94 protein-coding genes, 1 tRNA gene and 1 riboswitch (1 of these 96 running past the window's edge) are annotated in these 115343 nt (G+C 73.5%); of the genes, 38 read left to right on the plus strand and 57 right to left on the minus strand.

Features of this window, described 5'->3' with window-relative positions; genetic code table 11:
* The 10 genes from LZF96_RS26905 to LZF96_RS05295 form a co-directional block, all read right to left on the minus strand.
* Positions 1 to 1557: methyltransferase (locus LZF96_RS26905; RefSeq protein WP_233866098.1), on the minus strand; the 1557-nt coding region annotated here is incomplete at its 3' end.
* Positions 1554 to 2942 carry a class I SAM-dependent methyltransferase gene (locus LZF96_RS26435; RefSeq protein ID WP_308294149.1) on the minus strand — a complete coding sequence of 463 codons (1389 nt, stop codon included), beginning with the start codon at positions 2940 to 2942 and terminating at the stop codon, positions 1554 to 1556. The genes LZF96_RS26905 and LZF96_RS26435, both read right to left, overlap by 4 nt.
* Positions 2932 to 4632, minus strand: a complete 1701-nt coding sequence (locus LZF96_RS05260) for an ABC transporter ATP-binding protein (RefSeq protein WP_233866108.1) — start codon at positions 4630 to 4632, stop codon at positions 2932 to 2934. The genes LZF96_RS26435 and LZF96_RS05260 overlap by 11 nt, the downstream gene beginning before the upstream one ends.
* Entirely contained in the window at positions 4629 to 5516 is an 888-nt protein-coding gene (locus LZF96_RS05265) for an ABC transporter permease (protein ID WP_233866118.1), read from the minus strand. The genes LZF96_RS05260 and LZF96_RS05265 overlap by 4 nt, the downstream gene beginning before the upstream one ends.
* Positions 5513 to 6493: an ABC transporter permease gene (locus tag LZF96_RS05270; protein WP_233866121.1), complete on the minus strand. Its 981-nt coding sequence runs from the start codon at positions 6491 to 6493 to the stop codon at positions 5513 to 5515. The genes LZF96_RS05265 and LZF96_RS05270 overlap by 4 nt, the downstream gene beginning before the upstream one ends.
* A complete protein-coding gene (locus LZF96_RS05275; RefSeq protein ID WP_233866124.1) occupies positions 6490 to 8046 on the minus strand; it encodes an ABC transporter substrate-binding protein in 1557 nt (518 codons plus the stop codon). Before LZF96_RS05275 ends, LZF96_RS05270 begins: the two co-directional genes overlap by 4 nt.
* A 107-nt stretch (positions 8047 to 8153) precedes the next feature.
* Complete coding sequence (locus LZF96_RS05280; RefSeq protein WP_233866132.1) at positions 8154 to 14972, minus strand: type I polyketide synthase; 6819 nt, start codon at positions 14970 to 14972, stop codon at positions 8154 to 8156.
* The gene (locus tag LZF96_RS05285; protein WP_233866135.1) at positions 14969 to 19114 is read right to left on the minus strand and encodes a non-ribosomal peptide synthetase; all 4146 of its coding nucleotides are present in this window, start codon (positions 19112 to 19114) and stop codon (positions 14969 to 14971) included. The genes LZF96_RS05280 and LZF96_RS05285 overlap by 4 nt, the downstream gene beginning before the upstream one ends.
* Before the next feature lie 220 nt (positions 19115 to 19334).
* Positions 19335 to 20087, minus strand: a complete 753-nt coding sequence (locus LZF96_RS05290; RefSeq protein ID WP_233866138.1) for a trans-aconitate 2-methyltransferase — start codon at positions 20085 to 20087, stop codon at positions 19335 to 19337.
* 449 nt (positions 20088 to 20536) lie between these two features.
* On the minus strand, positions 20537 to 21520 hold the full coding sequence (locus tag LZF96_RS05295) for an acetylxylan esterase (protein WP_233866141.1): 984 nt from the start codon (positions 21518 to 21520) through the stop codon (positions 20537 to 20539).
* Positions 21521 to 21761: 241 nt separating this feature from the next.
* On the opposite strand from LZF96_RS05295, the gene LZF96_RS05300 reads away from it, so the two are divergent.
* Both LZF96_RS05300 and LZF96_RS05305 read left to right on the plus strand, forming a co-directional pair.
* Complete coding sequence (locus LZF96_RS05300) at positions 21762 to 23168, plus strand: lipase maturation factor family protein (protein ID WP_233866144.1); 1407 nt, start codon at positions 21762 to 21764, stop codon at positions 23166 to 23168.
* Positions 23169 to 23260: 92 nt separating this feature from the next.
* Positions 23261 to 23334 (plus strand) — tRNA-Pro (locus LZF96_RS05305).
* Here LZF96_RS05305 and LZF96_RS27275 read toward each other — a convergent pair.
* Positions 23316 to 23816 carry a tyrosine-type recombinase/integrase gene (locus LZF96_RS27275; protein ID WP_374203098.1) on the minus strand — a complete coding sequence of 167 codons (501 nt, stop codon included), beginning with the start codon at positions 23814 to 23816 and terminating at the stop codon, positions 23316 to 23318. The genes LZF96_RS05305 and LZF96_RS27275 overlap by 19 nt on opposite strands.
* A 497-nt stretch (positions 23817 to 24313) precedes the next feature.
* On the opposite strand from LZF96_RS27275, the gene LZF96_RS05315 reads away from it, so the two are divergent.
* From LZF96_RS05315 to LZF96_RS05355, 9 genes are all read left to right on the plus strand, one after another.
* Positions 24314 to 25909 (plus strand): ABC transporter substrate-binding protein, encoded by a 1596-nt coding sequence (locus LZF96_RS05315; protein ID WP_233866146.1) that lies wholly within the window; start codon positions 24314 to 24316, stop codon positions 25907 to 25909.
* Positions 25910 to 25941: 32 nt separating this feature from the next.
* Positions 25942 to 26967 carry an ABC transporter permease gene (locus tag LZF96_RS05320; protein ID WP_233866148.1) on the plus strand — a complete coding sequence of 342 codons (1026 nt, stop codon included), beginning with the start codon at positions 25942 to 25944 and terminating at the stop codon, positions 26965 to 26967.
* Positions 26964 to 27821: an ABC transporter permease gene (locus tag LZF96_RS05325; RefSeq protein WP_233866150.1), complete on the plus strand. Its 858-nt coding sequence runs from the start codon at positions 26964 to 26966 to the stop codon at positions 27819 to 27821. The genes LZF96_RS05320 and LZF96_RS05325 overlap by 4 nt, the downstream gene beginning before the upstream one ends.
* Before the next feature lie 5 nt (positions 27822 to 27826).
* Positions 27827 to 28627: an ABC transporter ATP-binding protein gene (locus LZF96_RS05330; RefSeq protein ID WP_233866152.1), complete on the plus strand. Its 801-nt coding sequence runs from the start codon at positions 27827 to 27829 to the stop codon at positions 28625 to 28627.
* On the plus strand, positions 28624 to 29244 hold the full coding sequence (locus tag LZF96_RS05335) for an ABC transporter ATP-binding protein (protein WP_233866154.1): 621 nt from the start codon (positions 28624 to 28626) through the stop codon (positions 29242 to 29244). Before LZF96_RS05330 ends, LZF96_RS05335 begins: the two co-directional genes overlap by 4 nt.
* A 454-nt stretch (positions 29245 to 29698) precedes the next feature.
* A complete protein-coding gene (locus LZF96_RS05345) occupies positions 29699 to 31069 on the plus strand; it encodes a hypothetical protein (protein WP_374203100.1) in 1371 nt (456 codons plus the stop codon).
* 181 nt (positions 31070 to 31250) lie between these two features.
* Positions 31251 to 32204: a family 43 glycosylhydrolase gene (locus LZF96_RS27280; RefSeq protein WP_374203113.1), complete on the plus strand. Its 954-nt coding sequence runs from the start codon at positions 31251 to 31253 to the stop codon at positions 32202 to 32204.
* A gap of 4 nt (positions 32205 to 32208) precedes the next feature.
* Entirely contained in the window at positions 32209 to 33054 is an 846-nt protein-coding gene (locus LZF96_RS05350) for a class I SAM-dependent methyltransferase (RefSeq protein WP_233866158.1), read from the plus strand.
* Positions 33055 to 34106: 1052 nt separating this feature from the next.
* Complete coding sequence (locus tag LZF96_RS05355; protein WP_233866161.1) at positions 34107 to 35645, plus strand: polysaccharide lyase family 1 protein; 1539 nt, start codon at positions 34107 to 34109, stop codon at positions 35643 to 35645.
* A 174-nt stretch (positions 35646 to 35819) separates the two neighbouring features.
* Here the strand turns inward: LZF96_RS05355 and LZF96_RS05360 are convergent, their stop codons facing one another.
* The 3 genes from LZF96_RS05360 to LZF96_RS05370 all read right to left on the minus strand — a co-directional run bounded on the left by LZF96_RS05360 (position 35820) and on the right by LZF96_RS05370 (position 38826).
* Positions 35820 to 36950, minus strand: a complete 1131-nt coding sequence (locus LZF96_RS05360; RefSeq protein ID WP_233866164.1) for a polysaccharide deacetylase family protein — start codon at positions 36948 to 36950, stop codon at positions 35820 to 35822.
* 133 nt (positions 36951 to 37083) lie between these two features.
* Positions 37084 to 37542 carry an Rrf2 family transcriptional regulator gene (locus LZF96_RS05365; protein ID WP_233866167.1) on the minus strand — a complete coding sequence of 153 codons (459 nt, stop codon included), beginning with the start codon at positions 37540 to 37542 and terminating at the stop codon, positions 37084 to 37086.
* 51 nt (positions 37543 to 37593) lie between these two features.
* Entirely contained in the window at positions 37594 to 38826 is a 1233-nt protein-coding gene (locus LZF96_RS05370) for an acyl-CoA dehydrogenase (RefSeq protein ID WP_233866170.1), read from the minus strand.
* Between the two features lie 729 nt (positions 38827 to 39555).
* Here LZF96_RS05370 and LZF96_RS05375 point away from each other — a divergent pair.
* From LZF96_RS05375 to LZF96_RS05395, 5 genes are all read left to right on the plus strand, one after another.
* Entirely contained in the window at positions 39556 to 40707 is a 1152-nt protein-coding gene (locus LZF96_RS05375) for an ABC transporter substrate-binding protein (RefSeq protein ID WP_233866172.1), read from the plus strand.
* Between the two features lie 29 nt (positions 40708 to 40736).
* The gene (locus tag LZF96_RS05380) at positions 40737 to 41528 is read left to right on the plus strand and encodes an ABC transporter ATP-binding protein (RefSeq protein WP_233866174.1); all 792 of its coding nucleotides are present in this window, start codon (positions 40737 to 40739) and stop codon (positions 41526 to 41528) included.
* Positions 41515 to 42444 carry an ABC transporter permease gene (locus tag LZF96_RS05385; protein WP_233866176.1) on the plus strand — a complete coding sequence of 310 codons (930 nt, stop codon included), beginning with the start codon at positions 41515 to 41517 and terminating at the stop codon, positions 42442 to 42444. The genes LZF96_RS05380 and LZF96_RS05385 overlap by 14 nt, the downstream gene beginning before the upstream one ends.
* Positions 42445 to 42891: 447 nt before the next feature.
* Positions 42892 to 43470: a TetR/AcrR family transcriptional regulator gene (locus LZF96_RS05390; protein WP_233866178.1), complete on the plus strand. Its 579-nt coding sequence runs from the start codon at positions 42892 to 42894 to the stop codon at positions 43468 to 43470.
* A complete protein-coding gene (locus LZF96_RS05395; protein ID WP_233866180.1) occupies positions 43467 to 43946 on the plus strand; it encodes a small multi-drug export protein in 480 nt (159 codons plus the stop codon). The genes LZF96_RS05390 and LZF96_RS05395 overlap by 4 nt, the downstream gene beginning before the upstream one ends.
* 50 nt (positions 43947 to 43996) lie before the next feature.
* On the opposite strand, the gene LZF96_RS05400 is transcribed toward LZF96_RS05395, so the two are convergent.
* Positions 43997 to 44263, minus strand: a complete 267-nt coding sequence (locus tag LZF96_RS05400; protein ID WP_233866182.1) for an HU family DNA-binding protein — start codon at positions 44261 to 44263, stop codon at positions 43997 to 43999.
* 155 nt (positions 44264 to 44418) lie between these two features.
* Positions 44419 to 45264, minus strand: coding sequence for a hypothetical protein (locus LZF96_RS05405; protein ID WP_233866185.1), 846 nt, complete (start codon positions 45262 to 45264; stop codon positions 44419 to 44421).
* Between the two features lie 161 nt (positions 45265 to 45425).
* Between LZF96_RS05405 and LZF96_RS05410 the strand changes: the two genes are divergently transcribed.
* Together LZF96_RS05410 and LZF96_RS05415 are read left to right on the plus strand one after the other, a co-directional pair.
* Complete coding sequence (locus LZF96_RS05410) at positions 45426 to 45704, plus strand: hypothetical protein (RefSeq protein WP_233866187.1); 279 nt, start codon at positions 45426 to 45428, stop codon at positions 45702 to 45704.
* Between the two features lie 123 nt (positions 45705 to 45827).
* Complete coding sequence (locus LZF96_RS05415; RefSeq protein ID WP_308294150.1) at positions 45828 to 46676, plus strand: DUF1206 domain-containing protein; 849 nt, start codon at positions 45828 to 45830, stop codon at positions 46674 to 46676.
* Between the two features lie 23 nt (positions 46677 to 46699).
* Here LZF96_RS05415 and LZF96_RS05420 read toward each other — a convergent pair whose 3' ends face one another.
* The 7 genes from LZF96_RS05420 to LZF96_RS05450 form a co-directional block, all read right to left on the minus strand.
* Positions 46700 to 47941 (minus strand): cation:proton antiporter, encoded by a 1242-nt coding sequence (locus LZF96_RS05420; RefSeq protein WP_233866190.1) that lies wholly within the window; start codon positions 47939 to 47941, stop codon positions 46700 to 46702.
* A gap of 128 nt (positions 47942 to 48069) precedes the next feature.
* The gene (locus LZF96_RS05425; RefSeq protein ID WP_233866193.1) at positions 48070 to 48513 is read right to left on the minus strand and encodes a response regulator; all 444 of its coding nucleotides are present in this window, start codon (positions 48511 to 48513) and stop codon (positions 48070 to 48072) included.
* Positions 48510 to 50108 (minus strand): CHASE3 domain-containing protein, encoded by a 1599-nt coding sequence (locus LZF96_RS05430; protein ID WP_233866563.1) that lies wholly within the window; start codon positions 50106 to 50108, stop codon positions 48510 to 48512. Before LZF96_RS05430 ends, LZF96_RS05425 begins: the two co-directional genes overlap by 4 nt.
* 149 nt (positions 50109 to 50257) lie before the next feature.
* On the minus strand, positions 50258 to 51463 hold the full coding sequence (locus LZF96_RS05435) for a PP2C family protein-serine/threonine phosphatase (protein WP_233866566.1): 1206 nt from the start codon (positions 51461 to 51463) through the stop codon (positions 50258 to 50260).
* Positions 51464 to 51738: 275 nt separating this feature from the next.
* The gene (locus LZF96_RS05440; RefSeq protein ID WP_233866196.1) at positions 51739 to 53088 is read right to left on the minus strand and encodes a diaminopimelate decarboxylase; all 1350 of its coding nucleotides are present in this window, start codon (positions 53086 to 53088) and stop codon (positions 51739 to 51741) included.
* Between the two features lie 54 nt (positions 53089 to 53142).
* Positions 53143 to 54015, minus strand: a complete 873-nt coding sequence (locus tag LZF96_RS05445) for a siderophore-interacting protein (RefSeq protein ID WP_233866199.1) — start codon at positions 54013 to 54015, stop codon at positions 53143 to 53145.
* Positions 54016 to 54296: 281 nt separating this feature from the next.
* The gene (locus tag LZF96_RS05450; protein WP_233866202.1) at positions 54297 to 55364 is read right to left on the minus strand and encodes a serine hydrolase; all 1068 of its coding nucleotides are present in this window, start codon (positions 55362 to 55364) and stop codon (positions 54297 to 54299) included.
* 190 nt (positions 55365 to 55554) lie between these two features.
* Here LZF96_RS05450 and LZF96_RS05455 point away from each other — a divergent pair, with 190 nt between their 5' ends.
* The 8 genes from LZF96_RS05455 to LZF96_RS05490 all read left to right on the plus strand — a co-directional run bounded on the left by LZF96_RS05455 (position 55555) and on the right by LZF96_RS05490 (position 62165).
* A complete protein-coding gene (locus LZF96_RS05455) occupies positions 55555 to 56781 on the plus strand; it encodes an FAD-dependent oxidoreductase (protein ID WP_233866205.1) in 1227 nt (408 codons plus the stop codon).
* Positions 56762 to 57490, plus strand: a complete 729-nt coding sequence (locus tag LZF96_RS05460; RefSeq protein ID WP_233866208.1) for a class I SAM-dependent methyltransferase — start codon at positions 56762 to 56764, stop codon at positions 57488 to 57490. Before LZF96_RS05455 ends, LZF96_RS05460 begins: the two co-directional genes overlap by 20 nt.
* A gap of 46 nt (positions 57491 to 57536) precedes the next feature.
* Positions 57537 to 59168 carry an FAD-dependent oxidoreductase gene (locus LZF96_RS05465; protein ID WP_374203102.1) on the plus strand — a complete coding sequence of 544 codons (1632 nt, stop codon included), beginning with the start codon at positions 57537 to 57539 and terminating at the stop codon, positions 59166 to 59168.
* A gap of 128 nt (positions 59169 to 59296) precedes the next feature.
* The gene (locus LZF96_RS05470; RefSeq protein ID WP_233866211.1) at positions 59297 to 60736 is read left to right on the plus strand and encodes an FAD-dependent oxidoreductase; all 1440 of its coding nucleotides are present in this window, start codon (positions 59297 to 59299) and stop codon (positions 60734 to 60736) included.
* A 199-nt stretch (positions 60737 to 60935) separates the two neighbouring features.
* The gene (locus LZF96_RS05475) at positions 60936 to 61295 is read left to right on the plus strand and encodes a GvpL/GvpF family gas vesicle protein (RefSeq protein ID WP_233866218.1); all 360 of its coding nucleotides are present in this window, start codon (positions 60936 to 60938) and stop codon (positions 61293 to 61295) included.
* 55 nt (positions 61296 to 61350) lie between these two features.
* The gene (locus tag LZF96_RS05480) at positions 61351 to 61557 is read left to right on the plus strand and encodes a gas vesicle protein (protein ID WP_233866572.1); all 207 of its coding nucleotides are present in this window, start codon (positions 61351 to 61353) and stop codon (positions 61555 to 61557) included.
* Between the two features lie 5 nt (positions 61558 to 61562).
* Positions 61563 to 61856: a gas vesicle protein K gene (locus tag LZF96_RS05485; protein WP_233866575.1), complete on the plus strand. Its 294-nt coding sequence runs from the start codon at positions 61563 to 61565 to the stop codon at positions 61854 to 61856.
* Positions 61857 to 61952: 96 nt separating this feature from the next.
* Positions 61953 to 62165 carry a CsbD family protein gene (locus LZF96_RS05490; RefSeq protein ID WP_233866220.1) on the plus strand — a complete coding sequence of 71 codons (213 nt, stop codon included), beginning with the start codon at positions 61953 to 61955 and terminating at the stop codon, positions 62163 to 62165.
* On the opposite strand, the gene LZF96_RS05495 is transcribed toward LZF96_RS05490, so the two are convergent.
* Positions 62159 to 63085: a YqjF family protein gene (locus LZF96_RS05495; protein WP_233866223.1), complete on the minus strand. Its 927-nt coding sequence runs from the start codon at positions 63083 to 63085 to the stop codon at positions 62159 to 62161. The two genes, LZF96_RS05490 and LZF96_RS05495, sit on opposite strands and share 7 nt — an antisense overlap.
* A gap of 106 nt (positions 63086 to 63191) precedes the next feature.
* On the opposite strand from LZF96_RS05495, the gene LZF96_RS05500 reads away from it, so the two are divergent.
* The 4 genes from LZF96_RS05500 (at position 63192) to LZF96_RS05515 (ending at position 68130) form a co-directional block, all read left to right on the plus strand.
* A complete protein-coding gene (locus LZF96_RS05500) occupies positions 63192 to 64541 on the plus strand; it encodes an adenosylmethionine--8-amino-7-oxononanoate transaminase (RefSeq protein WP_267940513.1) in 1350 nt (449 codons plus the stop codon).
* Positions 64538 to 65275, plus strand: coding sequence for a dethiobiotin synthase (bioD, locus tag LZF96_RS05505; RefSeq protein ID WP_233866236.1), 738 nt, complete (start codon positions 64538 to 64540; stop codon positions 65273 to 65275). The genes LZF96_RS05500 and bioD overlap by 4 nt, the downstream gene beginning before the upstream one ends.
* A gap of 249 nt (positions 65276 to 65524) precedes the next feature.
* The gene (locus LZF96_RS05510) at positions 65525 to 67390 is read left to right on the plus strand and encodes an acyl-CoA dehydrogenase (RefSeq protein WP_233866239.1); all 1866 of its coding nucleotides are present in this window, start codon (positions 65525 to 65527) and stop codon (positions 67388 to 67390) included.
* 194 nt (positions 67391 to 67584) lie between these two features.
* Positions 67585 to 68130 carry a type 1 glutamine amidotransferase domain-containing protein gene (locus LZF96_RS05515; RefSeq protein ID WP_233866581.1) on the plus strand — a complete coding sequence of 182 codons (546 nt, stop codon included), beginning with the start codon at positions 67585 to 67587 and terminating at the stop codon, positions 68128 to 68130.
* 93 nt (positions 68131 to 68223) lie between these two features.
* On the opposite strand, the gene LZF96_RS05520 is transcribed toward LZF96_RS05515, so the two are convergent.
* The 3 genes from LZF96_RS05520 to LZF96_RS05530 all read right to left on the minus strand — a co-directional run bounded on the left by LZF96_RS05520 (position 68224) and on the right by LZF96_RS05530 (position 71498).
* Entirely contained in the window at positions 68224 to 69279 is a 1056-nt protein-coding gene (locus LZF96_RS05520; RefSeq protein ID WP_233866242.1) for a cytochrome c oxidase assembly protein, read from the minus strand.
* Between the two features lie 129 nt (positions 69280 to 69408).
* A complete protein-coding gene (locus tag LZF96_RS05525; protein WP_233866245.1) occupies positions 69409 to 70140 on the minus strand; it encodes a type 1 glutamine amidotransferase in 732 nt (243 codons plus the stop codon).
* 119 nt (positions 70141 to 70259) lie between these two features.
* Positions 70260 to 71498, minus strand: coding sequence for a MurT ligase domain-containing protein (locus LZF96_RS05530; RefSeq protein ID WP_233866249.1), 1239 nt, complete (start codon positions 71496 to 71498; stop codon positions 70260 to 70262).
* Between the two features lie 353 nt (positions 71499 to 71851).
* On the opposite strand from LZF96_RS05530, the gene LZF96_RS05535 reads away from it, so the two are divergent.
* Positions 71852 to 72046, plus strand: a complete 195-nt coding sequence (locus tag LZF96_RS05535; RefSeq protein WP_233866252.1) for a hypothetical protein — start codon at positions 71852 to 71854, stop codon at positions 72044 to 72046.
* A gap of 67 nt (positions 72047 to 72113) precedes the next feature.
* The gene (locus LZF96_RS05540; RefSeq protein ID WP_233866254.1) at positions 72114 to 73856 is read left to right on the plus strand and encodes a hypothetical protein; all 1743 of its coding nucleotides are present in this window, start codon (positions 72114 to 72116) and stop codon (positions 73854 to 73856) included.
* Here the strand turns inward: LZF96_RS05540 and LZF96_RS05545 are convergent.
* The gene (locus tag LZF96_RS05545; RefSeq protein ID WP_233866257.1) at positions 73844 to 75391 is read right to left on the minus strand and encodes a PLP-dependent aminotransferase family protein; all 1548 of its coding nucleotides are present in this window, start codon (positions 75389 to 75391) and stop codon (positions 73844 to 73846) included. The two genes, LZF96_RS05540 and LZF96_RS05545, sit on opposite strands and share 13 nt — an antisense overlap.
* A gap of 425 nt (positions 75392 to 75816) precedes the next feature.
* Here LZF96_RS05545 and LZF96_RS05550 point away from each other — a divergent pair, with 425 nt between their 5' ends.
* A complete protein-coding gene (locus tag LZF96_RS05550; RefSeq protein WP_233866260.1) occupies positions 75817 to 76191 on the plus strand; it encodes an RNA polymerase-binding protein RbpA in 375 nt (124 codons plus the stop codon).
* A 190-nt stretch (positions 76192 to 76381) separates the two neighbouring features.
* Here the strand turns inward: LZF96_RS05550 and LZF96_RS05555 are convergent, their stop codons facing one another.
* From LZF96_RS05555 to LZF96_RS05575, 5 genes are all read right to left on the minus strand, one after another.
* The gene (locus LZF96_RS05555) at positions 76382 to 77098 is read right to left on the minus strand and encodes an FxsA family protein (protein WP_233866263.1); all 717 of its coding nucleotides are present in this window, start codon (positions 77096 to 77098) and stop codon (positions 76382 to 76384) included.
* Between the two features lie 3 nt (positions 77099 to 77101).
* A complete protein-coding gene (locus tag LZF96_RS05560; protein ID WP_374203115.1) occupies positions 77102 to 77872 on the minus strand; it encodes a polyprenol monophosphomannose synthase in 771 nt (256 codons plus the stop codon).
* Positions 77873 to 77934: 62 nt separating this feature from the next.
* Entirely contained in the window at positions 77935 to 79755 is a 1821-nt protein-coding gene (lnt, locus tag LZF96_RS05565) for an apolipoprotein N-acyltransferase (RefSeq protein ID WP_233866587.1), read from the minus strand.
* 596 nt (positions 79756 to 80351) lie between these two features.
* On the minus strand, positions 80352 to 82019 hold the full coding sequence (locus LZF96_RS05570) for an amidohydrolase (protein ID WP_374203103.1): 1668 nt from the start codon (positions 82017 to 82019) through the stop codon (positions 80352 to 80354).
* A gap of 61 nt (positions 82020 to 82080) precedes the next feature.
* Positions 82081 to 82521 carry an Lrp/AsnC family transcriptional regulator gene (locus LZF96_RS05575; protein WP_233866266.1) on the minus strand — a complete coding sequence of 147 codons (441 nt, stop codon included), beginning with the start codon at positions 82519 to 82521 and terminating at the stop codon, positions 82081 to 82083.
* Positions 82522 to 82784: 263 nt separating this feature from the next.
* On the opposite strand from LZF96_RS05575, the gene LZF96_RS27285 reads away from it, so the two are divergent.
* A complete protein-coding gene (locus LZF96_RS27285) occupies positions 82785 to 83441 on the plus strand; it encodes a hypothetical protein (RefSeq protein ID WP_374203104.1) in 657 nt (218 codons plus the stop codon).
* Positions 83442 to 83499: 58 nt separating this feature from the next.
* Here LZF96_RS27285 and LZF96_RS05585 read toward each other — a convergent pair whose 3' ends face one another.
* A complete protein-coding gene (locus LZF96_RS05585) occupies positions 83500 to 84678 on the minus strand; it encodes an acyl-CoA dehydrogenase family protein (RefSeq protein ID WP_233866269.1) in 1179 nt (392 codons plus the stop codon).
* A 170-nt stretch (positions 84679 to 84848) separates the two neighbouring features.
* Complete coding sequence (locus tag LZF96_RS05590) at positions 84849 to 86228, minus strand: peptidase C39 family protein (protein ID WP_233866273.1); 1380 nt, start codon at positions 86226 to 86228, stop codon at positions 84849 to 84851.
* A 157-nt stretch (positions 86229 to 86385) separates the two neighbouring features.
* Here LZF96_RS05590 and LZF96_RS05595 point away from each other — a divergent pair, with 157 nt between their 5' ends.
* Together LZF96_RS05595 and LZF96_RS05600 are read left to right on the plus strand one after the other, a co-directional pair.
* The gene (locus LZF96_RS05595) at positions 86386 to 87054 is read left to right on the plus strand and encodes a uridine kinase (RefSeq protein WP_233866276.1); all 669 of its coding nucleotides are present in this window, start codon (positions 86386 to 86388) and stop codon (positions 87052 to 87054) included.
* On the plus strand, positions 87051 to 89057 hold the full coding sequence (locus LZF96_RS05600; RefSeq protein WP_233866280.1) for an AAA family ATPase: 2007 nt from the start codon (positions 87051 to 87053) through the stop codon (positions 89055 to 89057). The genes LZF96_RS05595 and LZF96_RS05600 overlap by 4 nt, the downstream gene beginning before the upstream one ends.
* A 5-nt stretch (positions 89058 to 89062) precedes the next feature.
* Here the strand turns inward: LZF96_RS05600 and LZF96_RS05605 are convergent, their stop codons facing one another.
* The 10 genes from LZF96_RS05605 to LZF96_RS05650 all read right to left on the minus strand — a co-directional run bounded on the left by LZF96_RS05605 (position 89063) and on the right by LZF96_RS05650 (position 97936).
* Complete coding sequence (locus tag LZF96_RS05605; RefSeq protein ID WP_374203105.1) at positions 89063 to 90454, minus strand: PP2C family protein-serine/threonine phosphatase; 1392 nt, start codon at positions 90452 to 90454, stop codon at positions 89063 to 89065.
* Positions 90455 to 90648: 194 nt separating this feature from the next.
* Positions 90649 to 91146, minus strand: coding sequence for a PH domain-containing protein (locus LZF96_RS05610; RefSeq protein ID WP_233866284.1), 498 nt, complete (start codon positions 91144 to 91146; stop codon positions 90649 to 90651).
* A gap of 69 nt (positions 91147 to 91215) precedes the next feature.
* Positions 91216 to 92064 carry an ATP phosphoribosyltransferase gene (gene hisG, locus LZF96_RS05615; RefSeq protein WP_233866304.1) on the minus strand — a complete coding sequence of 283 codons (849 nt, stop codon included), beginning with the start codon at positions 92062 to 92064 and terminating at the stop codon, positions 91216 to 91218.
* Positions 92065 to 92139: 75 nt separating this feature from the next.
* The gene (locus tag LZF96_RS05620; RefSeq protein ID WP_233866307.1) at positions 92140 to 92412 is read right to left on the minus strand and encodes a phosphoribosyl-ATP diphosphatase; all 273 of its coding nucleotides are present in this window, start codon (positions 92410 to 92412) and stop codon (positions 92140 to 92142) included.
* A 40-nt stretch (positions 92413 to 92452) separates the two neighbouring features.
* Positions 92453 to 92938 carry a 6,7-dimethyl-8-ribityllumazine synthase gene (ribH, locus tag LZF96_RS05625; RefSeq protein WP_233866310.1) on the minus strand — a complete coding sequence of 162 codons (486 nt, stop codon included), beginning with the start codon at positions 92936 to 92938 and terminating at the stop codon, positions 92453 to 92455.
* 132 nt (positions 92939 to 93070) lie between these two features.
* Positions 93071 to 94498 carry a 3,4-dihydroxy-2-butanone-4-phosphate synthase gene (ribB, locus tag LZF96_RS05630; protein WP_233866596.1) on the minus strand — a complete coding sequence of 476 codons (1428 nt, stop codon included), beginning with the start codon at positions 94496 to 94498 and terminating at the stop codon, positions 93071 to 93073.
* 47 nt (positions 94499 to 94545) lie between these two features.
* Entirely contained in the window at positions 94546 to 95244 is a 699-nt protein-coding gene (locus LZF96_RS05635) for a nicotinamide mononucleotide transporter family protein (protein ID WP_233866313.1), read from the minus strand.
* Positions 95241 to 95897, minus strand: a complete 657-nt coding sequence (locus tag LZF96_RS05640) for a riboflavin synthase (protein ID WP_233866599.1) — start codon at positions 95895 to 95897, stop codon at positions 95241 to 95243. Before LZF96_RS05640 ends, LZF96_RS05635 begins: the two co-directional genes overlap by 4 nt.
* A gap of 294 nt (positions 95898 to 96191) precedes the next feature.
* Positions 96192 to 96322, minus strand: a riboswitch (FMN riboswitch).
* 176 nt (positions 96323 to 96498) lie between these two features.
* Positions 96499 to 97767: an ROK family transcriptional regulator gene (locus LZF96_RS05645; RefSeq protein WP_233866317.1), complete on the minus strand. Its 1269-nt coding sequence runs from the start codon at positions 97765 to 97767 to the stop codon at positions 96499 to 96501.
* Positions 97757 to 97936: a hypothetical protein gene (locus LZF96_RS05650; protein WP_233866320.1), complete on the minus strand. Its 180-nt coding sequence runs from the start codon at positions 97934 to 97936 to the stop codon at positions 97757 to 97759. Before LZF96_RS05650 ends, LZF96_RS05645 begins: the two co-directional genes overlap by 11 nt.
* Here LZF96_RS05650 and LZF96_RS05655 point away from each other — a divergent pair.
* The gene (locus tag LZF96_RS05655; protein WP_233866323.1) at positions 97935 to 99293 is read left to right on the plus strand and encodes an MFS transporter; all 1359 of its coding nucleotides are present in this window, start codon (positions 97935 to 97937) and stop codon (positions 99291 to 99293) included. The two genes, LZF96_RS05650 and LZF96_RS05655, sit on opposite strands and share 2 nt — an antisense overlap.
* Here LZF96_RS05655 and LZF96_RS05660 read toward each other — a convergent pair.
* The 9 genes from LZF96_RS05660 to LZF96_RS05700 form a co-directional block, all read right to left on the minus strand.
* A complete protein-coding gene (locus LZF96_RS05660; RefSeq protein ID WP_233866602.1) occupies positions 99243 to 100403 on the minus strand; it encodes a MalY/PatB family protein in 1161 nt (386 codons plus the stop codon). The genes LZF96_RS05655 and LZF96_RS05660 overlap by 51 nt on opposite strands.
* Positions 100404 to 100606: 203 nt before the next feature.
* Complete coding sequence (locus tag LZF96_RS05665) at positions 100607 to 102331, minus strand: NAD(P)/FAD-dependent oxidoreductase (protein ID WP_233866326.1); 1725 nt, start codon at positions 102329 to 102331, stop codon at positions 100607 to 100609.
* Between the two features lie 107 nt (positions 102332 to 102438).
* A complete protein-coding gene (locus LZF96_RS05670; RefSeq protein WP_233866342.1) occupies positions 102439 to 103329 on the minus strand; it encodes a carbon-nitrogen hydrolase family protein in 891 nt (296 codons plus the stop codon).
* 442 nt (positions 103330 to 103771) lie between these two features.
* A complete protein-coding gene (locus tag LZF96_RS05675; protein ID WP_233866605.1) occupies positions 103772 to 104227 on the minus strand; it encodes an Lrp/AsnC family transcriptional regulator in 456 nt (151 codons plus the stop codon).
* Positions 104228 to 104410: 183 nt separating this feature from the next.
* Positions 104411 to 105850, minus strand: a complete 1440-nt coding sequence (locus LZF96_RS05680; RefSeq protein ID WP_233866345.1) for a GuaB1 family IMP dehydrogenase-related protein — start codon at positions 105848 to 105850, stop codon at positions 104411 to 104413.
* Between the two features lie 158 nt (positions 105851 to 106008).
* A complete protein-coding gene (locus LZF96_RS05685; RefSeq protein ID WP_233866347.1) occupies positions 106009 to 106995 on the minus strand; it encodes a sugar-binding transcriptional regulator in 987 nt (328 codons plus the stop codon).
* A gap of 305 nt (positions 106996 to 107300) precedes the next feature.
* Positions 107301 to 107975, minus strand: coding sequence for a ribulose-phosphate 3-epimerase (rpe, locus tag LZF96_RS05690; RefSeq protein WP_233866349.1), 675 nt, complete (start codon positions 107973 to 107975; stop codon positions 107301 to 107303).
* 79 nt (positions 107976 to 108054) lie between these two features.
* Positions 108055 to 109521, minus strand: coding sequence for an RsmB/NOP family class I SAM-dependent RNA methyltransferase (locus tag LZF96_RS05695; protein WP_233866351.1), 1467 nt, complete (start codon positions 109519 to 109521; stop codon positions 108055 to 108057).
* A 145-nt stretch (positions 109522 to 109666) separates the two neighbouring features.
* The gene (locus LZF96_RS05700) at positions 109667 to 110635 is read right to left on the minus strand and encodes a methionyl-tRNA formyltransferase (protein WP_233866353.1); all 969 of its coding nucleotides are present in this window, start codon (positions 110633 to 110635) and stop codon (positions 109667 to 109669) included.
* A 285-nt stretch (positions 110636 to 110920) separates the two neighbouring features.
* Between LZF96_RS05700 and LZF96_RS05705 the strand changes: the two genes are divergently transcribed.
* Positions 110921 to 111574 (plus strand): hypothetical protein, encoded by a 654-nt coding sequence (locus LZF96_RS05705; protein ID WP_233866355.1) that lies wholly within the window; start codon positions 110921 to 110923, stop codon positions 111572 to 111574.
* A gap of 88 nt (positions 111575 to 111662) precedes the next feature.
* Here the strand turns inward: LZF96_RS05705 and LZF96_RS05710 are convergent, their stop codons facing one another.
* The 3 genes from LZF96_RS05710 to LZF96_RS05720 all read right to left on the minus strand — a co-directional run.
* On the minus strand, positions 111663 to 113837 hold the full coding sequence (locus tag LZF96_RS05710; protein WP_233866357.1) for a primosomal protein N': 2175 nt from the start codon (positions 113835 to 113837) through the stop codon (positions 111663 to 111665).
* Positions 113838 to 113970: 133 nt separating this feature from the next.
* On the minus strand, positions 113971 to 115179 hold the full coding sequence (gene metK, locus LZF96_RS05715; RefSeq protein ID WP_233866360.1) for a methionine adenosyltransferase: 1209 nt from the start codon (positions 115177 to 115179) through the stop codon (positions 113971 to 113973).
* A 101-nt stretch (positions 115180 to 115280) separates the two neighbouring features.
* Positions 115281 to 115343: the 3' end of a phosphopantothenate--cysteine ligase family flavoprotein gene (locus LZF96_RS05720; protein ID WP_233866363.1), read on the minus strand. Its footprint extends 1260 nt past the window's final position; the window shows 63 of its 1323 coding nt (coding positions 1261-1323); its start codon lies beyond the right edge, outside the window; its stop codon occupies positions 115281 to 115283.

A 115343-nucleotide genomic window follows, 5' to 3' on the forward strand; every position in this document is an offset into this window, starting at 1 on the left:
GTTCGGGGTGGTGCGAGGGTGCCGGCCGTGGGTTCGGTCGGAGTCGGCAGGGGCGGTTCGAAGCCCGGTCGGGCCGGTGGTCGCGCCGGGACGCCGACCGGATCCACCGGGCGGGGGGGCGGGGTCGAGGCGGTCGACGGCGTGGATGCGGTCGGGGAGGTCCGCCCCCATCACCGGACCGAGGGCGGCTGCGAGCACCTCGGGGTCGGGCCGCCGGGCACCGGCGCGGGCCCTGCCGGCGACGACCCGCTGTCCGGCGGCGCGGGCCAGGGGGTGGGCCGTGTCCGGCAGGACGGGCAGCGGGTCGAAGCCCGCGGCGTCCAACTCCCGGGCCCACTCCTCACCGGTGAGGAAGACCCGGTCCTCCCCGGCGCGGAGGTCGGTGAACCAGGTGCGCTCCCCCGGGCGGGCCGACATCAGGAAATACATCGAGGTCAGCGCCTGGTGGTGCTCGCCACAGGACTCCACCAGCACCAACAGTCCGCCGGGAAGCAGCAGTTCGCGCAGCGCCGCCAGGGCCCGTCCCACGTGCCGGGCGTTGTGCAGGACGTTCGCGGCCAGCACCACGTCCAGGGATCCGTCCGTCAGTCCCTGAGCCGCCGGGTCGGCGTCGATGTCGAAGAGGCCGTAGCGGAGCCGCTTCCCGAAAAGTGCCCGTCCCTCGCCGAGGAAGTAGCGGGAGACGTCGGTGAACAGGTAGTCGACCGGTGCCCCGGCCAGGGCGTCGAGGACGGCGCCGGTGGTGCCGCCCACCCCGGCCCCGACCTCCAACACCCGCAGGGGCTCCCGGGCGCCCGGGCGGACCCGCCCGGCCACCAGTTCCGCGGCGGCGGTGTTGGCCCATCGGCTGGGGGCGCTGTCGCGGTAGTTGCCCCGCGCCGTCGCCGCGTCCCCCTCGGGGAAGAGGAGCTCCTGCAGCGCCGCCCGGTCCCGCAACAACAGGGGAAGCCGATCGGCGGAGGCCAGGAAGAAGCGCGTCATGGCCGGGGGGTAACCCAACCCCCGGCTGCCCTCCTCCACCATCCGGCGGGACCGGGCGACCGCCGCCCGGTCCGGAACGTCGAGGCCGTGGAAACGCCCGGTGTCCGGGTCCCGGCGCAGCCGTCCCTCGGCCACCAGGGTGCCGAGCCAACGACGCACGATCCAGGCGTGTCGTGGTCGTGCCTCCAACCGGACCACCACCTCCTCGGCGGTGTGGGCGGCACCGGCGCGGAACAGACGGGCACGGTCCAGGGTCCGGGCCATCGAGAGCAGCGCGGTCTCGTCCAACAGGCGCATGAAGCCCGGCAACGCCTCGAGGTCCTCTCCTTCGACCGCGGCGTCCGCCGCGACCGCGGCGGATCCCGTCGGGGAGGAGGGCCGCGAGGGCTGTGCGGCCGGGGGGACGCCGGTGTCGTCCGTTCCCGTCACCAGGAGCGCGGTGGTCCGTTCGCCGACCACCCATCGCCACCGGGCCACCTCCGGTCGTTCGGCGAGGATCCGATCGGCCGCCACCACGGCGGCGGGATCGGGAAGGCGGCGTCCCTCGCCCGTCGGAGCCCCTGTCGGGGTGTTCACACGGCCTCCCGGGAGGGCCGGCCGGCGAGGTCGAGGGGCGGCAGCGGCAGCCCGGGGGCGACACGGCGCAGGTGGTCGCGGAGCAGTTCGGCCAGCCGGCGCCGCAGGAAGGCGGGGAAGGGTTCCCCGGCCGCGGGCCCGGGGGCGGGAGCGGCGACCCGCTGTGCGGCGGGTGCGGCCGAGGCGGGCACGGCGACGGCCAGCAGCCGGGGATCGCCGCCGTCCACCAGGACGGCGGCGTCGATTCCGGCCAGGGCGGCGCGCAGGGCGTACGGGGTGGGGGTGTCGGGGGTCTCGTCCACCAGACCGTTGGGGATGCCGTGGACGACGACCGGCGCCCCGGCGTGCGCGGTCCGCGCCTTCTCCGAGAGCAGCTCCGGCCCGCTCCAGGGAATGTACTCCACCGGCGGTCCGGCCCGGTCGCCGATGTGCAGCACCAGATCGTACCGGTACCGGGTGAGTTCGGTGGCGGCCGCCATGGTGCGGGCCCGGGTGCTGATCCGCACCGCACGCCCGGACGCGGCGACGATCTCTCGCACCGCCTCCGGGGCGAAGGACAACTCCTCGTCCTCCGCGATCGCGACACGGACCCGTTCGGCGATCCCCTCGAGAGGGGCTTGCGGGTCCCGGGTCCGCTCCAGCTCCGTGAAGTGCCGCTCCACCAGCGCGGAGTGCCGGATGTCACCGAGGACCACGGTGCCGCCGTCCGCGACGACGGCGAGCGCACCGCGCACCACGGCGGCCAGGTAGTCCAGGTTGGGGAAGCACTGCGTGACGGAGTTCAACACGACGCAGTCGGGCCGCACGCCGGGGCCGAGGACGGCGTCGGTGACGCGTCGGACCGTCGGGGAGTCCACCTCGTGGGCGGCGGCGCGGACGAACCCGGTGCGCGGCAGACCGGCGGCGGAGAGCCGGTCCACCGCGATATCGGCGACATCCGTGCCGACGTAGCCCTCCAGCGAACCGTGCAGGCGGTGGGCCAGCAGGCCGGTGCCGCACCCCGCCTCCAGGACCGTGCGGGGATTCGATTCGAGAACGAGTTCCACCGTGCGGTCGATCCACTCGCGCATGTGCTCCCGTGGCAGCGGTGCGCCGGTGACGGAATCCCGCCACCCGGAGAGGTCGAGGTCGTCGGCGTGCCGGCCCTCACCTGTGCCGTACACCCAGTCGTAGACCTCGGCCCAGTGCTCCAGGTGTTCGCGCAGCAGTGGTCCCGGGGTGGGGGTCGCGGAGATCGCCGCCGGGTCGGGGGTCACGCGCAGGCGACCGCCGGGGGCGGGTTCGGCACGGGCGACCCAGGGGTGCCCGGCCACCAGTTCGGCGGCGCGGACGAGTCGGGCCTCCGGATCGTCGGGGATCGTGGCGATCGGGTTCTCATCGTCCACCGGGGTGCTCCGTTCGTTCGGGGTGGTCGGGTGGGCCGGGTGGTGCGGGGGGTGCGGCGGGCGGTCCGGAGGTCGGGGCCGCCGGGGATGACCGGGAGGACCGGGGGTGTGTCGTCGGACTCCGCCCACCGGCCCCATCGACGACGGCCGGCCCCACGAGCCGGCTCCCTTCCAGCCGCAGGGTCCGGTCGGCGCGGGCGGCCACGAGCGGGTCGTGGGTGACCATCAGCAGGGCCAATCCCTCCGCCCGCAATCGGTCCAGCAGATCCAGCACCCGTTCGGCGGTGGGCCGGTCGAGCGCGGCGGTCGGCTCGTCCAACAGCAGGATGTCGGGCCGGGCCGCCAGTGCCCGGGCGAGGACGACCCGCTGCCGCTGCCCCCCGGACAGTTCCCGGGGCCGGCGCCGGAGGTGTTCCGGTTCCAGACCGACGGCGATCAGGAGTTCCCGGGCCCCGGCGCGCGCCGCCTTCCGGTCCAGACCGTGCAGCACTCGCAGCGGTCGTGCGGTCGCGGTCACCGCGCGGTGAGCGGGGTTGAGTTCTCCCAGCGGGCTCTGGCCGACCAGTTGGATCGCGCGCAGGTGGTCGCGCTCCCGGTACCGGGTGGCGGCGGGCAGTTCCGCCCCGTGCAGAAGGATCCGGCCCGAGGCGGGTGGGCGACGGCCGCACACCGTGTGCAACAGGGTCGTCTTGCCGCTGCCGGACGCGCCCGTGATCGCCAGTGCCCCGCCGCGCGGCAGGTCGAGGTCGCACGACTCCAACAGCGGTGAGCCGTCGGGGAGTTCCAGACGCAGGCCGCGCACGGACAGGGCCGGGACGACGGTTTCGGTCGGAACGGTGGGGAACGGTGCGGCGACAGGCATTCCCCCGCCCGGGGGCACGAAGGGGGGCGAGGTGCCGATCGGGGCCGCACCGGGCGGTTCGGGCACCGGGGCCGGACGCGCCGTCGTCCGACCGGAAGCACCGGTGACGGGGGGCTCCAGGCGCAGGACGGTGTCGCCCAGCGCCTCGGCGAACCCGGGGTCGTGGGTGACCACCACGGCGGCACGACCCGGCCGGTCCCGATGGGCCCGCACCGCCTCCTCCACCAGTGCCCGCGCCCCGGCGTCCAGAGCGGAGGTGGGCTCGTCCACGACGAGGAGTTCCGGATCACCGATCAGCGCGCGCGCCAGCGCGACCCGTTGAGCCTGTCCCCCGGAGAGTTCCGTCGCCCGACGGCGCAGGAGCCCGGGGTCGAGTCCGAGGCGCTCCAGAAGGGCGGCCGCACGGTCCCCGGCCTCCGGGTGACGGTCCGACAGACCCTCGGCGATCAGCCGGTCGACCCGCAGGCGGGGGTGGAGTTCGGCCGCCGGGTCCTGCCCGAGCCAACCGCAGCGGGCGCGGCGCACACGACGGGCCGGGGCCCCCGGGCGGACCGGCTCCCCGTACCACAGGACCGTCCCGCCCACCCGGCGCAATCCGGGGGGCAGGATGTCCAGCAGGGCGTGGAGCAGGGTGCTCTTGCCCAGGCCGGAGGGTCCGGTGACGACCAGGACCCGCCCGGCGTCCAGCCGGATGTCCGGGGCCGCGAGCACGGTGGTCGCGTCGGACACGCGCCGCACGAGGAGTCCCCCGGCGGCCAGCAACGGCGGCCCGGCGGGAGGACCGGGGGCCGTGTCGGGTGTGCCGGGACGCCCCGGGGTCGGGGTCATCCCGCGCCTCCCGGCCGACCGGCCGAACGGGCCGCCGCCCCGAGGACCCAGGCGCAGAGGGCGAGGGCGAGGGCCGGGGCAAGGAGCGCCGCGGGGTTGAGCCCCGCACCGGGCAGTCCTTCCCTCAGCATCAACGCCCAGTCCGGCGTGGGTGGTTGCGGCCCCAGACCGAGAACGGAGAGAGCCGCCGCGAGTTGCAGCGCCGTCACCAGGCGCAGACCGGCGTCGGCGGTGACCAGGCCGCGCAGAGCCGGCAGGAGCTCACGGAACAGGACGGCCGGGACCCGCTCGCCACGTTCGACCGCCACCCGCACCCAGCCGTCGCGGCGCAGGACGGCCACCTCGTCCGCGACCACCCGGGCGGTCAGCGGCGCGCCGGCCATCACCGACGCGGTGATCACGGCGGACGCGCCCGACAGGGCCGTCGCCAGCACCAGCGCCAGGACCGGGGCCGGCACCGCGAGCAGCAGATCGCACATCCACGCCACCCGACGGGCGGTGCGACCTCCCGCCCAGCCGGACCACAGGCCCGCCGCGGTCCCGAGAAGCACGGTGGCGAGGGCCGCCACGAGCGCGAGGGAGAGCAGGCCGGTACCCCCGGCCAGGACCCGGGAGAGGATGTCGCGCCCCAGGGCGTCGGTGCCCAGGAGTGTCGAGCCGTCCGGCGACGCCCACGGCGGGCCCACCGTGTGGTTCGGCGGGTACGGCGCGAGGAGGGGCCCCAGCCCCACCGTCGCCAGGAGGACGAAGGCCGCGACGGGGGCGAGGAGACGTCGGCGCAGCGGGCCGCGCCGACGAGGACGCGGACCGTCGGGGGTCCCACCCCCGGCTTCGGTCGTCCGTATCGGCGCGTTCCCGATCGTGGCGGGGGCACGTCGTCTCACCGCACACCCCCGACCGGGTCGGGCACCGGCGGACGGAGCCGCTCGCGCACCGCGTTCACGTCGTCGTCGGCCTTCGCGCCGGAGCGGGCGGCGACCAGGTCGGCCACCAGGACGCCCGCCAGCAGGACGAGGATCGGCGGCAGGGCGGCGGCCTGGACCACGGGAATGTCCCGTACCGCCACCGCCGACACCAGCAGCCCGCCGATGCCCGGATACCCGAAGATCGTCTCCACGAGCGCGGTGCCCGCGGTGATCCCGCCCGCCAGCAGCGCGCCGACGCGCAGCGCCGGCACCCACAGGAACGGGACCACGTGCCGCCACAGCACCAGCAGTGGCGGCAGTCCGCGACGCTCGGCGTCGATGACGTGCGGCCGGCGCAGGGTGTCGGCCAGTACCCCGTGCAACAGGCCGGTGGCGTAGCCGGCGGAGGGCACGGCGAGGGTGAGGGCGGGGAGCACCAGCGCCTGCGGGGAGGTCCAGGCGGAACCGCCCACCGGGATCAGTGACACCGGCGGCACCCATCCCAGCAGCCCGGCGAGGACCCCGCCGAACACCGCGGCCCAGGCGGGTTGGGGCACCGCCGCGAGTCCGGCGGCGACCGCGCCCCCGCGCCCTCCCCGCAGGTGGGCGAGGAGGAGCGCGAGCGCCGTCAACAGGGTCGCGAGCAGCAGGGCGACGACCACCAGGGCGGTCGTCGCCGGCAGCCGCTCGCCCAGGAGTTCGGCGACCGGGCGGCCGGTGATCAGCGAGCGCCCGGGGTCACCGGTGAGCAGCCCGCCCAGCCACAGCAGGTACCGCACCGGGGCGGGGCGGTCCAGGCCGAGTTCGGCCCGTCGGGCGGTGATCTCCTCCTCGGTCGCCCGGCCCGCGTCGCGCGTGTCGCCGGCGTCGCCGGGAAGCAGTTCCGTGGCCGCGAAAACGACGACGGTCGCGGCGAGGGCCAGCGCGACCACGCGGGCCGGGAGACGGGGACTCACCCTTCCAGCCGCACCCGGTCGATGAACATCCGCTGGAAACCGGGGCCGTCGGGCAGGTCGTGGACGTGCGGCGCCGCGAGGTCGATGCCGTCACCGGTGCCCCAGACGACGTATCCGCCGTTCTCCCACAGCTCCCGCTGGATGTCGGCGAGGAGCTCGTCGCGTCGCGCCCCGTCGGCCGTGGCCATGGCCTCCTCGAAACCGCGGTCGAACTCCTCGCTGCGGTGGGCGGTCTCGTTGGTCGGGGACTCCGACAGCAGGCCGACGCGGACCAGGTCGGGGAAGGAGATGCCGCCGTAGTAGCCGGTGTAGAAGGGCTTCTGCGCGTAGACGGTGGTCCAGTAGTCGTCGGCGGGCTCCACGCTCACCTCGACGGTGACCCCGATCTCCTCCAACTGCCGGGCGTAGAGGGTGGCGGCGGTGTCCATGCCGGGATAGGAGGTGGTGGTGTGCAGGGTGACGGTCAGGCCGTCCCCGTGCCCGGCCTCCGCCAGCAGTTCACGGGCGGCCTCCACATCGTGTTCGCGCTGCGGCAGGTCGGTCGGGGTGGAGGGATCGTGCGGGGTGGGCAGGTCGTTGGCGATCCCGCCGTACCCCAGGAAGACGGTCTCGACCAGCTCCTCGCGGTCGGCGGCCAGGCGGAACGCCTCGCGCACCCGCGGGTCGTCGAACGGCGCGGTGTCGGTGCGCATGATGAACGGATAGGTGGTCACACCGGAGCGCCGGACCACCTGCATGTCCTTCTCCTCGGCGGAGGCGACGGCGGTGGGGGCGACGCTCCCGGCCACGTCGACGGCACCGGAGAACAGGGCGTCCACCCGGGTCTGCGGATCGGCGACCGCCCGGATCTCGATCCGCGTCGGGTCGGGGGCCTCACCCCACCAGGCGTCGTTGCGGACCAGGACGGCGGTGTCGGCGGCGGACTCCTCGACCCGGTAGGGGCCGGAACCGGGAACCGCCCCGGTGAAGTCCTCGGTGCCCTCGGGGATGACGAAGGTGATCGACGCCAGGGCCACCGGCGCGTCCGCCATGGGCACCCGGGTGGCCAACTCGACGGTGTGGTCGTCCACGACGCGGGAGTTCTCGAGGTCGAAGTCGGCCAGCCGCCCGTAGTTCTCGGCGGCCTTGGAACCGATGCGGCGCAGCGAGTGGAGCACGTCCCCCGCCTGCACCGGCTCGCCATCGGTGAACTCGGCGTCGTCCCGCAGGGTGAACGTCCACCGGTCCATGGTGTCGTTGGGCTCCCAGTCGGTGGCCAGGCGCGGCTCGGCCCCGCCGTCGTCACCGGGGACGGTCAGGACGTCGTAGACCAGGGCGAAACGCAGGACGTCGGACTCGTTGCCGAGGCCGCCGTGCGGGTCGTCGCTCGCGGTGGCGGGTGAGCCGGCCACCGCGTACCTCAGGGTGGTGTCCGCCTCGGAGGCGGCCGGGGCGTTCCCGGAGGCGCCGGAATCGGTGGTCTCGGAGGAGCAGCCGGCCAGCACGAGCACGCACACGGCGGTCGCGGACAGCACGGCTCTCGCCGCGCGTGGGCGGCGGAGGGACGGGGTCATCGTGGTCACGGTCTTTCTCGTGGTTCCTTCTTCGGAGGTCCGGGGTCCGGGGTCCGGGATTCGGGCCCCGGGGTGCCCGGGGTGCCCGGGGTCGGTGGTGCCGGGGCTCAACCGGGTGTGGGGGGCAGGTCGCTCAGGGCACGGTCGATCAGTTCCGCGATCCGGCGCACCGCTTCCCCGGCGAGCAGCGAGTAGTGGTGGCCGTCGACGACCTCCTCCTCGACGGGGCCGCGGAGGTGCGGGCGCCAGCCCAGCGCGGGCAGGTCCTCCACGTCGTCCACCCCCATGCCGACCCCCGCGTTGCGCGGCGAACGCCGGGAGGCGGCGATCAGCAACATGCGCGTGTCCGGGTCGTCGAGATGTCCGGCGCGGTGGGTGCCCAGGGCGCGCAGATGTCGCTCGAAGACCCCCAACCGCAGGTCGACGCTCTCGCGGGGACCGATCAGCCCCACCGCCCGCAGGCGGGCGGTGACCTCGGCGCGCACCGCGTCGGCGGTCATGGCGGCCAGGTTCCGCGCGTCGTCCGGACCGGTGAGGAGTTCCAGGTCGAGGAAGGCCTCCAGGGAGTGCAGGTAGCGCACCGCCGCGACGGCGGTGTCCCCACCCGCCCCCGTTCCCCCGAGGTCGCGGATGCGGTCGGGGAGGTTGGAGTCGATGAGCACCAGGCGGGCGGTCCGCTCGCCCCGACGCTCCAGTTCCACGGCGGCGGCGTGGGCGAGGGTGCCGCCCATCGACCACCCACCCAGCAGATAAGGGCCCCGGGGTTGGACCGAACGCACCGCCTCGAGGTAGCGCTCCACCGCCTCCGGGATGGAGGTCGGCCCCCGGCCACCGGTCAACTCCGGGTCGGTGAGGGCGATCACGGGACGGGAGCCGCCGAGGGTGCGGGCCAGTTCGCCGTAGCACAGGACGTCGCCGCCCGAGGGGTGGATCAGGAACAGCGGTGTTCCGCCCTCCCCGGCACGCAGCGGCATCACGATCCCGTCCGGGTCCCCCGCCGCCGGGCCCGTCGCTTTCCGGACCGGGGACGGGGGCGTCGGAACCGTGCCGGTCGCCGGGGCGGACGGGTGGGGCGCGTCCCACACGTCCGGGTCCTCGGCCAGACGTCGGACCCGGGCCACGTGGTCGGCGAAGGCGCGGTCCGCCTCCCCGGCCGGGATCACCGTCTCCTGGACGTCCCACTGCAACAGCAGGGCGCCGTGCTGTTCGAGCACCTGATGATCGAGCCAGGTCTGCGGCGTACTGCTCACCCCGTGGACCGGCGTGCCGACCCAGTCCAGGTCGTGGGTGCCGCCCAGCGGGGCGGACAGGCCCAGCGCGCTGGTGAAGACCACCGGCACCGACTCGGTGCGGCCGGTGCGCGAGGCCTTCTCCGCCAACAGTTCCAGGGCCGAGAACTCTCGGTGCTCCAGGTCGGAGAAGAGGGTGTGCTGGGCACGGTGGGCGGCGTCGGCGAAGCAGGTGTCCGCGCTCCGGTCCACGGCGTGCAGCATCAGGGTGGTGAAGTCCCCGACCACGTCCTCGGCACCGGGGAGCCCGGCGGGCCGGTCGAAGAGGGTGAGAGTGAGGGACAACCGGTTCTCGCCCGACCACGCGGCCAGGGTCTCGCCGTAGGCGGCGAGCAGGACGGCGGTGGGGGTCAGTCCGCGACGGGCGGCCTCGGTGGTCAACGCCTTCCAGCACTCGGGCTCCAGGCGGGCCGATCGCCGGGCGAACCGGGGCCGCTCGTCGTGGCCGTCGGGCAGCCGGGGCAGGGCCGGGGCACCGGGAAGGTCGTCCATCCGTCCGCGCCAGTAGGCGGCGGCCCGGCGGTGATCCTCGGTGTCGGCACGTGCCTCCAGCGCGGCGACGCAGTGCCGGAAGGTGGTGGCGGGCAGCGGCAGTCGCGCGTCCGGGTTCTCGTAGAAGGTGCGCAGTTCGCGGTCCCACACGAAGTAGCCGGCGGTGTCGCAGACCAGTACGTCCACGTTGACGAAGAGGCGGATCACGCCGTCCGGGAGGCGGGCTGCGCGGATGTCCACCAGCGGCCAACGCCCCGGGTGGGGTTCCCGGCGCACCATGGTCTCCCGGATGCGCTTCAGGGCACGGTTCCGCTCCTCCGGCTCCCGGTCGGCCAGGTCCCGGACCCGGATGCGGTAGCGCGGGACCCGCTCCAGGACGCGGTTGCGGCCCTCCGCGGTGATCACGGCCCGCAGCATGGGGTGGCGGGCGATGACCCGGTTCCAGGCCTCCTCGTATCGGGCGACGTCCAGGTCCGGGCAGTCGTACTCCAGGTGGAAGGAACAGGGGACGTTGCCCATCCGGTAGCCGCCGGAGCCGCCGATCCAGTAGGCGTGCTGCACCCGGGTGAGCGGGAACTCGTCCAGGGGCTCCCCGGGTCCGGCCGGTTCGGATGGTGCGGATGGTGCGGATGGTGCGGTCGGGTCCGGGATCGTTCCGGCCGCCGGGTCCGCGCCGGAGGTCTCCAGCAGCGGCGCGAGGGAGGCGATGGTGGGGCGGGCCAACAGGTCCGTCAGGCGCAACCGCACCCCGAGGTCGTCGCGCAAACGCGCGAGCATCCGGGTGGCGAGCAGCGAGTGGCCGCCGAGCGCGAAGAAGTCGGCGTCCCGGTCGGTGACGGGGAAGCCCAACAGGTCCGACCAGATGGCGGCCAGGGGACGCTCGGCCGGCCCGAATCCCTCCGCGCCCTCCACGGGGCTCCCGTCCTCCCCCGGTACCGGAAGGTCTCCGGGTGGGGCGACCGCCGGCCCGCCGGCGGTACGGAGCGAGAGGTCGACCGGGGAGACCGCGATCGAGGGTGGTGCGTCCGTGCGGCGGGTGAGTGTCAGGATCCGGTCCAGGCTCCGCATGCCGTCGGCCGCGCCGATCGAGTGGCGGGAGGCCACGACACGTTCGGTGCCGCCGGGGCCGACTCTCCAACCGTCCCAGGCGACGGCGATCCAGGCCGTGCGCCCGTCCTCCTCCACGTGTTCCCGTTCGGCGAAGGCGTCCAGGAAACGGTTGACCGCCGCGTACGGGGCCAGCCCCAGGCCGCCGACGAAGGCGGTGGCCGAGGACATCAGCACCACGGCCTCCGGACGCCGGTCACCGGGCAGGTCCCGGACCGCCGAGCGCAGCGCCTCGGCCGCGGCCGCCTTGGCCCGGGCGTGTGCCCGGACCGACTCCCCGTCCACCGACCGCAGGGGAATGACCGCCTCGGAGGCGACCACACCGGCGGCGTGGATCACCGGGCCGAGGGGGCCGTCACGCTCGGTCAGTTCGCGCAGCAGATCGGTCATGGCCGACGTGTCGGCGGCGTCGACGGCACGCACCTCGATGTCCGCGCCGTCGGAACGCAACCGGCGCACGGTCGCCGCCCGCACGGAACCGGCATCCCCGTCCAGTCCCGTGCGGCCGGTGACGACCACCCGCCGACCGGTGCGGGCCAGATGGCCGGCGACGGTGAGTCCGACATCACCCAGACCACCGATGACCAGCACGGTGGCTGCCGGGTCCCCGGCGCTCCGGGGTTCGACCGCTTCCTCCGGCCGCCAGTGGGCCAGGGAGCGCACCCAGCGGTGTCGGCCCCGCAGCGCGACCTCCATCCCCGAATCGCCACCGGTCGCCAGATCGGCGGCCTCGCGGCACACGGCGGTGACGTCCCCGGCATCGACATCGGCGTCGCCGGCGGCATCCACCCCGGCGGGAAGTCCGACCGGCAGGTCCACGGTGCGCCAGCGCAGGCCGGGGAACTCCTGGGAGAGCACCCGGGGCACCGCGAGGGCGGCTGCGTCCGCCGGGCGGGGACGGTCCGCGCTCTCCACCTGCTGGGCTCCCGCCGCGACGTGCACCAGACAGGTGTTCCGTGCCCAGGGGGCCGTCGCGGCGGCGACGGCCGCGCAGTCGAGGATCGCGGTGGCCACCCGACCGGCGGTGTCGTTCGGGGTGTCCGCCCCGGTGCCGTGACCGGGGTCCACGACCACCACCCCGTCGCACGCTTCGGTGTCGGTGGTCACGGCGACCACCTCGGCACCCGCCCCGGCGAACGCGGCACGGATCGACTCCGCCCGTCGGCCGGTGCCGGTGATCAGCCAGCGTCCGGAGAGCGCGGTCGTCGTCGGGGGCGGCGTGCGGTGCCACACCGGCAGTTGGAAGGGCTCACTCTCATCGGGGGCCTGTCCCGCCTCTCCTGTTCCGGGGGCCGGGGAGGCGGGCGGGTCGATCCACAGTCGGCGACGCCGGAGGGGCGCCCCCGGCAGCACCAACCGGCGCCTGCCGGGCCGGTGCAGGGCCGCGACGTCGGGGACCGCGACACCGTGTGTCCACAGCTCTCCGCACGCGGCGAGCAACGCGGCCCGACCCTCCCCGATCGTGGTGGGCGGGGGCATGGAGGTGACCGCGGTGGCCAGCCGTTCGGCATGTTGGGCGCGGGCCAGTTGGAGCAGGCCGTGGCCGGGGCCGGCCTGTAGCAGGGCGGTCGGTCCCGGGCCCACGGCGGTGGCGAGCGCGTCGGCGAAACGAACGGTGGACCGCAGGTGCGACACCCAGTGCTCCGCATCCGGAGCCGCCTCCAGAGGACCGCCGGTGAGTGTGGTGGCCAGTGGAATGCGGGGCGGCCGTGCCGCGACCCTCTCCGCCACGGCCCGCAGCTCCTCCAGGGCGGGCTCCACCAGGCGGGAGTGGGCGGCGGCGTCCAGGAGGAGGCGGTTGACGCGCACTCCCTCGGCGGTCAGCCCGGCCTCCAGCGCGGCCACGGCCGACGCGGGTCCCGACACCACGCACGCCTCCGGGCCGTTGACGACCGCCAGGTCGATCTCGGCGTGGTGGCGCAGCAGGTCCCGGACCCGGGGCTCGGGGAGCGCCACCGCGAGCATCGTCCCGCCGCCCGCAGTCCGGGACATGGCCCGGGAACGAACCATCACCAGGGAGGCGGCATCCTCCGGGGAGAGCACCCCGGCCACCACGGCGGCGGCGTACTCGCCGAGGCTGTGTCCGACCACCGCGTCCGGCTCCACACCCCGGGCGCGCAGGGTGTTCGCGACGGCCACACAGACGGTGAACAGGGCGGGAAGGCCGTGGGCGGGATCGCGCAGCAGGCGGGTGGCCCGTTCGTCGCCGGGGGGGGCGGTCAGCAGGGACCGCAGGTCGGCGCCGGGTGTCGGCCGATCCCGCTCACCGGTGTCGAAGAGTTCGGCGTACCGGTCCACGGTCGCGGCGAAGTCGGGCTCGGCCAGCAGGCCGTGCGCCATCCCCGGGTACTGCGCGCCCCCGCCGGGGAAGGCGAGGACGAGCCGGGGACGGGCGGCGGGGACGGCCCGACGGGCGGCGGTCGCCACCGCGCGGGCGTCCCCGGCGGGGTCGCCGGTGAGCACGGCCGCGGCCCGGTGGAGCAGGGCGGGGCGGCCGGCGTGCAGGGTGTACGCGATGTCGGCCGCCCCGGGGACGGCCGGCCCGGGGCCACCGTCCGGCGTTCCGTCGGCCGACCCGCCCGCCACCCCGGCGACGCCGGTCAGCAGACCGGCGAGCGCGTCGTCCCGATGAGCGGAGAACAGCGCCAGTTGCGGCCGGGGGTCGGGGACCGGGGCCGGGCGCTCCGGCGCGGCACCGAGCACCACGTGACAGTTGGTACCGCCGATGCCGAAGGAACTGACGCCCGCGTATCGCTCTCCCTTCCACGGGGTCGCCCGCTCGGCGACCCGGAACGGTGAGTCCTCCAACTCCAGGTCGGGGTTGAGGGGGAAGGCGTCGAGGGCCGGCGGCAACACCGCGTGGTGCAGCGCCAACACGGCCCTGGCGAAACCGGCGATCCCGGCCGCCGAGTTGGCGTGTCCGATGTTCGCCTTGACCGAGCCGAGGGTGCACCGGGCCGGACCGCCGGCGCCGAACACCCGACGCAGGGCGGCCACCTCCACCACGTCGCCGAGCCGGGTCGCGGTGCCGTGCGCCTCGAGATAACCGATCATCCGGGGGTCGATCCCGGCGACCTCGAGCGCTTCGGAGATCACCCGGGCCTGGCCGCGCGGCGAGGGTGCGGTGAAGCCCGTCCGGTCGGCGCCGTCGTTGCCGATCGCCGAGCCGTGGATCACCGCCAGGATCGGATCGCCGTCGGCGAGGGCGTCCTCCAGTCGGCGCAGCACCGCGACGCCCACGCCCTGGGTGTGCACGATGCCGGTGCCCTCGGCGGAGAACGTCCGCACGTGCCCGTCGGCCGAGAAGATGCCGTCGGGAATGTGCAGGTAGCCGCCGCCCTGCGGGACGATCAGCGAGGAGCCGCCGGCCAGGGCGGTGTCGCACTCCTGTGCCAGCAGCGACTGAGCCGCCAGGTGCACGGCCACCAGCGAGGTGGAGCAGGTCGTGCCGACGCAGACGGCCGGGCCGGTGAGGCCGAGCCGGTGCGCCACGTGCAGCGGCAGGTAGTCGGCCACGCCGGCCATCGCGGCCTGCAGGCTGCCGACCGGGTCCCGGTCGGCGGCGAGGTACCGATCACCGAGGTTGCGGGCGAGGTAGTCGCTGTGTGAGGCGCCGGCGAAGACGCCCACCGCCCCGGCACCGGCGCCCCGGGCGTGCCCGGAGTTCTCCAGGGCGCGCGCACACGCCTCCAGGAAGAGCCGCTGTTGGGGGTCCATCGGCGCGGCCTCGGCGTCGGTCAGTCCGAAGGGTTCGGGGTCGAACAGGTCCTGCCCCTCGATGAGCCCGCTCACCGGGATCCGGGCCGGGTTCCCCGGCATGCGACCGGCGGGGTCGTTCGTCCGCTCCCCGGTGTCCTCGTGTCGGGTCAGGCCGCTGCGCCCGGAGACGATCAGGTCCCACAGGGCGGCGGTGTCGGGGGCGCCGGGGAAGCGGCAGTCCAGCGCGGTGACGGCGATCAGGCCCTCGGGGGTCGTCGTGTCACCGGCCGCGGGGGCATCCACCGGGGATCGGTCGGGATGCGGGGTCGGGGCCGTCATCGTGCGGTCTCCTCGGCTCGGGCGCGGGCGGCGGCCCGGTCCCCGCGACGTGGGGAGGGACGGCGGGCGGGCGGAATCCCCGGGTCGGGGGCGGCCGGGGGCGCGACGGGCCCGGGGCGGGTCAGAGCGGTGATGTGCTCGGCCAGTGAACCGACCGTCGGGTGGCGGAAGACGTCCGCCAGCGCGAGGTCGGGGGCGAGGGATTCGCGCAACCGCCGGTGGGCCAGGACCAGGGTCAGGGAAGTGGCGCCCAGGGAGCCGGGACTCGCCTCCGGGGTGACCGGCCGTTCGGTGAGATCGGACAGGACGGAGACGACCGACGCCAGGACTCCGGCGTCGATCCCCCGGACCGGGGGCGCGGGCGGCGCCGACGGATCGGCGGGGGTGGACGGTGTGACGGGGGTGGATCGGTCTGTGGGAATGGACGGTGTGGCGGCCGGGGTCGACTCGACCCCGGCGGTCGTCGGCGGCCGGTGAACGGCCTCCGCCAGTCCGGGGCCTGCCAACCCGATCCCGACCTCCGGTGGCAGGGAGGCGACCCAGCGGGAGGCCGCCTCCAGTGCCCGGGCCGGGGGAAGGGCTCCGGCGCGGACGACCAGCGCCGCCTCCAGACCGAGCGCCGCGGCCCGCTCGACGGCCCGGGCCGCCCAGTGCCCGGGCGCGGTGTCGGCGGCCGGCACCGGTGACGTGACGGCCGGGAGCGCGTCACGCACCGGGGTGGTGCCCTCGACTTCGCCCTCCCCCGCCGGTCCGGCCCCGTTCGCCGTGCCGTTCGCCCGACCGTTCGCCGCTCCCACCTCGGCGGCCCGGGTCAGCGCGGCGTGGTCGATCTTGCCGTTGGCGGTGACGGGGAAACGGTCCAGCGACACGAAGCGGTTGGGCACCATGTAGTCCGGCACCCGGGTCGAGAGGAAGCTCGCGAGCTCGGCCGGATCCGGGGCCCGGTCGGAGTCCCGGGGCACGATGTGGGCGACCAGGCGCGGGCGCCCGTCCCTCCCCCGGCGCGCGAGGGCCAGGCACTGCCGGACCCCGGGGTGGCGCCCCAGCACGGCCTCGATCTCCCCCGGTTCGATGCGGTGTCCCCGAATCTTGACCTGCCGGTCGGCGCGCCCCAGGAACTCGATCACCCCGGCGGGGGTCCAGCGGCCCAGGTCACCGGTGCGGTAGAGCCGTTCGCCCAGTACGGGGTGGTGGGCGAAGCGCTCGGCGGTCTGCTCCGGGTCCGCGGTGTAACCGCGGGCCAGCCCGTCGCCACCGATGTACAGCTCACCGGCCGTGCCCACGGGGCAGGGGACACCGTCCTCGTCCAGGACGTGGAAGGTCTGCCCGCGCAGGGCCCGGCCGTAGGGGACGCTGCGCCACTGCGGGTCGATCCGCCCGACGGGGTGGGTGATGGACCAGATCGAGGCCTCGGTGGCCCCGCCCAGGCTCATGAACCGGGCTCCGGGCGCGAGCCGGCGCAGCCGGTCGGGGAGGTTGAGCGGTATCCAGTCGCCGGAGAGCATCACCAGGCGCAGCGTGCGGAGCGCCCCGGCGGCGGCCTCCGGTTCCATCTCGGCGTACTCGACCAGCATCTCCAGCAGCGCGGGAGCGGTGTTCCAGATGGTCACGCCGTGCCGCCCGGCCTGTTCGAGCCAGTGCTGCGGATCGGTGCGCCGGGCCGGGTCGGGAAGGACCAGCGAGCCTCCCGCCCCCAGGACTCCGTAGATGTCGAAGACCGACAGGTCGAAGCTGAGAGCGGAGAGGGCCAGCACCCGGTCCTCCGCGGTCACCGAGAAACGGTCGACGATGTCGTCCACGGTGGTGCGGGCCGCCCGGTGCTCGATGTCCACGCCCTTGGGGGTGCCGGTCGAGCCGGAGGTGAAGATGGTGTAGGCGAGGTCCCCGGGGGAGGCCGGGACCGGGTCCGGCAGCGCCGGGGTGTCCCCGGTGGGCGAACGGGTGGGCCGGCCGGCGGCGTTGAGCCGGTGCACCGTGACCCCGTCGGGCCAGGACAGGTCCACGCCGCGTCCCACCAGCGCGTGCCGGATCCCGGAGCGGTGGCAGACGGCGGCGACCCGGGCGGTGGGCCAGGACGGTTCCACCGGTACGTAGGCCGCGCCGGCGCGGTGGACACCGAGGACGGCGGCAATCTGCGCCGGGGTCTTCTCGCAGGCCACGGCGACGCGTTCACCCGGCCCCACCCCGTGTGCGGCGAGCAGCGCGGCACCGGCCTCCGCCGAGGCGGCGAGCCGTTCATGGGTGACGGTGACGCCGGGGGCGTGCACGGCGGGCCGTTCGGGGCGACGGCGCGCGGCGGACCGGAGGGGACCGTCGAGCAGCGCGTCGGCCCGGGGGAACGGGGTGACGTCGAGGGGTTCGGCCGGCAGGAAGGAGGGGTCGAAGCCCAGCGCGGGGTCGGTCCAGGCCGCCGGGTCGGTCAGCCGGCGCAGCAGGCGTCCCTGGGCGGCGGCCAGGGCGGGTATCCAACCCTCGGGAAAGGCCCCGACGACATGGTCCCAGGCGATGCGCAGGCGGCCGTCCTCGTCCCGGACGATGTGGTCCAGGAGGACCTGGGGGGTCTGCGAGACGCCGTACACCTCCCGCCCGATCCAGGCATGCGGGGCGGGGCCCTCGCCCGCCAGGCCCACGCCGCTGGTGAAGACGACCGGGAAGGCCGGGGTGCCGTCCGGCGCGGCGGCGCGGGGGACCAACTCGCGGAGCACCTCGACGCCGGAGACCGAGCCGTGGTCGAGGTCCTCCCAGAAGCGCCGACCGGTCGCGGCGGCGAGGGCGGCGAAGCCGCCGGGCCGGCCGGGTGTCCACTCCGGGCAGGCGATCAGCGCGGTGGTGGTGAAGTCCCCCACCACGTCGGCCGCGTCACCGTGGACATCGGGGCGGTCGAAGACGGTGGTGTTGAGGCAGATCCGACTTCCCGCGCCCCAACGCTCCAGCACCACGGCGAGACTCGCGAGCAGGGTCGCGGTGGGGGTGACGCCGGATTCGGCGGCCCGGGCGCGCAGGGCCGCCCAGTCGGCCGGGGCGAGGGTCTCCTCGTGCCGGGTGAAACGGGGCGGGGTGGTGTCGGCGGGGTCCCGCAGGACCGGCAGGGCGGGAGCGGGCGGCAGGTGGGGAACGCGTTCCGCCCAGTGGTCCCGGTCCCGGCGACGGCGCCCGTCCCAGCGGGGGTCGTCCGCACGCGCCCGTTGCACGGCGGCGAAGGTGGTGGAGGGGGCGGGGAGTTCCCGGTCCGGATCCTCGACCAGGAGGCCCCACTGCCGCATGAGCAGCATCCAGCCGGCCATGTCGGTGCACAGCACGTCGACTCCGACGTGGAGGCGGGTCCGGCCGTCGGGAAGGAACGCGGCGTGGACCTCGAACAGCGGCCAGGCGCCGGTGGGACGGCAGCGGTGGGAACACTCGTCCCGCAGGCGGTCGAGAGTCCGTTCGGTGTCGTCGGCGGAGGCGGAACGCAGGTCGGTGACGTCGATTCGGACGGGGGCATCGGTGACCGGGAGGATCCGTTGCGCACCGCGTTCGTCCACCGTCATGCGCAACATGGGGTGATGGGCCACGAGGCGGGCCCAGGCGCTCCGCAATCGCGCGAGGTCCGCCTCCGGGTCGCCGTTGGGCGGCGTGCGGTCGTACTCGTGGTAGTAGTGCGTCGCCACTCCGCCCAGGGGCAGCCCTTCGGCCCTGCCGGCCAGGTAGGAGGCCTGAATGGGGGTCAGCGGGAACGGCTCGTCGCCCCCCTCCCCCACCGACACGTCCGCTTTCATCGGACGGTCGCCGGTGGCCACGGGGATGTCCCGCTTCCCGACCTCCCCGGGGAGGGACCGGCTCCCGGTGGAGTGGGGCGGGACGCCGGGGACGCCGGGGACGCCGGGAACGTCGGCGGAGGTTTCGCCGGGGGTGCCGTCACCGGCCAGGTGTTCGACGACGCGTTCGGCGGTGGCACCCTCGCCGAGCAGTGCGGTCAGGGGCAGGTCCCGTCCGGTGCGCTCACGGATGCGGCGACGCAGCCGCACGGCGGTGAAGGACTCCAACCCCAACGTCACGAGCGGGGCCCCGGGGACGATCCGGTCCGGGTCCGTGCCGAGCACCTCGGCTACGCACTCGACGATGTGGTCAAGGGCTTTTTCCGGCCCCGTGGGGTGGCTCATCCATGGCTCCAGCGGAGATGGGGCATCCCCGGAATGCCTGGCGGGACCGGGGAGCGGGTCACCGGAAACCTAGGTGAAAATGATTGTCATGTCAATCAGATTCAGCCAACCCTCCGCCTCGGCGATCGCGGACGAAGAGGCCCCGGGAAGCCCCAACCCCCTTACCCGGCGGGCGTGGTGCTCCGCTCCGGGTGACGCCCGGGGCGGAGCACCACGCCCGTCACACCGACGGGGCCACCCCCACGGAGGGCCGGGTGAGGACGTACAGACCCAACCCTGGGTCCCCCACCTCTCGAACCCCGAACCCGACCTCGCCCGCCTCGGCGACCAACTCCTCCCGCGAGCAGACGCACCAGGAATACTCGACCGTGACCTCGGAGATCACCGCTTCACCCCGCAGGGTGCGGTACTCCATCCGCCAGAGGAGCCCGTCCGACCCGGTCGGCTCCGCGCTCGCGTACCCCTCGTAGACGAGTTCCCCCACCTCGGCACGGGCCATGGCGGTCCGGGGAACGGCCATGGGCGCGAAGGGGGGTGCGAGATTGGTGACGAGCGCTCCGCCCGGTGTCAGGGCGCGGAACACCCGCCCCAGCAACTCCCGGCGACCGGGGGCCTCGAGGTGACCGAGCATGTTGAGGGCCAGGACTGCGCGAACCCCTTCCGGCAGTGTTTCCTCGAGGGCCCCGCCGGGAAGAACGGTGACCCGCTCGCGCAACACCGGGTCGTCGATGATCCGGGTCATCAGGGCCGCACGCATCACCGCGGAAGGCTCGACGGCCAACACCGGCGACTCCGGCACCGCTTCACCCAGCGCCCGCACCCCGCGCCCGCTACCGGCACCGAGATCGACCACGGGGCCGGAGCCGGGGGGCAACGCCGAGAGCGCCGCGGCCACTTCGGGACCGGCGGCCTCCCAGAAGCCCGCGATGAGCAGGTCGAGGTACTCGGCCGACCCCACGTACGGATCACTCATGAACGACTCCGAAAAGATTGACGACAATGAACATCATTGTCGCCAACAGCTCGGGCGTCCACCCCGGGCAGGGTGGAACAATGTCGGCCATCCGGTGAACACCGCTTCCCCGCCGCCGCCCCGACAGCTCCCGACTCCCCGCACGGGAAGGCCGGTTCGCCCCTCGCCCCGATGGTTCCCGGGCACCGGCCCTCGAGCCGGGGCACCCGGAACCTCTTCCCACCGCCCCGGCGCCGGAGTCGACCCCACTCGCAACCGTCCGGTGCCCCGCCCGACGCCCCGGGCACCGTGCCGACCGACCGCACACCACCGCGCCGGACCCCGCCCTCGACATCCCGCGCGCCGGAGTCGCCCCCCGCTCGTCGCCCGCCCCTTTCCCTGCTCCACCGACGCGGTCGGGCCCCGGCGAAGGGTGTGCGCCGTTCACCGGGGCCCGACCACGAAGCGGCTCAGCGGGCGCCGGGAAGCCCCCGGCCCGCGAGCCAGCGCACCTGCTCCACCGGCTGGGATCCCCACCCGCCGGCGTGGTCCCCGAACTCCCACACGGTGATGTCCGCCCGCTCCCCCGCCCAGCGGTTGTGAGCCGCGAAGACCGTGGAGGGCGGGCACACCGGATCCATCAGCCCGACGCTGAACAACGCCGGCGCCGTTGCCCTGGCCGCGAAGTGCAGACCGTCGAAGTGGTTGAGGACCTCGAACACGGAGGTCGGATCGACCCGGCGGTGCCGACCCAGATAGCGAACCAACTCCGGATAGGGGCCATCCGAGGCGATCTCCGCCGAACGCCGGTAGTGGCACAGGAAGGGCACGTCGATCAGGGCGGCGGCCACCGTCTCCCGGGCCAGACCGGCCGTCGCCAACGCCAGGCCCCCACCCTGGCTGACGCCGGAGACGATCACACGGTCGGGGTCGATGTCCGGGTGCTCGCGCACCGCGTCGACCGCGCGCACGCAGTCGGTCATGGCCCGCCGGTAGAAGTAATGGTCCCGATGCTCGATGCCCCGGGTCATGAAGCCGTAGGCCAACTGCGGGAAGGGAACGGGATCCGGATCCGGGGTGTCGTGACCCTGCCCCCGGGTGTCCACCACGAGCTGGGCGTAGCCCATGGCACTCCAGAACAGGTGCTCGGTGGACAGCCCCCGACCACCCCCGTACCCGATATAGGTCACCACCGCCGGCAGCGGACGGGGCACCCCGCGCGGCAGGACCAACCACGCCGCCACCGGCTGACCCGCCCAGCCGGGGAAACGCACGTCGAAGACCTCGACCGTGGCGGGAGCGGGGTCGGTCACCCGCTCGTAGGTCGCCGGACCGGTCGCGGCCTCCCGCGCCGCCTGCAACGTGCCGGCCCAGAAGTCGTCCAGATCCGGCGGCTCCGGCACCTCCGGGCGGTACCGCCTCAACTCCTCGATCGGCATATCGGTCAGCGCCATGCGGGCCTCCGGTCGACGTCATACTGGAAAGCGCTTGCAGCCGGACCCTACGACCGCCCTCACCCCTGGTCAACGCCCTGTCCACGGAATCCCGACGCCGCTCCTCGCGTCTCCAGCGGTCCGATCCCGTGGCAGCCGCCTCCACTGCTCGCCGGAGCACCTTCCCGTGCGAACGGTGTGCCACCCGGCACGCACCCCGCGCCTCCCTCCCCACCCGCCCCATCGGTGGTACCGATGACGCATGGAGTGGTTCACCGCCCCGGACGCCTGGCTCGGCCGGTTGGTCTTCCAGCGCGGACTGGCGGCCGTCTATCTGATCGCCTTCCTCAACGCCGCGCTCCAGTTCCGCCCCCTGGCCGGCGAGCGTGGACTGACCCCGGCACCGGCACTGCTGCGCCGGGTGCCGTTCCGCCGCGCCCCGAGCCTGTTCCACCTGCGCTATTCCGACCGGCTACTGGGCGTCGTGGCCCGGGGCGGCGTGGCCGTCTCGGCGCTCCTGTTGGTGGGAGCGGCGGACCGGGCACCGCTGTGGTTGTTCACCGTGCTGTGGATCGTTCCCTGGGCGCTCTACCTGTCGATCGTCTCCATCGGACAGAGCTGGTATTCCTTCGGGTGGGAGAGTCTGCTGCTGGAGGCCGGGGCGCTGGCCGTCCTGCTCGGCAACGAACGCGTCTCCCCGCCCCTGCCCGTCATGGTCCTGATCGCCTGGTTGCTCTTCCGCGTGGAGTTCGGCGCCGGGCTGATCAAATGGCGCGGCGACCACTGCTGGCGGGAGTTGACCTGCCTGTACCACCACCACGAGACACAGCCCCTGCCCGGACCGCTCAGCCGGTGGTTCCACCTCCTGCCGCGCCCCCTGCACCGGCTGGAGGTGCTGGCGAACCATGTGACCCAGCTGTTCGTCCCGTTCCTGCTCTTTCTTCCCCAACCCGTCTCCGGAGCGGCCGCCTCGATCGTGGTCGTCACCCAACTGTGGTTGGTGCTCTCGGGGAACTTCGCCTGGCTGAACTGGGTCACCGTCGCTCTCGCCCTGGCCCTGGTCGACTGGTCCCGCTTCGTCGCGCCACCGGCCGACCAACCCGACCCGCCCCTCTGGTTCCTCGTGGGGGTTCTGGTGATGACCGGGTGGATCCTGGTGCTCAGCCGTCACCCGGTGCGCAACCTGCTGTCCCGGCGACAGCGCATGAACGTCTCGCACCATCCGCTGCGGTTGGTGAACAGCTACGGGGCCTTCGGCAGCGTCTCGCGGGTGCGGCAGGAGATCGAGATCGAGGGCACCGACGAACCGCTCCCCGGGCCCGACACCGTCTGGCACGCCTACGGATTCCGCGGCAAGCCCGGTGACGTGCGCCGACGATCGCCGCAGGTGGCGCCGTACCATCTGCGGCTGGACTGGATGATGTGGTTCGCCGCCCTCTCCCCCGCCTACGGTCGCCCCTGGCTGCCACTGCTGATCGAACGCCTCCTGGAGGGTGACCGGGCTCTACTGCGGTTGCTGCGGCACAACCCCTTCCCCGACCGGCCGCCCCGCTGGATCCGGGCCCGGGTGTACCGCTACCGCTTCACCACCCGCGCCGAGCACCGCACCACCGGCGACCACTGGTACCGCGAGGCGCTCCGCGACCGGATCCCGCCGACCACACTCTGACGCGCACCCCGGATTTCACGTCCACCCCCGTGAATGCGGTATGGTTCTCGTGCACGGCGACGAGGGGCAAAGCCCCAGGTCACACCGGGCACCGGGACGTGGCGCAGTTTGGTAGCGCACTTGACTGGGGGTCAAGGGGTCGTGGGTTCAAATCCCGCCGTCCCGACGGTAGCCGGAAGGCGCTCCGAACAGCTGAAAGCCCTGTTCGGAGCGCCTTTCGTCATCTGACGCATCATCGGTTCGGCAGGGGTTCGGGAACCCCGTGGGGACCAGACGAGGACCGGCGTCGGGAAGAAACCGCAGATCAGAGCACCTTTCCCCGGGGACCACGATCACGACCGTTCCGTCCCGGTTGTGGGATGCCCACAACACCCGGCGCGCGGCCCCCGACGGCTGCGGCAACCCGGGCGGAGGCGAGAGGTGCGCGCCGAGGAAGCGACCCGCCTCGGTGATCGAGCGCAGATCCGGGTGCAGATAGCGCTGGGTGGTGGCCAGTGAGCCGTACCCGGCGATCTTCCGCAACACGTGCAACGGCACCCCCGCGTCCGCCATCCACGTCAGCCCCGTGTGCCGCAGATCGTGACGGCGCAGGTGCTCCCACTCCAGCGAGATGACCACCTCGTCCCAGTGCGTGGCATCCCGCAGCACCGCCGTGGGGCGTCACCGCGCGGACCGGTGAGACCAGGTGGATGACCTCGGGGCTCGACATACCGACCGAGCAGGGCCCTCGACGTCGACACCGGTCGAGCCGGACCACGGACTCCCGGGCGCCGCCGACATTCCAGCGGATGAGGAATTTCCGTACCGCGGACGAGGAGGTGTCGTCCGAGTCGGCCCCCTCGGGCGACCGGGCGAGGGTGGGACGGGTGACGTGACGCGTTCGTAGCCGCGGTCGGACGACCTCGCTTCCGAGCGGCGTCGGAGCAGCCGTGCCGACCCCATCCCGGAGTGACGCACTTCTCACCACGCCCTCCCCACCCACAGCAAAGTGACAATCGTTTTCATGTAGAGTTCTCGAGGCGATCTTGTGCCCATCCCGGGGACACCCCGTCGTCGATCGTCCCGTCCCCATAGGAGAAATGTTGCACCCCCATCGAGACCCGCTCCCAACCGCTCGTCATCCTCGCCGTACATGGGCAACCACAGTGCTTGCGACCTCCCTGGCCCTGAGCACGCTGACCGCTTGTGCCGACAGCGCTCCCCGGGAGCGGCCGGACCACACGGAAAGCACCTCGCTGACCCTCGCCGTCGGGGACATCTCCGGTGGTGAATTCGACCCGCTCAAGGGGTGGGGGACCCGTCCGGCCCAGATCCGGCCGATCCACAGCTCCCTGCTGAAGGCGAACTCGTCGTTGGAGTTCGAAGGTGACCTGGCCACGGATCACACCGTCTCCGAGGACGGGCTGGTCTGGACTCTGCCCCTGCGGCCCGAGGCCATGTTCTCGAACGGTGACCCCGTCACCGCGCACGACGTGGAGTTCACCTACACGTTGCTCAAGGAGGACGGCGTCCAGTTCGACCTGGGGTTCGTGGACCGGATCCGGGCGGTCGACGACCACACCATCGAGTTCACGCTGACCGAGCCGCGGTCGACCTTCGTGAGCCAGCTCACCGAGATACCGATACTCCCCAAGGATCACTACGGGGAGGGTTACTCGGCCGACCCGATCGGTTCGGGCCCCTACCGCGTCGTCGACTACCAGGACGGACAGCAGCTGATCCTGGAGAGGAACCCGCACTGGTACGGCCCCGCCCCCGGGTTCGACAAGCTGACTTTCCTTTTCCTCACCGAGGATGCAGCCCTGGCGGCCGCACGTGCCGGTGATGTCGATGTCCTGTACGTTCCGCCCACATTCGCCGGGCAGGAGCTCCCCGGGATGAGCCTGCAACGCTTCGAGAGTGTCGATTCACGCGGCCTGTCCCTGCCCACCCTGCCGTCGGGGGCTTCCGGCAGGATCAACGGCAAGGACGTGGAGGTCGGCAACGACGTGACCGCGGACCCGGCGATCCGACAGGCCCTCAACATCGGGCTCGACCGGGAGGCGATCATCGACATCGCGCTGCAGGGTCACGGACGTCCCGCCTATTCCCTCGCCGACACCCTTCCCTGGTTCAACGAGGAGACCGTCTTCGAGGACGGTGACGTGGAAGGTGCCCGGGATCTCCTGGCCGAAGCCGGTTGGGTCGACGAGAACGGCGACGGCATCGTGGAGAAGGACGGCCTGACCGCGTCCTTCACCCTGCTCCATCCGGCCGACGACAACCTCCGCAGCGACCTGGCCCTGGTCGTCGGTGAGCAGGCACGGGAGCTGGGTATCGACATCCGGATCAAGGGCACCAGTTGGGACGGCATCTTCGTCGACGGCAAGGCCAACGCCGTGACCTGGGGCGGTGGCCGACACCATCCGCACCAGCTCTACGAGATGTACTCCACCGAGGAGCACAACGTCGGTTACAACAACATGCCGCACTACTCCAACGAGCAGGTCGATCGGGCTCTGGAGCAGGCGCTGGCCGCCACCACCCAGGAAGAGGCCAACTCCTGGTGGAAGCGGGCCCAGTGGGACGGCACCGTAGGCTTCGCCGGCCCCGGGGGGGACGCACCGCTGGTGTGGCTGGCGCGGATCGACCACCTCTACTTCGTCGCCGACGGGGTCAGCCTGGGCGACCAGCCGGTGCACGCGCACGGTCACGAGTGGGCGCTGTTCAACAATATTGCTGATTGGCGCCGGGAACAGTGAGCGGCGCTCTCGACAGTCGGTCCGTCGTCGAGATGCCCGGCAGGGCCCCGGCGCCGGTCCCCACGAGGGGACCGCGTCGGGGCCGGGGGCTCGCACGGGTCATCTGTGTTCGGGTAGTACGTCTGGTCGGCCTGCTGTTCGGTGTCTCGTTGCTGGCGTTCACCTTGGTTTACCACTCCCCCGTGGACCCCATCGCCGCCTATATCGGAGCCGAGGCGAGCCCCACCGACGAGCAACTCGCCCAACTGCGGGAGTACTGGGGGTTGGATCGCTCCTTCGCCGAGCAATACCTTGCCTGGCTCGGTGCCGTACTCGGAGGTGACCTGGGGGTTTCCAAGCTCTACCAGGCGCCGGTCCTCGATGTCATCGCCGATCGGTTCATGATGTCGCTGGCCCTCATGGGCGTGGCCTGGCTCGTCTCCGGAGTGCTCGGTTACGCCCTCGGGGTCATCGCCGCCATGAACCGGCACCGTCTGCTCGACCGTCTGATCTGCTGGTACAGCTACACCTTGGCATCGACACCGACCTTCTGGCTCGCCATCCTCCTGCTCACCCTGTTCGCCGTCGTACTGGGTTGGTTTCCGGTCGGTCTGGCCGGGCCCGTCGGCGTGCCCGGGTCCGAGGTGACCATGGCCGAGCGCTTCCACCACTTCGTGCTCCCGGCCGCCACCCTCTCCGCACTGGGTGTCGCCACGATCGCCATGCACACCCGTGAGCGGATGTTGGACGTCCTCGACTCGGACTACGTCGCGTTCGCCCGCGCACGCGGCGAACACGGCTGGCGACTGTTCCGCAACCACGGGCTGCGCAACTCGATCGTTCCCGCGCTCGCGCTCCAGTTCGCCTACTTCAGCGAACTCTTCGGCGGCTCCATTCTGGCCGAGCAAGTCTTCTCCTACCCGGGCCTGGGCTCCACCCTGGTCGCCGCCGGTCTCGGCGGCGACGTACCGATGTTGCTGGGCATCGTCCTGCTCAGCTCGGCCTTCGTCTTCGTCGGCAATCTCATCGCCGACATCCTCACCGTCCTGATCGACCCACGCACCCGGAACTCCCTATGAGCCGCCCGTCACCCGCCCCTCCGCGCACCGCCCGCCGACGCAGTGCCTCCGTCGACCTGGCGATCGCCGCCGCCTGCGTGGGGGCGTTGCTCCTGGTGATCGTCGTCACCGCCTGGCTTCTCGACGAATCCTCTCTCCGCTCGCACGCCGGTGAACGGTTGATGGCCCCCGGCCCGGATCATCTTTTCGGCACCGATTGGCTCGGCCGGGACCTCTTCACGCGAACCGTCATGGGCCTGCGTCTTTCCCTGGCGGTCGGGGTGGTCACCGCGCTGTTGAGCGTCGCCGTGGCCACCGTCCTCGGAATCGCCGCAGCCCTGCTCGGAGGCTGGGTGGACGCGGTGATCTCCTGGCTGATCGATCTTTCCATCGGGATTCCGCACCTGGTCTTCATGGTGTTGGTGGCCTTCTCCGTGGGGGGAGGAATCAAGGGGATCGTCATCGGCATCTCCCTGACCCACTGGATGTCCCTGGCACGGCTCATCCGCGCCGATGTGCTTCATCTGCGCCACTCCGACTTCGTTCTCGCCTCCCGGGGATTCGGGCGCTCCGAGTGGTTCATCGCCCGACGACACCTCTTCGGCCAGGTGCTGCCCCAGGCGCTGGTCGGTTTCGTGCTGATGTTCCCGCACGTGGTGCTCCACGAGGCGGCCCTGACCTTCCTGGGCTTCGGTTTCTCCCCTCAGACTCCCGCCATCGGAATCCTGTTGCACGAGGGGATGCCCCACATCTCCAGCGGCATGTGGTGGATGGCGCTCTTCCCGGGCCTGTGTCTTCTCCTCGTGGTCCTCGCCTTCGCCCGGCTCGGCGATCGACTTCGGGTCCTGACCTCCTCTCCGGGCCAGGGCGGCTGACCACGATGACCACACCTCTGCTTTCCGTCAGGAATCTCACCGTGGGCTTCACCCACTACACCGGAACGCTCGGACTGCGCCCGTGCGTTGTTCCGGCGGTGGAGGGCCTCGGATTGGACATCGATCCCGGGGAAATTCTCGCGGTGATCGGCGCCAGCGGCTCCGGCAAGAGCCTCCTGGCCCATGCCATCGTCGGAATCCTGCCGAGCACGGCCAATGTGAGCGGGGAAATCGACTACGACGGGGCCCCCCTTGATCCGGCGCGTCTGCGACGGTTGCGGGGGCGTGAGATCTCCTTCATCCCGCAATCGGTGAATTACCTCGACCCGTTGATGCCCGTCGGTCGCCAGGTGCGCCTCACTCTGCCACGTCCACGCGCCGCGCAACTCCAACAGGATTTGTTCGCCAGGTATCACCTCGATGAGAAGGTGACCCGACAGTATCCCCACGAACTTTCGGGCGGCATGCTGAGACGGGTCCTGTTCGCCACCGGTGTCACCGAGACGATGCGGTTGCTGATCGCCGACGAGCCCACCCCCGGGCTCCATCCGGCGGCCCTGCAGGAGGTTCTGTCGCATCTCCGCGCCCTGGCCGACGACGGCGCCGGTGTCCTGTTGATCACCCACGACCTGGTCTCCGCCGCGGCGATCGCCGACCGGGTCGCCGTGATGCGTTCGGGCCGGGTGGTCACCGTGGAGTCGTCCTCCTCCTTCACCGGCCGCGGTGAGACGCTTCGACACGAGTACGCCCGCCGGCTCTGGCGGGCGCTCCCCCAGCACGACTTCTGGAAGGGAGTCGCACGATGAGTCTTCGAGCGACGGACCTGGCATACCGTGTTCCCGGCGGTCGCCAACTCTTCACCGGCCTCGACCTGCGGGTCGAGGCCGGGCAGGTGGTCGGCCTGACCGGGGAAAGCGGATGCGGCAAGTCCACTCTGGCCCGGATCCTCGCCGGCCATCTCCCCCCCACGGCCGGGACCGTACTCACCGACGGGGAGTCGGTGAACGCGCCGGGACCGCGTCCGGTGCAGTTGGTGCAACAGCACCCCGAGAAAGCGGTCAACCCACGGTGGACCATGCGATCCGTGATCGCGGAGGCGCACGACCCCGACCCCGCGCTCTGTGAGCGTCTTGGGATCCGAGCCGAGTGGTACGGCAGGCGTCCCGCCGAATTGTCCGGTGGGGAGCTTCAACGATTCTGCCTTCTGCGGGCTCTCGGTCCACGGACCCGCTATCTGATAGCGGACGAGATGACAGCGATGTTCGACACCCTCACACAAGCCGAACTGTTCGCCGTCGTAATGGACATCGTGGTTGAGCGCTCCATCGGCTTGCTGGTGATCAGCCACGACATCCCGCTTCTGAGCCGGCTCTGTGACGAGATCGTGGCGATGCCCGAGCAGGCGTCCACGCCCTCCCACTGAGATCCCCCGCCCCGGGGCGCGACCGGTGCAACCCGTCCCGACCGGGTTCACCGTGAACCGTGGCGGATGATCCTTCACGACCGCGGGATGTCCGTTCCCCGATCCTCGGATCCGGTCTCTCGCGTGCCGGGGTTCCGGGGCACGGGTGCGCCTTCCGCCCTTCCGATGTCAGCGGGAGGGCTCCGGAGAACGAGGTGGGGGACGAGGGGGCTCCCCCTCGGAACGCCTTCCGTCCCCGCAGGTCCATCGGCTCGACGGAGGGTCGTCACCTCTGCGGGGGTGACCCGGAACCGGGGTCACCCCCGTCCACCCCGGTGGGGGCCTCGGGGAACCGGGTTCTCGCTCACGGCGGCTTCGGCGCCCCGGGTGCCCCCGCCACCTGCTCACCCGCCCCGACCGCCCCAAGGACCACCAGCGGGAACGTATCGAGGCCGCCCCCACCGCCTGCCACGAGATGACCGCTCCGGCCGACCTCGTCCACCGCTTCGCCGAGCTGCCGGATCCCGCCGACGGCAATGCCGCCCCGTCGAGCACCCGGATCACCTCGGCCCGGGCCGAGGAGCTGCCCCACCCGCATGCCTTCACCCGGGGCCTCGAGAAGGACCGCGCCGCAGTCGACGCCGCCCTCACCCTGCCACACCACAACGGCGGCACCGAAGGCGTGAACAAAACAACCAAGCTGATCAAGCACCAGATGTACGGCCGACGACCGCGCGGGCTTCCCCCTCCTCCGCCACCGCATCCTCCCGGGCTGACCACACCCTCCGTCACCACCGACTACGGAACAGACCCGCTCGCTGGACACAGCGAAACAGCGGGGGAACCACCTGCGTCCATCATATTGATGATCACAGCTCGGCAACACCGTCCTCACATCCGCCCGGTCGGCGGCATCATCAAGCGCATGAGACACACCCGCACCACCGTCGCCTTGTTCACCGCCTTCACCGTCCTGGGCACCCTCACCGCATGTGGCGAAGGCACCGGAGACGGCACCGGTGGTGAGGGCGCTTCCACCGAAGCCGGCGGAACGGAAGAAGCTCTCCGTGATGCCGTCCAGGCCAACATGGACGCCATCAACGGGGGCCATGCCGACGCCATGTACAACCTGCTCTCCGAGCGCTGCCGCGCCCGGACCACCATGGAGGAGGTCGAGTTCAGCCTCGGACTGATCAAAGAGCTGTACGGGAACCTCACCCTCGAAGAGGTGATTGTCCGTGACATGGACGGCAACACCGCCATCGTCGAGGGGAAGACCGGCATCGAGGCCCTGGACAGAGCGGAGGAGGAGGACGGCGGTGGCCGTTGGATCCACGAGGACGGGGACTGGCGCAACGACGAATGCGACGACACCGACCCCGCGGACACCGACGAGAACACCGTTGGAGAGGAACACGCGGACCAATCCGGCGCCGATCTCCCACTCGGCGACACCCACACCTGGGACGACGGCGTAGCCCTGACCATCACCGATGTCACGGAGATCCCCGCCGACCGGATCGGCGAGTACGACTACGTATCCGAAGGGCAGACCCCTTTCACCGTGACACTGACCGTTGTCAACGACTCCGGGAACCCGGTGGATCTCGACGACTTCTACATTTCCGTCCAGGGCATCACCACCGGCGGAAGCGCCGAGTCCGTCTACCTCGACGGCTCCGAAATCCTCGAAGGGCGCCTGGCCACGGGACAAACCCGCGAGCACGAGGAACACTTCTCCCTCGACACCGACAAGTACGGCCAGGACATCGTCATCGAAGGCAACCGGCTCTCCGCCCTCATGGGCCCCGACTCACCCACCTGGATCGCAACTCTCGGTCGGTAGACAGCGACAGGGACGGCCGTCGTTCGAGGGGGCCAACGCCCGACCGCTCGGCGGCCGACATCGGACGGCCGGGTTGCGGAGGGCGGTTCGACGGTGAGCCGCCCCGGAAACGAGCCGGGTTTCCGGGGCGCCGCCGCCCAGCGGCCCGCGACGGTACCTGTACTGCGTGGCCGGACAGAACATGCCCGACTTCCATCCCGCCCAGCGGCTGCACGTCCCGGGAAGCCCCGACCCCGACCCCACGGGTCCGTACACCTTCGGAGCCGACCCGGGGAACACCCGGGAGCCGGACCCCGGCGTCCTGTGGGTGAACGACCGCCTCTACCCGCTGGGCAGTCACATGGACGGCACCCAGAGCCTGTCCGGCATCCCGCTGAGCAATCCCTGGAGCATCAGGGGCCCCGCCACCATCAACTCCCCCACCCACGCCCGGGAGCTCCGGACCCACCCGGTGAACGAGGGCGCGGAACCGCTTCACCACAACGGCCGAACGATGATCGTCCACTCGGCCGGTGCCTGTTGGCGGCCGGACCACAAGCTCGGTCTGCTCACCCTCATCGGCAACGACCCGCTCAACCGGGACCCCCGGACCAGGCATCCGCCTCCGGTCTTACAGCGGAGCGACGCCAACGGCGTCTACGCGCCCGGCCACAACGGATTCTTCAAGTCTCCCGACGACACCGAGGACCGGATCGTCTACCACGCCAACAGCTCCGCGAGTGGCGGCTGCGACATGACCCGCTCCACCCGGGCCCGGAAGTTCACCCGGAACGCCGACGGCACCCCAACTTCGGCACCCGGTACACACCGGCGTCACCCTGACCGCGGCCGACCTTCTCGACCCCCTGCACACGGCCTCCGGCGACCGTGGCCGGGACCTCTTCGCCGCCTCCGGCCGACGCCCCGGAACGTTTCGCACGGGCCTGGTTGGCCGCCGTCGCGTGCCTCCACAGTTCGACCCACAGGGCCGCGCGTTCCGCCGGGAGAGGTGGCCGACCACACCGAAGATCACCACGGCGGCCCGAGGGGGACGCGGAGGTTGCGGGGCTCCCCTCGCCCCCCGCCCATCCGATCCCACCCCCGGGGGCAGGGATCCGGTCGCGCCAACATGGAAATGATTGTCGTTATAGGCTGAACGCATGACAACCACCGATCGGGCAGACCTGTTCACCTACCTCGCACGCAACCGGGACTTCTTCGCCCCGGTCGTCGAGCAGGCCGTCGCGACCCTCGACCCCGGTGACCGGGGACGCATCCTGGACATGGGCACCGGCGGGGGCGGCGGGTTGGTGGCACTCGCCCGCGCGGCCGGCCCGGGGACCCGCGTCCTGGGCGTTGACCGCAGCGCCGACGTGCTGGAACTCGCGCGTCGGCACGCGGAGGAGAACGATGTGGCCTCGCGGGTGGACACCCGCGAGGCCGATCTGATGGACGTGCTCACCGAGGCGTCCGCGGGTGACCCCTTCGACGCCGTGTGGGCCTCCGACGTGGTCTGGCCCGGCAACGTCGACGACCCCGCCGCCACGGTGGCCCTGATCGCCGGGGCACTGACGCCCGGCGGCGTGGCCGGTCTTTTCACCAGCAACTATTACCAGGCGATGTTCCTGCCCGGCCACTCACGCCTGGAGCGGCTGCTGCGCGCCGCCTCGGAGTCGGCCTGGGGCATCCCGGACGAGGGACCGACCCACTACGAACGACACGTGCACTGGATGGTCGCCGCGGGGCTGCGGGATGTCCGACTGCGCGTGCTGCCACGCGTCGGCTTCCCGATCGACGGGGATCCGACGGTGCGGCCGTACCTCGAGGACGTCGTATGGCCGGAGTTCCTCGCGGCGGCCCGGCTGAAGGGGGCCGAGGCGGGGATGGACGGGAAGGACATCGAGCGGGCCCGGGCCCTGCTCACCCCCGGCAGCGGGGAATACGTCCTCGATGACCCCGGTCACTACGTGGTCGTCCCCGCTCTCCTGGTCACCGGCCGGAACTGAGCCCTCCCTCCCCCAGCGCCCACCGCACCGTTCGACTCGTTCGCCACGGCCCGACCCCCGCTCCCCCCGGGGGTCGGGCCGTGGTCGGTCGGCACTCGCGGACCGACGACACGAGCCCGTATTCGCACAACCGAACGTCACATCCGCGAAATGCGCCCCCGAAAGCGCCCCCGGCGCGCCACGGGCGCCGGGTCGGCACAACGCCGACACCCCTCCCGCGGTTCCGCCGGAGTTCCCCTCCGCGGGCGAGCATTCGTCCGGCGTCCGGATGCCGCTCCGGGACCCGGACGACACCGAGGGCCTCGCCGCTTCCACCCGGGTCCGGCGGCCGAGCCGCGCCGAACTCCGATCGGATCCGGGCCCGCGCGACCACGGACGACACGTCATCTCTCGCGAACCGTCTCCCGGACATCGGGGCCCGAACGTCTCCACCCCACCCGATGACGGGTAAACATGCAATCGGTTGCTGTCGGAACTCCCCTTCCGTTTCGGCAAGTTCCCATCCCACTGTCGTATGTATTGACACTGTACAGACAAGCCGCCACGCTGTTTCCGCCATGTAACGCAATCGGTTGCATCGCAGAGCCGTGTGCCCGGGGACCGAGTCGCCCCCCATCCCCCGGATCACCCCTCCGCCGGAGAGAGGATTCCGCATGTCACCCCATGGAACGGCGTGCCCTCGCAACCGGGCCACACGTCCCCCGCGCTCCCGACCGCACCACGGCCCCCGGGAGCACTCCACCGAGCCCACCGCCCCGGCCGGATCGCCGCCCGGCGGCGTGGTCCGCGAGCAGCTCCGGGACGTGCCGGCCGTCGTTCTCCCCCGACCCGGGTGGGGCGACGGGAGGACGGGACGACGGACGGCTCGACGTGCCCGGTTCCCCGATCCCGGTCGGTGAACACCGGCACCCGCTCCACCCCCCACATCCCCCCACATCCGGATCGACCGGCGCCCCCCCCCGGCGACGGTTCGGCGGCCCCGACGGCCCGCCGAACCGGGCACGTCGCCCGGCGCGGAGGCGCCCGGCCGGAGAACACGAGAGAAGGCAGGAATGAAACGTTCGATAGCGCTGCGGCTCGGTGCCGTACTGACCACGGCGGCGATCGCGGCCGGCACCGGCGTGGTCATGTCGACCACCTCGGCGACGGCGGCGACCGGTACCGCCACCGGCTACGCCTCCCAGAACGGCGGGACCACCGGCGGTGCCGGCGGCCAGGTCGTGCGGGCCACGACGGGTACCGCGATCCACTCGGCCCTGTGCAACCGGGCCAGCAGCAGCACCCCGATCATCATCGAGGTCCAGGGGACCATCAACCACGGCAACACCAGCAAGGTGTCGGGCAACAGCTGCAACACCGCCGACGACGTGATCGAGCTCAAGCAGATCAGCAACGTCACGATCGTCGGGGTCGGCAGCGGGGCCGTCTTCGACCAGCTGGGCATCCATGTCCGTGAGGCCAGCAACATCATCATCCAGAACGTGACCGTCCGGAACGTCAAGAAGTCGGGCTCCCCCACCTCCAACGGCGGTGACGCCATCGGCATGGAGAACAACGTCCGCAACGTCTGGGTCGACCATGTGACCCTGGAGGCGTCGGGTGGCGAGTCGGAGGGCTTCGACGGCCTCTTCGACCTGAAGAACAACACCCAGTACGTGACGCTGTCCTACAGCATCCTGCGCAACTCGGGCCGCGGTGGCCTGGTCGGCTCGAGCGAGAGCGACCGCTCGAACAGCTTCATCACGTACCACCACAACCTGTTCCAGAACCTGGACTCCCGCGCTCCCCTGATGCGCGGTGGGGTGGCCCACGTCTACAACAACCACTACGTGAACATCCGCGAATCGGGCATCAACTCCCGGGCCGGTGCCCGGGTACGGGTGGACAACAACTACTTCCAGACCTCCAAGGACGTGCTGGGCACCTTCTACACCAGTGAGGCCGGTTCCTGGCACACCAACGGGAACATCCTCGACAGAGTGACCTGGTCCTCCCCCGGCAGCCAGACCAACCCCGCCGGACCCGGCATGCAGTCCACCACCAGTGTGAGCATCCCCTACTCCCACCGCCTGGACGGGGCCAACTGCGTGCCGGACCTCGTGAGCCGGTTGGCGGGCGCCAACAAGGGTGTGCAGTTCTCGAACGGCAGCTGCTCGCCGACCACTCCGCCGCCGACCACTCCGCCGCCCACCACCCCGCCGCCCACGAACCCGCCGAGCGGCAGCAACCTGAGCCTCGCCTCGAACGCCGACGCGGATGGCTCCAGCAAGGCCTCCGGAACGAGCTACGGCAACGTGCGGGACAACAGCATGAGTACCCACTGGTCGCCCTCCGGTTCGACCGGGGCCGTCTCGATCAAGTGGGGTTCCGCCACCGCGGTCTCACGGATCAACATCCGGGAGGCGGCGGGTTCCGAGGGCAACATCAGGTCCTGGAGGGTGATCAACCACGACACCGGTGCCGTCCTGGCCTCGGGTAACACCACGGGGACCATCACCTTCCCCCGGACCACGCTGCGCAAGATCACCTTCGAGATCACCTCCTCGAACGGCACCCCGAGGATCGCCGAGTACGAGACCTACGCCGGCTGACGGCACTTGCCCCGTCGTCCGACCGCTGCCCGGCGTTCCCCGAACGCCGGGCAGCGACGACACCCGGGCGTCGTGGGGCACGCCCCGGATCTCTTCCGGGGGCGTTCCCCATGACGGGTGACGGGTGACGGGGCGCGGGGGACCGTACGACCCCCCGAGGTCTCCCGCCCGCGATCAGTAGGGGTGGGCGCGGTCACGGTGCGCGTCGGCGAGACGATCCGCGTACTCCTCGGGAAAGGCGATGGTCTCCGCGTCCCCGTCCGAGGTGTAGCGGTCGAGGCCGCCGTCCCCCAGACGGTCCAACCAACGGGAGGAGCCGTGCTCGGCGTCCTCGTCCTCCGGGCCGGCCGAGCGGACCCGCGGGATGACGCCGGCATCGAAGGAGTCGGCGAACGGCGAGGGGGCCGGGTTGGCGCCCACCAGGTAGACCCCGTCGTGGCGGTAGGCGTGGCCGTCGCTCTCGCCCTCCACGGCGAGCGCGGCGTTCGACGGCATCACCCCGAAGGGCAGTGCCAGTGAGGTGACCTCGGTCCCCGGCACCAACTCGGCGATGGCCACGGCGTTGGCCGCGATCTCCCGCCGCACCTCGCCGTCCCCCACCTGTCCGAGATTCGGGTGGCCGAGGGTGTGGTTGCCGATCTCGAACCCGTGATCCGTCAGCCACTCGAGGGCTTTCCCGGCACCGGTCGCGGAGAAGGGGTTGTCGTTGACGAAGAAGGTGGCCGTCGGTCGGAAACCGGGGTGACGCTCCGCGACCTCCAGCAGGATGCCGACGGCGCTGTCCGGGGTCGGCTCCCCGTCCTCGTCGAGGGCGAACTGGCTGTCGGTGGAGTCGTCGAAGGTCAGGACGACCGGATGGGTCCCGGCCGGGATGTCGATCTCGCCGCGGCTGTACTCCCCGGCGGTCACCGGGACGTAATTCTCCTCGGCGAGACGTTCGAGTTCCGCCCGGAAGTCGTCGGGGGTGCGGTCGTAGACGCTGCGCGGGTCCTCGACCAACTGGTGGTACATCAGCACGGGCACCACGCCCAGTTCGTTCGCCTCCACCGCCGCGGGGTCCGGCACGGTGTCGGTTTCGTCGGCGGAACCGGAGTCGGAATCGGCCCCGCCGGACGGGACGGACCCCGCCGTTTCCTCCGCCGTGGGCGGGGGCCCTCCGCCGAAGCCCTCCGCCCCGCTCCCGGAGGCGGAACAGGCGGTGGCCAGGGTGATCGCGGTGAGCACCGTCAGGGACGGGGCGAGGCGGCTTCCCCGCTCGATGGCCCGGGGACGGGAGGTGCCGGCAGGGCTGGAACGAAAACTCATGGCGGGCTGTTCGCCCCTCCTCTCACGGATCCCGGTGCGGCGGACGGTGTTTCCCTCCGGCCACGCTACCCCCCGACGCCGCGGCCCCCGGGGTCCTCCCCCCGGCGCGTCCCCGCTTCCGTCGGCGGACGGCTCAGGGGTTGTCCCAGGCCCCGGGGTCGTCGGCGAGTCCGGCGACCTCCGGCGGCAGGGCGCCCGAGACGATGTCCGCCAGCGTCACCCCCTCGAGGATCTCGCGGACGTTGGCGCGCAGGGCGATCCACAGAGGAAGGAGGGGCCGGGCGGGCCCCTCGTAGGAGAGTTCCGGGGGGCGCACACCCCGCACCGAGACCAGTGGGCCGTCCACGACGCGGATGATGTCGGCCACGGTGATCTCCTCGGCGGGCCGGGCCAGGCGGTATCCACCGTTGCCACCGCGTTGGCTGATGACCAGACCGCCCCGGCGCATGTCGTTGAGGATGCCCTCCAGGAATTTGTGCGGGATGTCCCGGGCCCCGGCGATCGTCTCGGCCTTGACCAACTCGTCCTGCCCGGTCGCGGCGAGATGCAGTGCGGCCCGCACCGCGTAGTCGACCCGGGCGGAGATTCGCATGGGAGAAGTATCCCGTACCGAGCCCGTGGGTGCCGAGGTGGTCCGGGGGTGTCAGCCGGGGGCGGTGGTCACGCCCCGGGACGGGTAGAGGAAATGACTGCCGATGTCCCTGAACCGACGGGCGCTGGAGCCTCGCCCGACCAGTACCCGGGCATTGCGCCAGTGGCGGTCGAGTCCGGGGGTGTCGGCCAGTTCCAGGACTCGTGCGGTGATGCGGGGCACCGCCTCGGCGACGACGGCCTCGGTGGTCACCACGAGCACGGCGGTTTCCGCCCGGTCCGCCGCGGTCAGCCGTCGGCCACGGCGGAGCGCGGCCCCCATGGCGGTACCGGCCCGATCGGCGACCGTCGAGGCGACGTGCAGGGAGGTCGCGAGTTCACCCCAGGTGTGCAGGAGGTCGGCCTCGTCTGCGGATTCGCCGACGAGGTCGTCGTCGGAGGTGTCGAGAGGGTGGACCCGATGGCCGGCCAGGATCGCGTCCCGGGCCTCGGCGAGGGCTCCCTCGGCGGTGCCCAGTGCCACCTGGACCAGCATCAGTCCGGTGGCGAGCGGGGCGAGGGCAGTGGACGGCGCCCTGCGGTACTCGTCCCCCTCCACCACACCCAGCAAGGCCTCCGGGCCGAGCAGGACGTCCTGGAAATCGACCAGTCCGGCGCCCCCGGCACGCTGCCCGGTTCGTTCGTGCTCCGGCAGCGGGTCGGTCTCGACCCCTTCTGCATCGGGATCGACCAGCACGACCCGCGTGTCCCCGGTGGCGGAGCACACGGCCCCGAGGACCAGTCGATCCGCCACCGGGACGCCGGTGGAGAGCCGACGGCGACCGTTGAGGACGTACCCTCCCCGGAACGGCGTGATGGTGAGACCACCGTGGCGTGCCCGGGCCGACTCCGCGACGGGGCCGGCTCCGAGGTCGCCGGCCAGCAGCCACGTCCGGTCCCCGGGGCGGGTGCCGGACGCGAAGTCGCGTTCCGGGGCTTCGAGGAAGTGGCAGGCTCGGGACAACACGTGGTGCCGGGCGAGCAGTTCGGCGACCGAGCTGTCCGCCGCCGCGACCGTGCGCACCACGGCGCCGGCGTCCTCCCAGGACGTGCCGTGTTCGGCGCCGGGAGGGACGGTGAGCGCCGTGAGAAGGCCGGATTCGCGCAGCCGGGCCGTTTCCTCGAAGGGTGGGACACCGGCCCGATCCCTCTCGACCGCGTCCAGCGCGAGGTCATCGGCGAGGTCACGGACGATTCGCTCCCGTGGCCCGGCCCCGGAGGCCGGGGAGTGAAGGAGATCGGTCATCGCGACAAGCCCTCTCGGTGGTGGGTTTCCCACCGTCCGGAGCGGGAGCCGCCGGGGAAGACGGTCCCGATCTCCACCGTGTCCCGCGTTCCGTCCACGACACCCCATTTTCCCGATCTTCCCTATGAGATTGATGGGAATAGTGGCCCACCGCGCCCTCCGGGCACAAGGGATGTCCGATGGCTGGACACAGGAACGGACAGGAGGCTCTTTTTCCGTGCCGCAGGCGTCCACATGTCGGCATGTGGACGCCTCGTTCCCGCGACCCGCCCCCAGGCGGGATTTCATCTCATATACCAAGACATTTTTTCTTGCCATATGAACATTGATGGACAGTCCGGTACCGCCGTGCCACGGTTCCGGACATGTCCCGAGCCGGAACTTCCCTGGTCGGTCGAGCTCACAGCGACCTCGACCGCGTCCACAGCTCCGCCTGTACGCCACGCTGAACACCGTTTCTTCGAGCTCCTCGAGTTCACCCGCCGGTCCGCCCCGTCCGTCGACGGTGGTGGGACCGGCGGCTCGCCGACCCTCTCTCCTCCGGCCGTGCCCCGCGAACCGGTGCGCTCCCCTGGCCGGGATCACCGTCCCACCATGCGGTCACGAGGGATGACCCCGCACGTCCGTGATCGTCGTCCCGCCGGGCCGCCCGGAACAGGGGACACGGCACCCCACTCCCGCCGCTCGGCCCCCACCGACCGGCTCCCACCCATCGGAAGGTTTCCCCACATGTCCGCGTTCCGTCGTTCCCGCCCCCGTCGCCGTCCGGCGCCCCGTTCCTCCGGCGGGATCGCGACCCTCGGCGCCGCTCTGCTGGCCGGGGCGCTCGCCGCCTGCGGCTACGGCTCCGAGAGCCCCACCGGTTCCTCGACGGACAACACCGCCTCCCCCGCCGGGAAGGGTGGGGCGCTCTCCGCCGATGAGGTCTCCATCGGTTACTTCGCCAACATCACGCACGGCACCGCCCTGGTGGGCCTGGCCGAGGACGGCCCGATCCGTGCGGAGCTGGCGGGCACCTCTCTCAAGACGCAGGTGTTCAACGCCGGACCCTCCGCGATCGAGGCGCTGAACGCCGGCGCGGTGGACATCACCTTCATAGGCCCCAACCCGGCCATCAACGGCTACGCGCAGTCGGGTGGCCGCAACCTGCGCATCGTCGCCGGCGCGGCCTCGGGAGGCGCCTCACTGGTGGTGAACCCCGACACCGTCGACGGGCCGGACGACCTGGAGGGCAAGCGCCTCGCCACCCCCCAGTTGGGCAACACCCAGGACGTGGCTCTGCTGAATTACCTGGACGGGCAGGGCTTCGAGGTGGACGGCGAGTCCGGGGTCGGGGACGTCACCATCCTGCGCATCGCGAACGCCGAGATCCCCCCGGCGTTCGAGAACGGCTCCATCGACGGCGCCTGGGTACCCGAGCCGACCGCGGCCAAGCTGGTCTCGCAGGGGGCCGTGACCGCGCTCGACGAGCGAGAACTCTGGGACGACGGTCGCTACGTGGTCACCCATGTCATCGCCTCGCAGGAGTTCCTGACCGACCATCCCGATGTCGTGGAGGCCGTGATCCGCGGAGTGGTGAGGTCCAATGCCCGGATCAACGAGAACCCCGAGGAGGCGAAGGAGATCATCAACTCCGCCCTCGAGGAACTCTCCGGCGCGGCGCTTCCCCCCGAGGTCCTGGACCCCGCCTTCGATCACGTCGAGTTCCTCGACGACCCGTTGGCCGAAACGTTGAGCGCCGGCGCCGACCATGCCGTGGCCGCCGGCCTGCTGGAGGAGACCGACCTCACCGGCATCTACGACCTGCGGCTGCTCAACAAGGTCCTGGCCGAGGAAGGGGAATCGGAGATCACCGACGACGCCGGTCTCGGAACCGAATGACCGCCCGCCGCCCCTCCGGAGACGCATTCATGACAACAGCCCCCACCACGACGCGCCTTCGCGGCGATACACTTCCTCCCGCGGTCGGCGTCGACGGTGTCTCGAAGTCCTTCGGCCCGCGCGGGGACCGGCAGCCCGCCCTGGACAATATCGACCTGACCGTGGCCCCCGGGGAGTTCGTCACCCTGCTGGGCGCCTCCGGATGCGGGAAGTCCACGCTGCTCAATCTGATCGCCGGGCTCGACGAGCCGTCCGCCGGGGAGATTCACCTATCCGGCGGACGTCCCGCCCTGATGTTCCAGGAACACGCCCTGCTCCCCTGGCTCACCGCCGGCCGGAACATCGATCTGGCCCTGAGGCTGCGCGGCGTCCCGGCGCCGGAACGGCGCACGGAGACCGAGCGGTTGCTGGACCTGGTCCGGCTCGGTGGCACCGGGGACAAGAGGATCCACGAGCTGTCCGGTGGGATGCGTCAGCGGGTGGCACTGGCGCGGGCCCTGGCACAGGACAGCCGCCTGCTGTTGATGGACGAGCCCTTCGCCGCGCTGGACGCCATCACCCGTGACGTGTTGCACGAGGAGCTCATCCGCGTCTGGTCCGCCACCGGCGTCTCGGTTCTCTTCGTCACTCACAACGTCCGCGAGGCGGTGCGCCTGGCCCAACGGGTGGTCCTCCTCTCCTCCCGCCCCGGCCGGGTCGTCCGGGAGTGGAAAATCCCCATCCCCCAGCCCCGGCGCATCGAGGACGCGGAGGTCTCCGCCCTCTCACTGACCATCACCGACCACCTGCGCAGGGAGATCCGCCGCCATGGCCACCACTGATCACCCCACCGACGCGGGGACCGGTACCGGAACCGACACCGGGACCACCGAAAAAGAACTCGCCGACCTGGAGGCCGGCCTCGACGCCCTGGAGACCCGCACCTCACCGGGGAAACCCCGATGGGGACATGTCCTGCGGACCAGGGCGGTGCCCCCGCTGGTCGCCGTCGCCCTGGTCCTGGCGGTGTGGCAGCTGGCATACCTCTCGGGGGTCAAGCCGGACTACGTGTTGCCGGGGCCATGGGACGTATGGCTCGAGATCGACACGATGTGGCGACGGGGCACCCTGTTGGACTTCGTGTGGACCAGCGTCTCGCGCGGCATCCTCGGTTTCGCCGTCGCCATCGCCATCGGCACACCGCTCGGCTTGCTCATCGCCCGCTTCGCCCCGGTGCGCGCCGCCATCGGCCCGATCGTCACCGGTCTGCAGTCCCTGCCCTCCATCGCCTGGGTTCCGGCGGCCATCATCTGGTTCGGGCTGAGCAACGGCACCATCTACGCCGTCATCCTGCTGGGGGCCGTGCCCTCGATCGCCAACGGCATCGTCGCGGGCGTGGATCAGATACCGCCGATCCACCTGAAGGTCGGTCGGGTGTTGGGGGCCCGTGGCTTCACCGCCGTGCGCCACATCCTGCTGCCCGCCGCGCTGCCCGGCTATCTCGCCGGCCTCAAACAGGGCTGGGCCTTCGCGTGGCGTTCGTTGATGGCGGCCGAACTCATCGTCCGCTCCCCCGACCTGGGCACCGGACTGGGCCAGCTCATGGAGAACCACCGCACCCTGTCCAACATGTCCGGGGTGTTGGCCTCGATCATCCTCATCCTGCTGGTCGGCGTGGCCATCGATCTCCTCCTCTTCACCCCCCTGGAACGACGGCTCCTGCGCAACCGCGGCCTGCTCACGCGCACCGCCGGATGAGTGGGCCACCACCTCCCCGCCCCCGGGTCGGGGAAGGGGGATGTCGGTCGGTACCGGGGCTCCGTCGGGGTCGGACCGCCCGGGATGACCGGGGCCCGACCATCCGCTCCATGGTCGATCGCCGGATGGACGACCTGGCGCCGGTCGCTCCGAGCGTCCCCGGGTGAGGTGCTCGCCACGGTCGCGAGTACACCCACCGTCCACGCCCACCACCGCGCCCCCCGCGCGCGACTCCGTGGTGGGCGTGACGACGTGGGGCCGGCTGTCGACCACCCCGCCTCCCGCTTCCACCGGCGGCGTTGCCGTGCCCCGGGGAGAACTCGATCGAATGATGGTACATTCGTACATGTACGTAGGTACATAAGGAGTGGCATGGGACGAGCGGAGGAACCGGCGCGGCCGTCACCCCGGCGTGCACGGGATCCCGAAGGGCGACGGACCGCCATCGTGGACGCCACGGTGTCGGTGATCGCCGAGCACGGTATCGGTAACACCACCCATCGGCTCATCGCCGCACGCGCCGGGGTGCCCCTGGGCTCGACCACCTATTACTTCCCCGCCCTGACCGACCTGGTGGACGCGGCCCTGAAGAAGGTGGCCGACGAGTGCCGGACCACCCTCACGGGCTGGGGTGAGGCACTTCGTGCCTCCCCGGACACCCCCGGACCGGTGATCGCGGACGCCGCCGCCGGTTATCTGGCGGACCGGGAACGGGCGATCGTCGAGTACGACCTCTATCTCGCTGCCGCCCGGGACGAACGGTTGCGCCCCCTGGTGGAGGCGTGGATCGGGGAGATGACCCGGGTGGTGGCGACGGTCTGCGACCGACGGACGGCGGGGGCGGTCACCGCCCTGGTCGACGGGGCTCTGATCCAGGCCCTGGTCACCGACCGACCGCTGGACGGCCGACTGCTGGCCGAGGCCGTCGACGGCCTCGCCCGGGGCCGTGTCGGCGGAACGGCGACGGCGGGCACACGGAACGACACACACACAGGGGAGCGGGAACGGTGGAGATCGGCGGATTGATCGGGGTTTTCCTCGGCGGGGCACTCCCCTGGCTGGAGGCGATCATCGTGATCCCGGCGGGGATCGTCGCGGGCCTCAATCCGGTGGCGGTGACCGTGGCCGGCCTGACCGGCAATCTGTTGACGGTCGCCCTGACCGCCTGGTACGGGGAGCGGCTGCGCCGCTGGTGGCTGGAGCGGCGGGCCCGGAAGGTCTCCTCCGCGCCGGCCGCCGAGGGGGAGCCCGCCCCCGCACCGACCTCCGACCGAGCCGCCGCGCGCCGGGAACGCATCCGCCGCATCCTGAACCGGTGGGGCATGCCGGGGCTGGCCGTGCTGGGGCCCCTGGGGATCGGCACCCAACTCTCCGCCGCCGTCGCGGTGTCGATGGGGGTCACCGCCCGGCGCGCCACCGTCTGGGTGGGGACGGCCACCCTGGTCTGGGGCATCCTGGCAGCGGGGCTGGCGCTCGGCGGGATGGACCTGTTCGCCTCCTGAGCGCCCGGCCCCGCGCGGGGTCCACGGCGGGCTCCACGCGTCCGGGCCGTTCAGCGGCGGGGCGCGGGCCCGTTCTCCAGGTACTCCACCAGGGCCGTGCCGGGGCGGAAGACCGCCTCGCGGTCATCGGCCTCGAAGGTGCCGAAGCCCAGCACCGTGACGGCCTCGCCGGATCGGATGACCTCGGCGATGGAGCCGGGGCGCTCGAGCGTGCCGAACAGCGCGTCGACGACCTGTGCCGTCTGCTCGGCCGAGAGCTCGGCCCCGTGGTCGGCGGCCTTGTCGAGGGTGCGTTCGACCAGTTCGGTCCTGTCCATGTCCCGTCCATCCGTCGTCGGGGGCCTGTACGGTCCGGGCCTGTGCGGGCCGGGCCCGGGCCTCCGGGCCCGGACCGTCATCGTGGCACCCCCCGGGGCGGCGCGCCTCCCGCGGTGGGCCGTCCCGGCGAACGGTGGAGCGGTCCCCTCCGGGGTCAGGTCCGGGGGTGGAGCACGGCGAAACGGCGCAGGGACTCCGTGAACGCGGCGAGGAAGTCCTCCCGAACCGGCTCGGGGACCCGATCCAGGGAGAGGTAGGGGTTGAGGTCCTCCAGTTCGACCAGGAGGAGTTCGCCATCCCGGGTGCGGCAGGCGTCGACCCGCTGGATGCCGTGCTCGAGGGTGTTCCAGTCGATGAACCGGCGGGCGAACCCCAGGTCGTCGTCGGTCGGCTCGTAGGGCCGCAGCTCCCAACGACGCTCCGGGTCGGGGGCGTACAGCGCGTAGCGGAAGACGCCGTCGAGGTGGAGGAAGGACACCTCGTACCGGAAGTCCACCAGCGGCTGGACCAGCTGCCCCTCCCCGATCGTCCCGGAGGGGTCCGCCAGTTCGGAGCGGTCGAGGACGCGCAGTCCGATGGAGTCCGCCCCCGTCTCCGGTTTGACGACGTACCGGCCGGCCGGGGGCAGGTGATCCGGGTCCGCCGGGTGTCGGACGGTGGGGATGACGGGGTACCCGGCCGCCGTCAGGAGCGGCAGGTAGCCCTTGCCGGTCATGTCACCACGACCGGTGAGCGGGTTGTACACCGGGACCCGGTGGGCGAGGGCGTGGCTGCGGAAGGCTTCGTACGCCTCCCGGTAGTGGATCACCGGGCCGCTGTTGCGGACGACGACGAGATCGAAGGCGTCCATGAGTGCGATGGCGTCCAACGGATGGCACAGGGCGACATCGAAGTCCTCCCGCAGGTGGGAGGTGAGCAGAATGTCCTCGTCGGCGTAACGGCGTCCGCGCGCCGGATAGGCGAGGTCGGTGACGAACAGGACCTTGGTGCGGGTGGTCATCGGGTGTTCTCCGGGAAGCGAGGACGGGCTTCGGCCCCACATTCCATCACCGTCCTCCATGAGGATCACCGGTACCCCGGAGGAGGCGGTACCCCGGCCTCCGGTGGACGGGGGTGGGGAGAACAGGGGGCGGTTCTCCCCGGGGCGGGCATCATCGGGGGATGAGAATTCGCTCCGTGGATCCCCGTGACACCACCCTGGAGCACGACGAGGCCCGCTACCGCGTGTATCCGTGGGACGCCGACAACAACGTCTCGGACGAGTACGAGATCTCCGGTGTGGATGTCGACGTCGTCCTGGAGTGCGCTCGACAGCGGGCCTCCACACGGGGTGGGGGGTACGCCGTGTACGTCCGGGTCGATCGCGAGGACGGGGTCGAGCTCATCCGCATCGCCGGAGCGGCCGGTGATCCCTTCGGCGACCGACCCGGGACCGGGTGAAGGGTTTCCGCTCGTTCGGCGGGGACGAAAGCGCTGCGGGTGTCGGGTCCCCGACGGTGCGTCGGGTTTTCCTCCGCGGGACGTGGGCAGTCGCCCGCCCGGACACCATCCCGGGGAGGGACCGTGAGCGGAACAGTCACCGAGCAGGGCCGGAAGGCCGCCGACGGCGCGGAACGGGCCGCCCACCGCGGGGCGCGCAGTCCGGTGTTCCGGGGCCTGGCCCGGGCCGGCCTGGTGGCGCAGGGGGTGATCCACGGCCTGGTGGGGGTGTTGGCGTTGCAGATCGCCTTCGGTTCCCGCGGAGAGCAGGCCGACCAGCAGGGGGCGTTGCAGGAACTCGTGGCGCAACCGTTCGGGTCCCTGCTGGTCTGGCTGGTGGGATGCGGGATGGCCGCGCTGGCCCTGTGGCGCCTCACCGAGGCGATCGTCGGCGTCACCGGTCCCGACGGGGAAAAGGTGGGCAAGCGGCTGGGGGCGGCGGCCGGGTGCGTGACGTGCGCCGTGATCTCCTTCTCCGCTCTGTCCTTCGCCGGTGGGGAGCGGAGCGGTGAATCGAGCGACGAGCGGTCCCGGGACATGACGGCCCGCGCCCTGGAGTTGCCCGGCGGTCCCTGGTGGGTGGGGATCGTCGGGGTGGGGGTGATCGCCGTCGGTGGATGGTTCGTGGTGCGGGCGGTAGGGACCAAGCACCGCAAGCGGCTGCGCCCGGACATGTCTCGAGGCGCCCGGCGTCTGGTGGACGTGCTGGCGGTGGGCGGCGGTACGGCACGGGGCTTGGTCTTCGCCACGGTGGGGTTCTTCGTGATTCGCGCGGCGGCGCGGTTCGATCCGGACGAGGCCAAGGGGTTGGACAACGCGCTGCGCTCACTCACGGAGGCCCCGGCCGGGCCGTGGATCCTGACGGCCGTGGCATTGGGACTGACGCTGTTCGGAGGGTTCGCGATCGCGATGGCCCGGTGGCAGCGGATGTGAGGACGACCCGGAGGACCGGGCGCTCAGGGTGAGCGCGGGCCCCGGGCCCCGGGCTCCGGCGAGCGCAGGGCCGCCCGTCGGTACAGCAGGACGCCGGGTGCCGTGGTGATGCCGTGGACCGCGGTACTGGCGACCACCACCAGGGTCCCGGCCCCCATGACCACCGGGTCGACACCCAGACGATGGGCCTCCGCGCACAGGTAGAACAGGGCGGAGACCCCCATCGGCCCGAACCACCCGAGGAAGACGGCGTCGCGCGGGCGCAGTCCCAATGGCCGGGCGAGCAGGAGGAGGATCGGCAGCCGGCGCAGCAGGAGCACCCCGACGACCAGTAGCAGGCCGTTCCCCCAACCGAGTTCGGCCCACTCCTCCCGGGGCAGCATCGCGCCGAGCATGACGAACAGCGGCAGGATGAGGAAGGTGTTCACCGTCTCGTCGATCCTGGCCTCCTCGGCGCGTTCGGCGGCGGGCCCGGTGGCGTTGAAAGCCAGTCCGGCCGCGAAGACGGCGAGCACGCCATTGAGGTGGAGCAGACCCGCCACCCCGAGGACGAACAGTGCGAGGAGGAGGGTGTAGACGAGGGCGGGCCCGGATTCGACCTCCCGACGGTGTTCGGCGACACGCAACAACCGGCCGCCCGCCACTCCCGTCAGCCCTCCGAGGAGGACCCCGCCGAGTACCTGCCACACGCTCTCCGCGACCGCCGCCGAGCCGCTCAGTGGTCCGGCGACGGCCACCGCCGCGAGCACCAGGGGTAGCGCCAGACCGTCGTTGGCGCCGGATTCGAGGGAGAGCAGTTGGCGGGTGCGCGCGGGAAGGCGGTGTTCGGTGAATTCTCCGGTGGCGACGCCCGAGGCGAGCACCGGGTCGGTGGGGCACAGGGCGGCACCGAGCAGGAAGGCGGCGGCCAGGCCGATGGTGGGAACGGCCACGGCCACCGCCGTGGTGCTCGCCGCCATCCCCACCATGGCCACGAGGACGAGGAGGGCCACCGTCCGGGCCCGGGCCCGGACCTCGCGGAAGGGATACCGCAGCGCCACCGCCATCACGGATACCGCCAGCAGGAGACGGGACGCCTCGTGCACCTCCTCGTGGGCTTCCACGACCGTGGGCGGATCGATGACCCCGGTGACCGCCGGTCCGAGAACGACACCGGTCAGCAGGGCGAGCAGCGGTGCGCTGAGCGGCACCCGCTGCAATCGCGCGGAAAGGATCGCCACGAGCACCGCGAGGGCCCCGACCGAGGCGAGGAGAACGTCCGGCATGCGGGGTGTGTGCCCCGGGACACGGACGCCCATGTGCTCCTCCGGGGACGGGCACCCGGATGGTCCCGACCACCGACCCCCGGGAGGAACCGGCGGTCGGTGGTCGGGCGGTGTGCCGGGGTGCCCGGTCAGTGGCGGCCGGGGAGTCGGACCACCTGGACGAAGAAGTCGTCGATCTGACGGACCGCGGCGATGAACTGGTCGAGGTCCACGGGCTTGGTGACGTAGGCGTTGGCGTGCAGCTTGTAGCTGCGCAGGATGTCCTCCTCCGCGGCGGAGGTGGTCAGCACCACCACGGGGATGTGGGCCAGATCGGCGTCGGACTTGATCTCCTGGAGTACCTGACGTCCGTCGTACTTGGGCAGGTTGAGGTCCAGGAGGATCAGATCCGGTCGGGGGGCGTCCGGGTGGTCACCGCGCCGGTAGAGGAAGTCGAGCGCCTCCTCCCCGTCGCGCACGACGTGGAGGGTGTTGCCGATCTTGTTGTCCTCGAATGCCTCGCGGGTCATGAGTTCGTCGCCCGGGTCGTCCTCCACGAGAAGGACGTCGATGGGTTCGGCGCTGGGTGTCACGAGGTGGTCCCTTCGGGGGCGGCGGGGGCGGCGGGGGCCGGGGCCGGGGCCGGGGCCGGGGCCGGGGCCGGGGCCGGGGCCGGGGCCGCGAGGATCCCGGGGTCCCCGGTCAGGGGCAGGGTGAACAGGAATCGGGTGCCGTCGGTGTACCCGGTGTCGATCCGGATCCTCCCACCGTGGTACTCGACGATCTTCTTGCACAGGGCGAGTCCGATGCCGGTACCGGAGTAGGAGTCCCGGCCGTGCAGGCGCTGGAAGATGACGAACACCTTTTCGGCGAACTTCTCCGGGATACCGATGCCGTTGTCGGTCACGGCCACCAGCAGGGAGGTACCGTCGTCATCGGTTTCGCAGGTGACGCGAATCTCCGGCGAGTGGTCGGGCCGACGGAACTTGACCGCGTTGCCGATCAGATTCTGCCACAGCATGACCAGCAGGGTCGGGTCACCGGGCAGGGTCGGCATCCGCTCGGGGCGTTCGATCCGTGCCCCGTTCTCCTCGATGGTTCCCGAGATGTTGGCCAGTGCCTTGTCCAGGGTCCGGTCGAGTTCGACGGCCGCGCGGGACTCGTTGAGCCGGCCGACCCGGGAGAAGGTCAGCAGGTCGTTGATGAGGACCTGCATCCGTTTGGCGCCGTCGACGGCGAACCCGATGTACTGGGCGCCCCGGTCGTCGAGTTTGTCCCCGTAGCGCTTCTCGAGCAACTGGCAGAAGGAAGCGACCTTGCGCAACGGTTCCTGCAGGTCGTGCGAGGCGACGTAGGCGAATTGCTCCAGTTCGGCGTTGGAGCGGCGCAATTCCACCGCCCGGGCGTCGAGGTCGGCGGCCTGACGCTCGAGGCGTTCGTGCTGCTCGCGGGAGGCCTCGAGTTCGGCGACGATGCGGCGGCGCATGCCCTCCACGTCCAACGCCATGGAGCGCAGGTCGGCGGGGCCCTCGGCGGGTATGTGCCGGTCGAACTCGCCCTGGGCCACCCGGCGGGACTCGGCCGCGAGGTGGGTGAGCGGGCGGATCACCAGGGTGCGCAACAGGATTGTCATGGCCACGGCGGTGAGGAAGAAGACGACGACCATGGCCAGCAGGACGACGTCGCGCAGGGCGCGGGTGCTCATCAGCTCGGCTCGACTGTCCTCGCGGGCGATGGTCAGCCGTTCGCCCTGCTCGTCGGTGAGGGTTCGCACCCGCTCGAAGGCGACCCTGCCGCGTTCGGCGGCCGCGTGGTCGAGGGTTTGCGGATTGCCCTCGACGACACCGTCGATCATCGGTTCGGCATGTTCGAGCCGCCACGCCTCGGCGGCCTCCTCGATGGCCCGCAGGTCCTCCACGAGGGCGGCGTGCCCTCCCACCAGTTCCCGGAGACCGGTGAGGGCTTCGCGTTCCTGCCGCAGGCCGGTGGTGTAGGGGTCGAGGAACTGTGGGTCGGCGGTGATCGCGTAGCCGCGGGCTCCGGTCTCCTGGTCCACCAGCGCGATCTGGAGGCGGTACGCCTCCGCCCGGGCCGGCTGGATGGTGTTGGAGAGATGATCGGACACCTCGGCCGTCCGGTTGAGGAGTTCCGCGCCGACGAGGGATCCCACCGCCACGATGATGCCCATGGATATCAGGACCAGGTGGAACCAGCCGCGAACGGTCACCCCCGAGCGTCGAGCGTCCTCCCGGGGCGTGGTGGACGCGTCCGCGGCCGTCTCCCCTCCCCCGTCGGGAGCCGGTGGGGAGATCTCCGGGTCCGTCGTCTTCGCCGTCGTCATGGTGTCGCGCTCGCCTTCCCGTTCCATCGCACGTGGACCACCGCCACGTCGTCCGCCAGTCCGCCGTGTTCCTCGGCCATGAACTCGGCACGGTCGATCACCGTGTCCACGAACGTCTCGGGTTCCAGCCGTGCGACACGGCGGGCCACCTCCAGCAGTCCTTCCTCCCCCAGACGCTCGCCGGCGGGGCCGATGCGTCCTTCGAACAGCCCGTCGGTGAAGAGCACCAACCCGGCGCCGGACGGGAGATCCATGTCGTGGACCGGCCAACCCGCCAGACCGGCCGGCAGGAGACCGAGGGCCGGGCCGCCGGGTGCCTCCATCCACTCGACCCGGTCCTCGTGCCGCACCAGCAGACCGGGGTGACCGGCCCGGATCACCCGGGCGCGGCGACGGTCGGGGGCCAGGGCCACGCTGGTGAGCGTGGCGAAGATCTGCTCGCCCACGCGCTCGGCGACCAGGATCTCCTCGAGGCTGTGGAGCTGCCGGGCGCCGGTGACGCCGGTGAGCACGAGGGTGCGCCAGGCGATGCGCAGCCCCACACCCAGGGCCGCCTCGTCCGGGCCGTGACCGGAGACGTCGCCGATGAGGACGTGGACGGTGCCGTCGGAGGTCTGCACGACGTCGTAGAAGTCACCGCCGAGCAGGGCCTGGGCCCGGCCGGGACGGTAGCGGGTGACCACGTCGACCTCCGCCGGTTCCCGCAGCAGCGGGGTGGGCAACAGCCCCCGTTCCAGCCGGGCGTTCTCCTCGGCACGCAACCGTCCGGCCTGCAGGGCGGCGGAGGCCTGTTCGGTCTGCTTGCGCTGGATGGCGTAGCGGACGGCGCGTCCCAGCAGCTCCGGCTCCACCCGGCCCTTGACGAGGTAGTCCTGGGCTCCGGCGGCGACGGCCGCGAGTCCGGTGTGCTCCTCCGCGACGCCGGTCAGGACGACCACGGCCACGCCACCGGCGATCTCCTGCACCATGGCGAGTGCCTCCAGCCCCTGCGCGTCGGGGAGGTGCAGGTCGAGCAGGACGCACTCGGGGAGTCCCCGGGCCAATTCCACCCGGGCCTCGGCGAGGGAACGCACCCAGGTCAGGTTCAGTCCGGGGGTGGTGTCGGCGACCAGTTCCTCCACCAGGAGGGCGTCACCGGGATCGTCCTCGATGAGCAGCACCGCGGGTTCGTCCCGGTCGCCGGCGGAGCCGGGGCGCGCCACCGGGAGCCCGAGGGTGTCGGTGGGGCCTTCGGGAAGAGGGACGTCACCGGCCACGACCGGCTTCCGGCCGGTGGCCGGGGGGAACGTCGCGGCTCCCTGTCGCTCGGAAAGCACCGGATCCCACCCTCCCCTGCCGCGCCCGCGGCTGATCAGTTGCAGTGTGACAACTGACGAACCATACTCCCGAACCCCGGTTCGCCACGCATCCGGCACCACCGGGACGCCTGTGGCGGTTGGCACGGTATGAGGCGGCTTCCACAGTCGGCCGGTTCGGGTCATCCGCGCGGGGTTCGGCCCGCTCCCCCCGCCCGACGGCTCTCCTCCGCCGGGTCCGGGACGGGCACCCCGGGGAGTTCCTGTGCCGGGCGGACGGATTCCGTGCGGAGTCCCCCGTCGGGGTCCGACCGGACGCCGTGCACGGCGGGTTCGGGAAGGCCGTTGTAGTGGAAGGGAGTGGAGAAGTAGTAGGCCCCGGTGTCGGGGAGCACGACGATGTCCCCCGGCTCCAGCAACGGCAGGGCCCGCCCCCGGGCCAGCAGGTCGCCGGCGAAGCAGGCCGGCCCCGCGACGTCCTGGACCACGGGTGCGCCCCGTTTGGGGGTCCCGTCGGGGTGATACGCCTCGATCCGCAGCGGCCAGGCCCCGGGGGCGAAGACGGTTCGGGCGGCGACCTGGACCCCGGCGTGGGTGATCGCCACGCGATGGTCGCCGGCCTCCTTGGTGTACTCGACGTACGCGGCGGTGAAACCGTTCTTCGCCATCACCGAGCGGCCGAACTCGGTGGTGATCGCGTAGTCGCCGCCGAACAGGGCGGGGGCGTGCCGGCGCAGGTGCTCGACATGGGTGTCGAAGCCCGGCACCACCCGGTCGTCGGCGAAATTGACCGGCAGGCCGCCGCCGATGTCGATGCCGTCCACCCGACGCCCGCCGAGGACCCGATCGATCTCCCCGGCGAAGGCGACGGTCCCGGCGACGCCCCGGGCGATCAGGTCCACCGGACACCCCTGGGAGCCCACGTGGGTGTGCAGGCGGGTCAGCCATGGGTGATCCCGGAAGGCCCGCAGAAGGCGCTCGCGGGCGACCTCGTCGGTCAGTGGGATGCCGAACTTCGAGGTCTCGGTGGCGGTGCTCATGGCCTCGATCGCCCCGCCCCCGACCCCGGGGTTGACCCGTACCCCGATGGGCGCCCGGGGCGGGTCGTCCCGCAGAAGGTCCGCGACCCGCTCCAGTTCCTGGAAATTGTCGATGTTGAGCGACACGCCCGCCTCCAGTGCCCACCGCAGTTCGGAGAGGGTCTTGGCCGGGGAGTCGAAGACGATCCGCTCCGGCGGGAACCCCGCCTCCAGGGCACGGGACAGTTCCCCGGCCCCTGCCACCTCGCACCCCATGCCCAGGGAACGCAGTTCCGCCAGGACCGGTACCAGGCAGTTGGCCTTGGCCGCGAAGGCGTGGAGGACCTCGAGGTCCTCCGGGAAGGCACGGCGCAGGGCGCGGACGGTGTCGGCGAGGCCGTCGAAGTCGACGAACCCGGCCAGTACCGCGTCCCGGGGATGGAGCAGGCCCCGGGCCAGGGCTTCCCGCAGGACGCGTCCGCGTCGTTCGGTGGGGGTGGTGGTCCCGGCCATGGTCCGCCCTTCGGTGTCGATCGCCGGCGTCGAGGGGCCGCCCGGCACGAACGGCTACGCGGGGTCCGACCGCTCCGGACCGTCGGGCGCGCCGCGCCCCTCCTCCTGTTCGGCCTCGACCCGGCCGTTCCACTCGCGCTTGGAGCCCTGCCAACCGTCCTCGTCGTGACCCAGTCGCCAGTAGCCGGAGATCGACATGGCCTCGCGCGGAACGCCCCGCTCCAGTCGCAGGTGGCGACGGAGCTCCTTGACGACACCGGCCTCACCGTGCACGAAGGCCTGCACCCGACCGTCGGGAAACTCCAGATTCCGCACCGCCTCGACGAGCGCCTCCCCTACCGGGCGGGAACCGCGCGCCAACCAGACGATCTCCGCGTCGGTGGCGATCTTCTGCCGGTCGTCGACCCCGGGGATCTCCACCAGGGCGTGGACGCGGGCTCCGGCGGGGAGCGCCTCCAGCGAGGCCGCGATCGCCGGCAGCGCGCTCTCGTCGCCCGCCAGGAGGTGCCAGTCGGCATCGGGGTCGGGGGCGTGGGCGCCACCGGGACCGAGGAGACGGATGACGTCACCGGGACGCGCCCGCAGGGCCCAGGGGCCGGCCGGCCCGCTGTCCCCGTGGATCACGAAGTCCAGGGTGAGTTCGAGGTGCGCGGGGTCCCAGGCGCGGACGGTGTAGGTGCGGGTGGTGGGCCACAGCTCGCGCGGCATCTCCTCGCGGACGCGGCGCATGTCGAAGGGCTCGGGATACTCCACGCCGGAGGGCGGGAAGAGCAGCTTGACGTAGTGGTCGGTGAAGTCACCCACCGGCAGGTCGGCGAGGTCGGCGCCGGTGAGCACGACGCGCCGCATGTGGGGGGTCAGGTTCCGGGTGCGCACGACCCGGGCGGTGCGGGCCCGGGGCGCCCGCCGGGTGGGACGGTCCGTCACGACGACCTCCGGAGAACGGGTGAGGCTTGCCCAAGCCAACAGGTGCCGGGCGGGAGCCCGGCGCACCGCGCCCCGCCCCTCCCCCACGAGTGCCCGCTTCCCGACCGGTGACACGACCGACCGGTGACACGACGAGTGGTGGGGAACCCGCCCCGGCGTCCGCCCGACGCGGCCGCCGCGCCCACTCGGGCCCCGGCCGGGACGGTGGGAACGGGGATCCGACGGTGCGGGGCCGGGCCGGGCGGGTGAGGGCGGGCCGGTGGACGTGACCGGCGGCACGCTCACACCGCCCCGCCGGTCACCGCCTCCCGCACGAGGGCGTCGATCTCCCGGGCGCAGTCGTTGACGTTGGCGAGGATCACCGTGTTGACCCCGGGCCCGGGGTACCGACGGATGATCGCCTCCACCCCGGGGTCGGCGCCGACCGCGCCGAACGAGCGAGTGGTCCCCTCCCCCAGCAGATACACCCCGTGTCCCATCGCGGTCTCCCCGTCGACGCGCGCGGCGGGCCGCAGCGCCCCGGCCACGAGGTCCGGCGCGAGGACACGGCCCTCCGCGTACGCCGTGAGGAAGCGGTCGAGGTCGGCCGCGGTCGCGAACGCCCCGCCGTCCGGGCCACCCACCGCGGGCACGGCGAAGACGTTGCTCCGCCAGGGCTGACCCGGCGCCCGCGGTCGCAGGTGGCCGGTGGCGAGGTCGGGGAGGATCTCGTCGGCGGCGGGGAAGCCGGTCTCCCGCATCCCGGCGGGGGCGAACACCCGCTCGGCGACCGCCTGCCGGTAATCCGTCCCGGTGAGCTGTTCGAGAACGAGCCCCAGCAGGATGTAGCCGGCGTTGGAGTAGCGGTACCGCGAGCCCGGAGGGCCGTGCGGCGGCAGGTCCGCGAACAGGGGCAGGAAGTCCGTCGGCCGCGTCACGCGGTACACGGGGCGCTCGGACCACAGTGCGGCGAACTCCGCGACCCAGTCCTCCGTGGCCGTCTCCTCCTCGAAGTAGTCGGCGACGCCCGAGGTGTGGGTGAGCAGGTGGCGGACCGCCACCCCGGGGTGCAGCTCGACGGGGCGGAGCCGGGCGGGCAACAGGTCCACGACGGGGGTGTCGAGGTCCCGCAGCGGGTCGGGGAGCAGCGAGAGCAACGCCGTCGCGGTGAACATCTTGGTCACGGAGGCGAGGCCGAACCGGGTGCGGGACCCGATCGGCACACCGGATCCCCGGTCGGCGGCTCCCCGGTGCGCCTCCATCACGGTTCCTCCCCGCCGGGTGATCAGCACAGTTCCGGAGAAGTCCCTTTCGCGGTGGAGGCGGTCCAGGTGGGTCGTGATGTCGTCGATGCGTGTCCCCGTCGGCATGGTCGGAGTGTCACTCCCGCCCGCGACGTGCCTCAAGGGATTTACCCCAGGGCTTCCGGTCATCACCCCGGGGACGGGCGAAACGTGGGTGGGGCGTCGGGGAAAAGCCGATCGGGACACGACGGCGACCTTGCATCCGGAAACCGCCCCCGTGCGGAAGGGTGGGGGTCAGCGCGAGAAGGGATGTCGGGTGCGGGACGCGGATGTCGTCATCGTGGGGGCGGGAGCGGCCGGCCTGTCCCTGGCACACCACCTGTGCGGCCCCGCCGGCGCCGGACTGCGGGTGGTGCTGGTCGACGCCCCGCCCGGCCCACTGCGCCCGGCGGAGCGGACCTGGTGCTTCTGGGAGGGGCCGGACGGCGAGTGGGACGACCTGGTGACCGCCTCCTGGCGGCGGCTGCGGGTACGGGCGCCCTCGGGCCGCGAGATCGTCGACGAACCCCCCGGCCTGCGGTACAAGATGCTGCGCTCGGGAGCCTTCGAGGCACGGGTGCGCACGCGGATGGCCGAGGCCGGGATCGGCTCCGTCGAGGCGGTGGTCGAGTCGGTGGCGGACGTGGCCGATGGAGCGGAGGCCCGTGGCCGGGACGCCGCGGGCCGACCGGTGGCGGTGCGCGGTCGCTGGGTCCTGGACTCGCGCCCGCCCCGCTCGTTGGGGGCCGCCCGCACCCTGTGGTGGCAGCACTTCCGGGGGTGGTTCGTACGGACCGAACGGCCGGTCTTCGAGCCGGCCGTCGCCGATCTGATGGACTTCCGCACCCCGCAGCCGGGAAAGGGGTTGTCCTTCGGGTACGTCCTGCCGCTGGGCGAGCGGGAGGCGCTGGTGGAGTACACCGAGTTCTCCCCCGCCGTACTGAACCGCGCCGGGTACGAACGCGCCCTGCGGGACTACACGGAACGCGTCCTGCGAACCGGCGGGTTGACGGTGACCGGCACCGAGGAGGGTGTGATCCCCATGACCGACGCCCGGTTTCCCCGCCGGGTGGGGCGGGCGGTGTTCCGGATCGGCACCGCCGGCGGCGCCGTGCGCCCCTCCACCGGCTACGCCTTCGCGGCCACGCAGCGGCAGGCGGCGGGGGTGGCGCGGGCCCTGGCCGGGGGCCGGACCCCGATACCTCCCCCCGCCCACCGGCCCCGGTCGTTGGTGATGGACGCCGTCATGCTGCGCGCCCTGGACCGGGGCCGGGTGCGGGGGGACGACTTCTTCACCGGCCTGTTCGACGGCGTGCCGATGGAGCGCCTGCTGCGGTTCCTGCGGGGGGACACCCGACCGGTCGAGGACCTCGCGATCGGCCGCCGCACGCCCGTGTGGCCGATGACGCGCACGGCACTGGAGTTGCCGTGGGTACGCCGTCGGCTCCGACCCGGACCACCACCCGTTGTGAAAGGGGAACCGGATGACCCTGCTGCGCGATAACGCGCTGTTCGCCGCCTTCGACCGGGCAGCCTCCTCCTACGATCGGCTGACGGCGGTGAATCCCGGCTATCACGGTCATCTGCGGCGCTCCGCGCGGCGGTTGCGCCTGCCGGACGGCGGGCGCGGGATGCGGCTGCTGGACCTGGGATGCGGGACGGGGGCCTCGACCGCCGCGCTGCTCGCGGCGGCGCCCCGGGCGGAGATCGTGGCGGTGGACGCCTCCGCGGGCATGTTGGACCGGGCCGCGGCCAAGCCGTGGCCGGCGGGCGTGCGGTTCGTCCACGCCCCGGCGGAGGAGCTGACGGCGGCGGGTGTGGAGGGCCCCTTCCACGCGGTGTTCGCCGCCTACCTGTTCCGCAATCTCACCGATCCGGACGCCGTACTGGCCGCCGTACACAAGATGCTGGTGCCCGACGGCCGCTTGGCGGTGCACGAGTACACCTTGCGGGGACGGCCGGTGGATCGGGCGGTGTGGTCGGCGGTGTGCTCGGCGATCGTCGAGCCCGCCGGTCGGCTGGTCGGGGACCGGGAGCTGTACCACCACCTGCGGCGCAGCGTGCTGGACTTCGACACCGCGCCCGTCTTCGCCTCGCGGATGACGACCGCGGGCTTCGAGTCGGTGCGGGTGCTGCCGCTGTCCGGCTGGCAGACGAACATCGTGCACACCCTGGTGGGGCGCGTGCCGTGCTCGCCCGCGGACCGGCGGTGAGAGGGAGCGCGCCGGGGCCGGCGCGGGTGGGATCGGCGGGGACGACATGAGGAGCGACATGAACGGCGGGGACGGCGCGGGAGGGGTCGGCCGGCGACGACCGGCCGGCTTCCGGCACGGTCGGGATCGACGGGCACGGGTGTACCCGGCCCCGGCGGGTCGGCCGCGGGTGCGCGGGGAGGACCGCCCCTCGGTGGCGGTGATCGGCGGGGGTATCGCCGGCTTGGCCGCGGCCACCGCGCTGGCCGAGCGTGGTGTGCGGGTGACCGTGCACGAGCGGGGGGAACACGCCGGTGGCCGGTTGGCGGGTTGGCCCACCACCCTGGCCGACGGCTCGCGGGTGACGATGAGCCGTGGTTTCCACGCCTTCTTCCGTCAGTACTACAACCTGCGCGGATTGTTGCGCCGTACCGACCCCGCGCTGCGGGGCCTGACCCCCCTGCCGGACTACCCGCTGTGGCACGACTCCGGCGCCCGTGACGGCTTCGCCCGGGTACCGCGCACCCCACCCTGGAGCGCCCTGGGGTTCGTCGCCCTCAGCCCCACCTTCGGCTGGGGCGATCTGCTGGACATGCGGCCGGCCGCCGCACTCCCGCTGCTGGACGTGCGGGTGCCGGAGGTGTACCACCGGCTGGACGGGATGAACGCGCGGGAGTTCCTGGGACGCGTCAACTTCCCCGAGGCCGCGCACCATCTGGCCTTCGAGGTCTTCTCCCGCAGCTTCTTCGCCGACCCCCGGGAGTTGTCGGCGGCGGAACTGGTGGTGATGTTCCACATCTACTTCCTCGGCTCCTCCGAGGGGCTGTTGTTCGACGTTCCCGACGAGCCCTATCCGCGGGCCCTGTGGGATCCGCTGATCGGTTACCTGGCCGGTCACGGGGCCGAGGTGCGCACCGGCAGCGCGGTGGAGACGATCGAGCCCCTCGTCCGCCCGCCCGGTGGTGCCGGCGGGACCGCCCCGGGGGTGGTGGTCACGGCGGACGGCCGCGATCGGCGGTACGACGCCGTGGTGCTGGCCGCCGACCCGGGCGGCCTGCGGAACCTGGTCGCCGCCTCCCCCCGGCTGGGGGCCCCGGAGTGGCGGGAGCGGATCGGGCGGCTGCGCACCGCACCGCCGTTCCTGGTCTCCCGGCTGTGGTTGGAACGGCCGGTGGACGCGGACCGTCCCGGGTTCCTGGGCACCGGGGGCTTCGGCACGCTGGACAACGTCGGCGTGCTGGAGCGTTGGGAGGGCGAGGCCGCCCGCTGGTCCGCGCGCACCGGCGGGTCGGTGGTGGAACTGCACGCCTACGCGCTGGAGCCCGGCGCGGACCGCGGCAAGGAACAGCGTCGCCTGATCGAGCAGTTGCACCGGGTGTACCCCGAGACCCGGGACATCCGGGTGGTGGACGAGCGGCACGAGTGGCATGCCGACTGTCCCCTGTTCCCGGTCGGTGGGTGGGCTGACCGTCCCACCGTATGGACCGACGACCCCCGGGTGGTGGTGGCGGGGGACGGTGTCCGCACCGACTTGCCGGTCGCGCTGATGGAACGGGCGGCCACCACCGGTTTCCAGGCGGCGAACGCGCTGTTGGAGCGCTGGGGGGTGCGCGGCCAGACCCTGTGGAGCGTCCCCAACGGGGGCCGATCACCGGTGCTGCGGGCCCTGGCCCGCCGGTACGGCGACCTCGTGGACTGATTCCGTCCACTCCCGCCGCCCCTCCGGATCGTTACGGACACACCGTCACCTTTTCCCCGGATGAGAGGAAACGGGATACTACTGCCCGTGATCATTGATGACGGGGCACATGGGAACGGGGAGTTCGAATGAGGGGAGCCGGAGGAACGACGGACGCGCCGCGACACGCCGTGGTGATCGGTGGCGGTGTCGCGGGACTGCTCACCGCCCGGGTGATCGCCGAGCGCGGCGCCCGGGTGACGATCGTGGAACGCGACCGCCTGCCGGCGGAGCCGGCCCAGCGGCCGGGGGTACCGCAGGGGCGACACACCCACGTGTTGCTGGAGGGGGGCCAACGGGCACTGGAACGACTGCTGCCCGGGGCCGTCGGGGAACTGCTGGACCGGGGAGCGCCGAGACTCGGGATGCCGGAGGACATGCTGCAGTGGCAGGCCGGTGGTTGGTACCGGCGCACCGCGGCGACGGCGCACGTCCTGACCCCGTCCCGTCCGATACTGGAGTCGGTGGTGCGGGAGCGGGTGCTCGCCGGCGGGCGGGTGGTGACTTTGGAGGGGAACGAGGTCGTCGGGCTGGTGGGGGACGCGGATCGGGTCACCGGCGTGGTGGTTCGCGAGCGGGGCGCCGGGGCGGCCACCGATCGACGGGAGATCCCCGCCGACCTGGTGGTGGACGCCTCGGGCCGGGGGACCCGGGCCGACCACTGGTTGACGGAACTGGGCGCGGAACCGGCGCCCGAGGAACGGCTGGAGACCGGCCTGGCCTACACCACCCGGCTGTACCGCGCCGACCCGGAGCCCGAGGACGGCCCGGGAGCGGCCCGGTACCGGGGCCAGTACGTCGTCCCGGACCCGGGACAGGTGTACGGGGCGGTGGTGCTGCCGCTGGAGGACGGGTGCCACCTGGTGACCCTCTCCGGCCTGCGCGGCTGCGAACCCCCCACCGACGACGAGGGTTTCACCGCCTTCACCGAACGACTTCCCCACCCCCTGGTCCGGGAGTGGCTGAACCGGGCGGAACCGCTCTCCGGGGCACACGGCTTCCGCGACACCGCCAACATCCGGCGCCGCTACGACCGGCCGGGGCGACGGCCGGCCGGATTCGTCGCGACGGGCGACGCGCTGTGCGCCTTCAACCCCATCTACGGGCAGGGCATGACGGTGGCGGCCCTCAACGCGTTGGCCCTGCGCGGGGAGCTGGCCCGCCGGGGTGGGGTGCCGGCCCCGCGCCGTCTCCACCGGGCGCTGCTGCGCTCCTCCCGTCAGGCGTGGGCCATCTCGGCCGGGGCGGACAAGAACATGCCGGGCGCCACCGGCAACGCGGCGGGCACCCGGGCGGTGGAGCGTCCCGTCGCCCTGTACCTGGCACGGGTGCAGCGGCGGGCCGGCGGCGACCCCGTGGTGGGAGCGGCCTTCCGATCGGTGCTGGCCCTGATGGCACCGTCCCGGGCGCTGTTCACCCCCCGGGTGTTGCGGGCGGTCCTGCTCGGACCGGACCCGGCCGTCCCCGACCGACCGCCGCTGCGGCGGGAAGCCGACGAGGCCCCCGAGCCCGCCTCCGGCCGGGGCTGACCCCGCCGCCGATGGCCACCGTCCACGCCACCGCCTGCCGCGCCCGGCAGGCGGTGGCGGAGCGGGCCGGTCCGCTGCTCACGACCCCGGACCGGTTGGAGGGACGGGTCGAGTGGGGGGTCAAGGTGTACGTGGAGGTTTCCCGTGCCGGTGGGGCGCCGGACGCCGGAACCCCGGCCGCGCCGCCGCGGACGTGTCCGTGGCGGCGGCCGGGGCCGGAGGGCCGGCCCATCTCGACCGATTGCGGGCCCGCCGACGGAGCGAGGAGGAGCGCGACACCCTGTCACTGAGGGCCGTGGAGCGGGCGCGCACCGAGGTGGAACGGCCGGCGGTGGCGACCCGTCGACTGCGAGCCCATGGCGTGGCGGTCACCGGCCGGGAACGCCGGCAGGTGCTCAACCCGGCCTGTCCGGTGGACGGCGGGCGCGGACAGGAGTTCGTCGCGCGGGTCGAAGCGCTGGACCGGTGTGCCGACCTCGGGGTCGACGTGCGGGTGGAGGCCACCGGTCCGTGGGTTCCGTACTCCTTCGTCGGGGAGGCCGGCGAGGACGGTCGGTGACCGGGCCACCCGGGTCGGTGGGAGCGCTCGGCTCGTCCCCCCGGAGGATGAACCGCTGGCGCCGATCGGGGTGCCGCTGGTGGATCTGCCGGACCGGGTACTGGCCACCGGGGTGGTGATCGGCGGGGACATCGTGCCGGCCATCGCCGAGGTGCCGCTGGTGCGGATTTCCCTGCACGCCCTGCTGTCCTCGGTGGGCGGCCGGGTGGCGTCCCCCTTCGGGGACATACCCGGCTGCGGTGGGGAGCGAGGGCCGTGGTGAACGACATGTCGGCGCCGGGAGGGCGGACGGTCGTCGGTACCGGGGATCCGGAGGAGGCCGCCCGGGATCCGGTGGCCCTGGTTCTGACCGTGGTGGAACTGCTGCGCCAACTACTGGAGCGACAGGCCCTGCGCCGGGTGGACGAGGGCGAACTGTCCGCTGACCGGGTGGAGCGGATCGGGACCACCCTGATGCTGTTGGACCGGCGGATGACGGGGTTGCGCGAACACTTCGGGCTGCGTACCGAGGATCTGAACATCGACCCGGGTCCGCTGGGCACCCTGCTGCCGGTGGAGTGACGCTCCCCCGCCGTTCGGGTGAGGCGCGGAGATGTCCGGGTTTGCTTCCGCGATCCGGGGTAGGCGACACGCCATCACCGAGGAAAGGACCCGATCATGACCGAGCGCAGTGGCGACAAGGGAACCACCGACAAGCTCAAGGGCAAGGCCAAGGAGATGGTCGGCAAGGTGACCGGTGACCGGCGCAAGGAGCAGGAGGGCAAGACCGACCAGGCCAAGGGCAAGACGAAGGAGACCTTCGACGACGTCAAGGGCCGGGCCAAGGGCGTCGGTGACTCGCTGGACAACGACCGCTCCCGCGATCACTGACGGGTTTCCGAACCCCATCGCTCCGGACGGGCGCGGACCATCGGGTTCCGCGCCCGTCGGCGTGCGCGCGAACGGGGCGGGGCCGTCCCGCCCTCGTTGGTCCCGGAGGACCGGAGGGGCAGGTCGGGGAGTCCGAACCGAACGTCGACCCGGGGGGCGAAGAGTACCCGGGGGGCTCCCCGGGGAGCGGGCAGGCCGCAGGAGACGATCAGGTCCTCCCGGCAGTCGAGCAGTTCCGCCCGGTGCAGCGGCCAGGTGGGGTGCACGTTGGGCAGGTGCAGGGTGGACCCCTCGTGCCATCGGGTGTGCAGCCCCCAGCGGGCGGTGAGGAAGGTGTCCAGCGGATCGGTGTCGCCGGCCGTGGTCCGCTCCCCCACCCGCACCCGCACCATGCTGCTCGGAGCCGGTGCGCCGGGGCGGGCGAGTCGACGGGAGGCCCAGGTCAGCACCCGGTCCTCGCGCCGCCGCGCCATGGCCGCCCAGCGGTAGGGCAGCCGCAGCGCCGCCCGGGCTCCGAGCACCGGTAGCAGACGCTCGCACTCCAGGGTGAGGAAGACCACGCCGCGGCGGCCGAGGGTGTCGACGCCGTAGACGCGCACATTGGTCTCGAGGAAATCCCCGAGCCAGGGCAGCCCGGGGCCCCGGCCGAACCCAAGGCCGCGCATCCGGAAGGGCACCAGGCCCACCCAGGTGACGCCGTCGTGCACGTCGGGTCGCACGCCAGGTGGCAGGAGGGGTGCGACATCGGCCGGGTCGAGCGGCCAGTGCAGGAAGGTCACCTCGAGCCACGCCTGGGAGAGCACCGTGCCGCTCAGGGGGCGGGGGCTGAGGAGGGTGAGCGGCTCGACCGCTCCCCGGGCGTCGGCTCCGGGCACGGGGGAATCCCCCGGTACGGGGAGGAACTCCGGAACCACACTCATGTTCTCCAGTGTCCCCCGACACCGGGTGTGACCGCCTTCGGGGTACCGCGGGGCGGGCGGTGCCGACGGGTGGCGGACCGACCCGTGCGCGGGACATGATCGCGGGATGCGCACCGATCCCCTCCACTCCCCCGGCCCCGCGTCGGAACCGCCCCCGACCCCGACCCCGACCGAGGACGATCTGCCCATCGGGGAACTGCTGGCCCTGGACCGCGAGCACGTCTGGCATCCCTACGCGCCGATGCCCGGCACCACGCCCCCGCTTCCGGTCGTCTCCGCCCGGGGCGTGAGATTGTCCCTGGCGGACGGCACGGAGCTGATCGACGGCATGGCCTCGTGGTGGTCGGCCATCCACGGCTACCGCCATCCCGCTCTGGATCGGGCGGCCCGTCGGCAGCTGGAGCGGATGAGCCACGTGATGTTCGGCGGGCTGACCCACGAGCCGGCGGTGCGGCTGGCCGCGCTGCTGGCGCGGATCACCCCCGAGCCGCTGCGCCACGTCTTCCTCGCCGACTCCGGTTCGGTGTCGGTGGAGGTGGCGCTCAAGATGTGCCTGCAATACCAGGTGTCCCGGGGGCGGCCGGGGAAGCGGCGCCTGCTGACCTGGCGCGGCGGTTACCACGGGGACACCTGGCACCCCATGTCGGTGTGCGACCCCGAGGGCGGGATGCACCACCTGTGGTCCGGGGCGCTGCCCCGGCAGGTCTTCGTGGACGCTCCGCCCGCCGAGTGGGACGAGGGGTACGCCCGGATGCTGGCCGAGGAGATCGGGCGGCACGCCGACGGGGTCGCGGCGGTGATCGTGGAGCCGGTGGTGCAGGGCGCGGGCGGGATGAGGTTCCACCACCCGGGCTATCTGCGGGTGCTGCGGGAGGCCTGTGACCGGCACGACGTGCTGCTCGTGTTCGACGAGATCGCCACCGGCTTCGGCCGCACCGGGGAGTTGTTCGCGGCCGACCACGCGGGGGTGACCCCGGACGTGATGTGCCTGGGCAAGGCACTCACCGGCGGGTACCTGACGCTGGCCGCCACCCTCTGCACGCCGGCGGTGGCGCGGGGCATCGCGGAGGGGGAGGTGCCGGTGCTCGCGCACGGACCGACCTTCATGGGCAATCCGTTGGCCTGCGCGGTGGCGCTGGCCTCGGTGGGCCTGGTGCTCGACGGCGGATGGCGGGTGGACGTGACGCGGCTGGAAGAGGGTCTGCGGACGGGCCTGGAACCGGCGGTCGGGAGGCCCGGGGTGCGGGACGTCCGGGTGCTCGGCGGGATCGGGGTGATCGAGGTGGAGGGCGACATCGAGATGACCCGCGCCGGTCGGATCGCGACGGAGCACGGGGTCTGGCTGCGCCCCTTCCGCAACCTGGTGTACGCCATGCCGCCCTATCCCTGTACGACGTCCGAGGTCGGGGCGATCACCACGGCGATGCGCGCGGTGGCCGAGGGGGCCCGGTCGTGAGCGGGGCACGGCGCTGGGTGGTGACCGGCACCGGCACCGGTGTGGGCAAGACGGTGGTGACGGCGGCGCTGGCCGCCGCGTGGTGTGCGGCGGGGTGTCGGGTGACGGTGGTCAAGCCGGCGCAGACGGGGGTGGGCGCCGACGAGCCGGGTGACATGGACGAGGTGCGGCGGCTCGTCGGCCCGCTCGGCGGAACCGGTGACATCCGCGCCGGCGGGGACGGTGAACCGCTGAGCACCGTGGAACCGGTGCGACTGCCCGATCCGCTGGCGCCCGCGACGGCCGCCCGGCTGGCGGGCGTCGCGGCCCCGGAGCCCCGATCCGCCGCGCGGCGGATCGTCCCCCTGGCCGTCGGCCGGGACCTGCTGCTGGTGGAGGGGGCCGGGGGTCTGCTGGTGCCCTTCGACTCGGCGGGCGGCACGATCGCCGACCTCGCCGACGAGTTGGGGGCGGAGTTGCTGGTGGTGACCGGGATGGGCCTGGGCGCCATCAACGCGACCGCGCTGACCGTGGAGGCGATCCGGAACCGGGGGCTGCCGCTGCGGGGCCTGGTGTGGGGAGCGGTGCCGCGCGACCCCGACCTCGCGGAACGCACGAACCGGGAGGACATGGCGCGATGGGTGGGGATTCCCGTGGTGGGGGGCGTCCCGGAGGGTGCCGCCCTGCTGCCACCCGCCCGTTTCGGGGCCGAGGCGTCCGGCTGGTTCGCCCCGGAGGTGCTGCCGGCGGGATGAGTCGCGCGGCGGCCCCCGGGGTCGGTCGCCCCGAACCCGGGGGGCTCCTCCCGGGGCGGGCTCCGCGCCCCTTCGCGCCTTCTCCGGCCACCGGGTGGGCCGCCGCCGGCTCCCCTTCCCCCGTCCGGCACCGGGATGTCGTCGCCGGGGTCTGGCTGAGCAAGCGCTTGGTAAGGCATGATGCGACCACGGTCCGGCCATGCAGGCCCCCGTCCCACCCACCTCCGAGCCGGTGAAGGAGGAGTCGCGATGACCTCGGCGACCTCGACCCCCCAACAGTCCTCCCGCGCCCCGGGACCCTCCCGGGCCCGCGCCTCCGACGGCTCCACCCTCGTCTCCCGCCGCGACCTGGACTTCCTGCTCCACGACTGGCTCGGCACCGGGGAGTTGCTGAGCAGGGAGCGGTACGCCGAGCACGACCGGGAGACCGTCGACGACGTGCTCGACCTCTCCGAGGCCCTGGCCACCCGCTGGTTCGCCCCGCACAACCGCGCCGCCGACCTGAACGAGCCGCGGATGGTCGACGGGCGGGTCGAGATGATTCCCGAGGTCGGCGAGGCGCTGCGGGCCTTCGGGGAGTCCGACCTGATCTCGGCGACCATGGACGCCGAGGTCGGGGGCCTGCAATTGCCCCGGGTGGTGGCCACCGCCTGTTTCTCCTGGTTCCAGGCCGCCAACATCGGCACCTCCGCCTACGCCATGCTCACCCGGGGCAACGCCAACCTGCTGCTCGCGCACGGCACCCCCGGACAGATCGACACCTGGGTGCGCCCGATGCTCGCCGGGCGGTTCCTGGGCACCATGTGCCTCTCGGAACCGGACGCGGGATCCTCCCTTGCCGACATCACCACCCGCGCCGAACCCCGGCCGGACGGCGGTTACCGCCTGTTCGGCACCAAGATGTGGATCTCCGGCGGCGATCACGAACTGAGCGAGAACATCGTCCACCTGGTGCTGGCCCGGGTGCCCGGCGGGCCGCCCGGCGTCAAGGGACTGTCGCTGTTCCTGGTGCCCAAGTACTTGCTCGACCCCGACGGGGGGATCGGTGGGCGCAACGATGTCGTACTCGCCGGCCTGAATCACAAGATGGGCTATCGGGGCACCACCAACGCGGTGCTCAACTTCGGCGAGGGCGCGCACACCCCGGCCGGCGAACCGGGGGCCGTCGGCGAGTTGGTCGGCCCTCTGCACGGCGGCCTGACCTGCATGTTCCACATGATGAACGAGGCCCGGATCGGTGTCGGGTCGGGGGCCGCCGCGCTGGGGTACACCGCCTACCTGAAGTCGCTGCAATACGCGCGGACCCGCCTGCAGGGACGACCCTTCGCCGACCGCGATCCCTCCGCTCCCCCGGTGCCGATCATCCACCACCCGGACGTGCGGCGGATGCTGCTGACCCAGAAGGTGTGGGCGGAGGGGTCGATGGCCCTGGTCCTGTACTGCGCGCGCCTGGTGGACGAGCGCGAGACGGCGCCCGACCCGCAGGCCCGTCGGGAGGCGGCGACGTTGCTGGACGTCCTGACGCCGATCGCCAAGAGCTGGCCCTCGCAGTGGTGCACCGAGGCCAACTCCCTGGCCATCCAGGTGCACGGCGGCTACGGCTACACCCGCGATTACGACGTCGAGCAGCACTACCGCGACAACCGGCTGAACCCCATCCACGAGGGCACCCACGGCATCCAGGGACTGGACCTGTTGGGCCGCCGGGTGCGGGCGGAGGGTGGGGCGGCCCTGGAACTCCTGCTGTCCCGCGTCGCGGCCACCGTGGCCCGGGCGGAGGAGGCCGGCGGGGAGCGGGCCGACTTCGGCCGGGACCTGACGGCGGCGGTGGACCGGATCCGCGCGGTGACCGCGCGGTTGCACTCGGAAGGGGGACGGGAGGCGATCCCGGCCGCGGCGACCGCCTACCTCGAGGCGTTCGGCCACACCGTGCTGGCCTGGCTGTGGCTGGACGTCCACCTGGCCACCGGAGAGTCCGGGGACGCCTTCCACGAGGGGAAACGGCACGCCTGCCGCTTCTTCTTCCGGCACGAGGTGCCGCGGGTCGGGGCGATGCTGGCGCCGGTGGAGGCCGGTGACGACACGATCGACCGCACGGATCCCGCCTGGCTGTGACCCCGGGGCGGCCCACGCGGCCGGTCGGGAACCGCGCGGGTCGATGCCCGACCGGTCCGATGCGCCCGGATGACGCATGGTTTCGCCGGGACCGGGGACCCGCAGGGGACGGGCGGTGCCGGTGGCGACCGGTACCGCCCGGACCCGTCGGGCCGCGTGGCCGGGGTCACGAGGTCCGAAAGGAAGTGATCGACGTGCAGGTGGCCTTTCTCGTGGCGCCCGAGGGCGTGGAGCAGGTGGAGTTGACCGACCCCTGGGAGACGGTGCTGGAGACGGGCGGCACGCCGAAGCTGCTGTCGACCGGCGGCGGCCAGGTGCAGGCCTTCAACCATCTCGACCGGGGCGACACCTTCGCCGTGGACGGGGAGGTCGGGAAGGCGTCCGTGGAGGAGTACGACGCGCTGGTGCTGCCCGGTGGCGTGGCCAATCCCGACCTGCTGCGCTCCGACGAACAGGCGGTGGCGTTCGTACGGGACTTCTGCGCCTCGGGCAAGCCGGTGGCGGTGATCTGTCACGGCCCCTGGACCCTGATCGAGGCGGACTCGGTGCGCGGACGGACCCTGACCTCCTGGCCGAGCCTGGCCACCGACCTGCGCAACGCCGGTGCCAACTGGGTGGACCGACCGGTGGTGGTGGACGAGGCCGGACCGGGGCCGCTGATCAGCAGCCGGAAGCCCGATGACCTGCCGGCCTTCCGGGAGGCCCTGGTACGGGCGTTGAGCGGCTCCAACGGCCGCTGAGCCGGAAACCGGGCGGAGACGGTCGGCGCGAGGACGGCGGGGCCCCGGTGGCCGGGGCCCCGCCGCGGTGTGTCGGGCGTCGGACGGCGGTGCTCAGCGGGCGGTGCCCGCCGGGGGCGCGGTGGTGGTCGGGACGGGCACCGGATCCTCCTCCGCCCCGGCCGGGGCCACGGGGATCGGGGGCGCCGGGGTCGGGGTCCGCCCGGCACCGCCCAACGAGGCCAGATAGGCGTTGTAGGCGACCAGTTCCCGGTCCTCCCCGCTGCGGTCCGCGGTGCGGTCCCGACGGCGGGCGACCCGCTGATCGGAGACGAACCACTGCACCAACAGGGCGATCAGCACGATGACGGTGGGGATCTCGCTGAACGCCCAGGCGATGCCGCCGGCCGCGTTCTGATCGCTCAGGGGGTCGGTGCCGAGCGATGCCGGCGGGTCGGAGTAGGCACCGATCAGCGGGGCGGTCGCCATCATCAGCGCGATGCCGAAGAAGGCGTGGAACGGCATGGTGGCGAACAGTTCCAGCATCCGCATCAGGTGGCCCGGTCGGTGGGGTCCGGGATCCACTCCCATGATCGGCCAGAAGAAGACGAGCCCCACCGCGAGGAAGTGGATCATCATCGCGATGTGTCCCGGCCGGGAGGACATCAGGAAGTCGAACAGCGGCGTGAAGTACAGGCCGTAGAGGCTGGCGATGAACATCGGGATGGTGACCAGGGGGCTGGTGACCGTCCGCGTGTACCGGCTGTGCAGGAGGGAGACCAGCCACTCGCGGGGGCCGCGGCGGCCGCGACCGGCGGTGGGCAGGGCGCGCAGCGTCAGGGTGACGGGTGCGCCGAGCAGCAGCAGGATCGGCGAGAACATGCTGATGATCATGTGCTGCACCATGTGCACGCTGAACAGGAGCATCCCGTAGTCGTTGATGACGGTCCCGGTGACCGCCCACACGCTGAGTACGCCGAGGACGAACGCCACCGTCCGGCCGGGGGACCAGGCATCGCCGCGCCGGCGCAGCCGGATCACCCCCCACAGGTAGAGCGCCAGGACGACGGCGCAGCCCACGGCGAAGAAGGTCTCTCCGCCGGGCTGGAGCCCGCGCAGCAGGGTGAAGGGCGGCAATTCCGCCGTGATGCCGTGATCGGCGTGGTCCATCCGCGTACTCCCGAGGTGTTCCGGTGGCCCCGGAACAGCATAGAAAGTCCCCCGGTCACCGGGAGGACCGGGGGCGGGGTGGGTCCCCGGCCCGGTCCCGCCCGGCGGGGCGGGACCGGTGGACCGGGGTCAGGCGGGGTCGACGGTGGCGACCGCGATGCGCTCGGCGCGCAGTGCGTCGTACCAGTGGTCGTCCACCGGCGGCAGGGCGTTGACGTCCAGCGCCAGCTTGATCAGCAGATCGGCGAGGAGGGGGTTGCGGGCGAGGACCGGGCCGTGCAGGTAGGTGCCGAGCACGGTCTCCCGCCAGACACCCTCGGTGCCGTCACCGGCGCCGTTGCCTCGACCGAGTCGGACCCGGGCCAGGGGGCGGGCGGTGGGACCCAGGTGGGTGACGCCCTGATGGTTCTCGAAGCCGGTCAGCTGGGGCAGGCCGAGGCGCTCGTCCACATCGGCCAGGACGTCGCCGACACAGCGCTCGCCCTCGCCGCGCACGGTCGTGATGTCGAGCAGGCCCAGGCCCGGCTCGCTGCGCCCCAGATCGTTGACGAACTCGTTGCCGAGGATCTGGTACCCCGCGCAGACGCCGAAGATGATGGCGCCGTTGTCCGCGGCCCGCTGCAGGCCGCCGTCGCGGCGCAGGCGTTCGGCGGCCAGCCGCTGCGGTCGGTCCTCCCCGCCGCCGATCAGGTAGATGTCCCCGGAGGTCGGCAGGGGCTGGTCCGACCGGACGTCCTGACGGGCGACCTTCAGGCCGCGCTGCCGGGCACGGCGTTCGACCACCAGGACGTTGCCCTGGTCGCCGTAGGTGCTCAACAGGTCGGGGTAGACCCAGACCACGCGGAGACTGGATTCACTCATGGCTCGGTGTCCTCGCTGTCCTTCGGTGTGCGGCGCGGTGTGCGGCGTCGCCCCGACGCCGGGGTCCCGACGCCGGGCGACCGGCACGGGTCGGGCCGGGGCCCGCGTCCGGCTGTCGTTCAGTTCCCCACGGTCCGGCGCAGGTCCTGGAAGGCCGTGTAGTTGGCGATCGCCTCGATGCGACCCGGGGGACTGACCCGCAGGGCCTCCGTGAGGTTGTCGCAGACCCGGAACTCCAGCCCGGCGACCTCCAGGCGCACCGCCAGGTCGAGTTTGCGGTCGCCCAGGACGGCGATCGGGTGACCGGCCAGGCGGGTGTAGTCCACGTCCCACAGCCAGGAGGTGTCGGTGCCATCGGCACCACGGGCGTTGACGGAGAGGATGACCGGGGTCGGCGGCGGGTCGATGAGGGAGAAGGTCTCCAGCCATCCGGCGGGATTCTTCGCCAGCAGCAGCCGGATGTCGCGCCCCTGGTGGGTGACGACGTCGTAGCGACCGGCCACGGCGGTGACCGAGAACATCCGCTCCAGCGCGGTCTGCGGGGGGACCCCGAAGACCGCGGCGACGGCGGCGGCGCTGGTGGCGTTGGCACGATTGGCCCGGCCGGGCAGCTGCAGGCGGATGGGCCAGGCCGAGCCGTGGGGGTCGACGACCTTCTCGCCGGAGAGCTGCCAGGTGGGAGTGGGGCGCTCGAAGCCGCAGTCCCCGCAGACCCAGTGCTCGTCGGGCCGCTGGAGGACGCCGCCGCAGGCGGGGCAGGACCAGGCGTCGTCCTTCCACTCCTGACCGGCGGCGACCCACACCACGTTGGTCGCGGAGGAGGCGGCCCACACGATCAGCGGGTCGTCGCAGTTGGCGACGACGGTGGCCGGGGAGCCCTCGAGTCCGTCACGCCAGTGGTCGGCCATCATGCGGGTCTCGGCCGCCCGGTCGAGCTGGTCGCGGGAGAGATTCAGCAGGGCGATGACCTTGGGCGAGACGTCCCGGGCCACGGCGTGCAGGTACTTCTCGTCCACTTCCAGGACCCCGAAGCGGGCCCTGGCCCCGGCGGCCAGGGCCGAGGTGATGCCCGCGGGCATGTTGGCGCCCAGCGCGTTGGAGACCACCTCGCCGCCGGCCCGCAGCGCCTCGGCGATCAGACGGGTCGTGGTGGTCTTGCCGTTGGTCGCGGAGACCAGGACGACGTCGAGGTGGCCGGCGAGCCGGCCGAGCAGGTCGGGATCGACCTTGAGGGCCACCCGGCCGCCGATGACGGATCCGCTGCCGCGTCCGGCGGCCCGGGAGACGGCGGCCGCCGCCTTGCCCGCCGTGACGGCGAGCCGGGCTCGCGGGGTGAGCGGCTCGGTGCTCTCTGGCATGGTCAGTGTTCCTCCTTGCCCCTGGTTCCGGGCCAGCCTATCGACCCCGGGGCCGGGACCCGAATCCCACCGGGGCGAGCGGGGTTGCGGATCACCCGCCGTGTGGCGGCGGTGTTTCCTCCCCGGGTCCGGAAGGGTGCGCCGGACGGGCTCCGGGGTCCCCGCCGCACGCTGCGCGGCGGGGGCGGTTCGGGTCCGGCGTCCGGTTCGCCCCACCTCCGCGGCGCCCGCCCCCGGGGCGGGACGGGTGACCGGGCGGACGAGGCGTCACCCGTGTGAGCGGATGGGACTGTTGTTCCTTTGATCCCGTATTAGGTTTTTCATACTCATTGGTTATCGCCCGGGAGGGTCGGATGGTGCTGTCCATCTCCGGAGTTCTGCTGTTCGGGATCATCGTGTTCCTCTTCTTCCGCAAGGACGGCCTGAAGCCGTCCCACGCCGTGGTCTGCTCGCTGTTCGGCTTCTACCTGGCGGGCACCACGATCGGCCCCAGCATCCACGCCGGTGGTGCGAGCCTGGCGAACCTGCTGGGCGGGATCTCCCTGTGAGAACCGAGCGGTCCCCCCACCGGGCGGGGCCGGCCGCGGCCGGCACGAACGGGAAGGGTGCCGGCCGATGAGCGGCCGGACGGCGCTCCGGGGGACGGCGCGGTACGCGGCGGTGCCGGGACGCGGAAGCGTCCGGCTCTGCCGATCCGCGCGCCGACGGTGGGAGAAGCTGCCGCCGGAACGACGCGGCCCGACGGCTGCGGCCGTCGTGGTCGGGGCGGTCCTCGTGTGGTTGATGCCCCTGGGCGTACCCGTGGCGGGAATCGCCGCGCTGGTGGCCGTGGTGGTGGCCGGCCTGCGTCCCGCCCCGGAGCCGGGGGAACCCGGGGATCCCGTGGAGGATCCGGACGCGCCCGCCGTCCGCGAGCGGTGTCTGGCGATGCTGCGCGAGGCCCTGACCCCGTGGCCCGGCGGAACCGGCCCCTTCGGCTTCCCGCCCGACGGCGGCCCCGACTCCCCGGGCGGGGCCGACGCGGGGGACGCCGGGACGGACTCCGGCGAGCCCGGCGAGCCGTCGGGTGACGGCGACGGGGACGACCGGGAGCCCGTGCGCGGTGTCTTCGACCACCGGGGCCGCCCGGTGGCGCTCGGGATCCGCTACCCCGGCTCCTTCCCCGACTGGGACCCCACGGCCCGCGAGCGGGTCGAGGGGTTGGTGACCCGACGGCTGGGACACCGGGGGGACGTCCGGTTCGACTGGGACGGCGAACGCGGCGTGCTCGCCGTCCGGCCGGCCGACCGACTCCCCGACGGCATCGGCGCGCAACCGTTCGTCACCCCTCCCGACACCATCGTGCTCGGCTTCACCGACCCGGAGTCCGGCGACCGCACCGTGCCGGTGCGGCGCCTGCCGGCGGACGACCCCGGTCGGGAGACGGTGGTGCACGCCCCTCCCCTGGTGTGGCGGACGGGTCCGGCGTCGCCGGCGCCGCACCTGCTGGTGGTCGGTGAACCCCGTTCCGGGGTGACCGGGCTGCTGCGGTCGGTGGTGTTGCAGGCGCTGCGACGCGAGGGGCCGGTGGAGGTGGCGGTGGTGGACGGCGCCGGTGGCGGGTGGGAGTTCCTGCGGGGACGCCACGGCGTTCGCGCGGTGGAGCACGGACCCACCGGGGCCGCCGCACTGGTCGAGTGGGCGGCGGTGGAGACCGAGCGCCGGTTGCGGAGCCGCGGGTACCGGAGAGACGCGCCGCCGGCCCTGTGGCTGGTACTCGATCGTCCCTCGGTGCCGCTGGCCGCGGGCGCGGCGGATCCGGTGGTGGCCGCCCTGTTGCGCCGGGGCCGGGCCGCCGGGGTCACGGTGGTGGTCGGCGAACAGATCGACCACCTCCCCCCGGCCCCGGGATGGGCGGCGGACCTCCGCGCCGCGGTCGTACTGGGGGCCGTGGGGGCCCGGGACATCGCCGCCGTGGTGGGTCCGTCCCCGTGGCGGCCCGGCGAGGGACCCGGCGCCGCCCCGCCCACCGGCTGCGGCTTCGCCCGCCTCGACGGCACCGGCGTGCACCGCCTGCGGGTGCCCGTGACCCCCGCGCCGGACGACGTCACGGCCCCCGACGCGTGGCGCCGGGCGGTGCTCGCACTGGCCCCGGAGCGCCCGGTGTCCCTGGAGCGGGTCGCTCCCCCGCCCCGGGCCGAGGGGCCGGAGCCGCTGGGACCGGCGGTGGTCGGTCCGTCGACGGACGGGGAGAACCGGGAACGGCGGACGGCGGACGGGGAGCCGTGCCCGGCCGGACGGGCGGGGCCATCCCCGACCGACGCGCCTCCCACCCCTCCCCGGGCCGCCGGGCCGGGGCCCGGGGTTCAGGCGATGTAGTCGCCCGGCGCCCCGACGGTCCCGAGCCGGCCGTCCGCCACGGCCCGGGCCGCCGCGGCCAGCCGGGTGACCGCCTCCACGGCGACGACCGGGGGAAGGGTGAAGGGCAACCGCAGGTGCCCGTCGAAGGCCCCGTCGATGCCGAACCGGGGGCCGGACGGCACCCGCACGCCCAGGCGTTCCCCGGTCTCCGCGATCCGGGACCCGGACACCCCCCCGGTGCGGGTCCACAGGGTCAGGCCCCCGGAGGGAACCTCGAAGCGCCAATCGGGAAGGTGCCGGCGCAGGGCCTCCACCAGCGCGTCACGGTTGACCCGGACCTCGGCTCGGCGCAGGCGGACCGCCTCGTCCCAGCCGTCACCGGTCAACAGCCAGGTGAGGGCGAGTTGTTCCAGGACGGGGCTGCCGAGGTCGGCGTGGGCCCGACCGGCGACCAGCCGTCGGATGAGTTCGGGAGCGGCCCGGACCCAGCCGATGCGCAGCCCGGCCCAGAAGGTCTTGCTGGCCGAGCCGACGGTGACCACCGCCGCCCCGCCCGGGTCCAGGGCCGCGACCGGGCGCGGGATCCCCTCCGGCGGAGTGTCCAGCCGCAGGTCGGCCATCGTCTCGTCGACGATGAGCACGGTGCCCGCGGCCCGGGCGGCGGCGACGAGTTCCCGGCGCGCGTCGTCCGGGGCCAGGGCCCCGGTGGGGTTGTGGTAGTCGGCCACCACGTAGGCCAGCCGCGGCGCGCCACCCCGTAGCACCGCGCGCCAGGCCGGGAGGTCCCAGCCGCCCAGGCCCTCCCGCATGGCCACCGGCACCAGTCGCAGACCGCTCTGCCGCATGAGCTGCAGGACGTTGGCGTAGGAGGGGTGCTCCACCGCGACCCGCTCACCGGGCGGGGCGAACAGCCGACGGACGGCGGCGAGACCGCCCATGGCCCCGGTGGTGACCATGATCTGCTCGGGCATGGTCGACACCCCCCGCGCGGTGTACCGGTCCGCCAGCGCCTCGCGCAGGGCGGGCAGGCCGGCGGGGAAGTCGCCGTGTGTCCGGGCGGCGGGGGGCAGCGCGTCCAGTGCCCCGGTGAAGGCACGGGTGAGGAGCTCCTGCGGGGCCGGCAGGGCCGCGTACCCGAGGTCGATCACACCCGGATCGCCGTCGGGGGGCAGCGGGTCCAACCCCCGGGTGGGCAGCGGACGCCCGGCGGGGACGGTGGTCCAGCTGCCGGATCCCCGGCGGGAGGCGATCCACCCCTCGGCCCGCAGGCGCTGGAAGGCGGCCGCGACGGTGGTGCGGCTGACCGACAGCGCGGCGGCGAGTTCGCGTTCGGCGGGCAGGCGGGCGGCGGTGGGCAACCGTCCCTCGGCCACCAGCATCCGGATCCCCTCGGCGAGGGACCGGTAGGCCGGTTCCGATCGGCGGTCCGCACCGCTCGCCCCCGGCCGGGTGGGTCCGGTGCGGTCGGTACCGGCGTCGGCCCCGGTGCCCGGGGCGTTCAGCATCCGGGCCAGGCGGGGGGCACCGACGGTCGAGGTCCACACAGGGGTCATCGTGGTCCACCTTCTCCGAATCGGCCCCGGAGAACCGGGCCACTTCCCGTCCCATGGTGCCACGGGGTCGACTCCCGGGGCCCGCGACCGTTCCCCCGGGGGACCCTCGTGAGGGCGCGTGCGGGAGATAAAGAAGCCGGGGGCGCACCGAGGAGGGGAATTGGGTGTGGACCGCGCCCTCACGGTAAGATTCATCTTTGACCTACCGGGCTCCGGGCCCCCGATCCACGGTCCCGACCCCGTGGACACCGGGTGACATCTCTCTCGAGAGGTGACAAACCGGGCGCCGGTGGGTACACGCAAGGGGCGGCACGACGGACGACGCATCTCCCTGAACGGGAATCTTCACCGCCGACCGGACGTTGACCGGATGACGACGACAGCGACACCTGTCCTGTGGGCGACCAGCCCGGGAGGCACGATTCATGAGTGAGCGAGCTCTGCGCGGCACGCGGCTCGTGGTGACCAGCTACGAGACCGACCGCGGCATCGATCTGGCGCCGCGCCAGGCTGTGGAGTACGCATGTGAGCGGGGGCACCGTTTCGAGATGCCCTTCTCCGTGGAGGCCGAGATCCCGCCGGAGTGGGAGTGCAAGGTCTGCGGGGTGCAGGCGCTCCTGGTGGACGGAGAGGGTCCGGAGGAGAAGAAGACCAAGCCCGCTCGTACCCATTGGGACATGCTGATGGAGCGGCGCACCCGCGAGGAGCTGGAAGAGGTGCTGGCCGAGCGGCTGGCCGTCCTCCGGTCCGGCGCGATGAACATCGCCGTCCACCCGCGGGACAGCCGCAAGTCGGCCTGAGGAACGGCGAGGCACCCCCGTCGGCACCGCGAGGCGGAACGGCCGGGCACGGGAGTGGTACGGGGCGGGGCACCGGGAGATCCGGCGCCCCGCCCCGTCGGCGTGCCCGCGTGGCGACGGGCCCCATCCGGGTGCGTCCGCACGGGGCAGCACCCCCCTTCGTCCGGGGACGCGGTCGCGTCGCGCGGGATCAGCCCCCGGAGCGGTCCGGACCGTCGGCACCGGGGAACGCCGGGCCGCCGTCCTCCCGGATCACCCTGCTCCGCGGGGCGTCTCCCCCCTCCGGGGCCTCCGGGGACGGGACACCCTCCTCCCGGACGACCTCGCCGGGAACCACCCGACCATCCGGGCGGTGGATGCGCATTCCGTCGTTCGCCGCTCGCAGGTCCCGGTAGGTCGCCCCGACCGGGCCGCGGCCGGTGGAGGCGACCCGCCGCAGACCGGCGCGGAGCAGGGCGGCCGTGGGCGGCAGGACGCACAGCAGGCCGGCGAGGTCGGAGAGCAACCCGGGAAACATGATCAACAGGCCGCCGGCCATCGTCATGGCCTCACCCCCGCGCCGACCGGGAGCGGGCTCGGCGGCCGGATCGATCGGCTCCCGCCCTTCCCGGGCCGCCTGCTCCGCCCGGGCCTGCCGCTGCGCGGACTCCACCAGTCGGTTCCACGCCCGGCGCCCGGCGTGACGCACCACGAGCGAGCCGACGACGAATCCCCCGGCGAGCGCCAGCAGGACGGCCCAGCCGCCCGCCCATCCCCCCAGCAGGGTCAACAGCCAGATCTCCGTCAGGGCCCACAGGGCCACACCCACCGCCACCAGCGGCCGGGCACGGCCGGGACGGGACCCGCCGGCGGGGGGAACGGAGCGACGGGTACGGGGGTCACGCGGTTGCGGAGTGGCGGAGGTCATGCGTCAAGTGTGCCCGCGACCGACCAGTGCGCGGAAACGGGAGGCGACCCCCCAGGCCGTGACCCGCCACAGGGCCTCCGCCACGATCTCCCGGCTCATCTTGCTGTCCCCGGCGGTGCGCTCCACGAAGGTGATGGGAACCTCCACCACCCGCAGACCCGCCCGCACCGCCCGGTGGGCGAGGTCGACCTGGAAGCAGTAGCCGCGTGCGGCCACGTCCGTCATCAGCCCTCCCGCGAGGACACCGCGGCGCAGTGCCCGGTATCCGCTGGTCACATCGCGCAGCGGGAGGCCGAGCAGCAGCCGGGAGTAGCCGCTGCCGCCGCGCGAGAGCAGTTGGCGGCGACGCGGCCAGTGCACGACGCGGCCCCCGGGCACCCAGCGGGAGCCGATCACCAGGTCGGCCCGGCTCAGCGCGGTGAGCAGTCGGGAGAGTTGCTCGGGGAGGTGTGAGCCGTCTCCGTCCATCTGGACCAGGCTGCGGTAGGAGCGCTCCAGTCCCCAGTGGAAGCCGTCCAGGTAGGCGGCACCCAGGCCGTCCTTACCCGCCCGGTGCAGCACGTGGACGGCGGGGTCGGCGGCGGCCAGGCGGTCGGCGATACGGCCCGTGCCGTCGGGACTGTTGTCGTCGACCACCAGGACATCGGCGTCGGGGACCGCCCGCCGCAGCCGCTCGACCAGCGGGGGGAGATTGGCCGCCTCGTTGTAGGTGGGGATCACCACCAGTACGGGCAGTACCGGGTCCACCGGATCCGGGGGTGCCACGGGCTCCACGGGGTCGGCCGGCCCGGGAGTCCCCTCCCCCGTGCCCTCCGCGCCGGGACGGTGCGGGCCGCTCACGCCGGAACGTCCCGGGACCGTTCGCCCCCCGACGGCAGCGGGTCGGCGGTGCCGGTCGTCCCGCCCGTCCGCCCCGCCCGCCGGTCGCGCAGCAGGACGCCTCCCCACGCGGCCAGACCGAGCAGCGCCAGGCCCCACTCGGGGGCCGCGCCCACCCGGTCGGCGACGGTGCGCTCGTCACGCAGCGGGAGTTCGCCCACCAGCACGTCCCGGGTGAACTCCTCGGTGCGCTGCACGATGGTCCCGTCCGGGGCGACGATCGCGCTGATGCCGCTGGTGGCGGCGGTGACGATCGCCCTGCCGTGCTCGACGGCCCGCAGTTCCGACATGGCCAACTGCTGCTCGGGTTGACCGGTGTGGCCGTAGGTGGCGTTGTTGGTCTGGATCACCAGGGCCCGGGCGCCGGCGTTGACGGTGTCGCGGACGATGCCGTCGTAGGCGACCTCGAAGCAGATGACGTCGCCGAGTCGGGCCGGGCCGACGTCGAGGACCCCGGTCTCCTCGCCGGGCCAGAAGTCACGGGGTACCCGTTCGAGCCGGGTGATCACCTTGCTCAGCTGGGGGCGGAAGGGGACGTACTCCCCGAAGGGCACCGGATGCTGCTTGGTATAGGAGTCGCCGGGGCCGGTCACCGGGTCCCAGACGATGCCCTGGTTCTCCACGTACCCGGCCTCGGTCGGGTGGTCGACCAGGGCACCGACGAGGATCGGCACCCCGATCGAGCGGGCCGCGCGGTCGATCGCGGCGCGGGCCCGCGGGTGGCGGTGGGGGTCGAGGTCGGAGGCGTTCTCCGGCCAGATCACCAGGTCGGGACGCTCGACACGACCCTCCCGAACGTCACGGGCCAGTTCCAGGGTGGCGTCCACGTGGTTGGTGAGGATCATCATCGGTCGACCGAGGAAGTCCATACCGGGCTGTTGGACGTTGCCCTGGACCACCGCGATCCGCACGGTCTCCGCGGGTTCGGTGGGCACGGGTACCGCCCGACCGGCCAGCATGGTGCCGCCGGCCGCCAGGAGCGCCAGGGCGGCGCCCGCGAGGGGCGGCAGGGGGCGGGGTCGGGCGGGGCGCCCCGGGCTGTCTCGCGCCCGGAGGGCCGTGACCAGGCGGAGGCCGACGAGGGCCAGCAGCGCGCCGGTGAGGGCCACCGCGAAGGTCACCAGGGGCGCCCCGCCCCACGCGGCGAGGGGCGTGAAGGGAGTGGAGGTGTTGGCGAAGGCCAGCCTTCCCCAGGGAAACCCGCCCAGCGGGACCCGGTCGCGGGCCCACTCCTGGGCGACCCACAGACAGGCCGTCCACAGCGGCCACAGCGGGAGACGGGAGACCGCCGCCAACCCGGCGCCCAGTGCCGCGAGGAAGAGCGCCTGCAGGAACGCCAGCCCCAGGACCGCGTCCCAGCCGATGACGTGGAGCCACTTCAGCAGCACCACGAAGAAGGGCAGGCCCAGACAGAGACCGATCCATGCCCCCCGCCGGGCCCCGGCGCCCCGGACCAGCAGGCTCAGAGTCGCGACGGCGAGTACCGACAGCGGCCACCAGCCGTAGGGGGGGAAGGCGAGGGCGAGGGCCACCCCGGCGAGGACCGCGCCCGCGGTCCGGGCCACCACGCCGCGCGACGCCGCCCGTATCCGCTGCCCCTTCCGGGGGCCGGGAGCCGGCACGGCACCGGTCACGGCTCCGGCCGGGGTGCCGGAGTCGGCGGAGTCGGTGGGAACGGCCGCGGCTCCGGCCGGCCGGCCGGAGCCGCCGGGCTCGTCCCCGGCACGGCCGGCACGGTCGTCGTCGGCGACGGGAGCGGTCGGGTGGCCGGCCGGCATGGGCGTGGTCCTCACGGGAGAAAAGACGGTTCGGTGATCGACCGTACCGCGTCCCGGCCGGTGGGGAACCGGCCGGGGAGGTGCCGGCCGCCCGCCGGGCGGCGGGTGGGGCCCGGTGCTCTTCGGGCCGGCCCCGGGGTCGCTGGCTGCGGCACCCCGGGGTCGTTGTCTGTTGAGCACCGGACCCCACCCGGGTCTCACCCGTCCGGTCGATGGCACCCGCCATCCGCCCGCGCCGACACCGGACCTGGCTCCCGGCGGGGGTCGTGACAACCCGCCACCCTGTGATCCGACGGCTTTCGGCGGACGCACGGACACACCGACCGGTACGTCCCGTGGTGGACGCGGCCGAACCTACCCCTCGGCTCCAACCGACTGTCAACACGTCCCCGACCTGGAAAGACCTCGCGAAACCGCAGGTCGGGAAGACGTGACCGGCGGGACGTCCGGCGTGTCGGAACGGCCGGGCGCCCCGCCGGCCCGGCACCGCGCGGCGGGGCGGTCACCGGTCGGATACCGATGAACCACCCGTTCGGAGCAGTGGCGACGGCGCCGGGCCGGCCGGGCGCCGTGGAACGGGGCGGGCCGGGGTCGGCTCAGTCCGCCGTGTGGATCACCCGGCCGGCGACCACCGTGCGCAGACACTCCGGGGAGGGCTCTCCGGGGGAGAGGTCGGGAAGACCGGGAGTGGCGGAGCGGGGGTCGGTGGACCACCGGGCGACCCGGTCGTCCGGAGCCTGCACGACCAACTCCCCCACCCGCCACACCGCGTAGTCGGCCGGGGCTCCGGGGACCAGCACCCCGCCGTCGTCGCGGCCCAGGGCCCGCCAACCGCCCCGGGTGTGGGCGGCGAAGGCGGCCCGGACGGAGACCCGGTGCGCCGGGTTCCGGTGGTGGGCGGCGGCCCGCAGCGCCCCCCAGGGGTCGAGCGGCGTCACGGGCGCGTCGGATCCCAGCGCGAGGGGCACCCCGGCGCGCAGGAGTGCCGCGAAGGGGTTGAGCCCGGCGGCGCGTTCGCGCCCCAGCCGCATCGCGTACATGCCGTCCGGGCCGCCCCAGGCCGCGTCGAAGGCCGGCTGCACCGAGGCGGTCAGGGCCAGGTCGGCGAAGGCGGCGACGGTGTCGGGGGTGAGCATCTCGGCGTGCTCGACCCGGTGGCGCAGGGCACGGACGCGGTCGGTGCCCACCCGCTCGGCGGCGGTTCGCACACCCTCCACCACGGTGGTCACGGCCGCGTCGCCGATGGCGTGGAAACCGGCCTGCACCCCGGCCAGCGTGCAGGCGGCCACGTGGTCGGCGACGGCCCGGGCGTCCAGGTGGGCGGTCCCCCGACTGTGCGGGGCGTCGGCGTACGGGGCGTCCAGCAGGGCGGTGCGCGACCCCAGGGAGCCGTCGACGAACAGGTCCCCGGCGGCGCCGACGGCACCGAGCTCCCGGATCGCGGTGGCGGCCCCCGGCTCGGTGACCGCCTCGGCCCAGTAGCCGTGCACCCGCGGGGCCGGCTCACCGGCGGCCAGCCGGAGCAGGGCCGTGAGGTCCTCGGTGGAGGAGATCTCCGGACCGGCGCACTCGTGCAGCCCGCCGATGCCCAACCCGGCCGCCCGGCGGAGGGCGGCGCGCTGGGCCGCCGCGCGCACGGCGGGCCCGATGGAGCCGTGGGCCGCCCGGCGCACCGCGTGGTGGGCGGCGGCGGTGAGGGGGCCGTCGGGGTCGAAGCCGGGGTGTCGGGCGACATCGACCACCCGGTCCAGCAGGGCGGTGGAGGCCAGCGCGGAGTGGACATCCACCCGGGTGAGGTAGACGGGTCGGCCCCCCGCCGCCGCGTCGAGCCGGTCCCGGCCCGGCGGCCGGGGGTCCGCCCAACCGGTGGTGTCCCAGCCGTGGCCGAGGACGACCTCGTCGGCGGGCAGGTCGCGGGCGTGTTCCCGCACCCGGCGCAACAGGTCCTCGGCGTCCCGGGCGCCGGTCAGGTCCAGGCCGGTGAGGGCGAGTCCGGTGGCGGTGGCGTGCACGTGGGCGTCGACGAAGGCCGGGGCGACCAGGGCTCCCCGCAGTTCGACGATCTCGTCGACGGTCTCCGCGAAGGACGCGGCGGCGCCCTCGGCCCCGACCCAGGCGACGGTGTCACCGCGCACCACCATGGCGGTGGCGAAGGGATCGGCCGGGGTGTGGACGGTGCCGCCGCGCAGCAGCACGGTGCGGGGCGGGGCCCCGGCCTCGGGGGCGGGGGGTCCGGGTTCTTCGGGTGTGATGCGCCGACTCATGTCGATCAGTCTCGCGCGAACCCCGCGCGGACCGGTGCCCGGGGTCGTGGGGACCGGGGGTTCACACCCGGGGCGGGCGTGCCTCGTAGGGCGTGGAGAGGACCACGGTGGTTCGGGTGGAGACACCGGCCAGCGACCGGACCCGGGCCAGGAGGTTTTCCAGATCGGCCGGGCCGGCGACCCGGACCTTGAGGATGTAGTTCTCCTCGCCGGCGACGCTGTGGCAGGCCTCGATCTCGGGCACCTCCGCGAGCCGGTCGGCGATGTCGTCGGGGGCGCTGGGGTCGAAGGGCTTGACCGAGATGAACGCGGTGAGGGGCAGTCCCAACGCGTCGGGGTCCACGACCGCGGCGTAGCCGCGGATCACGCCGCGGCGCTCGAGCCGGCGCACGCGTTGGTGGACGGCCGAGGTGGACAGGCCGGTGGCTTTACCCAGGTCGGTGTAGCTCATGCGGCCGTCGCGCACGAGCAGTTCCACGATGTGCCGGTCCAGTTCCTCCACAGTCGGCCAACCTACCCGCAGCCGGGGTGGGGGAACAGTCGGAGGCGGGCCGTGCACACCGGGTGGTCGTGATCGGCCGTCCCGAATCCCGCCCCGGCGCACGGGGGCGCATCCGGCCATCCGGCCTGTGGCCAAGACCACAACCGTGTCGCCGTGTGCGGCGGTGCGCCGCGATTACCGGGGCCCCGCCACGGGCAGTGCTTGCTGTGGCCCGGGCCACAGTTCGGCGCCCACGGGTCACAGTTCCGCATCTGGGGGATGCCATGCGCACCGTGAAGACCGTTCACCGCACCGTCCGGGACGCCGCCGAGCACCGCCCGGAGCGTTCCGTCCCGGCCCCGACGACCACCGGTGCCCGGGGTCGGACCCTCCTCGCCGGCCCCCGGGGGCACCTGACCCCGGTGGAGGACGACACGAGGACCGGACGGCCCGATCCCGCCGCGGAGACCGACCCGCCGCCGAGCCCGACCACACCCGCCACACCCGCCGAATCCACCGCGCCCACCGACGCCGACGGGCCGGGGGGACGCGGGCGCCCCGCTCCGCTCTCCCTGGTCGGGACGGAAGCCCGGGACGCCCGGACCCCCGGGGACACGGGAGACGACCCGACGCCGGTGGAGTCCCGGGTGGCGTGCCCGGAGTGCGGCCAGCGGATCGCCCTGCCGCCCGGCCCTGGTCTCCTTCCGGTACACGCGCTGTGCCCGACCCCCTGGAACCCCTTCGGTCTCACCGTGTGCCGGGGCACCGGTCGCCCGGTGCCGGAAGGGCTCGACGACCCGGCGGAGGGTGTCGACGCGCTCGTGGAGGCGCTCCCGACGGCGCTGCCGGAAGGGTTGGACTGGCGCCTGCGGCCGTTCTCCCACCAGGGCGGTCCGGGTACCCGGCCGATGCGGGTGCCCGCCATCCGTCGCGCGGCCTGAACACGCCCGGAACGACCGGGGGCCCCGCCCGGTACGGGGCCCCGGCGCCGGGGACGGCTCAGTCCCGCTCCGGCGGGCCGATCAGGTCGCGGGAGATGACCACCCGCTGGATCTGGTTGGTGCCCTCCACGATCTGCAGCATCTTCGCCTCCCGCATGTACCGCTCGGCGGGGAAGTCGGAGGTGTAGCCGTAGCCGCCCATGAGCTGCACCGCGTCGGTGGTGACGCGCATGGCCGCGTCGGTGCAGAACAGCTTGGCCATCGCGGCGTGTCGGGCGACCGGCTCGCCGGCGTCGTGTCGACGCGCCGCCTCCAGGTACAGGGCCCGGCCCGCCTCGACGGCGGTGGCCGCGTCGGCGAGCATGAACCGCACGCCCTGGAAGTCGGAGATCGGTCGGCCGAACTGGCGACGGCCGGTCACGAAGTCGATGGCCTCGTCCAGCGCGGCGCGGGCCAGCCCGATCGCGCAGGCGGCGATACCCATGCGCCCGGCCTCGAGCGCGTCCAGCGCGATCCGGAAGCCCTCCCCCTCCTCGCCCACCCGCCGGTCGTCGACGACCCGCACCCCGTCGAGGTGGAGCTGTGCGGTGGGGGATCCGTTGAGGCCCATCTTGCGCTCGGGCGCGGCCGCGCCGAGCCCGGTGGCGTCCCCGGGCACGAGGAAGGCGGTGATGCCCCGCGCGCCGGGGCCGCCGGTACGCGCCAGGACGGTGTGGAAGTCGGCGATCCCGCCATGGGTGATCCAGGCCTTGGTGCCGGTGATCACCCAGGCGTCGCCGTCCCGCACGGCACGGGTCCGCAGGTCGGCTGCGTCGGAGCCGGCCGCGGGCTCGGAGAGGCAGTAGGCGCCCAGCAGTCCGCCTCCGAGCATCGCGGGCAGGTACTCGGAACGCTGTTTCCCCGTGCCGTGGCGGGCCAGGGCGTGACAGGCCAGGGAGTGCACCGAGACACCGAGGCCGACGGTCAGCCGGGCCGCCGCCAACTCCTCCAGGACCTGCAGGTACACCTCGTAGGGCTGGCCCCCGCCACCGTGTTCGGACGGGTACGGCAGGCCGAGCAGTCCCAGTTCGGAGAGGGCGCGGAAGGTCTCGCGCGGGAAGCGGCCGGCGGCCTCCTCCTCGTCGGCCGCGGGGCGGATCTCGCGTTCGGCGAAGTTCCGCACCAGCTCCATCAGGGCCCGGGTCTCCCCGGTATCGGGGGTGGGCCGCGTGGGCAGCGGATCGGGGGCGGGGGTCATCTCGCTCGTCCTCCCTCTCGGGCACGGGGCAGCGGACGTCCCGGGTGCGGCGCCGCTGCCGTGGTGGGCCGGTGCGGCCGGTCCGCCGGATCGCGGCGGAGTCGGCTGATCGCTCCGGATCGCGTGTGGAGTATGACTGATCAGCGGCGTCGCGTCACGGGTGGGAGGGATCAGCGCACCCCGGCCCGGCGCAGGGCGGCCCGTTGCGCGGCGTCGGGCCGCCGGGGGTGGATCAGGTAGCACACCCCGCCGCTGCCGCTCCCGGTACCGCCGCCCGCCAGGGGACGACGGGTGCGCAGCCAGACGGTTTCGAAGGCCCGACGCGGATACACCCGCCGCACGTCGGCGTTGTCGCGGCCCGCCGGGTCACGGACCACGATGTCGCCGTCGTCGGTGAAGCCGGCGACGACCAGCAGGTGACCGGGGGTGTTGTAGCCGGCACCGGGGACTTCCTCCGCGCGGAAGGCCTGCGAGGTGATCACCGGGAGTCCGGCGGCGATCAGGTGCTCCAGGGGGGCCAGCGAGTCCAGTCGGGTGACGACGGCGGCCAAGCCGGGGTGGTGGGCGGCGTACGCGGTGTTGAAGGGCCAGTTGCCGCAACCCCGGTATACGTGGTCGTAGGTGTGGCGGGCGGCGTGGCAGATCCAGGGATCGTCGTGATCCGGGTCGTGGTCGGCGAGATCCTCCGGGGAGGCGGCGTGTCCGTGGTGGGCGAGGACCATCTGGGTGGAGGCGGGGCTGCACCAGGCCTCTCCCCCACCGGCGTACTCGGGATGGCGACCGGTATGGACGTACTGCGACCAGGCGGGTACGTCCAGTTCGATGCCGCGCGCCGGCCCCGGCGGCACGGCGGGCACGGTGTCCCGGTCGGGGAGGTCGGAGGCCATGACCGCGAGCCGGCGCAGGGTGGGTACGGCCGTGACGCCGGGGGCCCGCCGGAACGACACCCGCACCCGGCAGCCGATCATGCGCACGGGGCCCCGCGCGTCGTCGAGGGCGATGGTGTCGGTGAGCACCCGGCTGACGCCGTCGCCCTGTCCGGCGACGGAGCCCCGGCGCGGATCGAGGTCGGTGTCGTGCAGGGCCCATTCGGCGAGGGTGTAGCGGGGGGAACGGCCGGTGTCGGAGTAGCGCACCTCGGCCTCGATCAGGACGGCGGTGCCCGGCGGGGTGTCGGCGTTCCAGGAGACGATGATCTCGTCGGCGGGGACGACGGGGCGCAGCCAACGGGAGGTCCACCGGGCGGTGTCGGAGTCCTCCCGGGGGACGACCCCGGCGCCGTCGGACCCGGAGGTCGGCCGGGTGCCGTCGAGGGTGCCGGTGGCCCAGTGGTCGGCCGTGTGCAGGACGATCAGGTCGACGGGGGCGTTCCGGTCGCCGGCGCCGACGGCGGATCCGGTCGCGGCCCGGGCGGTCGTGGAGGTCGTCGGGGCGAGGAAGCCGCCGAGCGCCCCGCCGAGCAGGGCGCGCCGACCGGTGGACCACGAAGCCGCGGGGCCGTCGTCGGGGATCCGGGGCTCCGGGGTGACGGGTCGGACGGAGTCGGTCACGCGGTGGCTCCCCTCGGGTGCGCGGCCGATCGGCCGCCCGGTTCCGAGCCCAGTGTGACCGGAGTGGCGGGAGCCCGCCGGCATTGGGCCGTCGGGGGGCGGGGCGCGGGCGCCGGACGCCCGGTCCCCGTGGACACGGCGCGCGTACGCTGGCCCGGTGGAGGACGCGCGGAGGCCAGGGTCGGACCGCCGGGGGAGGGAGCCGGGCGGGTGGGCACGGTGGTGCGCCGAACGAGTGCTCGCCCTGCCGCCCTCCGTGGGACCGGTGCGCCTGGTGGGCATCGACGGGTGGGCGGGATCGGGCAAGAGCACCGCCGCCGATCGACTGGCCCGGGAACTGGACGACGCGCCGGTGGTGCGTCTGGACGATCTGGCCGACCACACCTCGCCGATCGCCCCCGCCGAGCGGGTGCTGGCGGCGTTGGTGGCACCGTGGGGTCGGGGGGTCACGGCCCGATTCGGCGTGTACGACTGGGAGTCGCGGCGGATCGGTCGCCGGTCCCGGGTGCCGCCCGCCCCGGTGGTGGTCCTGGAGGGGGTGGGCGCCGTCCGCCGTGCCCTGCGCCCGCATCTGGCGTGGTCCGTCTGGATGGATGTGCCGGCCGCCACCGCGCGGGAACGGGGCCGGTTGCGGGACGGGCCGGAACAGGCGGATTTCTGGGCTCGCTGGGTCCCCCTGGAGAGGGAACACTTCGCGAACGATCCGTCACGGGCACACGCGGATTGTCTGCTTGTCCCATGGGGGGCGGGATACCATGCCCGGGTACGGACATGCCCGGAATACGACGGGTCGAGGTGGGAAGAGCCGTTGAGGGAGTCGTCATGAGTGCCGGCGCGGGCGAACGGCGCGAACCCCGGGCGACGGCCGACCTGGCCTGGTTGCGCGGCACCGAAGCCCATGCGGCGGGGGTGTACGCGGAGGCCGAGGAGTGTTTCCGGCTGGCGGTTCGCGACGATCCCGGGATGGCGGACGCCTGGCTGGGACTGCACGCCCTGCGCGCGGACGCCGGGACGGCGTTGGTCCGGATGTACGCCCACCGAGACCGCTTCGGGGATCAACGCGTCCGCCACGGAAGGCCGTTGGCCTCGTGGTACTGGTTGGGCTGGTGGGTGCAGCCGGTGTTGGAGACCCGGCGCGACCTCCTTCTGGCACACGCCTCCCACCTGCTGGACGGGCGCCGGTTGTCGGAGTTGGACCGTGCGCTGGCCGAGTGTCCCTCCCCCGCCTCCGACCCGGCCGCGGGCTTCCTGCACGCCTGCCGGGCCTACCTGGCGCGGGACTGGGAGACCCTCTACCGACGCACCTCATCTCTTCTGGAGGACCCCCAACTGGGTGTGGAGGCCGGGCTGTTCGCCGGGATGGCCCGGGTACGGATGGACATGTTCGACCAGGCCGAACCGATTCTCGCGACGGCCCTGGCACGGTGTCGCAGCGAACAACCCCAGCGCAAGGAACTGCGGTACTGGTTGGCCAGGGCCCGGGAGGGCAACGGCCGGGGGGCGGCGGCGATCGCGCTCTACCGCTCGGTGCTGGGGGCCGACCCGGAGTTCATGGACGCGGCGGCCCGTCTCCAGGCACTGGTGGACGAGGACCCCATGATCATGGCCTGCGACCTCGACCTGCCGGGTCGCCACGGCGCGCACGACCGGTACGGCCGCGACGGGGTCGGTCCCGACACCGGGCCCCGGGACTCCCACCCCGGGGGGCAGGAGCGATCCTCCCCACCGGTCGGAGCCGCCGCGGAGCCGTCGCCCCCATCCGGTACGGGAGGGTCCGATGACGCGCCGGAGGGGGCGGGGGGCGGATCCCCCGGTCCCGGCGGGCTCCCCCCGAGGGGGAACGGCGACGCGGCGGGCCCGCCGACGGCGGGCGACCGGTGGGGACACACCGTCCTGCGGGAGCCCCTCGACGGCCCGGGGGACGCGGCCGGCGATCCCGGCGGGACGGCCGAGGAGGCCGTCGCCGAACTGGAACGCCTGGTGGGCCTGGAACCGGTCAAGGAGCGGGTGCGGGCGATGGCCGCCCGGGCGCGCATGGACCGCCTGCGCTCCGGCCGGGGCATGCCGGTGCGGCCCCCCGGTCGGCACTTCGCGTTCACCGGCCCTCCCGGCACGGGCAAGACCACGGTGGCCCGGATCATGGCCCGGGTACTGCACGGGTTGGGCGTCTGCCGGCACCGCCGACTGGTCGAGGTCGGCCGGGCCGACCTGGTCGGGGAGTTCCTGGGTCAGACCGCGGTGAAGACGAACCGGGTGATCGAGTCGGCCCTGGGCGGGGTGTTGTTCATCGACGAGGCACACGCGCTGGCGCAGTCGGGATACGGCCGCGGAGACGCGTACGGGGACGAGGCGCTGCAGGTGTTGCTCAAGCGCGCCGAGGAGGCCGGCGACGAACTCGTGGTCATCCTGGCCGGACATCCGGTGGGAATGGGACGGCTGTTGGCATCCGACCCGGGCATGACCTCACGGTTCCCGGTGATCGAGTTCCCCGGCTACGGCCCCGCCGAGCTGACCGCCATCGGGGAGGCGGTCGCCGCGGCGCGCGGTGACGTCTGGGACCCGGAGGCGACCGAGGAGCTGCGCAGCATCTGCGAGCACGTGGTGGCCGAGGGGTGGGTGGACGAACTGGGAAACGGCCGGTTCCTGCGGTCCCTGCACGAGGCCAGCTGCGCCTTCCGCGACGTGCGGCTGAGCGCGGCGGGCACCACACCCGGTCGGGAGGATCTGCGCACGCTGCGGCTGGCCGACCTGATGCGGGCCTACGGCGAGGTGGTGTCCGAACGCGGGATGCCCCGCCCCGACGACCGGGGCGTCCCCCCGGGATCCTGACCGGGTCACCGGACCACCGGGTCGCCCGGAGCGGTCGTGCCCGGGGCCTCCCCCGCCGCCGGGGCGGGGACCGGGGGCAGGCGCAGCGCGAGCACCGCCATGTCGTCGTGGCCGTCGCCGGGATGGTGTTCCATCAGCTCCTCGCACAGCCGTCGTGGGGAAAGGCCCCTGCGCCGGTCCGCGAGTCGGGCCAGTTCGGTCAACCCCTCGTCGAGGGAGTGACGCGGGTGTTCCACCAGGCCGTCGGTGAACAGCACCAGCACCGCGCCGGGCGACAGCGAGCGGTGGTGGCCCGGCCGTTCACGGTCGGGGTCGACTCCCAACGGCAGGCCCGGCTCGCCGCGCAGATACCGGACCCCGCCGGCGGGGTCCAGGAGCAACGGTGGCGGGTGACCCGCAGTGCTCCAGGTGACGCCCCAGCTCCCCTCCCCGGGACTCCGGGGGTTCCGGGGGCTCTTCGGGTTCCCGGCGCTCTCCGGGGCGACCCGGACCAGGCAGGCGGTGGTCATCGGGTTGTCCGTCATGGCCGCTCCCATGCGATCCAGCCGACGCAGCACCTCCGCCGGCGATTCGCGCCGGTCGCACAGGAGGGCGCGCAGCATGTTGCGGGTGCGGGACATGGTGGCCGCCGCCCGCAGGTCGTGGCCGATGACGTCACCGATCACGGCCACCAGCGCGCCGTCGGGCAGGGACAGTGCGTCGTACCAGTCCCCGCCGAGCCGACCCGGTACGGCGGCGGGCCGGTAGGCGCCCGCGACGGTGAAGGGGCGGGGGTCGGGCAGCTCGGGCAGCAGCAGGCGCTGGAACTGCTCGGCGCCGGCACGGACCCGCTCGAAGAGACGGGCGTTCTCGATCGCCACCCCGGCGGCCCCGGCCAGGGCCACCAGCACCTCCTCGTCGCGCTCGTCGAAGGGCCGACCGTCGCGACGGTCGGCGAGGTAGAGGTTGCCGTACCTGCCGCCGCGTGCGGAGAGGGCGATGCCCAGCAGGGTGCGCATCGGGGGGTGGCCGGGCGGGAATCCCACGGAGGCGGGGTGCTCCGCGATGTCGGGGACCCGCAGCGGGCGGGGATGCTCGATGAGCATCCCCAGCACGCCCCGTCCCCGGGGCCGGTGGGTCCCCGCCAGGGCGGCGAGTTCGCGCTCGTCCAGGCCGGCGGTGATGAACTCGGCCAACTCGCGACCGGTGTCGTCCAGGACACCCATCGCGCCGTACCGGGCGTCCACCATCTCCATCGCGGTGGTGACGATGCGGTGCAGCACCACCGGCAGGTCGAGATTGCCGCCCAGCGCCGTCACCGCGCGCAGCAGCTCGCCCGTCCGGTCGGCGAGAGGTGGGCCGACGTCCCTCCCTTCCCGGGCCGGGCCGGGCGCGTCCGCGCCGTCCCCCGCCGTCACGGCCGCTCCCCCGCCGGCGGGGGACGGCGATGGGGGTATCGCGACACCGGGACGGACATGGGACTCGCTTCCCGCTGGAGCCGGACGGTACCCCACCCATGGTGGAAGCCGACGACCGAGCCGGCGAGCCGGGACCACCCGTTCGGGCGGGCCGGTGTCACCCGAACGGCCCGTCCTCGAGGGCGGGGCGGTGCTCAGCCCCCGGAACCGGCGGTGCCGTACTCCTCCACCAGGCGGCGCAGGGCGCGGGTCTCGGAGATCGCCCGTTCCCTGCCCACACCGGGCTGGATGGCCATCACCGCCATGGTGCTGCCGTCCTGGAGGTCCAGCGAGACCCAGGGGTCGCCCGACCGCAGGTTGACGCCGACGATCTCGGGCCACTCCAGGGTGCGGCGACGGGTCAGGTTCACCACCGTCAGGCCATCGGGTCGGGCCACCGCCCGGGGTCTGCTGAGCAGGGCGAGCACCGCCCAGATCAGCAGGCCGCTGAGGGCGATGGCCACCTTCTCCGCCACGCCCCAGGCGACGGCACCGCCGGCCGGAAGGAGCACGGCGATGACGGTGAGGATGGCGAAGGACAGGGCCCCGAGCGTCATCAGCACGACCCGGGTGCGGGTGGGGCTGAAGACCATGGGCAGGGTCGGGGGCTCGGACCCGGTGGGGTCGGCCGGACCGGTGTGTCGCGGGGTCATGCGAGGTGTCTGTTTCCGGGTGGTGGGGTGGAGCCCCGGCGGGGGTCCGCCGGGGCGGGCGTCACGGGGTCACAGGCGGCAGGCGTGGATGGTGGTCGTCAGGATGGCCCGGGCGCCCAGTTCGTCCAGGTCGTCCATGATCCGCTGGGCCTCGCGGGTGGGCACCATCGAACGGACGGCGACCCAGCCCCGGTCGTGCAGCGGGGAGACGGTCGGGGACTCCAGGCCGGGGGTCAGCGCGACCGCCTTCTCCACCAGTTCCGCCCGGATGTCGTAGTCCATCATCACGTAACGACGGGCGACCAGAACGCCCTTGAGGCGGCGCAGGAACTGCCGCACCTTGGGGTCGGCGGTGTCGGCGCCGCGCCGGCGGGCGACCACCGCCTCGGAGGCGAGGACGGGGTCACCGATGATCTCCAGGCCGGCGTTGCGCAGGGTGGTCCCGGTCTCCACCACATCGGCGATCACGTCGGCGACGCCGAGTTGGATGGCGGTCTCCACCGCGCCGTCCAGGCGCACCACGGAGGCGTTCACACCGTTCTCCCCGAGGTGGTGCTCGACCACCCCGGCGAAGGAGGTGGCCACGGTGAGACCGTCGAACTGGGAGACGTCGCGCACGCCGCCGGGGCGGGCGGCGTAGCGCAGCGTGGAGGCGGCGAAACCGAGCGCCATGATCTCCTCGGCCTCGGCACCGGAGTCCAACAGCAGGTCACGGCCGGTGATGCCGATGTCGAGCTTGCCGGAGCCGACGTAGACGGCGATGTCCCGGGGGCGGAGGAAGAAGAACTCCACCTGGTTGTCGGCGTCGATGAGGACCAGTTCGCGGCTGTCCTTGCGCTGCCGGTAACCGGCCTCCTGCAACATGGTCGCCGCGGGGCCGGAGAGCGAACCCTTGTTGGGGACGGCGATGCGCAACATGACGGGGCTTCCTTTGCGGGTGATGTGACGGGAAACGGGCGCGGGCGGGCGGGACCCCCGGGAAGGGGGACCCGCTCACAGATGCTCGTACACGTCCCGGAGGGAGATGCCCCGGGCGATCATCATCACCTGGAGGTGGTAGAGGAGCTGGGAGATCTCCTCGGCGGTGCGCTCGGCGCCCTCGTGCTCGGCGGCCATCCACACCTCCGCCGCCTCCTCGACGACCTTCTTGCCGATCGTATGGACACCGGCGGCCACGAGCTCGGCGGTGCGGGAGGTTGCGGGGTCGCCGGTGGCGGCCTTCTGCTGGAGCTCGGCGAAGAGCTCCTCGAACGTCTTGTTGGCCATGGTGCGGCCCAGCCTACGCGGTGCGCGGGCCGGGCCGCTCTCAACGCCAGGGTTCGGACACGGTGCGCAGCACGGCGGCGGTGGCGACCGCGGCGGTGACCGCCTCGTGGCCCTTGTCCTCGGTGGATCCGGGCAGCCCGGCGCGGTCGAGGGCCTGTTCCTCGGTGTCGCAGGTGAGCACACCGAAGCCGACCGGGACCCCGGTGTCCACGGCCACCCGGGTCAGCCCTTCGGTGACGCCGTGGCACACGTAATCGAAGTGCGGGGTACCACCGCGGATCACGACGCCGAGGGCAACGACCGCGTCGTAGCCGCGACCGGCCAACACCTTGGCAACCACCGGCAGTTCGAAGCTGCCGGGCACCCTGAGCAGGGTGGGCTCGTGGATGCCGAGCTCGCCCAGGGCGCGCAGGGCGCCGTCCACGAGGCCGGTCATGACCTGCTCGTGCCACTGGGCCGCGACGACCGCGACGCGCAGGTCCGCGCACTCGCGGACGGTGAGTTCGGGGGCGCCCTTGCCGCTCACGCTGTCTCCTCGGGTTGACGGTAACGGTTGACGGGGTGACACCGGACGACGCGGGTCGCCGGGGAGCACCGGGAAAGCGACGGATGGGGCCGGGACCGGTGGGAACGTGCCGGCGGGGCGCGTCCCCACCGGTCACCGGCCGGGGCAGCCGGAGAGCGGTGCGACCGTGCCGGGAAGGGCCGTGTCCAGCCAGGGCAGTTCGTGCCCCATCCGGTCCCGCTTGGTCCGCAGGTAGCGCAGGTTGTGCTCCCCGACCGAGACCGGTACGGGTTCGCGGGCGGTCACGGTCAGACCGTGCCGGCGCAGGGCGTCCACCTTCTCCGGATTGTTGGTCAGCAGACGGATCGAGCGCGCCCCCAGATCCTCCAGGACCCGGGCGGCGACGGCGTAGTCCCGGGCATCGGCCGGCAGGCCCAACTCCAGGTTGGCGTCGAGGGTGTCACGGCCGTGCTCCTGGAGCTCATAGGCGCGCAACTTCGGCAGCAGGCCGATGCCGCGTCCCTCGTGACCGCGCAGGTAGACCAGTACGCCCCGCCCCTCCTCGGCGATCCGGGCCAGGGAGGAGCGCAACTGGGGGCCACAGTCGCAGCGCAGCGAACCCAGGACGTCGCCGGTCAGGCACTCCGAGTGCACCCGGACCGGGAGATCCTCGGCCCCCTCCGGGTCCCCCGCGACGAGGGCTATGTGCTCCACCCCGTCGGCGGCCCGGTAGCCGTGGGCGCGGAAGGGTCCGTACTCGGAAGGCAGGGCGGTGCTGGCCTCCCGGCGCACCGGGCTCGGCGGCAGCGGCACACCGGATCCGCCCGCGTCGGGAGCGGGGGTGTCGAGGGCGGAGGGGACGGTGACCGGGGTCCCGGGGAGGGGGGCGCCGGGGGCGGGGGCGTGCCCGGCCGACTCCCCGGCCTCCAGGTGCCGGCGGTGGGCGATGAGGTCCTCGATGGAGATCAGGGTCAGGCCGTGCTTGCGGGCGAAGGGCACCAGGTCCGGGAGCCGGAGCATGGTGCCGTCCTCCCCGGCGATCTCCACGATGGCGGCGACGGGCGGCAGACCCGCGAGGCGGGCGAGGTCCACGCCGGCCTCGGTGTGTCCGGGCCGGGCGAGCACGCCGCCGGGACGGGCCCGCAGCGGGAAGACGTGGCCGGGGCGGGCGAAGTCGGCGGCCCGGGCGGTCGGTTCGGCCAGCAGCCGGATGGTGGTGGCCCGGTCGGAGGCGGAGATCCCGGTGGTCACACCGTGTTCCGCGACGGCGTCCACGGAGACGGTGAAGGCCGTTCCCATGGACTCGCTGTTGGTGGCGACCATCTGCGGGAGGTCCAGCCGGTCGAGATCCCCGCCCTCCATGGGAACGCAGATCAGGCCGCGGCACTCGCTCATCATGAAGGCGACGACCTCGGGGGTGATCGCGGAGGCGGCGACGATCAGGTCGCCCTCGTTCTCGCGGTCGGCGTCGTCCACGACGACCACGGGACGGCCCGCCGCGATGTCGGCGATCGCCCGTTCGACGGGGTCGAGGACGAGGATCTCCGGAGCCCCGACGGAGTCGGGCTCCGTCACGGGCAGGTCGGCGGCCGTGGGACCGAAGGGATGGTGCGGGGGTCGGACGGGATTCACTGCGCGGTTCCTTCCCGGGCGGTGGTGTCGATCGCGGGGACGGGGGTCGCGGGGTCGGCCCGCCCGTCGGTGTCGCCGGCGCGGGTCCGCAGCCACCAGGAGCGCAGCCCCCACAGGACCAACACGAAGTACAGGATGTAGACCAGGCCGGAGAAGGCCAGCCCACTGGAGAAGGCGAGGGGGACCCCGACCAGATCGACCAGCAGCCAGGCGAACCAGAACTCCACCAGACCGCGGGCCTGGGCGATCATCGCCACCAGGGTGCCGACGAAGATGTAGGCGTCGGGCCACGGGTTCCAGGACAGTACGGGGAAGGCGGTGAACAGTCCGCCGACGGCCAGGGTTCCGCCGATCGCGCCTGCGGTGAGCAGCAGGCGTTCACGACCGGTCGCGAACCGGACGACGATCCGGTCGTCCGCCCCGTCCCGGGGCCCCGCCCGCCACCGGTGCCAGCCCCACACGGCGACGGTCATCACCAACAACTGCTTCCCCACTCCCCCGCCGAGTTCGACGGAGGCGTAGGCGGCGACGAGGATCAGGCCGGAGGCCAGCTGCACCGGCCAGGTCCACACCGAGCGGCGCCAGCCCAGGGCGAGGGCGGTCAGGCCGAGGAGGTTGCCGACGAGATCGGACCAGATGACCCGCTGGCCGAGCACCTCGAAGACGGTGGAGTCGAGTCCGTCGAGCAGGCTCATCGGCCCGCCTCCGCGCCCGGGTGGTGCCCGGCCACGGCGGTCGGGGAGCCGGGGGCGAGGAGGCGCTCGACATACTTGGCCAGCACGTCGACCTCCAGATTCACCGGGTCACCGGGCCGCTTGTGGCCGAGGGTGGTCAGGGCGAGCGTGGTGGGGATCAGGCCGACCCCCAGGACCGGCCCGCCGGCACCGTCCGCGGTGGGCGCCTCGATCACCGTCAGGCTCACCCCGTCGATGGTGATCGACCCCTTCTCCACGATGTAGCGGGAGAGCCGGCCCGGGACGGAGAAGCGGACGGTCTCCCAGTGCTCACCGGGCACGCGCTCGACCAGTGCGCCGGTGCCGTCCACGTGCCCCTGCACGATGTGACCGCCCAGACGGGCGCCGAGGGCGAGCGCGCGTTCGAGGTTGACCGGGGAGCCGGGGGTGAGGGACGCCAGGGCGGAGCGGTTCAGGGTCTCGGCCATGACGTCGGCGGTGAACTCCCCGCTCTCGACGGCCACGACGGTCAGGCAGACGCCGTTGACGGCGATCGAGTCGCCGTGCCGGGCGTCGGAGACGACCCGGGGGCCGCGGATGCGCAGGCGGGCGGCGGCCTCGAGCCGTTCGACGGCGACGACCTCGCCGAGTTCCTCGACGATTCCGGTGAACACGGGGGACTCCTCGGTGGGTGCGGGCACGGCGGCGGGACGGACTCCCACGGGGGTGGGGCCGGGCGGGGCGGGGACGCCGAGCGGTGCGCGCACACACGGGAGGCCGTACGGGAGACGGGACATCTCGACCGCGGCACGGGAGTCGGCCACCGGGTCCTCCTGCCTGCTCGGGCATGGACTCCGGGGCGCGCCGACGGCGCGTGGGACAACGAGCGGACCGGGGTTCGGGGATATCGGGCGGGCCACGCCGGCACAGCCGGACGCGGCGGTCGCCGGGACCACCGACCCGTTCCGCCGCGCACTGCCTCCCATCCGGACTTTCACCGTCGGTCCAGGAGTTTCACCTGGTCAACCGATCACTGGAGGTGACCGGGTCGCGGACTGTAACCGCCGGTTCGGAATTACACCGACCCCGGAGTGCGCTTGCGTCACTGGTACGCGTCCCAGTGTGCCATGCCGGTCGCCGTCCGCACAGGGGTATCCGTGCGTGGTTCTCCTCACCCGACCGGGTCACGACCACGGAGGACGGGACGTCGGGGCGGGGCCGGAGTCGGGGTCGATCGGTTGGTGGCGGGAGGTCGCGCCGGGGTGACGGGGTCGTTCACCGACGGGTGAACAGTTCCCGTCGCGCGGCGTCCAGGGCGGTGACCAGCCCGCCGCCCAGAACCGGGCTGCCGCTCACCGTCCCGGCCCGCACCTCGGTGCGCAGCGGGGTCAGTGTCCCCAGCCGCGCGGCCACCGCCTTCGCGAGCACCGTCCCCCCGGCCCGCCCCACCTCCCCGCCGAGGACGACACAGCCCGGGTCCAGGACCGCCACCACCGCTGCCGCGCCCACCGCCACCCGTTCGGCGAGTTCGGCCAGAAAGACCCGGTGGGCGGGCTCGTCAGGCGTCGCCACGGCCCGGGCCACCACCTCCTCCGCCGCACCCGGTGCCTCGTCCCCGGGGACGCCGGGGACGAGGCCGTGGCGGCTCGCCGCCTCGCGTACGGCCGCCCCGCCGACCAGAGCGTGGAATCCCCCGCCGCAGTCGGTGGCCGTCGGCAGACCGGCGGTGCCGGGGACCGGGAGGAAACCGATCTCGCCCGCGCCGCCCGAGGCCCCCCGCCGCAGCGCGCCGTCCAGGAAGAGGGACGCGCCGATGCCCTCTCCCAGCCACAGCAGGACGAAGGTGTCCCGGTCGCGGACCGCGCCGAGGCGGTGCTCCGCGACGGCGGCCAGGTTGACCTCGTTCTCGACGACGACGTTCCCGACCACGACGTTTCCCTCCGGGCCGGGACCGACGGGCTCGCCGGAGCCGGCGGCGACGGCCCGCCGTTCCCCCCGTTCCCGCAGCAGGCGGGCGAGTTCGCGGTGCCAGGCGGGCAGTGCGAGGAACCCGTCGAGTGCGCCCGTGGCGGGATCGATCAGACCGGGCGCCCCCATCACCAGGGTGTGCGGGGTGGTGACACCCGCCGTCCGTAGGGCCCCGTCGACGACGGCCAGCGCGACGGACCCGGGTTCCCCCTCCGGGGTGTCACCGACCGGGACGGGGTGATCGGCGCGGTGGACGGTGCGGCCGGCCAGGTCGGCCAGCGCCACCGAGACGTGGTCGGTGCGCACATCCAACGCGGCGACGTGGGCGCGTTCCCCGATCAGGCCGTACAGACGGGCGTTGGGGCCGCGACGGCCGGCCCCGCCCTCCCCCACCACGGTGACCAGCCCGCGTTCGCGCAGTCGTCCCACCAGATCGGAGACGCTGGGCCGCGACAGGCCGATGCTCTCCTTGAGTTGAGCGGCCGTCAGCGGGCCGCGTTCGGCCAGGATCTCCAGCGCGATGCGGTCGTTGATGGCGCCGGCCGTGCGAGGGGAGGCGGTGCGCTCACGGGTCATGACGGGGATCCTCGCAGACCGGCGGGGTGGGGGTGTCCGGGACCTCGGGGCGCGGGCGGGTACCGGCCGAGGGGGAGCCGGTGATCGACTCCCCGGCTCCCGGCACCATCGGAATCCCGTCCGAAAACCCTTGTTTCATCAGGAAGGCTTCCTGATAGTTTATCGCCATGCCGTCCTCCCGCTCCTCCCGTCGGGGTCCCTCCGACTCCGCCGGGCACAAGTCCGGCATCGCCCTCCCCTCCCCCGACGTCCGGCGGGCCCGTCGCTCGGTGGGTGCCGTCTTCACCGTCCACGGGGCGGTGACCGGCTGCTTCGCCACCCGCATCCCGTGGATCCAGGAACACCTCGGGCTGAGCACCGGTCAACTCGGCCTCGCTCTGGCCTTTCCCGCCATCGGCGCGGCGGTGGCCATGCCGATGGCGGGGCGGATCGTGCACCGGTGGGGAGCGAGAGCCGCCCTGCGCACCCTTCTCGTGCTGTGGTGCCTGGCCCTGGCCCTGCCCGCCCTCGCGCCCCACCCGATCGCCCTCTGCGCGGCGCTGGCGATCTTCGGCGCCACCGCCGGCATGGCCGACGTGGTGATGAACGCCCAGGGCGTGGAGGTCGAGGAACGGTACGGCCGCTCGATCATGTCCGGCCTGCACGGCCTGTGGAGCGTCGGAGCCCTGATCGGCTCCGCCGTCGGCGTGGCCGTCGTCCACCTCGGGGTGGACGCCCGGATCCACCTCCCCGCGGCGTCGCTGGCGTTGGCGGTGCTCGCCCGCTTCGCGGTGCGCGGGGTGCTCGACGTGCGCGCGAAGCCCGGCGAGACGGCCCCACCCCGCTTCACGCTGCCCCCGAGATCCGCCCTGTTGATCGGGGCGATCGGCATGTGCGCCGTCTTCGGCGAGGGCGCGGGAATGGACTGGTCCGGGGTCTACCTGCGGGAGGTCACCGGCAGTTCGGAGACCGTGGCGGCGGCCGGCTACACCGGCTTCGCCTGCACCATGGCCATCGCCCGACTGCTCGGCGACTCGGTGGTGCGGCGGATGGGCGTGGTGCGCACCGTGCGGGCCGGCGGACTCCTGGCCACGGCCGGCGGCGCGCTGGTCGTGGTGGCCCCGGTACCGGCCGTCGGCGTGGCCGGGTTCGCCCTGCTGGGCGTGGGCATCGCCGTGGTGGTGCCGCTGACCTTCGCCGCCGCAGGTCGCAGCGGCGCGCAGCCGGCCCGGGCGATCGCGGGCGTGGCGACCATCACCTACACCACCGGCCTGGTCGCGCCGGCCGTGATCGGCATGCTCGGCGAGGTGTCCTCGCTGCGCCTTTCCTTCGCACTGGTGACCGGGGCCGCCGTGGTGCTGTTCCTGTGCGCCGGGGTGCTGGCTCCCGGCCGGCAGGGTCCGGCCGGCGGGACCTCGGTCACCGGCGGGGCGGGAGCGGCCGGCGGGGCGGGGGTCGTCCCCGCCTCGGGCCCCGACCCCGGCGGCGCGGCCGCCTCAGTCGGCGGCGGCCATGCGGCGCACGGCCTCGGCGAGCACGGCCGGTGAGCACGCCAGGTTGATCCGGGCCCTCCCCTCTCCCCCGGTGCCGAAATCCGGCCCGGGGGAGAGCGCCACCCGTCCGCGTTCCAGGAGGCGGGCGGCGGGGTCGGGCTCGTCGGGCCACCTCTCCCGGAAGTCCGGCCAGGCGAGGTAGGTCCCCTCCGGTTCGCGGAGCCCCACCCCGGGCAACAGGAGGTCCAGCAGGCGGGTCAACAGGCGCCGGTTGGCGGCGATTCCGGCGAGGAACCCGTCCAGCCACGCCCCGCCCTCCCGCAACGCCACCGTGTGCGCGAGCACCCCGAGGTGGCTCGCGGCGTCCCCCAGGTGAATTGGGAGTGCCGCCAGGTCCCGCCCGGCCTCCGGACCGGCGACCACCAGCGCCGCTTTCACCCCCGGCAGGTTCCAGCTCTTGGAGGCGGAGAAAACGGAGAAGCCGCGCTCCGACCCCGGCCGGGAGAGCCAGGGCGTGAAGCGCGCGCCGGGCGGGACGATCGGGGCGTGGATCTCGTCCGCGACCACCCGCACCCCGTACCGTCCGGCCAAGCCGGCGAGGGTGTCCAGTTCGTCCGCGCGGGGCACCGTGCCGGTGGGGTTGTGCGGATTGCACAGCACGTACACCGACCCGGGAGCGGTTCGGAAGGCCCGTTCCAGCGCCTCCGGGTCCAGGCGCCCGGCCGGATCGAGCGGGGCCTCGACCACCCGACGCCCCCGGTGGCGCGCCATCACCGCGATCGGCGGGTACAGCGGGGGGCTGATCACCACCGTGCCGTCGGGCGGGGTGAGCAGGGCGACCAGTTCGGTGATGCCCTGGATCACGTCGCCCACCGGGACGGTTCGCTCCTCCGGTACCGGCACGCCCCATCGTTCACGGGAGAAGGCGTCGAGGGCACCGACGTACCCGAGGTGGTCCGCCGGGTAACCCAGGTCGCCCAGGTCGATCGCCTCGCGCAGGGCCCGGGCGACCGGTTCGGGGGTGGGTACGTCCGCCTCCGCCACCCACAGGGGCAGCACGTCCGCGGGATGGAAACGCCACTTGGCGGAGGTGCGCCGGCGCAGGTGCTCCTCGCCGAGCGCGACCAACGGACCGTCGGGGGCCGCGGCCTCCGCCTCCGCCACCGCCCGGGCGACCGCGTCCGAGGGGTCGGAGGGGACCGTGGTGGGGCGCAGCGGGGATATCCCCGACGGGTCGGTGGCCCCCACGGGGTCGGGTGCGGGGGCGGAGTGGTCCAACGGCACGGCGGGCTCTCCTCTGGTGACCGGGGCCGCGGCATGACGGGTGCCACCGCGGTGTGACGGGTGCCCGGGGGGCGACCGCCACCTCAATCCTCCGGCAACTCCACCGGTGCCAGCTCGTCGAACAGATCGCCCGGGCCGGGATTGGCCGGATCACAGGCACCGCCGAAGTGGCTCATGACGCCCCAGACGGCGTTGAGGGCGGTCTGCACCGCGCCCTCGGCCCACCCCGCGGTCCAGGAGATGTCGTCCCCGGCGAGGAACAGGCCGCGCCGATCGGCGGGCAACCGATCCTGCACGAAGTGGGTGAACAGGCGGCGCTGGTAGCGGTAGTGACCCGGCAGGTTCGCCTTGAAGGCGCCCATGAACCAGGGTTCGTTCTCCCAGGAGACGGTGATCGGGTTACCGATGACGTGCCGTCGGATATCGACATGCGGATAGATCTCCCGCAGGGACTTCAGCATCACCTCCATCCGTTCGCGGGCGCTCAGCGGCAGCCACTTGAGGCTGTCGTCGCACCACGTGTACGAGAGGCAGATGACGGCGGGACGGTCCGGGCCGTCGTCCAGCAGGTAGGTGCCCCGGGTCATCCGGTCGGTGAGGGTCATGCTCATGGTGTCCCGACCGGTGCGCTCGTCGCGGTCCAGCCAGAAGGGCCGATCCACCGGAACGAAGAGCTTGGAGGATTCCATGTAGTGGGTGCGCTCGACGGCGGTCCAGTGGTCGATGGGCAGCAGGTCGTCGTCGCAGTCGATGCGCGAGAGCATCAGCCAGGACTGGGCCGTGAAGATCGCCGCCCGGTAGGTGCGCACGTCCCCGTCCGCGTCGGTGACGGTGATCCGGTTGCCCGCCGTGCGGTGCAGGCGGGTCACGGCGGGACGGGTGCGGCCCTCGTGCAGGGAGCGCAGGGAGGTGCCGCGCGGCCAGTGCACCAGTTTCTGCGGCTCGTCCTCCCACAGTCGCAGGGGCAGTTGCCGACTGCCGCCGACGATGCCGCGGTGGTCGTCGTCGGCACCGGTGTAGACGACGCGCAGGATCTCCAGGATGGAGTTGGGGAAGTCGGTGTCCCAGCCCCCGGTGCCGAAACCGACCTGACCGAAGGTCTCGCGGTCCCGGAAGGAGGAGAAGGCCGGGGAGTCGCACAGGAAGCCGTAGAAGGTCCGGTTGTCCAGGCGCTCCACCAGGCGGGACCAGATCTCCCGGATGCGCGGCACGTCCCGTTCGCGGATGGCGCGCTGCATCGCGCCGAACTCCGCCCCCTCCTCCAGCGCGGTGTTCCACGCCTCCATGACCCGGTGGTAGACCGGCGGCAGATCCTCCAGGGTGCGCGCGTAGTGGGTCTCGCCCTTGAGGTCCACGACCGTGGAGGGGGTACCCGGGGCCAGCGGGTTGGGGAAGGGCCGCGACTCCAGGCCGACCAGATCGGCGTAGTGCCAGAAGGCGGTGGAGGAGGGCGGGAAACGCATCGCCCCCATCTCCGCGGTCAATCCCGGGTCGCACCCCTCGAAGGTCTCGGTGCGCAGCCGGCCGCCGAGCCGATCCGCCTCGTACACCACCGGCCGCAACCCCATCCGCATGAGCTCCCGGGCCGCCACCATGCCGGAGAGTCCGCCGCCGATGACGGCGACCTCGGCCCCGTGCTCCGTCGCCGGGATCTGGCCGAGGCCCGCCGGATGGGCGAGCCAGTCGTCGTAGGCGAAGGGGAAGTCGGGACCGAACATGGTCACGGTCGGTTCGGGGCGGGCGTCGGTGGGCGGGTGCTGCTCCGCCTCCCGGGCGTCGTGGGCGACGTTGGGCACCGTGGAGGTCATCTGGGGGTTCTCCCGGGTCGTGCGACGGAGGTGCTGGGGCTCTGGGGTGCCGGGCCGGACGGGTACGACCGGCCGCGCGGGGGGATCGGAAAGGGGGTGAGGGGGTGTCAGTCGATCGGGGCGGGAACGGGGCCCGGGTGGGGCGACCCGTCGAGGGGATAGAGCCCGGGACGGCGGTCCGCCAGGTACGGGGTGATCCGTCGGGCGGCGTCCACCGCCCGCGGATCGACCTCCGCGAACAGCAGTTCCCCGCCCTCCCCCGCCCGGGCGGGGACGCTCCCGTCCGGGGCGGCCAGACAGCTCAGGCCGGTGAACCGGAGGTCGCCCTCCGCGCCGCAGCGGTTGGCGTAGGCGACGTACATCCCGTTCTCCGCCGCCCGGACGGGTACCAGCTGCCGGGCCACGAAGTCGTGCGGGGCCATCAACGCGGTGGGCACCAGCAGCAGCTCGGTGCCGGCCAGGGCGTGGGCGCGCACCACCTCGGGGAATTCCACGTCGTAGCAGATCAGCAGCCCGACCCGGACTCCCGCCAGCACGGCCCCGACCACCGGGCGGTCACCGGGGACGAACGCCTTCCGCTCCCACTCCCCGTACAGGTGCGTCTTGCGATACTCCGCGAGCGTCGCGCCGTCGGGGCCGGTCAATCGGACGGTGTTGTGGATCCCCCGCCCGGAGAGTTCCGGCCGCCCGTGCGCGATCGCCACGCCGTGCCGGGCGGCGATCCGGGCCACCGCGCGGTCGGTGGGGCCGTCCGCGGGTTCCGCGAGGTCGGGGAGGCGGTCGCCCAGGACGTATCCGGTCATCGACAGTTCGGATCCGACCAGCAGGGCGGCGCCGCCGGCGGCCGCCCGGGCGGCGGACGCGTCCAGGTCGGCCAGCGCCGCCTCACGGGAGGCGGGCAGTCCCTCCGGGCCCTGTCGCAGGGCCAGGCGCAGGATGGCCCCGCCGGATTCGTCGGCGGGCACGGCCGGGCGGGCGGTGTGGACGGGGCGGGACATGGCACCTCGGTGCGGACGGCCGGTGGGCGGGGCGGTTCACCGGCTCGGGCCGGCGACCGGCCGGAACGCGGCCGGATACACCTCCGACGCTAACGGCCGCCGACGGGGCACGACAAGAAGCGTCGATTGCGCGTCCGGGCGGTTTTCGTTGCGCTTTCACCCCGATCACCGGCGATTCATTGCGCGGGGCCCCTCCCGCCCCCGGGCACGGAGACCACCGGCGCGTTGACGGTGACGATCACCGCGATCGCCGCCCGGGAGAGCGGGTCGAGCCACCGACCCGACACCGCCACCCCGGCCGGGGGCGAATACCGGGTTGACGCCCCTGGGGATCCCGAACCGGTGGGCCGGGACCCGACTCGGCGCGAACGGATCGGTGCGGAAGGGCACCGCGGAGGAGAGTGCCCCCGCCGACGCACCGGGCGGGCCCCGGGCGGGGCGGTCAGGCCGGCAGGTCCGGGGCGTGCCGGCGCAGCAGCGGGGAAAGCACCAGCACGGACTTCGTCCGCTCCACGAAGTCCTCCCCCGCGATGCGTTCCAATACCCGCTCGAAGTGCCGCATGTCGGAGGCGAAGACCTGCACCACGGCGTCCGCCTCACCGGTGACCGTGGAGGCCGAGGCCACCTCGGGATAGCGGGCCAGGGCGCGACGGATGTCGGCCGGGGCGGTGCGCGAACGGCAGTACAGCTCGATCAGTCCCTCGGTGCCGCGTCCCATCACGGCCGGATCGATCCGGACCGTGAAGCCGGTGATGGCACCGCGGGCGCGCAGCCGGTCCACCCGGCGCTTCACCGCGGGGGCGGAGAGGCCGACCTCGGCGCCGATGTCGGCGTACGCCCGGCGGGCGTCCTCGGCCAGGGCCCGCACGATCCGCTCGTCCAGGGCGTCCAGGCCGATCGGGGGCGCCCCCGTACCGGCCACCGGGCCCGTGGGGTGTGCCGGCCGGGAGGCGTCGCCGTCACGGTGCCGGTCCGGGGCGGCGGGAACGTCGTCGTGTCGCACCCGCGCAGTACACCACGGGCCCCCGACCACCGCGACGCCCGGGGCGAGGGCCCGCCGCCCCGGGGATCGCGGGGAGGATCAGCTCCAGCCGGCGTGCAGCGGCTTGCCCTCGGCGAAGCCGGAGGCGCTCTGCACCCCGACCACGGCCCGCTCGGCGAACTCCTCCAGGGAGGCCGCCCCGGCGTAGGTGCACGCCGAGCGCACGCCGGCCACGATGGAGTCGATGAGATCCTCCACCCCCGGCCGGGCCGGGTCCAGGAACATCCGGGAGGTGGAGATGCCCTCCTCGAAGAGCGCCTTGCGCGCCCGGTCGTAGGGCGAGTCGTCGGCGGTGCGGTTGCGCACCGCCCGCGCCGAGGCCATCCCGAAGCTCTCCTTGTACCACCTTCCGTCGGCGGCCTGCTGGAGGTCCCCGGGTGACTCGTGGGTGCCCGCGAACCAGGAGCCGACCATGACGTTGGACGCGCCGGCCGCCAGGGCCATGGCGACATCACGGGGGTGGCGCACGCCCCCGTCGGCCCACACGTGGCGTCCCATCCGGCGGGCCTGCTCGGCGCACTCCAGCACCGCGGAGAACTGCGGGCGCCCGACGCCCGTCATCATGCGGGTGGTGCACATGGCACCCGGGCCGACCCCCACCTTGACGATGTCCGCGCCCGCCTCGACCAGGTCGCGCACGCCCTCGGCCGAGACCACGTTGCCCGCCACCACCGGCACCCGTGGGTCCAGCGAACGCACCTCGCGCAGGGCGGAGATCATCGACTCCTGATGGCCGTGGGCGGTGTCCACCACCAGGGTGTCGGCGCCACCCTTCAGGAGGGCGGCGGCCCGACCGGCCACGTCCCCGTTGATTCCCACCGCGGCGGCGATCCGCAGGCCGCCCCGCTCGTCGGTGGCCGGGGTGTAGAGGGTGGCGCGCAGCGCGCCGCGACGGGTGATGATGCCCACCAGTCGGCCGTCGGCGTCCACCGCCGGGGCCAACTTGCGATGGGCGGCGTCCATACGGTCGAAGAGTTCGCGCGGTTTCGAGTCGGCGTCGAGCAGTAGCAGATCCCGGGACATCACCTCGGTCAGTCGGGTGAAGCGGTCCACACCGTTCAGGTCGCTGTCGGTCACCACGCCGATCGGTCGCCCGTCCTCGACCACCACGCCCGCGTGGTGGGCCCGCTTGGGCAGCAGGGAGATGGCGTCGGCGACGGTCTGGCCGGGGTCCAGGGTGATGGGGGTGTCCAGGACCGGGTGTCGGCGCTTGACCCAGCCGATGACCTCGGTGACGACATCGATCGGGATGTCCTGGGGGATGACCACCAGACCTCCCCGGCGGGCCACCGTCTCGGCCATCCGGCGCCCGGCGACGGCGGTCATGTTGGCCACCACGAGGGGGATGGTGGTGCCGGTGCCGTCGCGGGTGGTCAGATCCACCCCCATGCGGGAGCCGACCGAGGACCGGGAGGGGACCATGAACACGTCGTCGTAGGTCAGGTCGTACGGCGGACGGGCGTCGTTCAGGAATCTCATGGCTGCTCTCTCACCTGCGATGGAATGGGTTGCGGGTGGGAGACCGGCGATGGCTCCTGCTTCATTATGGCCGATTCCCGACGGTGCCCGTCGGCCCCGGCGCCGCCGACCCGCCCCTCCTTCGCCGGCGGGGCCGGGAGCCCGCCGGCGAAGGAGGGTCAGTCGACGTCGGGGTCGGTGCGTTCGCGGGCCGGTCGGGTTCCCGTTTCGGCCACGAGCAGTTCGTCGGCGGCGGCGGTGTCCGTCACCAGGCTGGTCACCAGGCCCGATCGGAGTACCGCCGCGATGGCGGGTGCCTTGCGCCGGCCACCGGCGATGGCGACCACCTCGGGAATGCGTCGAAGCCGATCGGCCTCGACGGTGATGCACCGCTCCCCCAGATCGCGGCCGACCCGTCGCCCGGCGGAATCGAAGAGGTGGGCGGACATCTCGGCGGCGACGCCGAGCGAGGCGTAGTGGGCACGTTCCCGCTCGGAGAGCATGTCGTGCACCGTGGAGATCCCCGGCTCCCAGGAACCGATGGAGACCGCCGCGATGGTGACCTTGTCGAAGTACTCGAAGGCGCTCGCGATGCCGGTCTGCCCGCGCAGCGCGGCGGCGGTCTGGGCGTCCGGCAGGAGCATCGGGGCGTAGATGGGGTGCGCCTCGCCCCCCGAGACGGCCGCCGCCCGGCGAACCGCCTCCACCGAGCCCCGCTCGGCGGTCCCGGCGTCGTAGACCCCGGTGAGCTGCACGACGGTGCACGGCGGCAGGCTCTCCAACGCGGCGGCCATGTGGATGGTCGAACGCCCCCAGGCCAGGCCCAGCACGTCACCCTCTGCGACCAGCTCGCCCAACAGTTCGGCGGCGACCTCACCCAGGTTCTCCGGGTCGGGGGTGTCGTCGGGAGCGTCGGCCGGCGACTCGGTGACCACCACGTGGCGCAATCCGAAGCGGGCCCGCAGCGCGTCGGAGCGATCGGCGTCCAGCTCGGCGGGGATGCGGATCTCGATGCGGACCAGATCGTGCTCGACCGCGGACTCGAGCACCCGGGCCACCTTGAAGCGGCTGACCCCGAACTCGTCCGCGATCTGGATCTTGGATTTTCCCTCCAGGTAGAAGCGACGGGCCATGGCCGCCGCCTGCATCAGTTCGGCCGGTCCCATTCGTGTGGCTGACCTTCCGGCCGGCACCGCGCTCACCTCGCTGTTCTTCCGGCTCGACTCCCGCCCGTCCCCCGGGACCTTCATCCTCCCAGATCCGACGGGTCGCCGGCGCCACCCGTGGCCGGTGCATCCGGTGGGAAAAGCGTGCGGCCCGTCCCCGGCACCCGGTCACCGAACGGCGGGTGGACGGGTGCCGGCCGGCGGACCACGTCCGGTGGAACACCGGACCGGCCGCGGTGGGAACGGCCGGCGGGCAGCGGTCCGGTTCTTCGGGGAAGAGGGCCCGGGGCCGGGAACCGGTGTGCCTACGCCTCCGGGGCGGTGGGCGCGACGGCCTCGGCCCGGGCCCGCAGGGACTTCACCGCGGCGGCCGGGTCCTGCGCCCCGTAGACGGCGGATCCGGCGACGAAGACATCCGCCCCCGCCTCCGCACAACGTTCGATGGTCTCCTCGGACACCCCGCCGTCCACCTGGAGCCACAGCTCCAGGCCGTGGCGCTCGATCATCCGTCGGGCCCGGCGGATCTTGGGCAGGGTGAGGTCGAGGAACGCCTGGCCGCCGAAGCCCGGCTCGACCGTCATGATCAGCAACATGTCGAGCTCGGGGAGCAGGTCCTCGTAGGGCTCGACGGGGGTGGCCGGGCGCAGCGCCATGGAGGCGCGGGCCCCCTGCGCGCGGATCTCGCGGGCCAGCCGCACCGGGGCGGCTGCGGCCTCGACGTGGAAGGTCACCGACCCGGCGCCCACCTCCGCGTAGCGGGGGGCCCACCGGTCGGGGTCCTCGATCATGAGATGGCAGTCGAGCGGGGTGTCCGTGGCCCGCAGCAGCGCCTCGACGACGGGCAGGCCCAGCGTCAGGTTGGGGACGAAGTGGTTGTCCATGACGTCCACGTGGAGCCAGTCGGCCCCCTCGACCGCCCGGGCCTCCTCGGCGAGGCGGGCGAAGTCGGCCGACAGGATGCTGGGATTGATCTGCGCCATGCGACCAGTATCGGGCACCCCGCCCCCTCCGGACCGGCCCGGGGCCGGCCGGTTCGTCGGGGGCCGCCCCGGCCCTCCTTCAGAGGGCCCGGTCCGCACGGCGCAGCAGGGCCAGGTACATCGCGTCCGTGCCGTGCAGGTGGGGCCACAACTGCACATCCGGGCCCGCCCCGAGGTGGGGGACGCCCGGCATCGTGGGACGGGCGTCGATCCACTCGGCGGCCGGCGCGGCGGCCGGCCCGGTGCCCGCCTCGGCCAGCACGTCCTCGACCACCGCGCGGGTCTCCGCCGGGTGCGGGGAACAGGTGGCGTAGGCCACCACCCCGCCCGGTCGCACGGCCCACAGCGCCTCCCGCAGCAGGGCCCGTTGCAGGGGCGCGAAACGCTCCAGGTCCTCCGGGCGACGGCGCCAGCGCGCCTCGGGGCGGCGGCGCAGGGCGCCGAGCCCGGTGCAGGGCACGTCCACCAGCACCCGATCGAAGGAGGCCGGCCGCCAGGCGGGACGAGTGGTGTCGGCGGCAACGGTCAGTTGGACGCCGGGCGCCCCCTCCAGAACCCCCGCGACCAGGCGGGCCCGGTGCGGACGGCGTTCGACGGCCAGCAGACCGGCGCCCCGTCCGGCCGCGAGGGCGGCGAGGAGAGCGGCCTTGCCCCCCGGCCCCGCGCAGCCGTCCAACCAGCGGGTGTCCGGGCCCTCCAGCGGCGCGGCCACCAGGGCCGCGGCGACCAGTTGGCTTCCCTCGTCCTGCACCCCGGCGCGGCCCTCCCGGACGGCGGGCAGCGCCCCGGGGTCACCTCCCTCGACCAGGCGCACGGCATGGGGGGACCAGCGGCCGGGGAGGGCGCCGCCGACCAGGAGTTCCTCGGGTTCGGACCGCCCGGGGCGGGCGACCAGGGTGACCTCGGGACGCTCGTTGTCGGCGATCAGCAGCGCCTCGATGCCCTCCCGGTCCGTACGTCTCCCGCCGGGCTCCAGCGCGTCCCACAGGGCGGAGACCACCCATCGGGGGTGGGCGTGCCGCAGCGCCAGGTACTCCTCGGGGTCGCGGTCGGCGGGCGGGGCGAGGTGGTCGATCCACTCCTCGAGGTCACGGGCCGAGATCCGCCGCAGGACGGCGTTGACGAACTTGGCGGGGCCCTCGCCGAGAACCATCCGCGCGAGTTCGACGGTGCTGCTGACGGCGGCGTGCCGGGGGATCCGGGTGCCGAGCAACTGGTGGGCCCCCAGGGAGAGGACGTCCAGCACCGGCGGGTCGATCCCCCGCAACGGCCGGTCGGCGCAGGCCCCGATGACGGCGTCGTAGGTGCCCTGCCGTCGGAGGGTGCCGTAGACCAGTTCGGTGGCCAGGGCGGCGTCGCGGTCGTCCAGCCCCTCGGAGCGCCGGGCGCGGGCCAACAGGGGCGGCAGCACCAGGTTGGCGTAGGCGTCGCGCTCGTCCACCGCACGCAGCGCCTCGAAGGCGAGCAGACGCACGGGGTCCCGTCGGGGGCGGCGCGGGGGCCGGTCCGGTCGGCGGGAACGGGCGGGGCGGGGGCGGTCGTTCATCTTCGGCTCATCGCTCGGTGGGTCGGGGCCCCGACATCGCGGGGCCGGGGGGACGACAGGGGGGACACGGCACGACGGCGGGCACCGGACGTGCGGGGGCGGGGACGGGAGGCACGGGGTCCCGTCGGGGGCGGAGTCGGGGCGCTCAGTCGCCCAGCCGCTCCCCCGGCCCCGGCCGCACGCCTCGCGCCCAGTCGGCGGCGGGCATGGGTTTGCGGCCCTGCGGCTGCACCCACAGCAGTTCCAGCGGCCCGGAACCGGTGCCCACGTGGACGGTGCGTCGGCCGACGACGATCGCGCCGGGGGCGGCGTCGACGGCGACCTCCGGCGCGGGTCCCCCGGGTCCCTCCGGGCGGGAGCCGGCCGGGACCGTCTCCCGGATCTTCAGTCGTTCGCCGCGGAAGAGGGTCCAGGCACCGGGGGCGGGCGAGCAGCCCCGCACGACGCGGTCCACCCGCAGTGCCGGGGCGGACCAGTCGATCCGGGCGTCCCCGACCCCGAGCTTGGGGGCGAGGGAGATCCCCTCCCCCGGCTGCGGAACGGCCCGCAGGGATCCGTCCTCGATCCCGTCCATGGTGGCGGCGAGCAGACCGGCGCCGGCGAAGGCCAGCCGGGTGAGCAGGTCGCCGCTGGTGTCCCGGGGCCGGATCTCCTCGGTGATCACGCCGTAGGTCGGGCCGGAGTCCAGGCCCTCCTCGATGAGGAAGGTGGTCGCGCCGGTGATCCCGTCGCCGGCCATCACGGCGTGCTGGACGGGTGCCGCGCCGCGCCAGGCGGGGAGCAGGGAGAAGTGCAGGTTGACCCACCCGCGGACCGGGATGGCCAGGGCTTCCTTCGGCAGGAGGGCCCCGTAGGCCACGACGGGGCAGCAGTCGGGGGCGATCTCGCGCAGCCTGCTCAGGAAATCCGGGTCCCGGGGTCGTTCGGGGCGCAGGATCTCCAGGCCCGCCTCGGCGGCGCGCCGCGCCACGGGGCTCTCGACGAGTCGTCGTCCCCTCCCGGCGGGGGCGTCCGGCCGGGTCACCACGGCCACCACCTCATGCCGTTCCGCTGCCAACAGGGCGTCCAGGGCGGGTACGGCCACCTCGGGGGTGCCGGCGAAGACGAGCCTCATCGTGCGGGGGTCACCTCGAAGAAGGGGGTAAGCGGGGCGGGCGTGGTGGCGGCGGTCCGGTTCCCCGGACGCCGTACGGGTGAACAGTCTACGGCTCCGCCGGCGACCGGGGCGTGTCGACCGGGAGCGCGGAAAGGGGCGCGCACCGCGCCTTTCACGCCCGATCCGTGCGGTGGGCGTGACCCCGGCGCCGGGTGCGGCGTTGGGCACCGGGAGCAACCGTACGGGGGATGCCCCCGGCGGGCCGTCCCCCGTTTCCCCCAGACCGGTTGGAGAGGCTTGTCGATGGCCGACCACACCACCGCTGACGCCCGGGCCAGGGCCAGCCTGCATCTGCTGGTGCGCGACATCGAGCGGGTGCGCCGCCAGGTGGACGCGTTGCGGACGCTCACGGCACAACTGGGCAACGTCTACCGACCGCGTCGCGGCGTGCCCTCCTCCGGGTTCGTCGTGTACGGCCGGGCACCGGCTCCCACCGTGCGCCTGGCCAGGGAGTTGCGGGACAACGTGGAGACCCTGGTGACCGCGGCGGTGGACTTCGACCGTTCGCTCGGTTTCTCCTGGGACTCCGTCGGGTCGGCGCTGGGGGTGACCAAACAGGCCGTGCACCGGCGTTACGGGAACCGTCGGGTGACGGGGGCCGATCCGATCGGCCGTGCCGCCGGGGGTGGTGGATCCCGGATCCCGTCCCCCTCCGGGGCGGACGGGGACGGGGACGATCATCCGGACGGGGACTCCCCGGTGGAGGGCGTCGGGGAGGATGCGGTGTCCGCCCGGGCGGTGGTGGCCGTCGGATCCCGTGCCCTCGGCCGTGCCGGCACCGGGAACGGTGGTGTCGGTGGTGTCGGGGACGCCGGGAGCGCGTTCGTCGGGGACGGGGGCGTCGGGCCTTCCTCCCCCGGTGACCCGACGATGCTGCCGGGCCCGCGCGACGGTTGAGGCCGGCGGGCCGGACGCCCCGCCCCGGGCCCTCCGATGGTCCGCTCCCGGCAGGGCGTCGTCCGGTTCGGCCGGGCCCCGGGAGGGTTCAGCCGATCTCCCGCGGGTCGACCCGCACCCGGGCGATCTCCCGCTCCCGACGGGCGAGCCGGGCCGCCAGGGAGGCTCGCAAGGCGCGGGCCATCTCCGACCCCCGGCCCGGCGGCACTCTCACCAGGGCCCGTTCCCACTGCTCCCCCGGCGCCGGCGCGCCCGGCCTGCGGGGGGCGCCCGGCGGGGTGCGGGGCAGTTCCACCGGCCCCAGGATCTCGGCCTCCGGGGGTAGTTCGGCTCCCTCCAGCAGTCGACGCACGGCCTCCGGCGGGCCGCTGACGGCCGCCATCCGACTGACCGGCGGGAAGGCCAGTTCGGTCCGATCGGCCAGCTCCCGCTCCGCGAAGCCGACCGGGTCCCAGCGGACCAGCGCCTGCACCGGGCGGAGCGTCGGCTCCGCCGGCACGACCACCGCCCCGCCCTCGCCGGCCGGGCGGACCAGGGCGGCGGCGCCCAGCCAGCGCCGCAGGGTCTCCTCCCCCGCCCGCAGACCGGGGCGGTTGAGGAGCACCCGACCGTCCAGCAGCAGGGCCGCGGCGTAGCCGGGGCCGTCGGCGACCCGGGGTTCGGCTCCGGGGGTGCTGACCACCAGCGCGGGGGTGTCGGGGACCTCGTCCGGCACGTCGTTCCCGTCGTTCCCGCCCTCCCCACCGCGCCCGGAGGTGCGCACGGGAATCCCGGGAAAGGCCCGTCCCAGCTCCTCCGCGGTGCGTCGGACGCCCACCGCGCGGGCCCGCGCCCGGCGACCGCCGCACGCGGGGCAGTGCCAGTCGGGGTGGGCCGACCCGCACCACCCGCAGGCCGGGGGGGTGTCCGGCGCGTCGGCTGCGAGCGGCCCGCGGCAGGCGGGACAGCGGGCCGGTTCGCGGCAGCGGTCGCAGGACAGCGCCGGAACATAACCCCGGCGCGGGACCTGCACCAGGACCGGGCCCAGCCGCAGCGCGTCCCGGGCGATCCGCCAGGCGAGGGTGGGCAGGCGGGCGGTGTGGGCGGCCTCGTCACCGGCACGGTCGTCGTCGCCGAGGGTGCGGATCAGCGGGGCGGCGGCACGGACCGCGCTCCGGTCGGGGGTCAACGGGGCCGCCCATCCGGTGGTCATCAGCCGGGCGCCCTCGGCGGTGCACGCGTGCCCGCCCAACAGGACCCCCGCACCGGCGCGGGCCGCACGCAGCAGCAGCACCTCGCGGGCGTGGGGGTGGGGGGCGCGGTCGTCGCCGTGGGAGGCGTCACCGTCGTCCCAGCAGATCACCAGGCCCGGGTCGCGGACGGGGGCGAACATCGCCGCGCGGGTGCCGATCACCGCCCGTACCGAGCCCCGACTGACCGCCAGCCAGCGCCGGTAACGGGCCTCGGGACCGGCGTCGGCGGTCAGCAGGACGTGTCGGTCGGGCCCGAGGAGGGCGGTGAGGGCGGCGTCCGCCCGGGCCGCGGTACGGCCGTCGGGGAGCACCGCGACGACGCCCCGGCCGGAGGCCAGACAGGCGGCCGCCGCGCGGGCGAGTTCGTCGGGCCAGCCGGGCCCGGGCAGCGCGGTCCACACCGCCCGGGGGGATCCGCCACCGGCCAGGGATTCCAGATAGGCGGGACCGCGGGGGTACCGGTTCCAGCCGCCGGGGTCGGGCGCCGGCGGAGGTGGGAGCGGGGCCGGGGAGTCGATCCGCTCGGCCCTGGCCATCCGGGGCGGCACGGCGAGTTGCACGACGTCGGCCAGGGAGCCGGCGTACCGGTCGGCCACGGCCCGGCACAGGTCCAGCAGTTCGGGGCTCAGGACGGGTTCGGAGGAGAGCACCCGGGCCAGGGGGGCCAGTCGGCCGGGAAAGTCGCTCTCGGCCAGTCTCCCGACGACGAATCCGTCGACCAGGCGCCCTCCCTCCCGACGTCCGCCGCGTTCCCCCGCGCCGAAGCGGACCCGGACCCGGACACCCGGCAGAGCGGTCTCCGCCATCGCGGCGGGGACGGCGTAGTCGAAGTAGCGGTCGAGGTGCACCAGCCCCTTGTCCACCAGGACTCGCGCCACGGGGCGGTCCTCCGCGAGCGGACGGCGGCGGGCCGGACGGGGACGGGGCGCGGTCTCCCGCAGCAGGGCGAGCTGTTCGGCGGCACGCGCGGCCCCCGACCCCCCGCCCGCCGGACGGGGGACGGGTCGGTCGGGGGGAGGTTCGCCGGTCATGGGGTCAGTACACCAAAGGGGTCGGACGGCGCGAAGGTTCCGCGCCCCGTCACGGGCGCGCGTCGGGCCCGGTGACGCGCCCGTGGCGGGGCGCGCCACCGGGCCCGATGGCGAGGGGAGGAGCCGGGAGGGCTCAGAGACCGGCGGCGGCGCGCAGGGCGTCGACGCGGGCGGTGGTCTCCCAGGTGAAGTCGGGCAGCGGACGGCCGAAGTGACCGTAGGCCGCGGTCTGCGCGTAGATGGGCCGCAGCAGGTCCAGGTCGCGGATGATGGCGGCCGGACGCAGGTCGAAGATCTCCTTGACGGCCCGCTCGATACGGGCCGGCTCCACCGCCTCGGTGCCGAAGGTCTCCACGAACAACCCCACCGGCTCGGCCTTGCCGATCGCGTAGGCGACCTGCACCTCACAACGCCGCGCCAGACCGGCGGCCACCACGTTCTTGGCGACCCAACGCATGGCGTAGGCGGCCGAGCGGTCCACCTTGGAGGGGTCCTTGCCGGAGAAGGCGCCGCCGCCGTGGCGGGCCATGCCACCGTAGGTGTCGATGATGATCTTGCGACCCGTCAGGCCGGCGTCGCCCATCGGGCCGCCGATCTCGAACCGTCCGGTGGGGTTGACCAGCAGACGGTAGTCGTCCACCGCCAACCCGATGCCCTGCCCCGCCAGGGCCGCCAGTTCCGGCTCGACCACGAACTCCTTGATGTCCGGGGTCAGCAGGGAATCCAGGTCGATGTCGGAGGCGTGCTGGGAGGAGACCACCACGGTGTCCAGGCGCACCGGCCGGTCACCGTCGTACTCGATGGTGACCTGGGTCTTACCGTCCGGACGCAGGTAGGGGATGGTCCCGTTGCGCCGCACATCGGTCAGTCGGCGCGACAGACGGTGCGCCAGCGTGATCGGCAGCGGCATCAACTCGGGGGTCTCGTCGCAGGCGTAACCGAACATCAGGCCCTGGTCGCCCGCGCCCTGCCGGTCCAACTCATCACCCTCGCCCTCGACCCGGGACTCGTAGGCGATGTCGACGCCCTGCGCGATGTCCGGGGACTGCGAGCCGATGGACACCGACACGCCGCACGAGGCGCCGTCGAAGCCCTTCTTGGAGGAGTCGTACCCGATTTCCAGGACGGTGTTGCGCACCAGGGTCGCGATGTCCGCGTACGCCTTGGTGGTCACCTCACCCGCCACGTGCACCAAACCGGTGGTGATCATCGTCTCGACGGCGACCCGTGAGGAGGGGTCCTCCTTCAGGAGTGCGTCGAGAATGGTGTCGCTGATCTGGTCGGCGATCTTGTCGGGATGACCCTCGGTCACGGACTCCGAGGTGAACAGACGACGGGACACATCGCTCCCTGGGTTTGCAGCGGCTGCTGACTGGGACGGGCGGAGCGGCCCGTGGGCGGGCGCGGCTCGCGGACAGTCTATCCGGCCGGCACCCGAACGGGTCACCCCCCGCCGGAGGTGGGCCGAATGTCTCGCTCCCCGGACCACCGACGGCCCACCGCGTC

The sequence above is a fragment of the Streptomyces sp. ST2-7A genome, assembly GCF_021390475.1.
GTDB lineage: Bacteria > Actinomycetota > Actinomycetes > Streptomycetales > Streptomycetaceae > Streptomyces.

What these genes read in the sequence shown, in the direction of transcription:
- LZF96_RS05670 (WP_233866342.1), bottom strand. Translation starts at nt 103,329, where the DNA reads ATGTCCCGCCCCGTCCACACCGCCCGCCCGGCCGTGCCCGCCGACGAA.
- LZF96_RS05510 (WP_233866239.1), top strand. Translation starts at nt 65,525, where the DNA reads ATGACCTCGGCGACCTCGACCCCCCAACAGTCCTCCCGCGCCCCGGGA.
- LZF96_RS05635 (WP_233866313.1), bottom strand. Translation starts at nt 95,244, where the DNA reads ATGAGCCTGCTCGACGGACTCGACTCCACCGTCTTCGAGGTGCTCGGC.
- LZF96_RS05275 (WP_233866124.1), bottom strand. Translation starts at nt 8,046, where the DNA reads ATGACCCCGTCCCTCCGCCGCCCACGCGCGGCGAGAGCCGTGCTGTCC.
- LZF96_RS05355 (WP_233866161.1), top strand. Translation starts at nt 34,107, where the DNA reads ATGAAACGTTCGATAGCGCTGCGGCTCGGTGCCGTACTGACCACGGCG.
- LZF96_RS05655 (WP_233866323.1), top strand. Translation starts at nt 97,935, where the DNA reads ATGCCGTCCTCCCGCTCCTCCCGTCGGGGTCCCTCCGACTCCGCCGGG.
- LZF96_RS05420 (WP_233866190.1), bottom strand. Translation starts at nt 47,941, where the DNA reads ATGCCGGACGTTCTCCTCGCCTCGGTCGGGGCCCTCGCGGTGCTCGTG.
- LZF96_RS05335 (WP_233866154.1), top strand. Translation starts at nt 28,624, where the DNA reads ATGAGTCTTCGAGCGACGGACCTGGCATACCGTGTTCCCGGCGGTCGC.
- LZF96_RS05290 (WP_233866138.1), bottom strand. Translation starts at nt 20,087, where the DNA reads ATGAGTGATCCGTACGTGGGGTCGGCCGAGTACCTCGACCTGCTCATC.
- LZF96_RS05325 (WP_233866150.1), top strand. Translation starts at nt 26,964, where the DNA reads ATGAGCCGCCCGTCACCCGCCCCTCCGCGCACCGCCCGCCGACGCAGT.
- LZF96_RS05525 (WP_233866245.1), bottom strand. Translation starts at nt 70,140, where the DNA reads ATGAGTGAATCCAGTCTCCGCGTGGTCTGGGTCTACCCCGACCTGTTG.
- LZF96_RS05490 (WP_233866220.1), top strand. Translation starts at nt 61,953, where the DNA reads ATGACCGAGCGCAGTGGCGACAAGGGAACCACCGACAAGCTCAAGGGC.
- LZF96_RS05570 (WP_374203103.1), bottom strand. Translation starts at nt 82,019, where the DNA reads ATGAGTCGGCGCATCACACCCGAAGAACCCGGACCCCCCGCCCCCGAG.
- LZF96_RS05380 (WP_233866174.1), top strand. Translation starts at nt 40,737, where the DNA reads ATGACAACAGCCCCCACCACGACGCGCCTTCGCGGCGATACACTTCCT.
- LZF96_RS05260 (WP_233866108.1), bottom strand. Translation starts at nt 4,632, where the DNA reads ATGACCCCGACCCCGGGGCGTCCCGGCACACCCGACACGGCCCCCGGT.
- LZF96_RS05385 (WP_233866176.1), top strand. Translation starts at nt 41,515, where the DNA reads ATGGCCACCACTGATCACCCCACCGACGCGGGGACCGGTACCGGAACC.
- LZF96_RS05430 (WP_233866563.1), bottom strand. Translation starts at nt 50,108, where the DNA reads ATGGGCATCATCGTGGCGGTGGGATCCCTCGTCGGCGCGGAACTCCTC.
- LZF96_RS05545 (WP_233866257.1), bottom strand. Translation starts at nt 75,391, where the DNA reads ATGACCCCTGTGTGGACCTCGACCGTCGGTGCCCCCCGCCTGGCCCGG.
- LZF96_RS05360 (WP_233866164.1), bottom strand. Translation starts at nt 36,950, where the DNA reads ATGAGTTTTCGTTCCAGCCCTGCCGGCACCTCCCGTCCCCGGGCCATC.
- LZF96_RS27285 (WP_374203104.1), top strand. Translation starts at nt 82,785, where the DNA reads ATGCGCACCGTGAAGACCGTTCACCGCACCGTCCGGGACGCCGCCGAG.
- LZF96_RS05600 (WP_233866280.1), top strand. Translation starts at nt 87,051, where the DNA reads ATGAGTGCCGGCGCGGGCGAACGGCGCGAACCCCGGGCGACGGCCGAC.
- lnt (WP_233866587.1), bottom strand. Translation starts at nt 79,755, where the DNA reads ATGCCGGCCGGCCACCCGACCGCTCCCGTCGCCGACGACGACCGTGCC.
- rpe (WP_233866349.1), bottom strand. Translation starts at nt 107,975, where the DNA reads ATGGCGCAGATCAATCCCAGCATCCTGTCGGCCGACTTCGCCCGCCTC.
- LZF96_RS05375 (WP_233866172.1), top strand. Translation starts at nt 39,556, where the DNA reads ATGTCCGCGTTCCGTCGTTCCCGCCCCCGTCGCCGTCCGGCGCCCCGT.
- LZF96_RS05530 (WP_233866249.1), bottom strand. Translation starts at nt 71,498, where the DNA reads ATGCCAGAGAGCACCGAGCCGCTCACCCCGCGAGCCCGGCTCGCCGTC.
- LZF96_RS05555 (WP_233866263.1), bottom strand. Translation starts at nt 77,098, where the DNA reads ATGACCTCCGCCACTCCGCAACCGCGTGACCCCCGTACCCGTCGCTCC.
- LZF96_RS05470 (WP_233866211.1), top strand. Translation starts at nt 59,297, where the DNA reads ATGAGGGGAGCCGGAGGAACGACGGACGCGCCGCGACACGCCGTGGTG.
- LZF96_RS05680 (WP_233866345.1), bottom strand. Translation starts at nt 105,850, where the DNA reads ATGAGATTCCTGAACGACGCCCGTCCGCCGTACGACCTGACCTACGAC.
- LZF96_RS05700 (WP_233866353.1), bottom strand. Translation starts at nt 110,635, where the DNA reads ATGAGGCTCGTCTTCGCCGGCACCCCCGAGGTGGCCGTACCCGCCCTG.
- LZF96_RS05645 (WP_233866317.1), bottom strand. Translation starts at nt 97,767, where the DNA reads ATGACCCGTGAGCGCACCGCCTCCCCTCGCACGGCCGGCGCCATCAAC.
- LZF96_RS05695 (WP_233866351.1), bottom strand. Translation starts at nt 109,521, where the DNA reads ATGAACGACCGCCCCCGCCCCGCCCGTTCCCGCCGACCGGACCGGCCC.
- LZF96_RS05345 (WP_374203100.1), top strand. Translation starts at nt 29,699, where the DNA reads ATGACCGCTCCGGCCGACCTCGTCCACCGCTTCGCCGAGCTGCCGGAT.
- LZF96_RS05610 (WP_233866284.1), bottom strand. Translation starts at nt 91,146, where the DNA reads ATGACCCCGCGACACACCGGTCCGGCCGACCCCACCGGGTCCGAGCCC.
- LZF96_RS05350 (WP_233866158.1), top strand. Translation starts at nt 32,209, where the DNA reads ATGACAACCACCGATCGGGCAGACCTGTTCACCTACCTCGCACGCAAC.
- LZF96_RS05440 (WP_233866196.1), bottom strand. Translation starts at nt 53,088, where the DNA reads ATGGCCGGGACCACCACCCCCACCGAACGACGCGGACGCGTCCTGCGG.
- LZF96_RS05550 (WP_233866260.1), top strand. Translation starts at nt 75,817, where the DNA reads ATGAGTGAGCGAGCTCTGCGCGGCACGCGGCTCGTGGTGACCAGCTAC.
- LZF96_RS05620 (WP_233866307.1), bottom strand. Translation starts at nt 92,412, where the DNA reads ATGGCCAACAAGACGTTCGAGGAGCTCTTCGCCGAGCTCCAGCAGAAG.
- LZF96_RS05540 (WP_233866254.1), top strand. Translation starts at nt 72,114, where the DNA reads ATGAGCGGCCGGACGGCGCTCCGGGGGACGGCGCGGTACGCGGCGGTG.
- LZF96_RS05400 (WP_233866182.1), bottom strand. Translation starts at nt 44,263, where the DNA reads ATGGACAGGACCGAACTGGTCGAACGCACCCTCGACAAGGCCGCCGAC.
- LZF96_RS05535 (WP_233866252.1), top strand. Translation starts at nt 71,852, where the DNA reads ATGGTGCTGTCCATCTCCGGAGTTCTGCTGTTCGGGATCATCGTGTTC.
- LZF96_RS05495 (WP_233866223.1), bottom strand. Translation starts at nt 63,085, where the DNA reads ATGAGTGTGGTTCCGGAGTTCCTCCCCGTACCGGGGGATTCCCCCGTG.
- LZF96_RS05410 (WP_233866187.1), top strand. Translation starts at nt 45,426, where the DNA reads ATGAGAATTCGCTCCGTGGATCCCCGTGACACCACCCTGGAGCACGAC.
- LZF96_RS05280 (WP_233866132.1), bottom strand. Translation starts at nt 14,972, where the DNA reads ATGACGGCCCCGACCCCGCATCCCGACCGATCCCCGGTGGATGCCCCC.
- LZF96_RS05705 (WP_233866355.1), top strand. Translation starts at nt 110,921, where the DNA reads ATGGCCGACCACACCACCGCTGACGCCCGGGCCAGGGCCAGCCTGCAT.
- LZF96_RS05365 (WP_233866167.1), bottom strand. Translation starts at nt 37,542, where the DNA reads ATGCGAATCTCCGCCCGGGTCGACTACGCGGTGCGGGCCGCACTGCAT.
- hisG (WP_233866304.1), bottom strand. Translation starts at nt 92,064, where the DNA reads ATGTTGCGCATCGCCGTCCCCAACAAGGGTTCGCTCTCCGGCCCCGCG.
- LZF96_RS05405 (WP_233866185.1), bottom strand. Translation starts at nt 45,264, where the DNA reads ATGACCACCCGCACCAAGGTCCTGTTCGTCACCGACCTCGCCTATCCG.
- LZF96_RS05300 (WP_233866144.1), top strand. Translation starts at nt 21,762, where the DNA reads ATGGAGTGGTTCACCGCCCCGGACGCCTGGCTCGGCCGGTTGGTCTTC.
- LZF96_RS05665 (WP_233866326.1), bottom strand. Translation starts at nt 102,331, where the DNA reads ATGACCTCCACGGTGCCCAACGTCGCCCACGACGCCCGGGAGGCGGAG.
- LZF96_RS05710 (WP_233866357.1), bottom strand. Translation starts at nt 113,837, where the DNA reads ATGACCGGCGAACCTCCCCCCGACCGACCCGTCCCCCGTCCGGCGGGC.
- LZF96_RS05500 (WP_267940513.1), top strand. Translation starts at nt 63,192, where the DNA reads ATGCGCACCGATCCCCTCCACTCCCCCGGCCCCGCGTCGGAACCGCCC.
- LZF96_RS05450 (WP_233866202.1), bottom strand. Translation starts at nt 55,364, where the DNA reads ATGCCGACGGGGACACGCATCGACGACATCACGACCCACCTGGACCGC.
- LZF96_RS05465 (WP_374203102.1), top strand. Translation starts at nt 57,537, where the DNA reads ATGAGGAGCGACATGAACGGCGGGGACGGCGCGGGAGGGGTCGGCCGG.
- LZF96_RS05650 (WP_233866320.1), bottom strand. Translation starts at nt 97,936, where the DNA reads ATGGCGATAAACTATCAGGAAGCCTTCCTGATGAAACAAGGGTTTTCG.
- LZF96_RS27280 (WP_374203113.1), top strand. Translation starts at nt 31,251, where the DNA reads ATGCCCGACTTCCATCCCGCCCAGCGGCTGCACGTCCCGGGAAGCCCC.
- LZF96_RS05460 (WP_233866208.1), top strand. Translation starts at nt 56,762, where the DNA reads ATGACCCTGCTGCGCGATAACGCGCTGTTCGCCGCCTTCGACCGGGCA.
- LZF96_RS05585 (WP_233866269.1), bottom strand. Translation starts at nt 84,678, where the DNA reads ATGACCCCCGCCCCCGATCCGCTGCCCACGCGGCCCACCCCCGATACC.
- LZF96_RS05685 (WP_233866347.1), bottom strand. Translation starts at nt 106,995, where the DNA reads ATGGGACCGGCCGAACTGATGCAGGCGGCGGCCATGGCCCGTCGCTTC.
- LZF96_RS05295 (WP_233866141.1), bottom strand. Translation starts at nt 21,520, where the DNA reads ATGGCGCTGACCGATATGCCGATCGAGGAGTTGAGGCGGTACCGCCCG.
- LZF96_RS05320 (WP_233866148.1), top strand. Translation starts at nt 25,942, where the DNA reads ATGCCCGGCAGGGCCCCGGCGCCGGTCCCCACGAGGGGACCGCGTCGG.
- LZF96_RS05370 (WP_233866170.1), bottom strand. Translation starts at nt 38,826, where the DNA reads ATGACCGATCTCCTTCACTCCCCGGCCTCCGGGGCCGGGCCACGGGAG.
- LZF96_RS05520 (WP_233866242.1), bottom strand. Translation starts at nt 69,279, where the DNA reads ATGGACCACGCCGATCACGGCATCACGGCGGAATTGCCGCCCTTCACC.
- LZF96_RS05330 (WP_233866152.1), top strand. Translation starts at nt 27,827, where the DNA reads ATGACCACACCTCTGCTTTCCGTCAGGAATCTCACCGTGGGCTTCACC.
- LZF96_RS05485 (WP_233866575.1), top strand. Translation starts at nt 61,563, where the DNA reads ATGTCGGCGCCGGGAGGGCGGACGGTCGTCGGTACCGGGGATCCGGAG.
- LZF96_RS05285 (WP_233866135.1), bottom strand. Translation starts at nt 19,114, where the DNA reads ATGAGCCACCCCACGGGGCCGGAAAAAGCCCTTGACCACATCGTCGAG.